The organism is Bartonella sp. W8122 (genome assembly GCF_016102485.1).
In the GTDB taxonomy this organism is placed as follows: domain Bacteria; phylum Pseudomonadota; class Alphaproteobacteria; order Rhizobiales; family Rhizobiaceae; genus Bartonella; species Bartonella apihabitans.
This window is the reverse complement of record NZ_JACFOO010000001.1, coordinates 1,326,444-1,441,786: the sequence shown is the minus strand read 5'-3', so window position 1 is coordinate 1,441,786 and position 115,343 is coordinate 1,326,444. Positions and strand designations below refer to the sequence as shown.

General features: G+C 45.5%; 102 protein-coding genes and 4 tRNA genes (1 of these 106 only partly in view). 25 read left to right on the top strand and 81 right to left on the bottom strand.

Translation table 11 applies throughout. The features are described from left to right. Positions 1 to 127: 127 nt before the first annotated feature. The 4 genes from H3S83_RS06370 to H3S83_RS06355 form a co-directional block, all read right to left on the bottom strand. Positions 128 to 439, bottom strand: a complete 312-nt coding sequence (locus H3S83_RS06370; protein WP_077971250.1) for an integration host factor subunit alpha — start codon at positions 437 to 439, stop codon at positions 128 to 130. Positions 440 to 513: 74 nt separating this feature from the next. Continuing rightward, the gene (locus tag H3S83_RS06365; RefSeq protein WP_077971248.1) at positions 514 to 1,488 is read right to left on the bottom strand and encodes a beta-ketoacyl-ACP synthase III; all 975 of its coding nucleotides are present in this window, start codon (positions 1,486 to 1,488) and stop codon (positions 514 to 516) included. Between the two features lie 46 nt (positions 1,489 to 1,534). Beyond that, positions 1,535 to 2,605, bottom strand: a complete 1,071-nt coding sequence (gene plsX, locus H3S83_RS06360) for a phosphate acyltransferase PlsX (protein WP_198239206.1) — start codon at positions 2,603 to 2,605, stop codon at positions 1,535 to 1,537. Positions 2,606 to 2,740: 135 nt separating this feature from the next. Continuing rightward, positions 2,741 to 3,316, bottom strand: coding sequence for a DUF177 domain-containing protein (locus H3S83_RS06355; RefSeq protein WP_198239205.1), 576 nt, complete (start codon positions 3,314 to 3,316; stop codon positions 2,741 to 2,743). Between the two features lie 237 nt (positions 3,317 to 3,553). Between H3S83_RS06355 and H3S83_RS06350 the strand changes: the two genes are divergently transcribed. Next, complete coding sequence (locus H3S83_RS06350; RefSeq protein WP_077971242.1) at positions 3,554 to 4,066, top strand: outer membrane protein assembly factor BamE; 513 nt, start codon at positions 3,554 to 3,556, stop codon at positions 4,064 to 4,066. Positions 4,067 to 4,214: 148 nt separating this feature from the next. Here the strand turns inward: H3S83_RS06350 and nusB are convergent, their stop codons facing one another. The 6 genes from nusB to glyA form a co-directional block, all read right to left on the bottom strand. Then, on the bottom strand, positions 4,215 to 4,694 hold the full coding sequence (gene nusB / locus H3S83_RS06345; RefSeq protein ID WP_077971240.1) for a transcription antitermination factor NusB: 480 nt from the start codon (positions 4,692 to 4,694) through the stop codon (positions 4,215 to 4,217). Further along, complete coding sequence (locus H3S83_RS06340) at positions 4,691 to 5,146, bottom strand: 6,7-dimethyl-8-ribityllumazine synthase (RefSeq protein WP_078039435.1); 456 nt, start codon at positions 5,144 to 5,146, stop codon at positions 4,691 to 4,693. The genes nusB and H3S83_RS06340 overlap by 4 nt, the downstream gene beginning before the upstream one ends. A 194-nt stretch (positions 5,147 to 5,340) precedes the next feature. Further along, a complete protein-coding gene (locus tag H3S83_RS06335; protein WP_198239204.1) occupies positions 5,341 to 5,949 on the bottom strand; it encodes a riboflavin synthase in 609 nt (202 codons plus the stop codon). Then, on the bottom strand, positions 5,934 to 7,046 hold the full coding sequence (gene ribD / locus H3S83_RS06330; protein WP_198239203.1) for a bifunctional diaminohydroxyphosphoribosylaminopyrimidine deaminase/5-amino-6-(5-phosphoribosylamino)uracil reductase RibD: 1,113 nt from the start codon (positions 7,044 to 7,046) through the stop codon (positions 5,934 to 5,936). The genes H3S83_RS06335 and ribD overlap by 16 nt, the downstream gene beginning before the upstream one ends. Further along, a complete protein-coding gene (nrdR, locus tag H3S83_RS06325; RefSeq protein ID WP_077971234.1) occupies positions 7,039 to 7,521 on the bottom strand; it encodes a transcriptional regulator NrdR in 483 nt (160 codons plus the stop codon). Before nrdR ends, ribD begins: the two co-directional genes overlap by 8 nt. Before the next feature lie 20 nt (positions 7,522 to 7,541). Continuing rightward, entirely contained in the window at positions 7,542 to 8,849 is a 1,308-nt protein-coding gene (gene glyA, locus H3S83_RS06320) for a serine hydroxymethyltransferase (protein ID WP_198239202.1), read from the bottom strand. A 355-nt stretch (positions 8,850 to 9,204) separates the two neighbouring features. Between glyA and argC the strand changes: the two genes are divergently transcribed. Beyond that, a complete protein-coding gene (argC, locus tag H3S83_RS06315; protein WP_198239201.1) occupies positions 9,205 to 10,140 on the top strand; it encodes an N-acetyl-gamma-glutamyl-phosphate reductase in 936 nt (311 codons plus the stop codon). A 157-nt stretch (positions 10,141 to 10,297) separates the two neighbouring features. On the opposite strand, the gene H3S83_RS06310 is transcribed toward argC, so the two are convergent. From H3S83_RS06310 to pcsA, 6 genes are all read right to left on the bottom strand, one after another. Beyond that, positions 10,298 to 11,377 (bottom strand): COX15/CtaA family protein, encoded by a 1,080-nt coding sequence (locus H3S83_RS06310; protein ID WP_225867969.1) that lies wholly within the window; start codon positions 11,375 to 11,377, stop codon positions 10,298 to 10,300. Between the two features lie 124 nt (positions 11,378 to 11,501). Then, a complete protein-coding gene (locus H3S83_RS06305; RefSeq protein ID WP_198239200.1) occupies positions 11,502 to 13,283 on the bottom strand; it encodes a hypothetical protein in 1,782 nt (593 codons plus the stop codon). Positions 13,284 to 13,406: 123 nt separating this feature from the next. After that, entirely contained in the window at positions 13,407 to 14,696 is a 1,290-nt protein-coding gene (locus H3S83_RS06300; protein WP_198239199.1) for a murein L,D-transpeptidase, read from the bottom strand. A 182-nt stretch (positions 14,697 to 14,878) separates the two neighbouring features. Beyond that, a complete protein-coding gene (locus H3S83_RS06295) occupies positions 14,879 to 15,295 on the bottom strand; it encodes a DUF6163 family protein (protein WP_078039429.1) in 417 nt (138 codons plus the stop codon). Further along, entirely contained in the window at positions 15,295 to 16,344 is a 1,050-nt protein-coding gene (locus H3S83_RS06290; RefSeq protein WP_198232145.1) for an enoyl-CoA hydratase/isomerase family protein, read from the bottom strand. Before H3S83_RS06290 ends, H3S83_RS06295 begins: the two co-directional genes overlap by 1 nt. Before the next feature lie 131 nt (positions 16,345 to 16,475). After that, positions 16,476 to 17,243, bottom strand: coding sequence for a phosphatidylcholine synthase (gene pcsA, locus H3S83_RS06285; protein ID WP_281432059.1), 768 nt, complete (start codon positions 17,241 to 17,243; stop codon positions 16,476 to 16,478). 179 nt (positions 17,244 to 17,422) lie between these two features. On the opposite strand from pcsA, the gene H3S83_RS06280 reads away from it, so the two are divergent. From H3S83_RS06280 to H3S83_RS06270, 3 genes are all read left to right on the top strand, one after another. Then, a complete protein-coding gene (locus H3S83_RS06280; protein WP_198239198.1) occupies positions 17,423 to 18,655 on the top strand; it encodes a UbiH/UbiF family hydroxylase in 1,233 nt (410 codons plus the stop codon). A 123-nt stretch (positions 18,656 to 18,778) separates the two neighbouring features. Beyond that, the gene (locus tag H3S83_RS06275; protein ID WP_198239197.1) at positions 18,779 to 19,255 is read left to right on the top strand and encodes an NUDIX hydrolase; all 477 of its coding nucleotides are present in this window, start codon (positions 18,779 to 18,781) and stop codon (positions 19,253 to 19,255) included. An 820-nt stretch (positions 19,256 to 20,075) separates the two neighbouring features. Beyond that, positions 20,076 to 23,819: a vitamin B12-dependent ribonucleotide reductase gene (locus tag H3S83_RS06270; protein ID WP_198239196.1), complete on the top strand. Its 3,744-nt coding sequence runs from the start codon at positions 20,076 to 20,078 to the stop codon at positions 23,817 to 23,819. Positions 23,820 to 25,106: 1,287 nt separating this feature from the next. On the opposite strand, the gene miaA is transcribed toward H3S83_RS06270, so the two are convergent. Next, the gene (gene miaA, locus H3S83_RS06265) at positions 25,107 to 25,973 is read right to left on the bottom strand and encodes a tRNA (adenosine(37)-N6)-dimethylallyltransferase MiaA (RefSeq protein WP_198239195.1); all 867 of its coding nucleotides are present in this window, start codon (positions 25,971 to 25,973) and stop codon (positions 25,107 to 25,109) included. 14 nt (positions 25,974 to 25,987) lie between these two features. On the opposite strand from miaA, the gene serB reads away from it, so the two are divergent. Then, positions 25,988 to 26,887, top strand: coding sequence for a phosphoserine phosphatase SerB (serB, locus tag H3S83_RS06260; RefSeq protein WP_198232150.1), 900 nt, complete (start codon positions 25,988 to 25,990; stop codon positions 26,885 to 26,887). A 302-nt stretch (positions 26,888 to 27,189) separates the two neighbouring features. Here serB and H3S83_RS06255 read toward each other — a convergent pair whose 3' ends face one another. From H3S83_RS06255 to H3S83_RS06220, 8 genes are all read right to left on the bottom strand, one after another. Further along, positions 27,190 to 28,686: a Do family serine endopeptidase gene (locus tag H3S83_RS06255; protein WP_198239194.1), complete on the bottom strand. Its 1,497-nt coding sequence runs from the start codon at positions 28,684 to 28,686 to the stop codon at positions 27,190 to 27,192. 137 nt (positions 28,687 to 28,823) lie between these two features. Further along, on the bottom strand, positions 28,824 to 29,009 hold the full coding sequence (locus tag H3S83_RS06250) for a DUF2065 family protein (RefSeq protein ID WP_198224789.1): 186 nt from the start codon (positions 29,007 to 29,009) through the stop codon (positions 28,824 to 28,826). Continuing rightward, the gene (gene hflC / locus H3S83_RS06245; protein ID WP_198224791.1) at positions 29,009 to 29,905 is read right to left on the bottom strand and encodes a protease modulator HflC; all 897 of its coding nucleotides are present in this window, start codon (positions 29,903 to 29,905) and stop codon (positions 29,009 to 29,011) included. Before hflC ends, H3S83_RS06250 begins: the two co-directional genes overlap by 1 nt. Beyond that, on the bottom strand, positions 29,905 to 31,092 hold the full coding sequence (gene hflK / locus H3S83_RS06240; protein ID WP_198238136.1) for an FtsH protease activity modulator HflK: 1,188 nt from the start codon (positions 31,090 to 31,092) through the stop codon (positions 29,905 to 29,907). Before hflK ends, hflC begins: the two co-directional genes overlap by 1 nt. A 111-nt stretch (positions 31,093 to 31,203) precedes the next feature. Continuing rightward, a complete protein-coding gene (locus H3S83_RS06235; RefSeq protein ID WP_198239674.1) occupies positions 31,204 to 31,713 on the bottom strand; it encodes a dihydrofolate reductase in 510 nt (169 codons plus the stop codon). Further along, entirely contained in the window at positions 31,710 to 32,504 is a 795-nt protein-coding gene (locus H3S83_RS06230) for a thymidylate synthase (RefSeq protein WP_198234298.1), read from the bottom strand. Before H3S83_RS06230 ends, H3S83_RS06235 begins: the two co-directional genes overlap by 4 nt. A 556-nt stretch (positions 32,505 to 33,060) precedes the next feature. Next, on the bottom strand, positions 33,061 to 34,227 hold the full coding sequence (locus tag H3S83_RS06225; protein WP_198239193.1) for a M20 aminoacylase family protein: 1,167 nt from the start codon (positions 34,225 to 34,227) through the stop codon (positions 33,061 to 33,063). 50 nt (positions 34,228 to 34,277) lie between these two features. After that, entirely contained in the window at positions 34,278 to 35,582 is a 1,305-nt protein-coding gene (locus H3S83_RS06220; protein ID WP_198239192.1) for an MFS transporter, read from the bottom strand. A gap of 795 nt (positions 35,583 to 36,377) precedes the next feature. Here H3S83_RS06220 and H3S83_RS06215 point away from each other — a divergent pair. The 5 genes from H3S83_RS06215 to H3S83_RS06195 all read left to right on the top strand — a co-directional run bounded on the left by H3S83_RS06215 (position 36,378) and on the right by H3S83_RS06195 (position 40,718). Beyond that, positions 36,378 to 37,130 (top strand): transporter substrate-binding domain-containing protein, encoded by a 753-nt coding sequence (locus tag H3S83_RS06215; RefSeq protein ID WP_198232157.1) that lies wholly within the window; start codon positions 36,378 to 36,380, stop codon positions 37,128 to 37,130. Between the two features lie 69 nt (positions 37,131 to 37,199). Then, entirely contained in the window at positions 37,200 to 37,919 is a 720-nt protein-coding gene (locus tag H3S83_RS06210; RefSeq protein ID WP_198224798.1) for an ABC transporter permease, read from the top strand. Next, positions 37,919 to 38,626, top strand: a complete 708-nt coding sequence (locus tag H3S83_RS06205; protein WP_198239673.1) for an ABC transporter permease — start codon at positions 37,919 to 37,921, stop codon at positions 38,624 to 38,626. The genes H3S83_RS06210 and H3S83_RS06205 overlap by 1 nt, the downstream gene beginning before the upstream one ends. Positions 38,627 to 38,665: 39 nt before the next feature. Continuing rightward, the gene (locus tag H3S83_RS06200) at positions 38,666 to 39,913 is read left to right on the top strand and encodes an FAD-binding oxidoreductase (protein WP_198239191.1); all 1,248 of its coding nucleotides are present in this window, start codon (positions 38,666 to 38,668) and stop codon (positions 39,911 to 39,913) included. A gap of 25 nt (positions 39,914 to 39,938) precedes the next feature. After that, positions 39,939 to 40,718: an amino acid ABC transporter ATP-binding protein gene (locus H3S83_RS06195; RefSeq protein WP_198224802.1), complete on the top strand. Its 780-nt coding sequence runs from the start codon at positions 39,939 to 39,941 to the stop codon at positions 40,716 to 40,718. Between the two features lie 271 nt (positions 40,719 to 40,989). On the opposite strand, the gene lpxB is transcribed toward H3S83_RS06195, so the two are convergent. The 14 genes from lpxB to H3S83_RS06125 all read right to left on the bottom strand — a co-directional run bounded on the left by lpxB (position 40,990) and on the right by H3S83_RS06125 (position 55,210). Next, positions 40,990 to 42,156 (bottom strand): lipid-A-disaccharide synthase, encoded by a 1,167-nt coding sequence (lpxB, locus tag H3S83_RS06190; RefSeq protein WP_198239190.1) that lies wholly within the window; start codon positions 42,154 to 42,156, stop codon positions 40,990 to 40,992. Further along, entirely contained in the window at positions 42,149 to 43,021 is an 873-nt protein-coding gene (locus tag H3S83_RS06185; RefSeq protein ID WP_198239189.1) for an LpxI family protein, read from the bottom strand. Before H3S83_RS06185 ends, lpxB begins: the two co-directional genes overlap by 8 nt. A gap of 2 nt (positions 43,022 to 43,023) precedes the next feature. Next, a complete protein-coding gene (gene lpxA / locus H3S83_RS06180) occupies positions 43,024 to 43,851 on the bottom strand; it encodes an acyl-ACP--UDP-N-acetylglucosamine O-acyltransferase (protein WP_198239188.1) in 828 nt (275 codons plus the stop codon). A 9-nt stretch (positions 43,852 to 43,860) separates the two neighbouring features. Continuing rightward, positions 43,861 to 44,340 carry a 3-hydroxyacyl-ACP dehydratase FabZ gene (fabZ, locus tag H3S83_RS06175; protein WP_077971190.1) on the bottom strand — a complete coding sequence of 160 codons (480 nt, stop codon included), beginning with the start codon at positions 44,338 to 44,340 and terminating at the stop codon, positions 43,861 to 43,863. A 4-nt stretch (positions 44,341 to 44,344) separates the two neighbouring features. Continuing rightward, positions 44,345 to 45,388 carry a UDP-3-O-(3-hydroxymyristoyl)glucosamine N-acyltransferase gene (lpxD, locus tag H3S83_RS06170; RefSeq protein WP_198224810.1) on the bottom strand — a complete coding sequence of 348 codons (1,044 nt, stop codon included), beginning with the start codon at positions 45,386 to 45,388 and terminating at the stop codon, positions 44,345 to 44,347. Positions 45,389 to 45,435: 47 nt separating this feature from the next. Then, a complete protein-coding gene (gene bamA, locus H3S83_RS06165) occupies positions 45,436 to 47,850 on the bottom strand; it encodes an outer membrane protein assembly factor BamA (RefSeq protein WP_198238492.1) in 2,415 nt (804 codons plus the stop codon). 229 nt (positions 47,851 to 48,079) lie between these two features. Further along, on the bottom strand, positions 48,080 to 49,228 hold the full coding sequence (rseP, locus tag H3S83_RS06160) for an RIP metalloprotease RseP (protein ID WP_198224814.1): 1,149 nt from the start codon (positions 49,226 to 49,228) through the stop codon (positions 48,080 to 48,082). A 15-nt stretch (positions 49,229 to 49,243) separates the two neighbouring features. Then, positions 49,244 to 50,059 carry a phosphatidate cytidylyltransferase gene (locus tag H3S83_RS06155; protein WP_198239187.1) on the bottom strand — a complete coding sequence of 272 codons (816 nt, stop codon included), beginning with the start codon at positions 50,057 to 50,059 and terminating at the stop codon, positions 49,244 to 49,246. Positions 50,060 to 50,135: 76 nt separating this feature from the next. Beyond that, the gene (locus tag H3S83_RS06150; protein WP_198232165.1) at positions 50,136 to 50,861 is read right to left on the bottom strand and encodes an isoprenyl transferase; all 726 of its coding nucleotides are present in this window, start codon (positions 50,859 to 50,861) and stop codon (positions 50,136 to 50,138) included. A 33-nt stretch (positions 50,862 to 50,894) separates the two neighbouring features. Then, a complete protein-coding gene (frr, locus tag H3S83_RS06145; RefSeq protein ID WP_198224820.1) occupies positions 50,895 to 51,455 on the bottom strand; it encodes a ribosome recycling factor in 561 nt (186 codons plus the stop codon). A gap of 34 nt (positions 51,456 to 51,489) precedes the next feature. Continuing rightward, the gene (gene pyrH, locus H3S83_RS06140) at positions 51,490 to 52,209 is read right to left on the bottom strand and encodes a UMP kinase (RefSeq protein WP_198232166.1); all 720 of its coding nucleotides are present in this window, start codon (positions 52,207 to 52,209) and stop codon (positions 51,490 to 51,492) included. A 150-nt stretch (positions 52,210 to 52,359) separates the two neighbouring features. Beyond that, a complete protein-coding gene (tsf, locus tag H3S83_RS06135) occupies positions 52,360 to 53,283 on the bottom strand; it encodes a translation elongation factor Ts (RefSeq protein WP_198224824.1) in 924 nt (307 codons plus the stop codon). 114 nt (positions 53,284 to 53,397) lie between these two features. Next, the gene (gene rpsB / locus H3S83_RS06130; protein ID WP_198234312.1) at positions 53,398 to 54,180 is read right to left on the bottom strand and encodes a 30S ribosomal protein S2; all 783 of its coding nucleotides are present in this window, start codon (positions 54,178 to 54,180) and stop codon (positions 53,398 to 53,400) included. A gap of 205 nt (positions 54,181 to 54,385) precedes the next feature. Next, positions 54,386 to 55,210, bottom strand: a complete 825-nt coding sequence (locus H3S83_RS06125; protein ID WP_077973508.1) for a cell envelope integrity EipB family protein — start codon at positions 55,208 to 55,210, stop codon at positions 54,386 to 54,388. A 147-nt stretch (positions 55,211 to 55,357) separates the two neighbouring features. On the opposite strand from H3S83_RS06125, the gene H3S83_RS06120 reads away from it, so the two are divergent. The 3 genes from H3S83_RS06120 to H3S83_RS06110 are packed head-to-tail and all read left to right on the top strand — an operon-like array spanning position 55,358 to position 57,020. Then, a complete protein-coding gene (locus H3S83_RS06120; RefSeq protein ID WP_077971180.1) occupies positions 55,358 to 55,819 on the top strand; it encodes a RidA family protein in 462 nt (153 codons plus the stop codon). A gap of 3 nt (positions 55,820 to 55,822) precedes the next feature. Next, on the top strand, positions 55,823 to 56,542 hold the full coding sequence (locus H3S83_RS06115) for a glycerophosphodiester phosphodiesterase family protein (RefSeq protein WP_246741778.1): 720 nt from the start codon (positions 55,823 to 55,825) through the stop codon (positions 56,540 to 56,542). A gap of 55 nt (positions 56,543 to 56,597) precedes the next feature. Then, a complete protein-coding gene (locus tag H3S83_RS06110; protein WP_077971178.1) occupies positions 56,598 to 57,020 on the top strand; it encodes an HIT family protein in 423 nt (140 codons plus the stop codon). A 163-nt stretch (positions 57,021 to 57,183) separates the two neighbouring features. Here the strand turns inward: H3S83_RS06110 and clpA are convergent, their stop codons facing one another. Both clpA and clpS read right to left on the bottom strand, forming a co-directional pair. Further along, positions 57,184 to 59,529, bottom strand: coding sequence for an ATP-dependent Clp protease ATP-binding subunit ClpA (clpA, locus tag H3S83_RS06105; RefSeq protein WP_198239186.1), 2,346 nt, complete (start codon positions 59,527 to 59,529; stop codon positions 57,184 to 57,186). A gap of 6 nt (positions 59,530 to 59,535) precedes the next feature. After that, positions 59,536 to 59,925 carry an ATP-dependent Clp protease adapter ClpS gene (gene clpS, locus H3S83_RS06100; protein ID WP_078039404.1) on the bottom strand — a complete coding sequence of 130 codons (390 nt, stop codon included), beginning with the start codon at positions 59,923 to 59,925 and terminating at the stop codon, positions 59,536 to 59,538. Positions 59,926 to 60,162: 237 nt separating this feature from the next. Between clpS and H3S83_RS06095 the strand changes: the two genes are divergently transcribed. Together H3S83_RS06095 and H3S83_RS06090 are read left to right on the top strand one after the other, a co-directional pair. Continuing rightward, entirely contained in the window at positions 60,163 to 61,602 is a 1,440-nt protein-coding gene (locus H3S83_RS06095; protein ID WP_198239185.1) for a D-alanyl-D-alanine carboxypeptidase, read from the top strand. Between the two features lie 36 nt (positions 61,603 to 61,638). Next, positions 61,639 to 61,914 (top strand): hypothetical protein, encoded by a 276-nt coding sequence (locus H3S83_RS06090; RefSeq protein WP_077971174.1) that lies wholly within the window; start codon positions 61,639 to 61,641, stop codon positions 61,912 to 61,914. Positions 61,915 to 61,945: 31 nt separating this feature from the next. Here the strand turns inward: H3S83_RS06090 and H3S83_RS06085 are convergent, their stop codons facing one another. The 3 genes from H3S83_RS06085 to H3S83_RS06075 form a co-directional block, all read right to left on the bottom strand. Then, positions 61,946 to 62,377 carry a DUF1489 family protein gene (locus H3S83_RS06085; protein WP_198239184.1) on the bottom strand — a complete coding sequence of 144 codons (432 nt, stop codon included), beginning with the start codon at positions 62,375 to 62,377 and terminating at the stop codon, positions 61,946 to 61,948. A 10-nt stretch (positions 62,378 to 62,387) separates the two neighbouring features. After that, positions 62,388 to 63,785, bottom strand: a complete 1,398-nt coding sequence (locus H3S83_RS06080) for an L-serine ammonia-lyase (protein WP_198239183.1) — start codon at positions 63,783 to 63,785, stop codon at positions 62,388 to 62,390. Positions 63,786 to 64,120: 335 nt separating this feature from the next. Continuing rightward, positions 64,121 to 64,798, bottom strand: a complete 678-nt coding sequence (locus H3S83_RS06075) for a nitroreductase (protein ID WP_198232172.1) — start codon at positions 64,796 to 64,798, stop codon at positions 64,121 to 64,123. Positions 64,799 to 64,893: 95 nt separating this feature from the next. Here H3S83_RS06075 and H3S83_RS06070 point away from each other — a divergent pair, with 95 nt between their 5' ends. Next, positions 64,894 to 65,862, top strand: coding sequence for a DUF1624 domain-containing protein (locus H3S83_RS06070; protein WP_198239182.1), 969 nt, complete (start codon positions 64,894 to 64,896; stop codon positions 65,860 to 65,862). A 42-nt stretch (positions 65,863 to 65,904) separates the two neighbouring features. Here the strand turns inward: H3S83_RS06070 and H3S83_RS06065 are convergent, their stop codons facing one another. After that, positions 65,905 to 66,291, bottom strand: a complete 387-nt coding sequence (locus H3S83_RS06065) for a MerR family DNA-binding transcriptional regulator (RefSeq protein WP_077973506.1) — start codon at positions 66,289 to 66,291, stop codon at positions 65,905 to 65,907. Between the two features lie 452 nt (positions 66,292 to 66,743). Here H3S83_RS06065 and H3S83_RS06060 point away from each other — a divergent pair, with 452 nt between their 5' ends. Together H3S83_RS06060 and H3S83_RS06055 are read left to right on the top strand one after the other, a co-directional pair. Then, positions 66,744 to 67,130 carry a hypothetical protein gene (locus H3S83_RS06060; protein WP_198224835.1) on the top strand — a complete coding sequence of 129 codons (387 nt, stop codon included), beginning with the start codon at positions 66,744 to 66,746 and terminating at the stop codon, positions 67,128 to 67,130. Between the two features lie 725 nt (positions 67,131 to 67,855). Further along, a complete protein-coding gene (locus H3S83_RS06055) occupies positions 67,856 to 68,161 on the top strand; it encodes a VOC family protein (RefSeq protein WP_246741718.1) in 306 nt (101 codons plus the stop codon). A 146-nt stretch (positions 68,162 to 68,307) separates the two neighbouring features. Here the strand turns inward: H3S83_RS06055 and rpoC are convergent, their stop codons facing one another. The 16 genes from rpoC to H3S83_RS05975 all read right to left on the bottom strand — a co-directional run bounded on the left by rpoC (position 68,308) and on the right by H3S83_RS05975 (position 88,698). After that, complete coding sequence (rpoC, locus tag H3S83_RS06050; RefSeq protein ID WP_078039398.1) at positions 68,308 to 72,516, bottom strand: DNA-directed RNA polymerase subunit beta'; 4,209 nt, start codon at positions 72,514 to 72,516, stop codon at positions 68,308 to 68,310. A 147-nt stretch (positions 72,517 to 72,663) separates the two neighbouring features. Beyond that, the gene (gene rpoB / locus H3S83_RS06045; protein ID WP_198239181.1) at positions 72,664 to 76,803 is read right to left on the bottom strand and encodes a DNA-directed RNA polymerase subunit beta; all 4,140 of its coding nucleotides are present in this window, start codon (positions 76,801 to 76,803) and stop codon (positions 72,664 to 72,666) included. A 355-nt stretch (positions 76,804 to 77,158) separates the two neighbouring features. After that, entirely contained in the window at positions 77,159 to 77,530 is a 372-nt protein-coding gene (rplL, locus tag H3S83_RS06040) for a 50S ribosomal protein L7/L12 (RefSeq protein WP_077971165.1), read from the bottom strand. A 100-nt stretch (positions 77,531 to 77,630) separates the two neighbouring features. Continuing rightward, on the bottom strand, positions 77,631 to 78,149 hold the full coding sequence (gene rplJ / locus H3S83_RS06035; RefSeq protein ID WP_077971163.1) for a 50S ribosomal protein L10: 519 nt from the start codon (positions 78,147 to 78,149) through the stop codon (positions 77,631 to 77,633). 314 nt (positions 78,150 to 78,463) lie between these two features. Next, positions 78,464 to 79,165 carry a 50S ribosomal protein L1 gene (rplA, locus tag H3S83_RS06030; protein ID WP_077971161.1) on the bottom strand — a complete coding sequence of 234 codons (702 nt, stop codon included), beginning with the start codon at positions 79,163 to 79,165 and terminating at the stop codon, positions 78,464 to 78,466. A 4-nt stretch (positions 79,166 to 79,169) separates the two neighbouring features. Further along, the gene (gene rplK / locus H3S83_RS06025; protein WP_077971159.1) at positions 79,170 to 79,598 is read right to left on the bottom strand and encodes a 50S ribosomal protein L11; all 429 of its coding nucleotides are present in this window, start codon (positions 79,596 to 79,598) and stop codon (positions 79,170 to 79,172) included. Positions 79,599 to 79,762: 164 nt separating this feature from the next. Then, entirely contained in the window at positions 79,763 to 80,293 is a 531-nt protein-coding gene (nusG, locus tag H3S83_RS06020; protein ID WP_077971157.1) for a transcription termination/antitermination protein NusG, read from the bottom strand. Positions 80,294 to 80,313: 20 nt separating this feature from the next. After that, a complete protein-coding gene (gene secE / locus H3S83_RS06015; RefSeq protein ID WP_077971156.1) occupies positions 80,314 to 80,526 on the bottom strand; it encodes a preprotein translocase subunit SecE in 213 nt (70 codons plus the stop codon). Between the two features lie 338 nt (positions 80,527 to 80,864). Beyond that, positions 80,865 to 80,940, bottom strand: a tRNA-Trp gene (locus H3S83_RS06010). A gap of 52 nt (positions 80,941 to 80,992) precedes the next feature. Continuing rightward, on the bottom strand, positions 80,993 to 82,168 hold the full coding sequence (tuf, locus tag H3S83_RS06005) for an elongation factor Tu (RefSeq protein ID WP_078040400.1): 1,176 nt from the start codon (positions 82,166 to 82,168) through the stop codon (positions 80,993 to 80,995). A gap of 384 nt (positions 82,169 to 82,552) precedes the next feature. Further along, positions 82,553 to 83,146: a D-alanyl-D-alanine dipeptidase gene (gene ddpX, locus H3S83_RS06000; protein ID WP_198239180.1), complete on the bottom strand. Its 594-nt coding sequence runs from the start codon at positions 83,144 to 83,146 to the stop codon at positions 82,553 to 82,555. Beyond that, the gene (locus H3S83_RS05995; protein ID WP_198232949.1) at positions 83,137 to 84,084 is read right to left on the bottom strand and encodes an ABC transporter ATP-binding protein; all 948 of its coding nucleotides are present in this window, start codon (positions 84,082 to 84,084) and stop codon (positions 83,137 to 83,139) included. Before H3S83_RS05995 ends, ddpX begins: the two co-directional genes overlap by 10 nt. After that, positions 84,081 to 85,049, bottom strand: coding sequence for an ABC transporter ATP-binding protein (locus H3S83_RS05990; protein ID WP_198239179.1), 969 nt, complete (start codon positions 85,047 to 85,049; stop codon positions 84,081 to 84,083). Before H3S83_RS05990 ends, H3S83_RS05995 begins: the two co-directional genes overlap by 4 nt. A gap of 14 nt (positions 85,050 to 85,063) precedes the next feature. Beyond that, positions 85,064 to 85,939 (bottom strand): D,D-dipeptide ABC transporter permease, encoded by an 876-nt coding sequence (gene ddpC, locus H3S83_RS05985; protein ID WP_246741717.1) that lies wholly within the window; start codon positions 85,937 to 85,939, stop codon positions 85,064 to 85,066. Between the two features lie 8 nt (positions 85,940 to 85,947). Next, entirely contained in the window at positions 85,948 to 86,964 is a 1,017-nt protein-coding gene (locus H3S83_RS05980) for an ABC transporter permease (protein WP_198239177.1), read from the bottom strand. A gap of 84 nt (positions 86,965 to 87,048) precedes the next feature. Next, complete coding sequence (locus H3S83_RS05975) at positions 87,049 to 88,698, bottom strand: ABC transporter substrate-binding protein (RefSeq protein WP_198239176.1); 1,650 nt, start codon at positions 88,696 to 88,698, stop codon at positions 87,049 to 87,051. Between the two features lie 178 nt (positions 88,699 to 88,876). On the opposite strand from H3S83_RS05975, the gene H3S83_RS05970 reads away from it, so the two are divergent. After that, positions 88,877 to 89,728 (top strand): MurR/RpiR family transcriptional regulator, encoded by an 852-nt coding sequence (locus tag H3S83_RS05970; protein WP_198239175.1) that lies wholly within the window; start codon positions 88,877 to 88,879, stop codon positions 89,726 to 89,728. A gap of 72 nt (positions 89,729 to 89,800) precedes the next feature. On the opposite strand, the gene H3S83_RS05965 is transcribed toward H3S83_RS05970, so the two are convergent. Together H3S83_RS05965 and H3S83_RS05960 are read right to left on the bottom strand one after the other, a co-directional pair. Beyond that, positions 89,801 to 89,874, bottom strand: a tRNA-Gly gene (locus tag H3S83_RS05965). A gap of 23 nt (positions 89,875 to 89,897) precedes the next feature. Next, positions 89,898 to 89,981 (bottom strand) — tRNA-Tyr (locus tag H3S83_RS05960). 208 nt (positions 89,982 to 90,189) lie between these two features. Between H3S83_RS05960 and H3S83_RS05955 the strand changes: the two genes are divergently transcribed. Next, complete coding sequence (locus H3S83_RS05955; protein WP_198239174.1) at positions 90,190 to 91,017, top strand: RNA methyltransferase; 828 nt, start codon at positions 90,190 to 90,192, stop codon at positions 91,015 to 91,017. A gap of 117 nt (positions 91,018 to 91,134) precedes the next feature. On the opposite strand, the gene H3S83_RS11570 is transcribed toward H3S83_RS05955, so the two are convergent. The 10 genes from H3S83_RS11570 to H3S83_RS05905 form a co-directional block, all read right to left on the bottom strand. Beyond that, positions 91,135 to 91,878 carry a rhomboid family intramembrane serine protease gene (locus H3S83_RS11570; protein WP_198232942.1) on the bottom strand — a complete coding sequence of 248 codons (744 nt, stop codon included), beginning with the start codon at positions 91,876 to 91,878 and terminating at the stop codon, positions 91,135 to 91,137. Beyond that, positions 91,844 to 93,019 carry a hypothetical protein gene (locus H3S83_RS05945; RefSeq protein ID WP_198239173.1) on the bottom strand — a complete coding sequence of 392 codons (1,176 nt, stop codon included), beginning with the start codon at positions 93,017 to 93,019 and terminating at the stop codon, positions 91,844 to 91,846. Before H3S83_RS05945 ends, H3S83_RS11570 begins: the two co-directional genes overlap by 35 nt. Beyond that, positions 93,019 to 93,453 carry a L,D-transpeptidase gene (locus H3S83_RS05940; RefSeq protein WP_198224841.1) on the bottom strand — a complete coding sequence of 145 codons (435 nt, stop codon included), beginning with the start codon at positions 93,451 to 93,453 and terminating at the stop codon, positions 93,019 to 93,021. The genes H3S83_RS05945 and H3S83_RS05940 overlap by 1 nt, the downstream gene beginning before the upstream one ends. Positions 93,454 to 93,571: 118 nt before the next feature. Further along, positions 93,572 to 94,075, bottom strand: coding sequence for a hypothetical protein (locus tag H3S83_RS05935; RefSeq protein ID WP_198232940.1), 504 nt, complete (start codon positions 94,073 to 94,075; stop codon positions 93,572 to 93,574). Between the two features lie 621 nt (positions 94,076 to 94,696). Continuing rightward, the gene (locus H3S83_RS05930) at positions 94,697 to 95,083 is read right to left on the bottom strand and encodes a DUF2155 domain-containing protein (RefSeq protein ID WP_370541278.1); all 387 of its coding nucleotides are present in this window, start codon (positions 95,081 to 95,083) and stop codon (positions 94,697 to 94,699) included. Between the two features lie 137 nt (positions 95,084 to 95,220). After that, positions 95,221 to 95,619 (bottom strand): NADH:ubiquinone oxidoreductase subunit NDUFA12, encoded by a 399-nt coding sequence (locus tag H3S83_RS05925; RefSeq protein WP_077971146.1) that lies wholly within the window; start codon positions 95,617 to 95,619, stop codon positions 95,221 to 95,223. Positions 95,620 to 95,724: 105 nt separating this feature from the next. Beyond that, positions 95,725 to 96,213, bottom strand: coding sequence for a GNAT family N-acetyltransferase (locus H3S83_RS05920; protein WP_198232939.1), 489 nt, complete (start codon positions 96,211 to 96,213; stop codon positions 95,725 to 95,727). Between the two features lie 5 nt (positions 96,214 to 96,218). Then, the gene (gene gatB / locus H3S83_RS05915; protein WP_198239172.1) at positions 96,219 to 97,718 is read right to left on the bottom strand and encodes an Asp-tRNA(Asn)/Glu-tRNA(Gln) amidotransferase subunit GatB; all 1,500 of its coding nucleotides are present in this window, start codon (positions 97,716 to 97,718) and stop codon (positions 96,219 to 96,221) included. A 141-nt stretch (positions 97,719 to 97,859) separates the two neighbouring features. Beyond that, positions 97,860 to 99,356 (bottom strand): trigger factor, encoded by a 1,497-nt coding sequence (tig, locus tag H3S83_RS05910; protein WP_077971141.1) that lies wholly within the window; start codon positions 99,354 to 99,356, stop codon positions 97,860 to 97,862. A gap of 150 nt (positions 99,357 to 99,506) precedes the next feature. Beyond that, positions 99,507 to 99,589 (bottom strand) — tRNA-Leu (locus tag H3S83_RS05905). A 1,102-nt stretch (positions 99,590 to 100,691) separates the two neighbouring features. Between H3S83_RS05905 and trmFO the strand changes: the two genes are divergently transcribed. The 3 genes from trmFO to H3S83_RS05890 are packed head-to-tail and all read left to right on the top strand — an operon-like array spanning position 100,692 to position 103,459. Then, entirely contained in the window at positions 100,692 to 102,095 is a 1,404-nt protein-coding gene (trmFO, locus tag H3S83_RS05900) for a methylenetetrahydrofolate--tRNA-(uracil(54)-C(5))-methyltransferase (FADH(2)-oxidizing) TrmFO (protein WP_370541364.1), read from the top strand. After that, entirely contained in the window at positions 102,068 to 102,766 is a 699-nt protein-coding gene (locus tag H3S83_RS05895) for an HAD family hydrolase (RefSeq protein ID WP_198239171.1), read from the top strand. The genes trmFO and H3S83_RS05895 overlap by 28 nt, the downstream gene beginning before the upstream one ends. A 60-nt stretch (positions 102,767 to 102,826) precedes the next feature. After that, positions 102,827 to 103,459, top strand: a complete 633-nt coding sequence (locus tag H3S83_RS05890; RefSeq protein ID WP_198239170.1) for a YrbL family protein — start codon at positions 102,827 to 102,829, stop codon at positions 103,457 to 103,459. A gap of 67 nt (positions 103,460 to 103,526) precedes the next feature. Here the strand turns inward: H3S83_RS05890 and H3S83_RS05885 are convergent, their stop codons facing one another. From H3S83_RS05885 to H3S83_RS05850, 8 genes are all read right to left on the bottom strand, one after another. Then, positions 103,527 to 103,805: an HU family DNA-binding protein gene (locus tag H3S83_RS05885; protein ID WP_077971136.1), complete on the bottom strand. Its 279-nt coding sequence runs from the start codon at positions 103,803 to 103,805 to the stop codon at positions 103,527 to 103,529. Between the two features lie 241 nt (positions 103,806 to 104,046). Next, positions 104,047 to 106,473, bottom strand: coding sequence for an endopeptidase La (gene lon / locus H3S83_RS05880; protein WP_077971135.1), 2,427 nt, complete (start codon positions 106,471 to 106,473; stop codon positions 104,047 to 104,049). Positions 106,474 to 106,667: 194 nt separating this feature from the next. Next, positions 106,668 to 107,942, bottom strand: coding sequence for an ATP-dependent Clp protease ATP-binding subunit ClpX (clpX, locus tag H3S83_RS05875; RefSeq protein WP_077971134.1), 1,275 nt, complete (start codon positions 107,940 to 107,942; stop codon positions 106,668 to 106,670). A gap of 236 nt (positions 107,943 to 108,178) precedes the next feature. Further along, entirely contained in the window at positions 108,179 to 108,811 is a 633-nt protein-coding gene (gene clpP, locus H3S83_RS05870) for an ATP-dependent Clp endopeptidase proteolytic subunit ClpP (RefSeq protein WP_077971133.1), read from the bottom strand. Between the two features lie 422 nt (positions 108,812 to 109,233). Then, positions 109,234 to 110,052: a hypothetical protein gene (locus H3S83_RS05865; RefSeq protein WP_198239169.1), complete on the bottom strand. Its 819-nt coding sequence runs from the start codon at positions 110,050 to 110,052 to the stop codon at positions 109,234 to 109,236. Between the two features lie 11 nt (positions 110,053 to 110,063). Next, positions 110,064 to 111,440, bottom strand: coding sequence for a Trk system potassium transporter TrkA (gene trkA / locus H3S83_RS05860; RefSeq protein WP_077971131.1), 1,377 nt, complete (start codon positions 111,438 to 111,440; stop codon positions 110,064 to 110,066). 3 nt (positions 111,441 to 111,443) lie between these two features. Then, positions 111,444 to 112,808: a sigma-54 dependent transcriptional regulator gene (locus H3S83_RS05855; protein WP_077971127.1), complete on the bottom strand. Its 1,365-nt coding sequence runs from the start codon at positions 112,806 to 112,808 to the stop codon at positions 111,444 to 111,446. 14 nt (positions 112,809 to 112,822) lie between these two features. Next, positions 112,823 to 115,075, bottom strand: coding sequence for a PAS domain-containing sensor histidine kinase (locus tag H3S83_RS05850; protein ID WP_198239168.1), 2,253 nt, complete (start codon positions 115,073 to 115,075; stop codon positions 112,823 to 112,825). Between the two features lie 202 nt (positions 115,076 to 115,277). Between H3S83_RS05850 and H3S83_RS05845 the strand changes: the two genes are divergently transcribed. Further along, positions 115,278 to 115,343, top strand: the 5' end (the start) of a protein-coding gene (locus tag H3S83_RS05845) for a hypothetical protein (RefSeq protein WP_198239167.1). Its footprint extends 327 nt past the window's final position; the window shows 66 of its 393 coding nt (coding positions 1–66); it begins with the start codon at positions 115,278 to 115,280; its stop codon lies off the right edge, out of view.

Genomic DNA, 115,343 nt, shown 5'->3' with positions numbered 1-115,343 from the left:
AGTTACCGCAATGCTACTTCAATTTTCACAAAACTCCGGCATATGCAAATAAACAATCGGCCATTGGCTCCTGCCACAGCTGTCGAATATCGGTCTTTTTGCTCTGCCTAAATATATATAGGTAATTTTACGATTTTTTGGACCGATGACCGTCGAGAATTTTTTTCTTCAAAACATTCGATGCCTTGAATGTCATAACGCGACGAGGAGAAATCGGTACCTCTTCACCTGTCTTCGGATTGCGACCAATACGTTCTGTCTTGTTACGAACATGAAAAGTTGCAAACGACGATAATTTTACCGTCTCGCCTTTGACAATTGCATCGCAAACTTCATTAAGGATCATTTCAACCAATGAAGCCGACTCTGTGCGTGACAGGCCAACTTTTCTGCAAACTGCATCTGCTAAATCCGCGCGCGTCACTGTATTACCAGCCATAACAACCGCCTTCTTATAATTGAAGTATAAAAAACTTATACGTTAAACATATTATCGGTCAAGTTGTCTTGGCACTACCAACGGATAAGAATAGCTCCCCATGTGAATCCGCCGCCCATTGCCTCCAGCATGACCAGATCACCTTTTTTTATTCTACCATCTTTAACCGCTACCGCAAGCGCCAAAGGCACAGATGCGGCCGAAGTATTGCCATGCTGATCAACGGTGATCACAACTTTTTCATCAGCGATACCAAGTTTTTTGGCCGATGCGTCGATAATACGTTTATTGGCTTGATGAGGTACAAACCAGTCAAGCTCGGACGGTGATATTCCGGTTGCAGAAAAGCAATCATCCACCACGTCGGTAATCATCCCGACAGCATGTTTGAATACTTCTCGACCTTCCATTCGCAAATGTCCGGTCGTTTGTGTGGTCGAAGGACCGCCATCCACGTAAAGCTTGTCGACAAATGCACCGTCTGAACGCTGTTTACAGGCAAGAATACCACGATCACTGTTATTGCCACTCTGGTTCTCGACAGCTTCGAGAACAACAGCTCCCGCGCCGTCCCCGAAAAGCACACATGTCGAACGGTCATTCCAATCAAGAATACGCGAGAAGGTTTCCGCACCAATGACAAGAATTCGCTTGGCCATGCCGCCTTTCAAATAAAGATCGGCAGTTGTCATTGCAAAAATGAAGCCTGAACAGACGGCCTGAACATCGAACGCAAAGCCGTGCGACATTCCCAATGCATTCTGTATTTCTACCGCCGAAGCGGGAAAAGTATGGTTAGGTGTTGCTGTTGCCAGAATAATGCAGTCGATATCGGCGACAGTAAGTCCGGCATTATCAAGAGCAGCTTGTGCGGCAGCCGCTCCAAGAGAAACGGTCGTTTCATCTTTTCCGGCAATATAACGCTGGCGGATTCCCGTCCGTTGAACGATCCATGCATCGGATGTCTCGACAATCCCCTCGAGCTCGCTGTTCAACATTTTCTTTTTAGGCAGCGCACTTCCTATGCCACATATGGCAGATCGAATCATTCAGTTCTATCCTTAACCAGCGAATCAATAATTAATTTTCAATGCGTTATATATGCTCCGCACCATGGCCCGCATGGTCACCATGATTGAGAAGTTCGGGTTTTTTATCGTGAAAATGCCTCAAATCCGCTGCGATTTTCTCGAGAAGTTTATTGTTAACCATTTCATAGCCTACACGTAAAGCAGAAGCAAACCCATCCGCATCGGTTCCACCATGACTTTTAATAACAACACCATTCAAACCAAGTAAGACACCGCCGTTTACACGTCCGGGATCCATTTTTTGCTTGAGCTTACGAAAAGCACTGATCGAAAGAAGATAGCCGAGTTTTGTCAGCCAGGAGCTGGACATTGCTTCACGCAATATTTGCGCCATTTGCCTTGCGGTCCCTTCGGCTGCTTTCAATGCGATATTACCTGAAAATCCTTCGGTAACCACAACATCGACAGTACCTTTTCCAATATCATTGCCTTCTACGAAGCCTTTATATTCCAGTCCGTCGAGCCCGATTTCACGCAGCATCATGCCTGCCTGCTTGATTTCATCAAGTCCTTTGACTTCCTCCACTCCTATATTAAGAAGACCTACTGTCGGACGTTTGACATTATAAAGCGCACGAAACATACCCGCTCCCATGACCGCCAGATCGACAAGTTGATCCGATGAGGCGCCGATGGTTGCGCCAATATCAAGCACAAGACTTTCACCACGCAATGTCGGCCAAACCCCTGCAATGCCGGGACGGTCGGCTTCTTCCATCATTCTCAAACAAAAATATGACATTGCCATCAATGCACCGGTGTTACCGGCTGATACACAGGCATCGGCTTCACCTTTTTTCACCGCTTCGATCGCTTTCCACATTGATGACTTGCCGCGCCCGTTTCGCAATGCCTGACTAGGCTTTTCGTCCATACGGGTATAGGTTTCGGTCGCAATGAATGTTGAACAGGAACCAAGTTCCGGATAACGCTTCAAAACCGGTTCAACTGCACTCGCAACGCCATAAAAAATAAAACGTATTTCAGGAAAACGTTTCTGCGCAATTGCCGCACCGGCAATTGTGATCTCAGGGCCAAAATCGCCGCCCATTGCATCCACAGAAATTCTGATCACTCTCAAATGTCCTATTAGTTTCGAATTATATATAAGCAATGCCGCAATAAAGCGACGCTGTGTGAAACTTAACGCCGAAAATACCGGTTTTAAGCCATTATACAACAATAAAATTTGTTTTTTCGACGACCTTGGCTATTTCAGTTGTTTTAAAATGGCAAAAGGTGAAGGTTCTGTTTTGTCTTTTTCCATATCTTCAATATAGTTTCCGTCCACGCCTTCTTTACGTGGATAAGGATCAATCGATAGTTCGAAGAATTCTTCAAGAAAAGCGCCGATATCAATTGAATCACCATGGAATACTTCAGGAGTGTCAGGACCTTCAGCATCTACAAAAACTTCACTTGTATTATCGCGCTCTTGATATTTGACAAGCTTGGAATCGTCGGGGATAAAAACCGACTCTACGTCTTCTTCTATATGTTTTGGAAGAGGTTCGAGTGTGACGACACAGGCCTGAACTATTTCAGCTTCAAACTTGCCTTTGACGCGAACGCCGCGTTTCTTCCAAGGAGAAATGTGAACATCGGCGTGAAACGATTTTACCTCCAGCAAGCCATGGTTTTCCACAAGCTTCAGCCGCTCTTTTTCATCTGCATCAATCTTGATGCGGATTCCTTTCACCGGTAACGAACGGACATTGACAGGATAGTGAATGGCAAAGCTCATGACGTGATGGTCATTATTGTGTGTTTGGTCATTATCATCCATAACGATTTTATCCAGCCTCTTTTCAACCGATAATTTTTCCCGATACCTTTAACGATAACGCCCAATACCTTTAACGATATCGTATGAAAGTCACAGAAAAGTCTTTGCTCTATTCCGATTTTTTTACATACTCATTGTTAATAATTGCAAGTCTCTAACGATGCAATCTATTGCAAACCGCTTTAAGGTGGTTTAGGCAAAAAGGTTGAAAAAGAAATTATCCCCGCCATGCGTTAGATGGAGATGTCATTGTTTTACACGGTCCGCATTACAACCCGAGCCAAGCGTGGGTTAATCATCGGTTTAATGGCTGCTACAACAATTACACTCGGTGGCTGTAAGTCACATGATTTTCTCAACACAAGCCAGACCTATAACGAAGGCTATGTTCTTGACGAATCGGCACTTGCTTCTGTTCCTGTCGGTTCAAGTCGTGATCAGGTTTTGCTGGCACTTGGCTCGCCTTCGATGACAGCAATGTATGACAATGAGGTATTTTATTACATTTCCCAAACGCGTTATCGCGGTGCACAATTTATGAAGCCGAAGATTGTCGATCGTAAAATTCTGGCTATTTATTTCAACAAAAATGGGCAGGTTGAACGGATTGCCAATTACGGTCTGGAAGATGGTAAAGTTTTCGATAGCATTTCGAAGACAACCCCGACCGGTGGTCATGACCAATCATTCCTGTCCCAGTTGATCAAGGGCTCGAAGGGCGTTCCCCAGTTACCGACCAATGGTCGTTGATAGCCACTTCATTCCGTTTCCAATAACAATTGTAGGCGGAGCAAAGGTGTTTGGCTCTATTGAACCGGTTTCTGTACTTGTTGCTGGTTGAATTAAAAAAGCTCTATCGAATGATAGAGCTTTTTCAGTTTTTGTTTATTGCAACAACCTATTTGTGTCTCAATTCTTTTGCCATGCGGTCCAGAACCGCATTGACCATTCGCGGCTCTTCTCCGGAAAAGAAAGCTTTGGCAATGTCGACATATTCGTTTATTGCAACGGCGATCGGAACATCTTTACGATTTTTGATTTCCCACGCCCCTGCCCTTAATATGGCACGTAGTGTAGAATCAATACGCGATAGCGGCCAATCCTCCGGCAAATGTTGACGAATCATCGGATCAAGCTGACGTTGTTCTTCCACCACCCCTGCTATGATGGCACGAAACCATTGCGGGTCAGCCTCGAGATATTGCTCGCCATCGACCTCTTGTCCCAAGCGATAAGTCTCATATTCCGATGTAATTTCCAAAATACCTGTTCCGGCAACATCCATCTGATAGAGCGCCTGAACAGCAGCCAAACGTGCAGCGCCGCGTTTATTCGCGCGGCGCGGCACGTTAATATTATTGGCAGGGCTTTTATTCAATGATTTACTCCGAACTTATGTTTCAGCGCGATCATATGTAGCGCTGCATCGGCGGCAAAACCGCCTTTATTCTTTTTATCAGGCAGTGCACGTGCCCAAGCCTGTTTTTCATTTTCGACTGTGATGATGCCGTTGCCGATAGCCAATCGCTTGCGAACGGTCAAATCCGCAATGCCGCGGCATGATTCGTTGGAAACAATTTCAAAATGATATGTTTCCCCTCTGATGACACACCCCAATGCGACATAACCATCATAGTTTTTTTCGCCTTTTTCCGCAAAGGCAATGGCTGCCGGAATTTCCAAAGCTCCCGGAACAGTTACAACATCAAACTCTGCTCCCGCTGCTTTGAGCGTTTCCGTGGCACCTTTCAACAATGCATCGGAAATTTCATCATAAAAACGAGCTTCCACGATTAGTATGTGAGCCTTTTTCACGTTCTTCTTTGTCATAATCTGATCCTACAAACCAAAAATAGGGTTGGCACTCTATGTCCCTCAAAGCCCATTATAAACAATGGGAACGAGCCAATATACTTCCATTTAAAACAGTTTTTTAAAATGCGAAAGCGGCTTTTCTCAAAATGGCTCCAATAGAGTGCCATTTGAAGACAGCAAGGTAAATGAATTGAAAAATAACCGGAGCGCTAGCGGCGGAACTCCGATAAGCGCGCAGCATATCGAGCCAATTGATCTATTTCAAGATTGACGCAATCGCCTTTCTTGCGCTCCCCCCACGTTGTCACTTCCAGAGTGTGGCGTATGACCAATACGTCGAACAGATCACCATCGACCGAATTTATTGTAAGCGACGTACCGTCCAATGCGACAGAGCCTTTACGCGCAATAAAAGGAGAAAATTCCCGCGGTGCTTTCAATTGAAAACGCCTTGCATCCCCTTCTTCTTTTATCTCCATTATCTCGGCCAAACCGTCAACATGACCGGAAACAAGATGGCCGCCCATTTCATCGCCAAGTTTCAAAGACCTCTCAAGATTGATATGGCCACCAATTTTCCATCTGGAAATATTCGTAAGACGTAAGGCTTCTTCCCAGGCTTCCACAGTAAAACTGTTTTTGTTTGCGCCCGAACGGGATTTTTCAACAACCGTCAGACAGATACCGGAACAGGCGATAGAAGCACCGATATCGATTGTATCTATATCGTAATGACTGAGGATTTTTATCCGTAAGCCTTCATTTAAAGGTTCTTTTTCGGCTACCTCGCCAATATCTGTCACTATTCCGGTAAACATTCGGGACGGAGCCTCCATTCACTGTAATTGTCTTTGCCAAATTCGGCTTGTTCGATTTTCGTGAAATCAGCAAGATATTTTTTGAAATCCGGTGCAGAAATCCTGTCATCGCCAAGCATTATTGTTGAACGGAACAGAACGACCTTGTCAACCGCCTTCTGGTCAAGAAAAGTCCGGGCTGTTATCGCACCGCCTTCGATCAGGACGCTTGAAATATTATTCTCAAACAATATGCGAAGGATTTGTTCGGGAGATATGGTCGTCTTGCTTCCATCACATTCAAGAAGTTTGACACCTTTTTCATGGAGTTCGATCTTTTTTTGCTCGTTGCCGTTCTTGCTGCTTATTACCCATGTCGGAACGGTTTTTGCAGTTGCCACCAGTTGGCAATCAAGAGGCATAGTGAGTTCCGGATCAACCACGACACGCACCGGCGACCGGTCTTCAAGCCCGGACAATCGACAGGTGAGTTCGGGATTGTCTGCTAGAACAGTTCCGATTCCAATCAGAATTGCATCGTTTTTCGCTCGCATCATGTGGCTTACCGAACGCGATAGTTCATTACTGATCAGAACATTTTGCTTGCCTTTAATACCGATACCGTTGTCAGCTGATATCGCCATTTTCAGCGTCACTTCAGGACGCGATAGCTCTCTTGTTATCAGATAGGCACTCAACCCCTCGAAGGCTTTACCTGCCAATATACCGGTTTCAACAATAATGCCGGCATTTTCCAATATTTTTACACCACGCCCGCTCACTCTTTTATCGGGATCAAGACGTGCAATGACAACACGTTTTATACCGGCATTTACGAGAGCATCGGCACATGGAGGTGTTTTCCCGTAATGTGAACAGGGTTCGAGCGTCACATAAGCTGTGCCATTTCGCGCGTTTTCGCCAGCCATTGTCAAGGCATGCGTTTCAGCATGTGGCCTTCCGCCTTTTGCTGTTACCCCATGCCCGACGATCGTATAACCATCGGAACCGACTATAATCGCCCCGACTGAAGGATTTTCGGCAGTTTGTCCGATATGCCAACTCGCCAAACGGATAGCGGCAGCCATAAATCGACAATCGGCAATTTTATCAACCATTATTGTTGTTTTCTTTTTCTCCGTCACGATCCGACAATTCGTCTATTACATCGTGAAAATCACTGGCATTGCGAAAATTGCGATAAACGGAGGCGAAACGGATATAGGCAATATCATCGATACCTTTCAGCGCTTCCATGACAAGGCGCCCTATTTGTTCCGATGATATTTCGGGTTCTCCCGAACTTTCAAGTTGTCTGACAATACCTGATATTGCCCTCTCGACACGCTCTGGATCGACATTTCTCTTACGCAAGGCAACTTCCACAGAGCGCATAAGTTTGTCACGGTCAAAAGGCACATGGCGACCGCTCTTCTTGGTGACCATCAATTCACGTAATTGGACACGTTCGAATGTTGTGAAACGGCCGCCGCATACGGGACATATGCGGCGACGGCGAATAACCGAACCATCTTCGGCCGGACGCGAGTCCTTTACCTGAGTATCTTCAGATTGACAGTAAGGACACCGCATTTTTTACTCCGTTCAAATAATCATCCAAGATAAGGATATAGCGGGAAACGTTCGGTCAATGCCTGAACCTTTCCACGTACATGTGCTTCTACAGCAGCATTTCCCTCATCCGAATTTGCAGCTTTCAAGCCATCGAGAACTTCGGAAATCAGCTCACCAATTTCATCAAATTCTTTTTCGCCAAAACCACGTGTGGTTCCTGCCGGTGTACCAAGCCGCACACCTGATGTAACAAACGGTTTTTCCGGATCGAAAGGAATTCCGTTTTTGTTGCAGGTAATATGGGCGCGGCTTAACGCACTTTCTGCCCGTTTACCGGTTGCATTTTTTGGTCTCAAATCAACCAGCATCAAATGGTTATCGGTGCCGCCGGATACAATATCAAGACCATTTTTAATAAGACGTGCCGATAAGGTTTTCGCATTTGCGACAACATTTTGCGCATAAGTTTTGAACGATGGGCGCAGAGCCTCGCCGAATGCAACAGCTTTTGCAGCAATGACATGCATGAGCGGTCCACCCTGAATACCCGGGAAAACAGCCGAATTGATCTTTTTCGCAATTGCTTCATCATTCGTCAAAATCATACCACCGCGCGGTCCGCGAAGCGATTTATGTGTCGTCGACGTGACAACATGGGCATAAGGAACAGGCGAAGGATGGACACCTCCGGCAACAAGGCCGGCTATGTGCGCCATATCCACCATAAGATATGCACCAACCTCGTCCGCAATTTCGCGAAACCGTTTCCAGTCCCAAAAGCGCGAATAGGCTGTACCACCGGCAAGTATAAGTTTGGGCTTGTTTTCGCGCGCAATACGAGCGACTTCGTCCATATCTATTCTTTGGTCATCTCTGCGAACGCCATAAGATACCACATTAAACCATTTTCCGGACATATTGACCGGAGACCCATGGGTCAAATGCCCACCGGAGTTGAGGTCAAGTCCCATAAATGTATCACCCGGCTTCAAAAGGGCGAAAAATACCGCCTGATTCATCTGGCTACCGGAATTCGGTTGCACATTTGCAAAAGCCGCTCCGAACAGTTTCTTTGCGCGTTCAATTGCAAGATTTTCAACCACATCCACATATTGGCAACCGCCATAATAACGTTTACCCGGATAACCTTCGGCATATTTGTTGGTTAGAACCGAACCTTGTGCTTCAAGGACAGCACGCGATACGATGTTTTCCGATGCAATCAACTCGATTTCATTACGCTGACGGGAAAGTTCGCCGCGAATGGCATCATAGATCTCGGAATCAGTTGTTTTAAGATCGTCATTAAAAAAGCGCTTTTGCGCCACATCCACTTGGTCGCTCATGGGAAATATTCCTAACAATGAAAAATAGCCGCTTAATAATTATCACAGCGTTATATTATGTTAAACGCTTTCGACGTGAATAGCCAATAATTCGAAAAAAATCCTCAGAAAAATCAATTTGATCTGCAATTATTATTTACTGATCGCTTGATTAACCGCTAAAACTGCCTCATGAATAATTTTTTCAGATAACACGTTTAAACGGTTACAAAAAAGAATTTATTTTTATCGCTTCGTAAGGCACAATATACCGCCTCTTCTGTAAAAGAATGGTTGTGTTCTTTGAGAAGAGATAAAAATCATTCGTGCAAGTCTTTTAACAACCCCAATCCCGGCGAAAATCAGGTGCAAGGAAATGCAAACAAAAGTTTTTATTGATGGCGAACACGGTACAACGGGCTTGCAAATCAGGAAGCGGTTGGCCGCACGAGATGACCTCGAAATTCTGTCAATTCCGCTGGAAGACCGCCACAATGAAGCTGCGCGTTTGGAACGATTGAATGCGGCCGATATTGCCATCCTCTGCCTTCCTGACAAGGCAGCAATTGACACTGTCAATAGTCTTGCAGGCAATGTGAAAATTCGCATCATCGACAGTTCCACGGCACACCGTATTGCCCCCGACTGGGTTTACGGTTTTGCCGAACTCACGAAAGGTCAACCGGAACGGATAAGCTCGGCACGTTTTGTTGCCAATCCGGGCTGTTATCCCACCGGTGCGTTAAGCATCATTCGTCCATTAAGGGAAGCGCATATTATAGGAGAAGATTTTCCAATCTCCATTAACGCTGTATCGGGCTATACCGGTGGTGGAAAAAAGATGATTGCACAAATGGAAGACCCAAGCTGTGACGACAAGATAACCGCAAATTATTTCATTTACGGGCTTAACCTCAAGCATAAGCATGTGCCGGAGATACGTGTTCATGGTAAACTTTCACATTCGCCGATTTTCCTACCAAGTGTCGGAAGATTTCCCCAAGGCATGATTGTCAATATTCCGATTCACAATTCGCTTTTACAAAAAACTGTTACAACCGATGTTTTGCGTTCTATTTTCAAAGCCCATTATCACGATAGCAAGCTCGTCAGCGTTGCGAATGAACAGGAAACCGGTAATTTGGCGCGGCTTGACGCGGAATTGCTCGCCAATACAGACAAATTGAAAATATTTGTATTTGGTGATGATTCTAACGGGATTTACAATATTTCAGCCGTTCTGGATAATCTCGGTAAAGGCGCTTCGGGAGCGGCAGTGCAAAATCTCGATCTTATGATAGGCAAATCATAAAAATCCGGTTTTTCCTGCTCATAAATAATAGAAGACCGGCCATTGTTGCAGGTCTAATTTTTTTGCTTTTTTAATTGTTTGATTGTTTGCCGGCCGTTCATTCCGCTATTCCTGAGAAATTAAACGAGCGAAAAGTCTGACTTTTTTATCAAGCCGGTCATGCTTTTTCTACAGCATAAGCGCCTTTTGTTGCGCGCCAATGGGCAACGGCAAATACCAGTACCAATAGCGCAACACCCTGATGGATCAATCCCCAACTGATCGGTGCTTCAAGCAAAAGCGTGATGATTCCGAAAATAGCTTGAACAACAATGGCCAAAAGCAACAACATTGCACGGCGCGCATGGGTTGTTCCCGATGCGAGCTTTTCGACTTTCAGAGCATGGACAAGCGCTGCCAACAACAGAAGATAAGCAAAACACCGATGGACAAATTGTACCGTCAACCGATTTTCGAAAAAATTGCGCCAGGATGGCTGATCGGCGAGCAACCCTTCCGGCACCAATTGTCCATCCATTAACGGCCACGTATTATAAACTTTGCCTGCATGTAGACCTGCAACAAGAGCTCCGAGATAAATTTGCACAAGCACCATAAAAACAAGCCAACCGGCAAATTTCTGTATGCTGCGATTGGCAGGCTTATCACTATAATCGGCAAGTCCGCGAGAAACATAAGTAACGAAGATCACAACAATACAGGCCGTAACAAGATGAATCGCCAGCCGATATTGACTGACACTTGTCAAATCACTGGCGCCGAGGCCGGACGCAACCATCCACCAGCCAATTGCCCCCTGAATGGCGATAATGACAGGAACCGCGATTAATTGTGGAAGAAAAGTTTTTTCAATTCGTTTGGTTGCCCAAAACCAGATGAGTCCGAATAATGCAACAACACCGACAAGACGTGCCAATAAACGATGGGCCCACTCCCACCAGAAAATACCTTTAAATTGTGAAAGCGTCATTCCCTGATTGACAACTTTATATTGGGCTATTTGTTGATATTTCTCGAATTCATCTTGCCATTCTGCTTCGCCAATTGGCGGAATAACCCCGTGAACCGGCTTCCATTCGGTAATAGACAACCCTGATCCGGTAAGGCGTGTAGCACCCCCGACGATGACAATTGCCAAACAAAGAATTAATATGACATAAAGCCATATCTTAATCATTTTGCGATTGTGCGCCTGTCTGGCATTAGGCACGGTTTCATCAATTGCAGTCATTGTCATAACGAGACGCTTTCACTCAATAATATCTGCCGGGATTATCCGGTTCTTTTTCCTATTGGTGCAGCAATGTTTTTAAGAAAACAAGGGTGCAAGCCGCGACAAGCCGTCGCGTTTCCACTTTTTATCAATTATTGATGAGCCTGAATACCGGTTGCGCAGAATATTTCAAGAACAATTCCGTCCAATGATCTCCATCGGATTTGTCACCGGGCGAAATAACAAGGCAATCGCTTTCAGAAAATATTTCTTCCAACCCGAATTCCGGCTCACCCGACATTGCAACAATAACAATCGAATAGCTGCTTTCGAGCGCCGAAATGAATGCCGGAATATCTTTTGAAAAATCCTTGGCACGAAGCGGACTAGCCAAACCTTGAGGCAAAATATCGACACCCGTGTCATAATCGTTATAGATAACTTCCGAAATTTTTGCGTCACCTGTCAATACATCTGTGAAACCACGATGAGGACCGATGAGATTTCCGATTTCATTGGTCGAGATATCAATCAAAAGAATTGCATTGTTCTCTTTTTTCAATTCCATCGACAAGCGCGCGGCAGTTTTTGCTGCTTTTTTGCCAACCACCGCAATAAATCCTGCGTGGTTTTGTTCGAGTTTTTCAACCGTTTCAGCTAAATTCAATGCAGCTTTCGGCGAGGACGGGGCGGCCGAGTTCATGCTCCCGCCGTCGCTGTTTCCTTTACGATCAAAAAATTGACCATCCATGTTTCTGCGTGTTTTAAATAAAGCGCGGTTTTTAATGATCGTCTGAATAATCAAAAGTAACAAGAAAACAATTAAAGCGAATCCGAAGATTCTGCTTCCATATCGCGATAAAACAGATTGTTTCGCTACCGTTATTGGACCGTTCACAACAACAAAATTGCTCGCCCGTAATAGGCCGGATTTCTCGATTGTTTTATCATAGTCGTCCCAAATCGCCTTCAATTTTTTTTCAAGCTCGTCAAGCAACTGCTTGTCATCGGAAGAACTGGCAACGCCGCTCGCCGCATTGAGTTCATTGCGCAAATCCCGTTCAACCTTTGTCGCAATATCGGCTTGTGCGTAGAGACCTTTGATTGAGAGGTCAATATTGTTTTCAAGCTCCGACTTAAGCGCATTCTGTTCAGCCCGCATTGCTTTGATCTGGGGATGGTTGCCCGCCAATTGGGTTTCCATATGGGCAATTTCTGCTGTCAACTTATTCAAATCATCAGTAGTTTTCAAAACTGCCGGATCATTGGCGATGAAGTCGAGAACAAGCGGTGACTGACCGGTATTCAAAAGATTTTTCAAAACCTCAATCGACGCATTATAGGCAACACGATTACCAATTGCGACAATGAGAGAAGAATAGAGGTCGTCGGTTTGCTTTTCTCGCTCCCCCTGTTTGGCGTTTTCACTAAAACTGTTCAAAGTCGAGCTCAAAACGTTGTTGCGCTGTGTACGAATAGTGGAAATCAGTGCCACATCGGGATTGGGATAGACTCGCTTCACTTCTTGGCGGATAGCTTCCAGCAAATTTGCCAATACAAGTTCGGCATGAGTCGCATTTTCATCATCAAACTCCAATAAAAGATGATTTTTATCATCACGGAGCGAAAGAAAATAATTGAATTTTTTCAGGTTGAACGGAATTTCCTGCTTTTCCAACAGTTCCACCGTCCGCTTCAAAACCGGCCGCGATGTGGCGATTGAAATGGCCCGATTGCGATTATCGTCATCCAATGTCAGGCCATCCAGTTTTCTGATCGAAACTTCTACCTTTGCCTCGTAAATCTGCGGTTTTGACAAACAATAAATGAAAGCGAGAACAAAACAAAAAGCCGTAATCAGCAAAACAAATATTATGTTTTGCGGCAAAAAACGCGTGAAATTTCTATTCTTTCCGGCTTGTTCTGGCATTCCTGTTCAACTGATGCAAAAGACAATGCCTTCCAGATAGAACAGAATGGGTAACTATCCCCTTAAAAAATAAAAATAAAACCGCCATAAAGGCGGTTTTTTGATGTTTTTGTCAAAAATAGTTCAACCGGCCGTATCAAGAGCCAATTGCGAGGAGCCATCCAAGTGATAAATATCGTCACGGAATTGGACAACCCCCTCTCCCGTTGACCAAGCGGAAATATAGACAAAATGAAGCGGTATGGGATCGGGAATATTAATCGGTGTATTTTGTCGGGAGGCAATCACCGCTTCCATACGTTGCCTGTCCCACCCGGGCGTATTCTTCAAAATCCACACATTGAGATCGCGAATGTTCTGAATACGGATACAACCAGATGAATCAAAACGCATCAAGCTATTGAACAGGGTTTGTATGGGAGTATCGTGCATGTACACCGAATATGGATTGGCAAAATTTATCTTTGTCGATGACATTGCATTAATTTTACCCGGATCTTGCCGGAACATCATACTGACAGCCTCGTCACTATGCCAATTGATGCTTTCGGGGGGTACTTCCTCGCCACGATTATTAAAAATATGGATGCTGTTATCCGAAAGGTAGGACGGATTTTTTTGCATCAGAGGAATAATATCTTTACGGATAATCGACTTCGGTACTGTCCAGAACGGATTAAGGATGATCTGGCTGATTTTTGAATCCAGTAACGGGGTTTGTCGATCAATTTTACCAACAACAGCTGTATGTCTTTGCGCAACCACACCATTTTCCACGGCTTCGATTTGCGCAGCCGGTATGTTGACCATTACAAAACGCTGTTCTTGAGCCGTCATTTCGACTTTCGTCTTCAACCGCTCGACATTGATGTGAAGTTGATTAAGGCGCGTCTGGGCATCGACATTCATTGATTTATAGGTCGCCTCGCCCGTTACACCATCGGCTGGCAATCCATGACGGGCCTGAAAGCGTTTTACAGCGGCATCAACATAAGTGTCGAAAGATGAAGACATCCCCACACCACTTTGAAGGTCTCCCGACGCTGCAAGTCTTTGCCGCAACGCAGTTACTGCCGGATGTGTTACACCAATTTGCAATTTTCCCTGTTCTGTCGGAACTCTTTGCCAACCACCGCGACTGACAATACCCTCATATTGCGTAATCGCCTTTTGAGTATCTTCAACTGTTGCAAAACTTAATACCGGCTGATTGGAAGCAACTTTGGTACTCCCTGCCGGGCCTGCATCAAACTGGTCATCCCAACGGGCACGCCCCGATTGCGCAAACAAAGTGTTGTTTGCCTTGGCTAAAACGGGAGCATATGACAGAGCCGTTACAGTTGCCAAAGATTTTAAAAAGAACCTACGGCCTATTGAAGGATTTTTGACCGATGTCATTTTTTCATTTGTCATTCTTGATTTTTTCCACGCATGCACTTGTCGATAAAATCGACATTGACGCTTAACAGCATTTGGTAGAAGTAATTGTCACTTTTTCCTAGAATTAACCATTTTTGTGTCTTTATCATGTCTAACAAAAAAGTGACTCTCCGTTAGCTGATAGATATAGGCATTGTCACGTTAAAATTGGGTAACTAGATTATCTTTTTCTTCTTTTTGAGATAAAGAAAACCCCGAAACATAACAAATAGTATAGCGACCAAAAAATGGAATACTGCAAGCGAGGGGAAAAAAATAAAGCTTGAGCTATAGACAGTAAATGCAAGAGATTCTGTCAGGGCTGCAAAAAACCATAAGATTATTCCCCAAAGAGACCCCATCCACAGCCCGAGAGCTGCAATCGGATAGACAACGGACAGACTGACTGTCAGCACCTGCCAAAGCCAGGGCATGCGATCAATCCGCCATAGTGTTCCGGGAAATACGCCGACCATGCGTATCCAATAAAAAATGGAAAACAAGAGAGCAACAAAAGCCAGACAATGCAAAAAAATGGAATAAGATGATAATACCAGATTTGGTTTAGCTACTTGGCGTAACTGGTTATCCATTAAATATCCAATTCTTTTTCAACCGGTTGAAAATAGGAATCAACTATCTCGTCGGTAACACCGGCCAAATTTTCCGGTTGCCAATGTGGTTCGTTGTCCTTGTCTATTAATACCGCCCGCACACCTTCATAAAAATCATGATTATCCATCATGTGGTGGGCAACACGGTTTTCAAGCTTCAGACAATCGTCGAGCCCTAATGGTTTACATTGCTTCATCGCGCGCCAGGTCACCATCAAACTTGTCGGTGAACGTGCCAGAAGCGTTGCAAGAGTTTCTTTGGCAAAATCGTTGCCCTCATCGGCTTTTTGTTTGAGGAGATTAATGCCTTCCTCAAGCTTGTCGGTATTGAAGCACTCTGCAATCAGTGATCGCGTCTCGGCATTTGTTTCAAAATCAACTTCAACTGCATATTGTTCCAGCGCCGGACGTGGATTACCCTGCTCAATAATACTTGCGCGCAGATCTTCAAGCTTGTCTTGTGAAACCGCGTGGGTAGCAAGCCCAGTCTGCAAACAATCGCCCCATTTACATCTTGCACCGGTTAGAGCCAGATACATTCCGAATTGCCCGTTCAAACGGGATAGAAAATCACCTGCTCCGACATCGGGAAAGAAACCGATAGCACTCTCCGGCATAGCAAAAGTGGTATTTTCTGTCACAATCCGGTGTGAGCCATGAATAGAAATACCGGCGCCCCCGCCCATACAAATACCATCAAGTATAGCAATATAAGGCTTTGGGAAACGTCCTATATAGCTGTTGAGCTTATATTCGGAGGAAAAATAGTCATAAGCAGGGTGCCCTGCTTTGCCTTGCTTATAAGCATAAACAACATCACCGCCTGAGCAAAAAGATCTGCCTTCTCCCTCGACCACGACACATAATACATCGTCATCTGTTTCCCAACTGTGCAAGGCTTTTTCAAGTGCACGCAACATATCAAGACTTAATGCATTCAAAGCTTGGGGGCGTGCGAGACGGACAATCCCTGCCCGACCTTCTTTTAAAAACGTGACCTCGTTCCCGCCACCAAAATCAAGTTGCATAGCCCAAAACTCCTTAGGAAAACTGAAAGGCTTTTGCTATTTAAATCATTATTGGACGTAAAATCAATCAACCTTGTTTCGTTGAGGCTCAAGGCAAGAGACAAAAATTAATATTTGGTAAATTTTTTGACTTAACGTTCTTTATTCCCAAGTGTGGGGAACAATTGCATCACGGCACCTATGAGATAAATGTAGAGGCCGGAAATTGTCATGCCAATTTTTACCCAATCGGGAGCCTCGAGCCGGTAGCAAATCCCGATAATGCCGAGAGCACACCATATAAGAAAGACTGTCAAATTGAGTGGACGCAAGCGCACCACGCGCACCGGATGCAAAAAATAAATCGGAAGGAATGAAATAATCGCGGAAATCACAACAATGCTGAACGCTGTCCATTCTCCCGGTTTGACAATAAAAAGCGTAAAAATCAGCATATTCCAGACGACCGGAAAACCTTTGAAAAAGTTCTCCTTGGTTTTCATACCTGTGTCGGCATAATAAATAGCCGAGGAGACCACAATGATGGCGCCGGACAAAAATGACAGTCCCTCACCCATGAAACCGCTTTGATAAAGCGCGAATGCCGGTATGAGCACATAGGTGACATAATCGATTATGTTGTCGAGAAGTTCACCTGACCACGTAGGAAGGACATATTTTACCTGAAGCTTACGGGCAATCGGACCGTCGATACCATCAACCAATAATGCCAGACCGAGCCAGCCGAACATTGCTGTCCATTCTTTTTCGGAAGCAGCGACCAGCGATAAAAAGGCAAGAAACGACCCTGATGCGGTAAGAAGATGAACCGAAAATGCCCTCGCCTGCGGCATCGTTACCTTTTTATGACGCAGTTTTTCGGCACTACTCTTTATTCTACCAGCAAGTTTATTTTTCAAAGCAGACCAGTCCCTCTCGTCAAATGCGATTATCACATTTCAGCATAAATTTTTATGCCCTTTCTATCACTGATCACAAAAATTAAAACAATTGATTGCAATTGCTAGATTGATCCACATATTGTGTTAAATTGACAATGAGATCGCTCTATCAGCTAATATAGTAGAAAGGCCCGACTATGGTAGTTCCAGTAGACAAAAATAATATAACAATTGCCGTCATCGGTGCTGGACCTGCCGGAATGATTTCTGCACTTGCAGCCGCTCAAAAAGGTTATCGTTCCTATCTGATCGGTCCGGAAACAAACAGCAATGATCTCAGAACCACTGCATTGATGATGCCGGCAATAAAAATTCTCGATTCTCTCGGCATTTGGGAAAACCTGAAAGACAAGGCAGCTGCACTTTCCACAATGCGAATCGTTGACGGAACAAAAAGGCTCATCCGCAGTCCGGTTGTGAGCTTTCATTCTTCGGAAATCGGGGAGATAGCCTTCGGTTACAATATGCCGAATGTTGCACTTAACAATGCCATCAGTGAGGCTGTAGCCGACTGTAAGCTGATCAAACGTTTGGATGTTTCGGCGAAATCTATCGTCCATAGCGATGATCACGTCACAATCACTCTGGAAGATAATTCTCATGTGGATGCCCGTCTTCTTATTGCTGCAGACGGGCGAAATTCGAAAGCACGCATTGCTGCGGGGATTGACTGCCGCCAGTGGAATTATCCGCAGACAGCCATTATCTTAAGTTTTTCCCACGAGTTCCCGCACAATAACATTTCTACCGAATTCCACACGGAAGATGGTCCGTTTACACAAGTGCCATTACCCGGCAAAAAATCCAGTTTGGTATGGGTTCTCAATCCCGAACGCGCAAACAGAATTCTTGGACTTGGACCTGAGGGACTGGCGAGTGCGATTGAAGAGAGAATGCAGGCGATGCTCGGAAAGGTGACTGTTATTACACCTGCACAAGCTTGGCCTTTATCCGGCATAGTCCCGAAGGCATTTGCCGACAAACGAACAATTCTGGTTGGTGAAGCCGCCCATGTCTTTCCGCCGATTGGTGCCCAAGGGCTTAACCTCGGTATTCGTGACGCCATCAATACCGTCAAAGCCATTGAAAGCGATCAGAAAGATCCCGGCAGCCAACGGGTCATGGAAAATTACAATAAATATCGCAAAGCCGATATTTGGGTACGCACCGGTTCGGTTCACGCTCTCAACAAAGCATTGCTTTCCGATATGTTGCCTGTACAATTCGCGCGGAGTGCCGGTTTGGAATTGTTGAGAAACTTTGCTCCTCTTCGAAACATTTTCATGCGTGAAGGGATGTATCCGGGCAACGGTCTGCGCGCGATTGCAAAAGCTTTATGTCCAACGAGCAAATCGACGTTGACAAACTGACATTGCCTTGTCGATCGACCAAATTTTTCGTTCGTCAATCGGAAATAGAGCGAATATCGTGTTTTTGTAATCAGATGACATTTATATTTTACTTCCAGCGAGGCTAACGCAAAAAGGAACGAGATGGTTCAAGCAGCAGATATAAATGGTACATTGGTAGCCGCAGACAAAAAGATCGTTGTCGATGGTGACCATTTTTTGCAGGTGGCCGCTCTGGTCTATCGACTGCAAAAAGGTGCCGTCGAGTTTCTGCTCATTACAAGTAGAGGTACCGGTCGCTGGATTATTCCTAAAGGTTGGCCAATGCCGGGGCGCACTCTATCCCAAGCAGCCCTTCAGGAGGCCTATGAAGAAGCAGGTGTGCGCGGTATTGCCGAGACGGCTTCGATTGGCTCCTATCAATACACGAAAACTGACATGCCGGGCGGTGAAAATGGCAATTTCAGTGTCGATGTGTTCGCTGTACTCTATTCCCATCAGGAGAAAAAATGGCCGGAACGCGGCCAACGCATCTTCGAATGGGTTACGCCGGAGGAAGCGGTCCGTCGAGTCGTCGAGCCACAATTAAAAAAATTGCTTCTTGATTATCGTCCGCGTTGATAGAAACGGGGTGGCCAATCGCCCATAGCCGTTGAGTGCCAAACTTTCACCCGCTCTTCGGATACCAATCTGATCGAATCGGAATTTTTTAAAGATATTTCCAAATCCCGCGAAATTACATCTGTCGGAAAAGATACCGTCAATTTTCAGCGGTAGTGATTCGGGAACAGACCTTTCACTATCCCGCCGCAAAATTTATGTTTTTTCAAATTCTCACTTCGCGAATTTCAAATAGAGATATTTTATGTTCACGTTATTTGATGAAAAATAAAGGGTGGAATTTATTCGTCCCCGTTATTCACATCATTTTTCCACCACTGAACCCACTATATCTAGTTGTTGTACGATTTGAACAAACGACTCCTTGACGGGAAAGTGGTTTTGTTCTTTTATGACTTTCAAGCTGATGTGCTGCAAAGCGCGTCACGTTTCACATTGTAATCATGAGTAAATCAGTGAGTAGTCAAAATTGTAATTGCGAGCGGGCATGGCTCGCAATTTTGTTGTTTTGCGTTGTTTTGAGGGTCCATGAAGCGTTGTGTAAAACTTAAAAGTTTATAATAAATTCACTATATTTGGTATAGTCTTTGAGTTAATAGCACAACATATGCCAGCGAACATCTTTCGCTTAAAGAATGTGTGTTATAGGTAACTGCATTTGACGGATCACAAGAATGGTCCGTTTTTTGCTCGTGACTTACGATCATAAATTAGGGGTTAATCTCTCTCGCCCGTTGTAGAAGATTGAAGAGATTAGGGACAGTTTGTCGTCGGTTAAAACCGACAGGGGCAAACACAACATATTGAATAAGGACAGGCTATGAAAATTGCGCGCCATTTCACAAAGGAGGGACAATCTCCCTATACTGGTATTGAATTCCATAAAGCGACAAGTGAAATCAAAAATCCCAATGGTTCGATCGTTTTCAGGCTTGAAAATATTGATGTTCCCAGCCAGTTCAGTCAGGTAGCGGCCGATATTCTGGCACAAAAATATTTCCGCAAGGCAGGCGTACCGGCAGCCTTGAAAAAAGTAGAGGAAAATGGCGTTCCTTCATGGCTTTGGCGTTCTGTAGCAGATGAAAAAGAACTGGCAAAAATTGCCGAAGACAGGCGTTATGGTTCGGAAATGGACGCGCGACAGGTTTTTGATCGTCTGGCCGGAACATGGACCTATTGGGGCTGGAAAGGCAAATATTTCGATACCGAAAATGATGCCCGCGCTTTTCATGACGAACTCGCCTATATGCTTGCCACTCAACGTGTCGCGCCCAACAGTCCGCAGTGGTTCAATACAGGGCTGTTCTGGGCTTATGGTATTGATGGTCCAAGTCAGGGACATTTTTACGTCGATTGGAAAACCGGAGAACTGACAAGGTCGAAATCGTCCTACGAACATCCACAACCCCATGCCTGCTTCATTCAGTCTGTTGCGGATGACCTTGTGAATGAAGGCGGCATTATGGATCTATGGGTGCGTGAAGCCCGCCTTTTCAAATACGGTTCCGGTACGGGTTCGAATTTTTCGCAATTGCGCGGCCAAGGTGAAAAACTTTCCGGAGGCGGTAAATCTTCCGGTTTGATGAGCTTTCTAAAAATCGGTGACCGGGCAGCCGGTGCGATCAAGTCGGGCGGTACTACGCGTCGCGCAGCAAAAATGGTTGTGGTCGATATCGATCATCCGGATATTGAAGCCTATATCGACTGGAAAGTTCACGAAGAGCAAAAAGTAGCCGCTTTGGTGACCGGTTCCAAAATTGTCAAAAAACATCTCACAGCCATTATGAAGGCTTGTGTCAATTGCGAAGCAGATAACGGAGACTGTTTTGACCCTAACAAGAACCCGGCATTAAAACGGGAAATTCGGGCAGCCAAAAAAGATCAAGTTCCGGAAAATTACATTCAACGCGTTATCCAATTTGCCCGTCAAGGCTTCCGTGATATGGAATTTGATACTTATGATACAGATTGGGATTCGGAAGCCTATCTTACTGTATCAGGGCAAAATTCGAACAATTCTGTTTCTTTGAAAGACGAGTTCTTACGTGCTGTCGAAAATGACAGCGATTGGAACCTTATTCGTCGCACAGACGGAAAAGTGCATAAAACAGTACGCGCCCGTGATTTGTGGGACCGTATTTCTTATGCAGCTTGGGCTTCTGCCGATCCGGGTGTGCACTTCAATACAACGATGAATGATTGGCATACGTCACCAGCCGAAGGGCCAATTCGCGCATCGAATCCGTGTTCCGAATACATGTTCCTTGATGACACAGCCTGCAATCTTGCCTCGATCAATTTGTTGACCTATCGCAATCACGATGGTTCTTATGATCTCGACGCTTATGAACATAGTGTCCGTCTATGGACTATCGTTCTCGAGATATCGGTGATGATGGCGCAATTTCCATCCAAAGAAATTGCCAAACGCTCCTATGAATATCGCACACTCGGGCTTGGCTATGCCAATATTGGCGGCTTGTTAATGACTTCCGGTATTCCTTATGATTCGGACAAAGGACGCGCAATTTGTGGTGCCCTTACGGCAATCATGACCGGTATTGCTTATGCGACCTCGGCTGAAATGGCCAAGGAACTTGGTGCATTCAAAGGATATAAGCCAAATAAAGACAATATGTTGCGTGTCATTCGCAATCATCGCCGTGCGGCCTATGGGGAAACGACAGGTTATGAAGGTCTATCCGTTAATCCGGTGGCTTTAATCGAAAAAGATTGCCCGGATCCGAAAATGGTCGAACGCGCCCGTAAAGCCTGGGACAAAGCCTTGGAACTTGGCAAGCTCTATGGCTATCGCAACGCCCAAGCTACAGTTGTTGCACCGACCGGCACAATCGGCCTCGTTATGGATTGCGACACAACCGGTATTGAACCTGATTTTGCATTGGTGAAATTCAAGAAACTTGCCGGTGGCGGTTATTTCAAAATTATCAATCGCGCTGTTCCGGAAGCTTTGCGCACATTGGGTTATTCCGAAAGCCAGATCGCCGAAATTGAAGCTTATGCAGTCGGTCACGGGAATATCAATCAGGCGCCGGCAATTAACCCGACAACATTGAAAGCCAAAGGTTTCACTGACGAAAAGATCGAAACTTTGAACGAGGCAATGAAAAGTGCCTTCGATATCAAGTTCGTCTTCAATAAATGGACATTGGGCGAGGATTTCTGCAAAAACGTTTTGAACTTCACTGAAGAACAGCTTGATGACGTTTCTTTCGAGATGCTCCCTGCTCTCGGCTTCTCGAAAAAGGATATCGAGGCCGCCAATCTTCATGTTTGCGGTGCAATGACACTTGAGGGTGCCCCTCACCTCAAACAAGAACATTATCCGGTATTTGATTGCGCCAATGCTTGCGGAAAAATTGGTAAACGCTATCTGTCGGTTGAAAGCCATATCCGCATGATGGCAGCCGCCCAACCTTTTATTTCGGGGGCTATTTCCAAGACGATCAATATGCCGAATGATGCAACTGTCGAAGATTGCGCAAATGCTTACATGTTATCATGGAAACTCGCATTGAAAGCCAACGCGCTTTATCGTGATGGTTCGAAATTGTCCCAGCCATTGAATGCATCGCTCATTGCCGATGACGATGATGAAGATGCGGTTGATAACCTGATTGAACAACCGGCGGCTGCACGTACGGCAAAAGTTACTGAAAAGATCGTCGAAAAAGTCGTTGAAAAATATATTCATGAACGCGAAAAATTACCGAATCGCCGGCAAGGCTACACGCAAAAGGCGATCGTTGGCGGCCATAAAGTCTATCTTAGAACCGGTGAATTCGGTGATGGACGCTTGGGTGAAATTTTCATTGATATGCACAAGGAAGGTGCTGCATTCCGTGCAATGATGAACAATTTCGCTATCGCCATTTCGCTTGGGTTACAATATGGCGTACCGTTGGAAGAATATGTCGATGCTTTCACGTTCACCAAGTTCGAACCGGCTGGAATGGTTCAGGGAAATGATGCAATCAAAAATGCAACGTCAATTCTTGACTATGTTTTCCGGGAACTAGCGGTTTCTTATCTTGGACGTTATGACCTTGCCCATGTCGATATGTCCGACTTTTCCAACACAGCCTTGGGTAAAGGCGTTAGAGAGGGCAAGACAAACCTGATTTCAACAGGTTGGACACGTGGCTACAATCTGAAATTGACAGATCCCAAAGGGCCGGTTGCAAAAATCGCGACGCCAGCCATAAAGTCGAATGTAACGACATTGAAAACTGCAACTGCTGTCCAATCAAAAGCTTCATCAGCTTTAGAAACGCATGGCGCTACTGCTTTGAAACAGGACTTGGCTGAAGAAGAAAACAAAATCAATAATTTGTTCGATGCCGATACTTCTGAAGAAGCAAAAGCCGAAGAAATGGCCAATGAAGTTGCAGAGGCCAAGAAACTTGCGTCTGACCGCAGAAAACAAGCTATGATGCAAGGCTACACCGGCGACATGTGCTCCGAATGTCAGAATTTCACAATGGTGCGTAATGGTACTTGTTTGAAATGTGACACATGTGGTGCTACAAGTGGTTGTAGTTGATCATTTATACTTTTCTTAATTTTCCTAACGGCCCCATTTGAGGGCCGTTTTTTTATCATCCCCTATGGTTACAGAACGCGAAATTCATGCTCTGCTTTTTTCATTCCCGAAACACGAATGGAGCCCCCAAAAGACCTATCAAAAGACCCGATTGATCGCTCGGTTGCGTCATTTTCTACTTTTTCAAATCTATTTTCGGGATAGATCGCTTATAGAATATAAAAATCGATAATCGCAACACGCCAGCCCGATGAAGAAATCGCTAAAACAATTTGTTCAATTGTTCATACGGTTCCATTTACATAAACAACGAACGCCGCTCGTTATAAATTCACGATCAGAAGCTGATTTGTATTCCTCGTCCTATGAGAGATTTTCCCGAATATAGGATAGATAATTACAATTTCTTTCCATCAACTTATCTCATGCTGGTTAACCTGCTGGTCTTTCACCGCATGGCTGCCAATTCACGACATATGCGCTATGATCAGGTCTGTCCAAATAATAGTTCCGGAAAACATTTAACAATCGGAAGTTCACGAAAATCCTTGCCAATGACAATAAGATTAATCTCGAAAAAGTCTCATCTTCCGGCACAATAATCATTTTCGTTAGCGAGAAACTTTGAAGCTCCAGTTTGCATTTTTGTTATTTTATAGAGTCAAAAAGACAATCGGACACGAGTCTTTCAACTCGCATAAAGAGTTCAGAGATTTTATAACGGTAAAACAACTGCAAGTTTTATCGCTTCATGATGAGCTTGTCAGATAGCTACAAAACTTTTCGAGCTTCAACCTTGCTCAAATTCGATTCCCGTTCCTCACGCCCTGCCCTCGGCAACCGGAAAGAATTCCATGAACCTTTCAAAAGAAGGTTTTTAAACAGCCATAAAAGCCAACGAGCCTAAAATGGACAGCAAATTTTTTTGCCACACAAAATATTCAACCGGCCCCTTTAGCCAAGAGACAAGAGCTGTTATCCAATCACTATAGAAACGAAAATACCTCAAAAAGGATAGAAACACCGATTGGTTGAAATATTCACTTTTTGATTCAAGTTTTTTATTTATGAGACTGATTTTTAATTACTTTTCAGACAAAAACGATTTTCGTCAGTTCCTTGGAATGATCGAACAATTGCGCTTCTCTGATGATATTTCCTCTTTATGCAGGCTCGACCACAAAAACGCGTATGCTTACTGATCGCATTTTTAGATAACGACTTTAAGGCCTGAGGCCATAAGTTCGTTTGCTATTAAAAGCTTGAACAGTTCTTTTTCAAAAAGATTTAAATTCTTTTCCAGTCACTGGCTAACTGGTGCCGGAACCATGTCATTTGGCGTTTTGCATAACGGCGCGTACCTGTTTTGGCTTTGACAATTGCCGTTTCAATTGAGTCTTCACCTCGTAAAACTCGGTTGAATTCTGGTACACCAATGGCTTTCATAGCGGGCATTGAAGGATCCAATCCCAGTTTTATCAACGAACGGACTTCGTCCAAAGCACCATTATCAACCATTTTATCGAAACGATCTTCTATACGGCGATAAACAAGGTTACGGTCCGGCATTAAAAGTAATTTGGTGACATCTTCACCTTCAAGTACCGGTTTAGTCTTTTGACTTTGCCAATAACCAAGAGGTTTTCCTGTTGCCTCATAGACTTCCAGCGCACGAATAATTCTCTGGCCGTCATGTTCGCTCAAACGACGAGCGACCGGGCCATCAATATCTTTAAGAATATTGTAAAGCGCAGATGCACCTTTTTTCTTCAGCTCTTCACGCCATTTTTCTCTTATATTTGCCGGTATATCGGGAATTTCGGCCATGCCTTCCAATAAGGTTTTAAAATAGAGTCCCGTTCCTCCGACAAAAATAAGAGGGCCTTCAACAGACTTTATGATATCCGACGCATCTTTACGCCATTGACCCGTAGAATATGGTTTTTCGGGTGAAACATAGCCGTAAAGATAATGTGGAACGCGCTTCATATCATCATTATCTGGTCGTGCCGTAATAATCTGCAAAACACTGTAAACTTGCATAGAATCGGCATTGACAATCGAGGCCCCGCTTTTCTCTGCCAATTTTAAAGCAAAATCCGACTTGCCGCTTGCCGTTGGTCCCGCTATCAAAGTAATTGTTCTTTTTTTCATGAGCGGAGTTTTCTATGTCCCGAAGTGAGTTGCTTGTGGCAACGTTGATTGCCAATCCTGATAGACCGGTTTTAACACCGCAGCTCGTTGATAAAGCCTCTCATAGTCTTAATGCAAGCACTGTCTATTGGCTTTGTGACGGAGTTGCATGTGATATCCCGCTTGGTGACAATATCGGGCCAGAAAAAGCGAAACAAGCCTTGCGTGCCGCACTTCAGGGCGAACCGGTGGATTTTGCTGTCCAAATTCAAGACAAGAGGCGGAAAAAACTGCTTGTCGCCGACATGGACTCAACCATGATCGGACAAGAATGTATTGACGAACTTGCCGATGTTGCGGGATTGCGCGACTATATTTCCGACATCACCAGACGCGCCATGAATGGCGAAATTGCATTTGAACCGGCACTTCGCGAGCGGGTATCCCTGTTGAAAGGTCTGCCATTATCAATCATTGACGATGTCATTGAAAACCGTATTACTCTGACCAATGGAGGAAAAGAACTTATCGCCACCATGCGCGGGAATGGCGCTTACACCGCCCTTGTTTCAGGCGGTTTTACATTGTTTACAAAAAAAATAGCAAATGCAATCGGTTTTGATGAACACAATGCCAATGAACTTGTCGTTGAAGACGGGCATCTTGCCGGTGTTGTCAATGAACCTATTTTAGGCAAACAAGCAAAATTGGAAAAGCTTGAAGAACTCTGTGAGAAATTGGATATTTCACCGGAAGATGCCATGGCCGTGGGTGATGGAGCTAATGACCTTGCAATGCTTAATCTGGCCGGTTCCGGTGTTGCACTCCATGCCAAGCCACTTGTGGCGGAAGCTGCTTCAATTCGTATTGATTATGGTGATCTGACCGCTCTTCTTTATCTACAGGGTTATCGCAAGTCGGATTTTCTCCATTGAAAAATATCTCGTAATCATACTCCGGAGAGAAAGAAATTCGCTTTCTCGAGTTTGATAAACAATTCACCAAATCCGATATGGTAAAAGCCGCTGAAAAACCAAATCATGGAAAATAGGCGCATTAAAGCTTGTTTCAAACACCATCTGTTTTTTGATGAAGTGATAATTCAATGCGAACGGGTTGGCCTGAACAATTACAGAAGCAGTTACGCCTGATCATTGATAATGAATTTAGCTATCCAATATTGATGGTCAGAAACCATGTAAAAAAGCTCGCTCCAGTATCGTCCGAATATCGCACATCATTCAAGACGTAATGTAACAAAGCGCAACTCGCCATCCTCGCCAGCAACCATTAAAAGCGCATTTTTACGGCCGTTTGCGCGTAAAAGTTCCAACTGTTTTGAAACATCTTCCGGCGTTTTGACAGCCTGCTGATTGATATCAACGATAACCTCGCCAGTGCGAATACGTTTTTCGTCAGCCGCACTATTTGCCGTTACAGCGGTAACGACAACGCCATTAATATCCGGCTTGATATGGAAGCGTTTGCGCAGTTCGTCCGATAGTGCCGACAATGTCATCCCCATTGCGTGGATGGAATCAGAGGCTTCCGCCTTTTTGTCTTCTCCGCCATGCTCGTCGTCGTCAGAAGTCTCGGTTTCCAGTTCCTTTTCTTTGAGGCGCCCAAGTTTCACTTTTACTGTCTTCTCTTCGCCATTGCGAAGAATAGTTACGTCGACAATTTTACCCACGGGACTTTCAGCAACTATCCTTGGCAATTCGCGCGCGTCTTTAATGGCATGCGTACCAAAGCGCGTGATCACGTCCCCGTCTTTCAATTGAGCATTATCGACAGTTTTATCGTCAATTTTGCCGGCAACAAGCGCACCTTCCGCTTTTGGCAATTTCAAACTATCCGCAATTTCCTGACTCACCGGCTGAATTCTTATTGCAAGCGAGCCACGACGGGTTTCACCAAATTGCTTGAGCTGATCCAACACACCGGTTGCCATATCGGAGGGGATCGCAAAACCGATACCGATAGAACCTCCGGATGGCGATATAATTGCCGTATTGATACCAATGACTTTGCCGTTCATATCGAAAAGCGGACCGCCGGAATTGCCGCGATTGATCGCTGCATCGGTCTGAATAAAATCATCGTAAGGACCGGCACTAATGTCACGATTGCGCGCCGAAATAATGCCGACTGTCACTGTGCCGCCAAGGCCAAACGGATTTCCGATAGCCATAACCCAATCGCCGATGCGTGCACTTTCAGAATCACCGAATGAAACGGCGGTAAGTTTTTTGCCCTTGGGGTCAACCTGCAAAAGTGCGAGATCTGTTTTGGTATCTTTGCCCAGAAGCTTTGCCTTGAGCTTGGAACCATCAGTAAAATTTACCTCGATATCATCAGCATCAGCGATGACATGGTTGTTGGTGACGATTAGCCCTTTTTCGGCATCAATGACAAATCCGGAACCAAGAGACTGGACTTTGCGTGACTGGTTCAATTCGTTTTTGTCATTTTTAGACGAGAAAAAGTCGTTAAAATATTCCTGAAAGGGTGCACCCTCTTCCACTTTTGGCGGGGTGGTTTTGTCTGTCTGTTCTGTTCCTTTTATTGTCTGGGACGTTGAAATGTTGACAACCGCATCCAACAAACCCGACGCAAGATTTGCGACCGATTCAGGTACTTTGTGTTCCAATGCGACTTCTGCAAAACTTTCAGACTGAGAAAATGAAACAACCGAGCAAAGAGCCGCAGCAAGCATAAAACGCTTTAACACCATATTCCTATCCCATCTGAAAGCGATAATGACTGTGCTATCATCCCGTTTAAAACATTTCATGACAAAGGGAAATGACTGAATTCTTCCTGAACCAGCCTTTACCCCCAATTATCAATAGCTGATTTTTACCCTATCATTTACGAATGTGAAAGCCACACAATAATCAAACCGATAACCATTGCACAAAAGCCGCTCATACGTAGAATATATTCAGGCGTCACATCTATCTGTGACGCCATTTTTTTTACCAATGCCGGAAAGCCTGCATAAACAAGTCCTTCGATAAAAAGGACAAGACCAATTGCAGTAAAAAAGAGCTCCATCAATTATTTGCCGGTGCAGTCACTTTTCCGGTCGCCAGTGGATTATGGAAATAATAGAAGAAATCCTCGTTCGGCGAAATAACCATCGGTGTCGATTTCAACTTCTTATAATTTTCCATTGCCAACCAGAAATCATAAAATGACGGATTGGTTTTTCTCGCTTCCAGCAATAGACGAATGCTTTCGGCCTGCCCTTCACCGCGGGTAATTTCGGCGTCACGCTTGGCCGCTGCAACGATTTCTTCGTATTCGCGATTGGCTTCGGCCACAATGCGGTCCCGTTCCTGCTGACCACGAGCACGAATATTTTCGGCTGCTGCCTCACGTTCGGCTGCCATCTGGCGATAGACGTCTTCCGATACTGCATCCGTCAAATCGGTTTTGCGGATTCTGACATCAACAATCGTAATGCCGAGTGAACCGGCATCAGCCGAAAATTGCTGCTGAACCTCTTCCATCATAGCTCCACGTTCATCCGACAGGGCAGCTTTGAATTCGCGCTTTCCATAAACGGCACGCAAAGCATCAATGAAGCGTGGTGCCAGGTTTTCCTCTGCCGCAACTTGCGGACGACCCGAGCTGATGCGCTGCAAAAACAATTTCGGATCTGTTATCCGATAGATGAAGAATGCATCGACCTCATAATAGGCACCACCGCGCACCTGCACAGATTGCGTAGGAACATCATAGCGCAACAGACGATTATCAATAATGACTGTTTGGTCGATAAAAGGCGTTTTGAAGTAGAGTCCCGGTTCCTGTTCGACTCTGACAATTTGCCCGAAACGTTTAACTGCAATCTGCTGACGTGGATAGACGATAAATACCGACATCCAGATTGCCAACAGAACAACAATAATGACACCAAGGGCAATGAAAAAACGGTTCTGCTGCATTATTGTTGCCCTCCTGTGGTATCAGAGCCAGATTGGGTTGGCTTTGCCGCCGTGGAAGTTGCGGACGGCCGATCCTTTGCCGACATCAATTCGCTCAAAGGCAAATAGGAAACAGGTCCACCGTTTTTCTGATCAAGCACCAGTTTATCCGGTGCATTGAGAATGCTTCCTATTGTTTCCATATAGAGACGATAGCGGCTCGCCTCGGGGGCTACTGCTGCCTCATGCGAGATTGCTTCGAAACGTTCCGCACGGCCTTTTGCCTCTTCAATCATCTGGGCTTTTTCGCCCTTGGCAACTTCGCGTGCTTTTGAAGCCTCACCGTTGGCCTGCCCCAATTTCTTGAAACGTACGCGGTTACCCTCTTCAATCATACGTCCACGTTCCTGTTCAGCCTGCTGAACAGAATTAAAGGCTGCTGCAACTTTCGTCGGCGGAGCGGCCTCGCTTATAGAAACACGATTGATCTGTACACCGATTTGATATTTATCGGCTGTCGACTGGATAATCTTTTTCACGTTATCGGCAACTTCTTCTTTCTTGTCACGCAGAACATCGTCAACCGGACGGCGTCCGATCACTTCGCGCATGGCACTTTCTGCAACCTGACGCACAGTGCCTTCCTGTTCATTGACATTGAAGAGATATTTGCTCGGATCGGAAATGCGATAATATACGGAAAAATTGACATAGACGATGTTCTGGTCGCTTGATAGCATCAAACCGTCGCTCTGTTGCGTTTGCCCGGGCTTACCGCCGATGGCAATCGATTTTTCCGTAAGTGGCACTTTCAAATAATTTTCAATCGGCCAAAAATGGAAATGAAGACCGTCATTGATAATGCCGGGTTTCGGCACACCAAATCTCAGTTCAACAGCCTGTTCATTCTGCTGGACAATGTAGAAACACTGAAAAAGCCAGAATATGATTGCAACGATAATCACAACAAGTACGATGGCACCACCGCCGAACTGTTTGAGTGTATCCTGACCTTTGCGCAAGATATCGTCTATATCCGGACCATTACCGCCATTATTTCCGCCGCCATTGCCGCCCGAACCTGTCGGCTTTCCGCCCCACGGATTTTTGTTATTGCCATTATCATTTCCACCACCGCTCCAAGGGCTTCCACCGTTATTTCCGCCGCCTCCCCATGGGCCGCCGCCATTCTGATTGCTCCAGGGCATAATCACCTCTTGCTCAGCGCTACAATCGCGCAAATTTATCGTTCCTCTTTTATAGGGATGTAAATCTAACGTTTCAACGCATTGATCGCGCTTTTGTCCTTTTTTCAAAGCTTATTGACGTTTATAGACGACAAATCTTGTAGGAAATGTGTCTTTTGGCCCTTCCGGCACCATTTCAGTTGATAAAGCTCGCCAATTTTCGGGATCAAATGACGGGAAAAATGTATCGCCTTCAACGGGTGATAATATCTCCGTCACATACATACGATCGGCAAAAGGCAACGCTTCTTTGAAGACCGCTCCTCCACCGATGACAAATATCTCATCCGTTTTTGCTTTTATTGCTTCTTCTTGAGCTATTTGTCGAGCTTCGGAAAGAGAATGGGCAACAATGGCACCTTCGCTCGAAAAAGACTTGTCCCGGGTAATAACAATATTGGCTCGTTCCGGTAGCGGATTTTTTAGAGAATCCCACGTTTTACGCCCCATAATTACAGGATGCCCGAGTGTCAGTGATTTAAATCTCTTCAAATCGGTCGACAAACGCCACGGCATTCCGCCATCGCGACCAATAACACCGTTTTCAGCAACAGCAACAATGAGACTGATCGTTGTCATCAGACTGCCACCGGTGCTTTTATGTGCGGTGCTGCTACATAGTTTTCGAGTTCAAAATCCTCATATTCGAATTTGAAAAGATCTTTGACATCCGGATTGAGTTTCATCGTCGGCAAGGGCAATGGTTCACGCGTGAGTTGCAGCTTTGCCTGTTCAAAATGGTTGGTATAGAGATGGGCATCGCCAAATGTGTGGACAAAATCTCCGGCCTTCAAGCCGGTGACTTGTGCAATCATCATTGTCAACAAAGCATATGAGGCAATATTGAAAGGCACTCCCAGAAATATATCTGCCGAACGTTGATAAAGCTGGCAAGACAGTTTTCCATCGGCAACATAAAACTGGAACATGCAATGACATGGCGGCAATGCCATTTCATCCACCAATGCGGGATTCCACGCCGAAACAATAAGTCTACGCGAATAAGGAGTCTTGACAATCATGTCGACGACCTTGGCAATCTGGTCGATGTGGCGGCCATCAGGAGCTGGCCACGACCGCCATTGATAGCCATAAACAGGCCCGAGATCGCCATTTTTATCAGCCCATTCGTTCCAGATAGAAACGCCGTGTTCATTCAACCATTTGATATTGGTATCGCCACGCAAAAACCATAACAGCTCATAGATAATCGAGCGGACATGAAGCTTCTTCGTGGTCAAAAGCGGAAAGCCTTTGGAAAGATCAAACCGCATCTGGTAGCCAAATATTGACCGTGTCCCCGTTCCGGTACGATCGGAACGGTCAACGCCGTTTTTCAGAACATAAGAAAGAAGGTCGAGATAGTTTTTCATGACTTTTTCATTAGCAGATTCTTTTCAAAAAGGGGAATAGCCACCCCATGCTCACCCCCACCTCTTTCAACAATAAATCACATTGAAAAGTTAAATCACATGAAAAAAAATAAATCACATGGGAAGATTGTATTTTTCGGTTTTGAAACGTCTGAACTACTCTGCCGTTGTCACGCGGGAATTTTTTCGATAGATCTTTCCTGTAACTTCAGGCATTTTTAAGTAATGAATCATGTAAGTTTTATAACGTCTTCATTCGAAACGCATTTTCGAGGAGCATTATCGAGATATGTGAGGCTTTGAAGCGAAGTTCGTAAATTAAAAAGACTTTCGTAAACTTCTGGCTTTGGAAATTCATTATCGGTAAAACCACGTTCGACAGGAATCAGAAAGTGATGCTCGGCCACATTATTATTTCCTAATTCGGCAATTTTGCACAAATTGTCGAAATCTCAAGGTTCAAAAGCTTTTCGGCCTCCGATTGTTGGTAAGTGAGAACGAGGCGAACCTAACCTGTCTCATTGAATAAACAGGCCTAACACCCGATTTTTTCACTCTAGCTAAGATAAGTTTCAACCAGCCGCACCCAATAAGTGCTTGCACGCAATAACAATTCATCATTGAAATCATAATGGTCGCTGTGGAGGTTTGCGGTGTTGCCATTACCGATAAAGAAATAACAGCCTTGCTTCTTCTGAAGCATATAAGAAAAATCTTCACTGAAAGTGAACGGTTGCGACCGCTCTTCGATAGCGTCTTTGCCAAACGTTTTTTCGGCAACACTACGAGCAAAAGCGGTCAGTGTTCTATCGTTTTGGCAAGCAGGATTGAGATGAAAATAGTCGATTTCACATTTTGCTCCGAAGACATTTGCCTGATATTCGGCAATCTCTTTTACACGTTTTTCAAGAAAATTGCGCGTTGTCTCGTCATAGCTGCGGATCGTCAGTTTCAATTCTGCGGTTGCCGGAATGATGTTATATGCTTCGCCGGCGTGAAAACTTGCTACCGTTACAACGGCAGCTTTTAACGGCGGTATATTGCGCGAGACAATCGTTTGTAATGACGTGACAATTGCAGCACCGACAACAATCGGATCGACCGATGTTTCCGGCTGCGCACCATGGCCGCTTTTTCCCTTAACAACAATTTTTGCGCGGTCCGAAGCGGCGGTTGCGGCACCCGGAATAAAGCAGAATTTCCCTACTGGAACACCCGGAACATTATGATAGCCGAAGATAGCCTCGCAGGGGAATTTTTCAAAAATTCCCTCTTCAATCATACGCCGTGCACCTCCCAAACCTTCTTCGGCCGGTTGGAAAATAAGATTGAGCGTACCGGAAAATTGCTTTGTGCGAGCCAGATAGCGAGCCGCCGCCAACAAGCTTGATGTGTGCCCGTCATGGCCGCAGGCATGCATTTTTCCGGAGTTTTTACTGGCATAGGACAAGCCGGTTTGTTCGGTAACCGGCAAGGCATCCATATCAGCGCGTAGCCCCAATGTTTTTTCACCATTTCCGGCTTTTAAAGTTGCAACTATGCCGGTTCCGGCAAGCTCGGAGACTTTATATCCCCACCCTTCAAGCAATTTGGCAACAATAGCAGAGGTTGCTTTTTCTTCAAAACCAGTCTCGGGATTGGAGTGGATTTGATGGCGCAACGCGGTCATTTCTGGCAGATAGAGCCTGATGGCAGCAGCGACTTCACAACTATCTTCTATCATTTTCAATTACAGCCGGCGTGCCTTTCTCGCGAGGCACTCCAGATTTTCCCCTATTTCAATTTCGTTATTTTACCAGAATATAAAAGTGCCACAACGCTTATAAAAGCCGCAAACATAATATAATAGGCAATTGCACGATTGTCTCCGGTCATTCCGATAAGCGCGGTGGATATTGCGGCAGAAAAACCACCGAATATCGTAACGGCTATATTATAGGAAAGTGCAATTCCTGAAGAGCGGAAAGCTGTCGGAAAGAGTTCGGATAAGGCTGCCGATGCAGGCGCCGTATAAAGCACCATAAGAACCGCATAAAAGAATTGTTGGCCGATAAGGACCCACACATTCGGATGGGCTGACAATATCCAGAATGACGGATAGGCGAAAACAAAAATGGCGATAGCCGCTCCAATCATAATCGGACGCCGTCCGATCTTATCCGACCATGCTCCAACCAGCGGGCAAAACAGTAAAACAACGCCCATTACGATCATGCCGAGATAAGGAGACGTCAAAGCCATATGCAAATTGTTAATTGCATAGGTTGCCATAAAGGAACTAGCGGTCTTGCTCGTCACTGTCCAGATCATAACAATGCCGATACCTATGAATAGCGGCGTCCAGCTATTTTTGAGCAAAATGGCAAAAGGTACATGTTCTTTGACGCCTTTGTTCCTCTCGGCCAAGAATTCCGGTGATTCGTCAATTTGTCGACGAACGTAAAATCCCACAGGAGCAACCAGCATGCCGAAGGCAAAAGCCACACGCCAGCCCCAAAGCGCAACATCTTCAAGCGGCAGAAACGCGGTAATCATCCAACCTATGATGCCTGCCACAAGAAATGCGCCCGTCTGACTGACCTGTTGCCAAGCAGCATATTGGCCCCGTTTATTTGCAGGCGCCGTTTCAACGAGGATAGACAATGCCGAGCCGATTTCTCCTCCCGCCGAGATACCCTGTATAAGTCTGGCAATGACAATAATTATCGGTGCAAATATGCCGATCTGCGTATAAGTCGGACATATTGCGATAATCCCCATGCCGATAGCCATCAGAATCATCGTCAACGACAATGCCGACTTTCGACCTACGCGATCGGAATAACTTCCCAGAATAATGGCACCGAGAGGACGGGTCAAAAAGCCGATGGCAAAAGTGATAAAGGTAAGCAGCATCGACACCGTTTCATTGCCGGTCGGGAAAAACTGGTCGGAAATGAGATAGGCAAAAAGTGCATAGGCACCGAAATCATACCATTCGAGCATGCCCCCTATAACGGCAGCGATAATAACTTTCCTCGAAACCGCCGGACTTTCGTTTTCAGTCGAATCTTTCGTAAGCGTCTGGGCGCTCTGCATGAGTTCTCCTTAAGGTTATCTGCTTTTTCCAAAATATCATAAAGATAAACAACTATATGTTGGTTTTTTAAAATGAAAGCCATAACGAAAAACCGAGGACTTTCAAGTTTCCAGAAGTTAGTGGGTTAACTGTTTCAATATGAAGAATAGTCAATATTGGATAGAAAATAGATCGGTAACTTTCGGAGCATTGAGCAATATGGCAGCATTTCCGAAACTGCCCGAAACCTATTTATTGCTCAAATTGCGTTCAGTCCTTATTGTCCGATGTGCTTTAAGCCGATTGAATATAAAACCGGAACGAGAAACGGCAGCAAAACTCTTTATTAGGCGACAAAAAAATATCGAACTTACAAGGGCTTACGAACACCTGTTAAAAAATAGATTCGGCATTTTTCAAGCTCTCGGTCTTACCTTTTATTTGCGCCTGATGTCACCCATGTCCGGCAATGGTTTTATGTAGGCCGAGAACCATTTATTTCACTTATCACGCTATAATTGTCCTGAAGGAGGCAAACTTCATGCCCCCATTATTAAAAGGGCGCACATGATTTCAAGTTTTTACAGTGAAAACTGGTAAGGTCGACAAGCATTGCCATGCTTGATTGAACTCGTTCTAAAAACGGCAGGATTTTCATTTCCGTTCAAACTGACGGCTGCGCATCAATGGAGAGAGACAATGAAGCGTTTTTCAGGGATATATCGGTGGATTTATGTTTTTAAATTGCCCTTCGCTAAAACTTAGCGCTAAGACTAATTGGAATAGAACCATTTTGTTTAAAACAGGAGTACAACATGAAAATCCTAGCAGCTGGACTCGTTTTGGGAAGCCTTATGATGAGCTTTTCCGCACATGCTGAAAACTTGCGTATCGCAACCGAAGGAGCCTACCCGCCATTCAGTTACGTTGACTCCAACAATAACCTTCATGGTTTCGATGTCGATATTGCCTATGCACTCTGCGACAAAATGAAAGTTGAATGCACGGTTACAGCCCAGGATTGGGAAGGAATCATTCCCGGACTTCTGGCAAAAAAATATGATGCTATTATTGCTTCAATGGTTCCGACCGAAGAACGTAAGCAAAAAGTCGATTTCACAAATCGCTATTATACAACAACACTTGCTGTTGCTGTCCCGAAGGATTCGGACATCAAGGATCTCAGCCCACAATCTCTCAACGGAAAAAATCTCGGGGCTCAGGCCGGTACAACACAGGCAATCTATGCTGAAGATAACTATGCCCCCGAGGGAACCAATCTGAAGCTTTATCCAACGCCCGAAGAAGCCAATAGCGATTTGATCAATCACCGTCTTGACGCGATTATTCATGATAAATTCCCGCTTTTGACCTGGCTTGAAAAAGATGGCAAGGAGTGCTGCAAACTTCTTGGCGAAGTTGAAGGTACAAGAGAGCCGATTTCCATTGCTATTCGCAAAAACTCGGATGATTTGAAGAACCGTCTGAATAAGGCAATTGATGATATCCGCGCTGATGGTACCTATGACAAAATTGCCAAAAAATATTTTCAATCCGATATTTATTAATTAACCGGTTGAATCATTTTGCAATTTTTTCTATCGGCTATTGATAACGAATAACCGGAGCTTTCATTGATGATCGAGTATTTGTCATTGCTGTCATTTGGCAGTGGCGGTTGGGGTATGGTTATGCTCATCGGAGCGGGAGTGACTTTGTCACTCGCGCTTTGCTGTTTACCTTTGGGGCTCCCCCTTGGTCTCATCTGCTCGCTCATGATCCAGTCGGATGTGAAATTTTTCCGGATTATTGCAACAATATTTTCCGCAATATTCCGAGGATTGCCTGAATTATTGACATTGTTTCTTGTCTATTACGGATTGCAGACCCTCGTCCAATCATTGATGGCACATCTTAATATAGAAGCAGACTTTTCGGTGAATGCTTTCTTTGCCGGTGTTTTGGCTCTGGGGATGGTCTTTGCGGCTTTCTCATGCGAAGTCTGGCTCGGCGCTTTCAAAGTACTGGATAGCGGTCAATATGAAGCTGCCAAAGCTTTGAGTCTTTCGCCTGCCACAACGTTTTTTCGTGTGGTTTTGCCGCAGCTTGCACGCAATGCCCTGCCCGGTCTTTCAAACAACTGGTTGACATTACTCAAAGATACGTCTCTGGTTTCAACGATCGCGCTCGTTGATGTGATGCGTCAGACAAATCTCGCTGTCGCAGCAACAAAAAAACCGATGTTTTTCTATCTGACTGCCTGTGTCATCTATCTTATCTTTTCGGCCGTTTCTTCATTCATTATCCGCTATTTGGAAAAGCGTGCCAATGCCTGTTATGAAAAGGTATCCGCATGATGATACCCGACTTTCTGCATTTTATCATTAATCCGGATATTTTGAGCCGCTATGGCCCGAAATTTATTGATGGTTTTTTTGTCACTGTAAAGCTCGTGGCGCTTTCCTATACGGTCGGCTTTTTCTTGAGCATCATGATAACATTTGCTTGGCGCTCGAAACATTCGTTTCTGCGTTTACCGGCGCGTATTTACATCTATTTCTTCCGTGGTTCGCCGCTCCTTGCACAATTATTTCTCTTTTATTACGGCATCGGCTCTTTCAGTGTTTTTTGGAAAAGCGTCGGATTGTGGTGGTTTTTCCAAAGCTCATGGTGGTGTTGTCTGTTCATTTTTGCGTTGAATACCGCTGCTTATCAGGCCGAAATTTTCCGCGGCAGCATGCAATCGGTACCTAACGGACAATATGAAGCGGCCAAAGCATTGGGGCTCTCCCGGAAAACCACATTCATCCGTGTTATATTACCGCAATCCATGATCATGGCATTGCGTCCTTTAGGAAACGAGTTCATCCTTATGATCAAAGCAAGTGCTGTTGCATCTCTCGTAACAGTTTATGATCTGATGGGCGTTGCCAAACTTGCCTATTCACGTACATTCGATTTTCAGGTCTATATCTGGGCGGCTGTACTTTATCTGATTATCGTTGAAATTGTTCGGCGCTTGATCGGCATGACAGAACGTAGACTGACACGTCATCTGCGTTAATGTCAGCCGAATAAAAGAGGATTGCGGGATTACGTTCAAATGAAAAAATTTGATGTTATCGTGCTCGGAGCCGGAATCGTCGGCGTATGCACATGTTTACATCTTCAATTGAGAGGCTATCATGTCTGCCTTGTCGATAAAAAAGACCCTGGACAAGGGACAAGTTACGGCAATGCGGGACTGATCGAGAGATCAAGCGTCATTCCTTACCATTTTCCCCGTGAATTTTCGCGTCTCATTGCCTATGCCTTCAATCATCAAACCGATGTGCGGTTTGACTGGACTTACCTGCCACAAATAGCACCATGGCTCTTCAAGTTCTGGCACCAATCATCACCGAAAAACTTAAAAAAATCGACATTGGCTTTGTTGCCGCTTATCGAAAACAGCGTCAAAGAACATGATTTTTTAGCCGAATTAGCCGGTGCTACTTCGTTTATTGAGTCGAAGGGCTGGCTCGAGATATTCCGCACCGATAAAGATTTTGACAAAGCGAAAAACCATCTTCTTACGCTTGATCGTTTTCACCTCAATTATGATGTTCTTGACCGGAACGCTTTAATTCAGCGTGTTCCATCTATCAGTCCGCAGCTTGTCGGCGGTATTCATTGGCTTGACCCGAAAACTGTCAATGATCCCGGCGGGTTGACCGCCGCTTATGCGCGTTATTTCATCAAACAAGGTGGGAGTTTCGTGAAACTCGATGCTTTGAAAACCGAATATAATAACAGGCTCTGGCAAATAAATGATAACGGCATATCAATCGGGGCACCCAACATTGTGGTTGCTCTTGGCCCCCAGTCCGTCCAATTTATGAACAAATTCGGCTATCATCACATTCCGTTTGCCGTAAAACGTGGCTATCATATTCACTTCCGCCAAGTTGACGAGAAGACTGTTCTTCGACATTCTATATGCGATCCCGTCGCCGGTTTTGTATTGGCGCCAATGCGTCAAGGAATCCGGCTCACAACAGGAATCGAATTTGCAAGTCCGAAAGCCCCGCCTTATTGGACACAATTAAAGCGGGCTGAAAAAATTGCAAAAAACATTTTTCCGCTCGGTGAATATGTCGAGACCGAACCTTGGCTCGGTGAACGCCCTTGTCTTTCGGACATGCGTCCGATTATCGGGAAAGCGCCTGCACATAAAGGTCTTTGGCTCAATTTTGGTCATGCGCATCATGGATTGACGCTTGGAGCGGTTAGTGGAAAATTACTTGCCGAGATAATGGCGGGTGAACAACCATTGACATCTCCTGATGCTTTCAGTCTAACACGGTTTTGAGAACCAGAAACGGAGAACAACAGCAATGGCGGCAGTTCAGCACAATAACAACGATAAAGCCAAATCTGATGAACATGTCATTGTCATTCAAGAATTAAACAAGTGGTACGGTGAATTTCAGGCCCTTCATAATATCTCCCTTGACGTTAAAGCGGGAGAACGCATTGTTTTATGTGGGCCATCCGGTTCCGGTAAATCAACTCTTATCCGCTGCATAAACCAGCTCGAAGTGCCCGAACAAGGCAGCATCCGCATTTATGGCGTCGATATCATGACTGCAGCGCCACAAGAGCAGAAAAAGGTGCTCCGCGAAGTTGGCATGGTATTCCAGCATTTTAATCTCTTTCCCCATATGACTGTCATGCAAAATTGCATTCTTGCTCCCATGACCGTTCAAGGACTGACAAAGGAAAAGGCAAAAGAGCGCGCAATCAAATATTTGAGTAAGGTCGGTATCGAGGCACATAGCGAAAAATACCCGTCCCAGTTATCCGGCGGGCAGCAGCAGCGCGTTGCTATTGCTCGTGCTCTTTGCATGGAACCCAAGGTTATGTTGTTTGATGAACCAACGTCGGCTCTTGATCCGGAAATGGTCGGAGAAGTTCTGGATGTTATTGTCAAGCTTGCCGAAACCGGCATGACCATGCTTTGCGTCACACATGAGATGGGATTTGCGCGCGAAGTTTCAGAACGTGTTCTTTTTCTTGAGAATGGAAAGATTCTTGAGGACACAACGCCCGATAAATTCTTCTCAAATCCTGATAACCAAAGGGCTAAAGATTTTCTTGCAAAAATAAAACACTAATAATCGAGTGTTAAACCGGTTCATGAATGGCGTTTTAAAACGAAATTACGCCCTATGATGACCGAATGATAGGTTTCATCTGCCTGTTTCGACAAATTTTAACGGGCAGCACAAAGCATTTTAACCTCTCAAGCGATTTCGGATTAAGTGCGTAGATCTTTATAAATTTGCGGCAGAAATATAAGCGATAGACGCATTTATGTTAAAAATAACCTGAATTAGGTCGGGTGCTGTTTTCCATTTCACCCAGCATTGATAAACTTCAAGCATTTCACTGAAGCTTCAGATATTTCAACAAGGCTTGCGATGCAATTTCACCCGACGGTGCAGATGTCTTCATGGTCGTTTTGATCAAAGAAAATCCGTCAAGTTGGGCTTGACGAACCGGCCCGGCAACAACCAATTGTTCGACCTGACGGGCAAGCATACCGGGACGCAAAAATTCATTGAAATATTCCGGAACAACCGGCCGATCGGCGATGATATTAGGCAATGCGGCGCTCCACACTTTTACCCGCGGTAAAATGAAGGTTTTTGAAAAAAGATCCGCTTTATAGCCAAGAACCATTGGAATATTAGCAAGGGCTAGTTCCAGAGAAACGGTACCGGAAGCAGCAAGTGCCGCATCAGCTTTTGCAAAAGCTGCCCATTTTGCCTCTTCACCAACCACAATTTCCACTTTTACCGGCCATTCACTCATAAGTTTGCGCACACTATCGGCAAGCCTTGGCAGAGTAGGCAAAACAAAATTGATAGCCGGCTGCCGTTTTTTTAAAATTTCCAAGGTTGCCCCAAAAATCGGCATCAAACCACGAATTTCAAAATGTCTCGAGCCCGGTAATACGACCACTGTCGGCTCCGACTTTTTCTCTTCCAAATGGCGCAACCGCATTCTTTCCATTGCCAGCAATGGCGGATAGGTCAACAATCTATGACCGACATAAGTTGCCGGGGGCCCTTGCAAATCATGCATAACCTTTTTTTCGAAAGGGAGCACAACAAGAACATGGTCGATATAGGAACACATTGCCTTGGCTCGTTCGGGGCGCCACGCCCAAACCGAAGGAGCAATATATTTTATGATAGGGATTTGAGGCGCGAATTTCCGGACTTTTTTCGCAACACGGTGGGTAAAGTCCGGACTATCGATAATGATCAGACAATCCGGCTTTTCATCGGCGATATAACGCGCCAGACGGTGTATATGCAGGATGAGCTTCGGCAGTTTTTTCAAAACTGCTCCAAGCCCCATCAGAGCGATGTCATCGACATTAAAAACACTTTTTAAACCCAATGCTTCAAGATGCGCTCCGCCAACTCCTATAAGTTTGATATTGCGTCCGGTTTTTCGTGCCAATGCCGATATCAGATCTGCTCCGAGCAAATCTCCGGATTCTTCGCCGGCAACGATAGCAATTTTAATAGGACCATCAGACATATTCGTTCTTTCCGAAGGTCTCGATAAAAAGCGAACATTTATCTGCTTGTTCAACCGTCTCTTTTAATGAAACGATGAAAGTCCGTTCTGCTTCAACGGCAACACCATCCAAATGACATTGTTTGGCATGGATAATTGTTTCAGGCCCAATGGTGGGCAAGTCGGCTCTTTCATCCTGCTGTTCTTTAGCTCGCTTGACCAGCACACCCCCTGTTAGAGGAATGCGTTTTTCATTACGCATTTCGGTAATACGGCGTAACATGTTATCGGTTCCTTCCGCACCTTCAACAGCCACGACGCGCCCTTTTACAGCAACTGCTCCCTGACCGATATCAAGTTTTCCCAAAATTGCAGCTGCCTCCGCTGCAAGCATAATATCCCGCCAATTTTTTTCGTCAGCGCGTTTCTTCGTCAGATTGAATCCTTTGGGTGCCAATAATTGTGGAACGACTTCGTGGGCACCCACAACATGAAAACCGTATTTTTCGACAACGCTAATAAAGGCTTTCAAAAGTGCGTCGTCTCCCTGCCCCAAAGCACGAAACAATTTTGGCAGTGCCGACAGTGTCGTCCAATCGGGGCGCAGATCTTTGAGATTAGGCCGACTTTTGACACCACCTGCCAATATAACATTGGTGATATTCGCTTTTTTCAAAGCTTTTATCAGCCTAGCTAGCTGTACGACCGATATTTCACAGTGCTCATAGGCGTAAAGTCTCGGATCGGCCTCGCCTTTCAGTGGAACAAGAAACGGCTTTTCTCCCATTTCTTCTATTGCGTTGGCAACAGCCAAAGGCAAAACACCATTTCCCGCGATGATAGCGGTGCGACCGGAAAGGCTACGTTTTGTGTCGCCCTTCCCCATACTCAATATCCGATTTCGTCGCTGCTATTTGTATTATCGAGTTTTGGCGTACAAAACGCGCGTTTATGATCAGCTTCAACAAAATCGATAATGTCATTTACCGCTTTTGAAGCTGGATAGGCATTACGCACGTCAATGGCTCTTTCGGCAATGGGTTTGGTTCTGTCAAAGAGCATCGGCACAGCATGACGCACAGCGTGAATTTCACTATGTGGCAAACCTGATCTTTTCATGCCTATAATATTCAAGCCACCCAGCCATGCGTGGACGCCGATAGCAGACCCGTAGGGAATGAGATCACCAACCAGAGCGGCCAAACCACCAACAAAAGCGTGATGGCCGACACGAACGAATTGATGAACCGCACCGCCGCCACCAATAATCACATAATCACCGATCACGACATGGCCACCGATCATCACATTGTTGGAAAATGTTACATGATTTCCCAAAGCACAATCATGAGCCACATGGGCATAAGCCAAAAATTCGCAATCATCGCCGACCGTTGTTGTTCCACGGCTTGTATCCGACCCGCGATGCATGGTGACACCTTCACGGATAATGCAATTTTTTCCGATAACCAAAGTGGTACGTCCACCTTTATGTTTATTATTCTGAGGATCTCCCCCTAAAACTGCATTCGGATAGACAAGAGCGTTTGACCCCAATGTGGTTGGGCCCATTATGACAACATGGCTCAACAAACGGGAATCATCGCCAATAACAGCGTCCGCGCTTACGGTACAAAAAGGCCCGATTTTTACATTGGTACCAAGTTCTGCACCTTTTTCCACAATCGCAGTTGGATGAATTTCAACACCGGACATTCTAGAACCCTATTCTTCTTTATTCTCGGCAACCGCAATCATAGCAGCAACTTCCGCTTCTGCCACGCGATTTCCATCAACTTCCGCAAGGCAAGAAAAGCGTCTGATTCCACCATGTTGTTTCAATTTCTTGACATGGAGTCTCAACTGATCTCCCGGCACAACAGGTTTACGGAATTTTGCTTTATCGACGGTCATGAGATAAACAACGCCGGGTTTTTCGTCGCCCTGAACAAGCAACGAAATTGCGCCGGCAGTCTGAGCCATCGCTTCAATGATAAGCACACCCGGCATAATCGGGTTTTCCGGAAAATGCCCTGTGAAGTGCGGTTCGTTTACCGTAACATTTTTAATGCCGATTGCCGATTGATCACCGTCAATATCAATAATACGATCAATAAGAAGAAACGGGTAACGATGAGGCAATATCGACAACAGCTTACGAATGTCTACTGCCTCCAGACTGTTCTTCTCAACAGCAGCGTTCATCTTGTCATTTCTCCTTATTGAACTTTGTCATATTTCTTAGCGCCGCGACTTCACGGAACCATTGTTTGATCGGGCGAGCGGGGCTACCACCCCATTTTTCGCCGTCAGGTATGTCATTCATAACGCCACTTGCTGCAGCAATCTGCACACGTGAGCCAATTTTTACGTGATCGGCCAGACCGACACTTCCTCCCAATTGCGTCATATCACCGATTGTAGAACTACCTGCAATTCCACAATGCGCAGCAATCAAACAAAAACGTCCGATTTGCACATTATGAGCAATTTGAACCAAATTATCTATTTTTGTGCCTTCGCCGATGATCGTATCTTTCAATGCACCGCGATCAACTGTCGTATTGGCACCGATTTCTACATCATCCTGAATAATAACGCGCCCAAGCTGCGGAATTTTTTCAATGCCGCTCGGTCCACCGACATAACCGAACCCGTCCTGACCTATTCTCACTCCCGGATAAAGACGAACCCGATTACCTATAAAGCTATACTGAATTGAAACAGATGGCGCGATATAGCATTCACGCCCTACCCGACAATTTTCACCGATGACGGCCGTTGAGGAAACAAGTGTACCGCTCCCCACTTCTGCTCCGCGTCCGATAACAGCACCCGGTTCGACCGTCACTCCTTCTTCGATTTTTGCCTCCGGATGAACAAAAGCTTTTGGTGAAACGCCATATTCTCCAAACCACGGAGCCGGTGTTGAAGCTGTCGGAAACAGGATGCGTCCAATCATCGCAAAATCACGATGTGGCGATTGCGTTACAAGAGTAGCAATATTATCAGGAACTTTGGAAGCAACATCTTCGGAACAAAAAACAGCAAGAGCCTGACTCCCGAGTAACGCTTTTGCAAATTTTCTACTTTCGACAAAAACGAGAGAACCCGGCTCCGCATTATCCAGCGAAGAAAGATGCTTGATTACTGAACCACTTAATTCAGGATTGCGTAAAGCGGCACCTGTTAAAGCTGCCGCCTCGCCAACAGTCAACTGTCGGGACGGCGTAAAAAATAATGAATCCGCCATCAGAACACTTTCTCTCCCGACCCTTCAAGATCGGGAGAAAGGGAAAATTAGAACTTGGTTGAGACACCAAAGTTGAAGTTCTGTGTCCGGTCACCGCTCTCTTTAGCAACAGGCCAAGCATAGTCAAAGCGCAATGGCCCAAATGGCGAAGCCCACATCAAGCTGACACCTGCAGATGCACGCCATGCACTTTCATCACCGGTAACGGCTTGCTCAAAGTCATAGACCGGATCATACTTATTGCCATAAAGAGTTGCCGTATCTGCGAAGAACGCACCACGCATACCCAAGCTATCGGGAACAACCGGCATCGGGAATTGGATTTCCGCCGTGGCATTCATATAGGTCGTACCACCAAGGAAGTACTTATCTCCGTCTGTAGAGCGCTGACGAGGACCGATACCGTTATATTTGAAACCACGTATCATGTCCGAATTGCTCTTGAACATATCGAAGATACGGACACCATCGTCACCGATCTCGTGGATATAGCCACCGCCGACAGACAGCAAACCAACGAGATCGTATGTTTCCGAAATCGTCTTGTACATCATGGCCTTACCGGTCGTCTTCAAGAAGTTTGCGTCACCACCGACACCGGCATATTCCTGAATACCGCGAATGAAGAGACCATCATGCGGGTTTTTCATGTCATCTATAGTATTATAGGTCAAACCATAGCTGACCGACGAACGAATCCACGGACTATTCTTCGACGCTTGAACAATGGCACCGGAATAATCTTTCATCTCTTCATATTCTTTAATAGTACCGTGCTCTCTTGCACGATCCGCGTAGCGACCCTCGTGGTCAAGATCATATTCTTCCTGAACATAGTTATAAGCGATGCTACCGGTTAACTGTTCGGTAATCGGCACACCAAAACGAACCGAACCGCCTGTTTGTTTGACATCATAATCGTCATTCATACGATATGTACGACGGAAAACATCAAAACCGGCCGACAACCGATAACCAAGAAAATAAGGTTCGGTAAATGACAAATTATAGTTACGTGCGTCATCTTCACCGGCACCGGCACCAATACGAACATATTGGCCACGCCCCAAGAAGTTACGCTCTGTAATAGAAGCTTCAACCGAAGCACCCGGCGAATCGCCACCTGTTGTATAACCGCCACCGATAGAGAACTCACCCGTTGATTTTTCGGTCACATCAACAACAAGGATAACCTGATCCGGTTCTGAGCCCGGAGCTGTTGAAACATTGACAGTCTGGAAGAAACCGAGTCCTTCAAGGCGCCGTTTAGCACGCTGCACCATTGTCTGGTTATAAGCATCGCCTTCATTCAGGTCGAGCTCGCGACGGATAACATAGTCACGTGTTTTATCGTTACCGCGAATTTCAATTCGCTCGACATAGGCTCTTGGCCCCTGATCGATATTGTAAACGATAGACATCGTATGATTATTGAAATCACGGTCACCACGAGGTTCAACTTTAGCAAAGGCATAACCCGAATCAGCAACCTTGTTATTGATTGCCAATACCGAGTCTTCAATGCGCTTGGCTGAATAGACATCGCCTTCATGTGTCTTCAGCACTTTTTCCATTGATTTGGTGTCAACACCTTCAATTGTGCTATCGACCTGTACATCGCCTAATTTATAGCGGGCACCTTCATCAACAACGAATTTGATTTTATAGGAATTGCTGGCTTCATCGAATGTCGCATCAGCCGAAACAATCTGAAAATCTGCATAACCGTGATTGAAATAGAAACGGCGCAAAGCTTCCTGATCAGCCTGCAAGCGATCATCACTATAAACATCGCCTCTGGTCAGCCAAGAAAGGATATTGGAGCGTTTGGTTGCGATAACATCGCGCAGACGACGGTTACCAAAAGCCTTATTTCCTTCAAAGGTAATATCGTCAATCTTGGTCTTTTTGCCTTCAGTGATCTTGAAGACGACGTTCACACGTCCTTGTCCGAGATCGACAGTCTGAGCCGAAACCTCTGCATCATTACGACCTACATAACGATAGGCATCACGAATGGACTGTTCGTCGGATGCAAGTTTGGCAGGATCGAAAGCTTCGCGCGGCTTAAGCGAAATAACGCGCTGCAAATCAGGATCCTTGACCTTTTTATTACCTTGGAAAAGCACCTGATTGACGACTTCGTATTCCTTGACAGAAACCACGAGCGTACCACCAACCTGCTTCATCTTGACGTCGGAAAACAGCCCCATTGCAAAAAGCCGCTTCAAACCTTCATCAATATCATTATTGGAAAAATTCTTTCCAACCTTGATACCCGTGTTATCACGAATCGTCTGTGCGTCAACACGCTGGTTGCCACGAACCTCGATGGCGTGAACGACAGCCGCCTGTGCAACCCCCATCCCCAAAACCGAGACAGTTACAGTTGCCGGAACGGCCATTGCTACCGTAAGTGCCAGTGCAGATGCTGCGCTAAGAAATTTCGAATTCGCCGTCATTGGCTTCTTTACCCTTGTTTATTTGTTTCCAGACACACCGTGCCCAAAAATGCTTATATATCCCTAATAGCGGGTTTTTTTATACAAGCAAGGCCTTCCGTTAAAATCTGCCTACTTCTTTACTCACCGTGGCATGTATGCCACGGCATTTCACAAATATGGTAAACAGTTTACATCATTTTTAAATAACAAACATCGCCCAACTTGATAAACTGTTAACACAGCTTAATCAACCTAACCAGCATAAATAATCGTTGGATATTGCAAATAACATAAAAGCAACGACAATAATAAAGCCGACGGTAAAAATGATTTCCTGAATACGCTTGGGAACCGGCCGCCCGATAACACCTTCAATAACATAAAAAACCAGGTGCCCGCCATCAAGCGGTGGCAAAGGAAACAGATTTATCAACCCGATACCGATTGAAAGAAAGGCTGTAAGATTGAGAAGCGACATAAATCCGGTCTCGCTTACCTGCCAAGCTATCGTTGCCGTTTTCGAAGGGCCACTCAATTGACAGCGATCTTCCCGCCCTTCAATCAATCGCCCGAGAAAACGAACTGTCTGAACGACAATAAAAGCCGATTTGTCCGTTGCTTCACCAATTGCCGAAAACAATCCATAATTGACATGTTTTTCATAGGCCGGATCCAGTCTTCCCGGATTATTCGGATCAGCAGGTGCTCCAGCGCCAATCATGCCGACGCGAACTTTATTGCCAAATCCGTCATCCCGTTCCGTCGGTTTTGGCGTAATGGTAACGTTATAAGGCTGCCCTGATCTTTCCAGAGTAAAATCGATCGGATCACCTCCGTGGAGCGAAACATAACCGATGAGGTCGTCAAAACTTTCAACCTTTTGACCATCCATCTCAATAAAACGATCTCCGGGTTTTAACCCTGCCGTCATTGCGGGCGCACCGTCTACCAACGAACCGATGACCGGTTCAATGATTATTCTGCCATAAGAAAAGAAGAAAAACGACAAAACCACAACGGTAAAAAGCGCATTGGTAAATGGTCCGGCAAAAACGGTAGCAGCGCGAGCCCAGGCACCAGCCGAAGCAAAAGATCCGGGAAGCGCCGCCGCATCAGCTTTCGAAGCCATTCCGGCAGCATCTTCATCGCCGATAAATTTCACGTAGCCGCCAAGAGGTATCAATGCAATGCGCCAGCGTGTACCACGTTTATCGGTTCGCGAACAGATTTCCGGACCAAATCCCAGTGAAAAGGCACTTGCGCCGATGCCGCACCAGCGCCCCACAAGATAATGGCCCATTTCATGGACAAAAATAATGACCATGATGACACATATCACACCAAAAATACGCAATAATGGTGTGCCGACATCAGCAATAAAACTCATTATTTCCAAGAGAGGCTCCGTCAATCAGATCAGGTTAAACATATTCGAAGGAACTGTCATATCTGCAGCGATTGCACCAACGAGATAAAGCAGAATGGCCGCAAAAACCAGTCCATCAACGCGATCCATAAAGCCGCCATGTCCAGGCAGAAAGTGCCCTGAATCTTTCACACCAAAGTGGCGTTTTACCCACGATTCAGAAATATCTCCAATTTGCGACACTATCGAAAGAGCAAGAGACAGTACGGGGATAAACAAATTGGCAGGAGTAGTATCAAGCGCTACAAATGCTACGAGGCATCCACCTGCAGTACCGGCCAACGCACCGCCAATGGCCCCACTCCACGTTTTATTAGGAGAAAATTTGGGAGCAAGTTTCGGTCCACCGAGCGAACGTCCATTGAAATAGGCTGCTATATCCGTTCCCCAAACAATAGCGAAGAGAAAAACTATCGCACCGAATCCGAATGGTTCTTCTCCTCTTATATATGTCAAAGATAGTACGGGCAAAGTTGCATAGAGATAGCCTCCAGCGACCCAACCGGCTTTGCGTCCAGCCACAACTGCGAGGACAATAGCACATAAAAAAATTACAGCAAAAACGAGAGGCGCTGAAAAATCGGCAACAAGCAGAATGCCAAAAATAATATATGCCACGGAGGCAATAATTTTGTCTATTTGCCGCCAACAGCTTTTACTAATCCCTCTCCACTCGTATAAAACAAAGCCTCCAACGCACCAGGCAAATAAAGCAAATACAAAGCCGCCTTCCCATGTCAGAAAAAGTGCTATAGCTGCAAAGACAATAGCCGTCAGAATTCTCATGAGAAGATTAGACATCGGTTCTCCGATCCGAACAAATTTGCATCCCGAACTTTATTTTTCATCCAATTTCTTTTTAAGATAAAGATCAAAGTTATAACAACTTTTCTTTTTTATAATCTGGTACACGACCGAAACGACGTTCACGTAACCAATAATCTTCAACAGCTATATCAAGTTGTCTTTCATCGAAATCAGGCCAGTAACAGGGAGCAAAATAAAATTCGCTATAAGCCGACTGCCAAAGCAAGAAGTTCGACAAACGTTGCTCCCCGCTAGTGCGGATTATTAGGTCAGGATCCGGCATTTCAGCCGTATCAAGATATTTTGAAAAAACGGCTTCATCAATTTCATCAATATTGATATTTCCGTTTGCCAGAGATTTGGCGATTTTTTTTACAGACCGGACAATTTCGGCACGTCCACCATAGTTGAATGCGACAACAAGATTGAGTCCGTCATTTTTTTGCGTAATTGTCTCTGCTTCATCGAGTAGACTCTGAATATCCGCTGGCACCTCTTCACGATTGCCTATCACCCATACACGGACATTATGATCGCGAAGATCAAGCAGATCACGTTTTATAAATAACTTCAGAAGTCCCATCAGATGATTGACTTCAGATTCAGGGCGTGACCAGTTTTCAGAAGAAAAAGCAAAAACCGTCAACCATTCGAGCCCCATTTGACTGGCATGATGCACAATACGGTGAAGTGCTTCCATGCCAATCTTGTGACCTGCAATTCTGGGTAATCCACGAGCACGTGCCCATCGGCCGTTTCCATCCATAATGATGGCAATATGACGTGGATATAACATATTTTTCCGACCTGTTTGCTGCAATAAATAGTTTTAGACTTGCATAATTTCCGCTTGTTTAGCAGCCAATACCTTATCGATCTCGCCGATCGTCGTATCCGTCAATTTCTGAATTTTATCAGAAGCAATACGGCTTTCATCCTGACTGATCTCGCTATCCTTTTCAGCCTTTTTCAATCCTTCCATTCCGTCACGACGAACATGGCGGACTGCAACGCGCGCCTGCTCCGCATATTGGTGAGCAATTTTAACAAGCTCTTTGCGGCGTTCTTCGTTAAGTTCCGGCAATGGAATACGCAAAGTTGTACCGTCCGTTATCGGGTTCAGGCCCAATGAAGATTCTCTAATGGCCTTGTCAACTGCAGACACCATTGTTTTATCCCAGACTGAAACCGACAACATGCGCGGTTCCGGTACCGAAATATTGGCGACCTGATTAAGCGGCACAGTCGAGCCATAAGCTTCGACCGTTATCGGTTCAAGCAAGCTCGCGGAAGCACGACCGGTCCGCAAACCAGTGAGCTCGTGTTTGAATGATGAAATGGCGCCTTCCATACGGCGCTTGAGATCGTCGATATTTGTAGCGTCACTCATACTAACTCTCCTTCGGATTATTTTTAGACGAATATTACTCCGATACCACTGTATAGCGTCCCGTGCCATTCAACACATTGGCCAGTCCACCCTTTTCACTGATCGAATAGACAATAATAGGAATATGGTTTTCACGAGCCAGAGTAATTGCGGTGGTATCCATGACTGCAAGACCCTTTTTGATAACTTCTTCATGCGTTAAATGGTCGAAACGGGTTGCAGAAGGATCCTTTTTCGGGTCGGCCGAGTATATTCCATCAACCTGGGTAGCTTTTAAAAGCACATCCGCTCCGATTTCTGCCGCTCGAAGCGCGGCTGCCGAATCAGTGGTAAAAAACGGATTTCCGGTGCCACCTGCGAAGATGACAACCTTGCCTTGACTGATATAGCCGACAGCCTTGCGTTGCGAGAAACTTTCACAGATTTGTGGCATTGCGATGGCGGAAAGCACGACAACATCTACCCCGAGCTTTGTCAATGATGTGCGCAATGCAAGAGAGTTAATCGCTGTTGCCAGCATCCCCATATGGTCACCGGTTACGCGATCACCACCGCGTGAGGCCACCGCAACGCCGCGAAAAATATTTCCTCCACCAATAACAACACCGACTTCAACCCCCATTTCATGGGCATCAGCTATGTCTTTGGCAATACGATCGACAACTGAAACATCAATACCGAAACTTTGCCCACCCATTAATGCCTCGCCCGAGGCCTTCAATAAAATTCGTTTATAGAGCGGGGTATCTGTCATCAGTAGTCTCCAAATGCAAAATTCATTTGTGCCCTCGATACACGAAGGGCACCGCATTGTCACGCGATGCCCTCTCTACAACGTTTTTTCCGTGTCTCACAATGCAAAAAGCATTGTTTTTACGCAAATAAACCGGATTTTGTCCAAAAATCAGCCTTTTACTGCAGCAGCGACTTCGGCTGCAAAATCACTTTCGGCTTTTTCGATACCCTCACCGAGAGCAAAACGAACAAAACCTTTTATTTTTGCCGGTGCGCCGATTTCTTTTTCTGCATTTTTCAAAGCCTGGCTTACAGTTTCATCAGGATTGATAACAAAGGCCTGTGAAAGCAGAACAACTTCTTCATAAAATTTGCGCATACGACCTTCCACCATCTTTTCTACAATGTTGGCAGGTTTTCCAGACTGATGAGCCTGTTCGGAATAAATTGCTTTTTCACGTTCGACAGCTGCCGGATCGACTTCCTCGGCAGTCAATGCCAAAGGATTTGTTGCAGCAACATGCATGGCAACCTGCCGACCAAAATGTTCGGCTGCATCTTTATCGCCATTGGTTTCGATTGCAACAAGAACACCGATTTTACCAAGACCGTCACCAATACCGTTATGAATATAGGTGGCAATAACGCCATTATCGACAGATAGCTCAGCGGAACGACGGAATGTCATGTTTTCGCCGATTTTGCCAATGGCATCTTTGAGTGTCTCGGCAACAGTTTTATCTGACCCCGGATAGCTTGAAACCGAAATTTTTTCCAATGTTCCATCCGTATCCAGCGCGGCTTTTGCAATATTGCGAACAATATCCTGAAACGCATCGTTACGGGCAACAAAGTCTGTCTCGGAATTCACTTCGACAAGAACAGCCTTTTTACCGTTGGAGGCTACACCTACGAGACCTTCAGCCGCTGTACGACCAGCTTTTTTATCAGCCTTGGCAATGCCCTTTTTACGCAGCCAATCAACGGCTGCTTCCATATCGCCATTTGTTTCTGCAAGTGCTGTCTTGCAATCCATCATACCGGCGCCCGACAATTCGCGAAGTTCTTTCACCTGTGCTGCGGTAATGCTCATATTTGCCTCTTAATCTTAATAACGGCGAAAGCGTGCAAGGATTACCCCTCAGCACGCCCGCGACCATACATCATTGAGTTGGAGTGCCCTTTTCTCAAGGGCACAGTTTATTCATTATTCTGCGGCAGGAGTTGCTTCTTTATTTTCTTCCAGAGCAGGTTCGGCAGGAGCTTCCGCCTGTGCACCAAGATCAACGCCCATTGCGCCTTGTTGACGGGCGATACCATCAAGGGCAGCCTTTGCAACCAGATCACAATAAAGAGCAATCGCACGTGAAGCATCATCGTTTCCGGGAATCGGGTAATTGATATTATCCGGATCGCAATTGGTATCGATTATAGCAACGACCGGAATTCCAAGACGCTTGGCTTCATCGATTGCAATTTTTTCTTTGTTTGTATCAATGATAAACAGAAGGTCCGGAACCGAACCCATATCCTTGATACCGCCAAGTGCGCGATTGAGTTTATCGCGGTCATGTTCAATATTAAGACGTTCCTTCTTGGTGAAGCCCTGTGCTTCATTAGCAAGAATTCCGTCCAGCTTGCGCAAACGCTGAATAGAATTGGAAATTGTTTTCCAGTTGGTCAACATACCGCCGAGCCAACGCGCATTGACGTAATACTGGGCCGAGCGGTTAGCCGCTTCCGCAATGATGTCGGAAGCCTGACGCTTAGTGCCAACAAAAAGCACACGACCACCGCGGGCAACCGTATCCGATACCACCTTCAAGGCGTTATGGAGTAACGGTACAGTCTGTGCAAGATCGATAATATGAATGTTATTGCGCTGCCCATAAATATAGGGAGCCATTTTCGGGTTCCAGCGATGTGTCTGGTGACCAAAGTGAACACCGGCTTCCAAAAGCTGGCGCATAGTAAAATCTGGCAATGCCATTTTTTTATCCTTTCCGGTTGAACCTCCACGGAATGAGGCAGGTAACACCTGCCACCGGCGGAAAATTGCGGATTTCTCCCGCAATCACCCATTTCCCGTGTGTGGAATATTTGGTTAGTTAAGTGATATCGGACAAAGTTTCAAGTCTTTTAACCTCAACCAAGCGATATTCTTAAACAAAATACAAAAATCGTTATAACCGGTGTTAGTCTTTACAATTTTCTTTTGAAGTCGGTACATCAAATAATTTGAATGTTTGCAATTTACCCCGAACAGAAAAATTTCCATAATCCATTACAAGATCGCGTGTGACACCATTCTCATAAAGAAGAAAGCTTGTTCGATAGACTGGTAAACCGTCCTGATTCTCGTCATCATTAAAATAGGAAATTGTCACCGGCCAATATGGCTCTTTTCCGAGTTTCCCCATGATTTTGGTTTCATCGTCGGATTTTGCATCCACTTTATCGCCTAACACCACGGTCGCTTCGGTCAGACGATCGGCATCATCCGAGCCATCGAACAAGACTGTCCGGTAAAAATGCTGGCCTGCTTTTGCTTTACGGATGACTTCTTCAGTCTGGATTGTCGGAAAAGCGGCCGATTTTAACTTGACCTCATTTTCTTTGGGCTTCTTCGTATTGACAATCATATTTCCATTGGAAATTTTCGCAACGCCATCCGTTTCACTTGTAACTTCCCGATCGATTATAGTTTTGCTTACAAAACGGAATTCTTTACCATTTGCCGATTCAAAACTGGTCATTTGTTGATCGGTAAGACGCGTTGGTGAATCAGCCATATTGATGCGCGTGACGAAGCGAAATCTTGTGGTATAACCTTCACAAGCCGAACCATTGAATTCATAAGCCATACGGCCGACGAGACCCGAAATACCCGATTTATCCGCAGCATTTTCAAGCTGGAGGTCATAGATTGCCAGATGCGGCACCATGACAACTTTATCTTCGCCTCGTGCAACATTCAAGCACAGAACCGATAAAATAAAGGCAAATAGAAATTTTGGCATCCGCATATTCCTGTTTTTTCCTTAACCTTGGCGTTATCATATATAATGGTAAAAAAGCGAGTAATTTCTTTTTTTGAAGATCGCATTTCCATGTTCGAGAAAATGGGTTATTGAGCAAATATGAAATGACGGGAAAAGAGGTAAAAAATGTCTGATACGATTGAAAGTCGTTTGCAAAAACTTGGCGTTACAATTCCCGCTGCTGTACAACCTGTAGCAAATTACGTGACTGCCAGAAAATCCGGTAACCAGCTTTATATTTCCGGTCAACTTCCGCTTAGTAACGGAAAGCCTGTCGCAATAGGCAAAGTCGGCCGGACAGTCACTTCCGAACAGGCAAAAAAATCTGCCGAAGCATGTGCAATCAACATTCTTGCACAAGCCAAAGCCGCTTTGGGAGATTTGAGCAAAATCAAACAGGTGATAAAAGTGACTGCTTTTGTTGCAACCGACCCCAATTTCACCGACATTCCTCAAGTTGCCAACGGTGCTTCGGATTTGTTTGTCAATGTGTTGGGTGAAGCCGGAAAGCATGCTCGTTCGGCTGTAGGAGTTGCTGCACTGCCAATGGATGTTCCGGTGGAAGTGGAAGCAATTCTGGAAATCTGAGTGATGAGGATTGATTGGTTATCAAAAAGGCCCATCGCGAATAGTGGACTTCATGGCTACGATAAGTCTGTTCAAGAAAATACGCTGCCGGCATTCGAACTGGCAGCGCTTGAAAATTATACCATTTGTTGCGATGTCCAACTGTCTCATGACGGCGTTCCGATGGTATTTCATGGCGCTTCCCTTGAACAAATAACAGGCCAGAAAAAACGTATCATAGATCTCCGTTCATCGGAAATTGCCAATATCCAAACCAGTGAGGGCAAGTCACGCATTTTTACCCTTGAGGCACTTCTTCAAAACATTGCCGGCAAAGTCCCTGTTCTGGCAAATCTGGAAGGCAATGAAGGAGAAGATGCGGGCCTGATTTCAACGGTGACAGAATTGTTGGTTGCTTACCCGAACAAATCGGCAATCATGTCTCAGGATGTGCATATTTTACGGCGCATACGTTTCGGTGACCGTGCAATACCACATGGGATAAAAGCTGAAGGCAACAAGCGCTCGGAGATTGAACAACACTTTGCAATGCTTGCTCATGATATGGAGTTCGTGGCCTATAATTTCAGGCAGTTGTCCAATCCTTTTGTACGGTTTGTCCGTGAAAAGCTGGGCATGCCCGTTCTTGCTTTTACTATTCACAATTCTGAAGAGTGGGAAAGAGCACGTGTTAATGCCGACCAAATGATATTTGAAGGTTTTAAACCCGACAACGACAATTAAACCCCGTACATCCTAATAGTTAGTGCGATGTCTAAAACAATAAGTGAGGAGAAAAATGCAACAAAGTTATGATGAAAATAATATTTTTGCGAAGTTGATTCGTGGAGAAATTCCCTCTATCCGCGTTTATGAAGATGACGATGTCATCGCTTTCATGGATGTCATGCCGCAAGGTAAAGGGCATACATTGATTGTTCCACGGAAAGGCTCCCGCAATCTACTGGATGCTGAGCCGGAGACTCTTGCTAAAGTAATCAAGGTTGTGCAGAAAATAGCAAAGGCTGTTAAAAAAGCATTCAATGCAGATGGTGTAACTGTCATGCAGTTTAATGAACCGGCAAGCGGTCAAACTGTTTTTCATCTCCATTTCCATGTTATTCCGCGTTTCGAAAATGTTCCTTTGAAGCCACATAGCGGGGAAGCAGTCGATACAAAAACACTGGAAGAATCTGCCGCAAAAATCCGCGCAGCACTTTAAAACAAAGGCGAGCCGCAATAATCAACCGGTTTTGCGCGAAAGCATTATAACAAGAAAGTTTATCAGAAATGCCTGCCCGATGGTTCATCGCGCAGGCATTTTTGTCTCAATATGATTTATTTTTCGACGTTATATTTTGCTGCTATATATATCGTCATTGCATTCATTGATCGGCCGGCGTCGGCTTTTTTACCCGCTTTCCGGAAGCCTTGACTGCTCTCACCGGTTTTTTGTTCGTTTGTGCTTCATTACTGATAATTTCCAAAGCCAGTTTGTTTTTGTCCGATTTGTCGGTCATAACTTTAACAGTACCGCCATGGCGGAGCTTTCCGAACAATATTTCTTCAGCCAGCGGCTTCTTTATATATTCCTGAATAACCCGCGATAGAGGACGAGCCCCCATACGTTGATCATAACCTTTGTTAGCAAGCCATTTGGTTGCGCCATCACTCAGCTCGAAGGTTATTTCCCGATCGGCAAGTTGTGCTTCGAGTTGCAAAATAAATTTCTGTACAACCTGATGAATGATCGGTTCAGACAAAGGTGCAAATGGAATGATCGCATCAAGCCGGTTACGGAACTCCGGAGGAAATAACTGGTTAATTGCCTCTATGTCATCACCCTCACGCTCGGTCTTGCCAAAACCGATTGCAGATTTTGCCATATCGACTGCACCGGCATTTGTCGTCATAATAAGAACGATGTTGCGAAAATCGATCTGCTTGCCGTTGTGATCGGTCAGCTTACCGTGATCCATCACCTGTAAAAGAATATTATAGAGATCAGGATGCGCTTTTTCTATTTCATCAAGCAAAAGCACAGCGTGTGGGTTCTGGTCGACGGCATCTGTCAACAATCCACCCTGATCGAAGCCGACATAGCCAGGCGGCGCACCTATCAATCTTGAGACAGTATGCCGTTCCATATATTCCGACATATCAAATCGTAACAACTCGATGCCGAGAGATGCTGCAAGTTGTTTGGCGACCTCCGTTTTACCAACGCCGGTCGGACCTGAAAATAGATAGCTCCCTATAGGCTTGTCCGGTTCGCGCAGACCGGCACGGGCAAGCTTGATCGATGAAGTCAAAGCGGCAATCGCTTTATCCTGCCCATAAACCACTCTTCGCAATTCTTTTTCGAGATTTGCCAATGTTTTGCGATCATCGCGTGATATGTTTTTTTGAGGAATGCGTGCCATTGTTGCAACCGTTTCCTCAATCTCTTTCACACCAATTGTCTTTTTTCTCTTGTCTTTAGGCAACAGCATTTGCGCCGCGCCCGTCTCGTCGACCACATCTATCGCTTTATCAGGTAGCCGCCTGTCCGACATGTAACGTGATGAAAGTTCGACCGACGCCTTCATAGCATCATCGGTATATTTTATCTGATGGAAGTTCTCGAAATAAGGCTTCAAACCTTTCAGAATTTCAATGGCATCATCAATAGACGGTTCATTGACATCGATCTTTTGGAAACGCCGAGCCAAAGCCCGATCTTTCTCGAAGATTTGACGGTATTCTTTATAGGTCGTCGAACCGATGCAACGAATGAGTCCGGAAGAAAGCGCCGGTTTCAAAAGATTTGCCGCATCCATACTACCGCCCGACGTTGCCCCTGCCCCGATCAGAGTATGAATTTCATCAATAAAGAGAATGGCACCCTTATAATTTTCAAGCTCTTTTACAACCTGTTTCAAGCGTTCCTCGAAATCGCCACGATAACGGGTACCGGCAACAAGCATTCCCATATCGAGTGAAAAAATCGTTGCATTGCTTAAAACGTCTGGCACTTCGCCATCGACAATTCGTTTTGCTAAGCCCTCGGCGATAGCTGTTTTACCTACTCCGGGATCTCCAACCAGAAGCGGATTGTTTTTCGACCTCCGGCATAAAATCTGGATTGTTCTGGCAATTTCTTTATCCCTACCTATCAATGTGTCAATCTTGCCCTGACGCGCACGTTCGTTAAGATTGATACAATATGCCGAAAGTGCATCGGTATCCTTGTTGGCCGATTGCGAAGTTGACACCTCGTCATCAGAATCATCCAGCGGGAAGCTCGCAGCGCCATTTTCGCTTGCGATACCATGGGAAATAAAATTGACCGCATCATAGCGTGTCATTCCCAGTTCCTGAAGGAAATAAGCAGCAAAACTTTCCCGTTCGGCGAAAATTGCAACAAGAACATTTGCACCGGTTACAATATCCCGTCCTGCCGACTGGACATGGATAACCGCACGCTGGATAACGCGCTGGAACGAATTGGTAGGCTTGGTATCTTCATCATCGCCTATCTGCGAATCGAGTTCCGATTGGACATATTGCGTCAAACGCGTGCGTAATTGTTCAATGTCAACGTTACAAGCAAGGATAACGGCTTTAGCATCAACATCATCAAGCAACGCCAATAACAAATGTTCCAATGTCGCATATTCCTGATGTGCGTCACTGGCAATCATAAGCGCTCTATGAAGGGTCTTTTCGAGGCTTGTGGTAAAAGACGGCATCGGAGTTCACTTTCTTTCCATTACGCATTGCAAAGGATGCTGATTTTCCCGGGCACAATCCATAACTTGCGCAACTTTTGTTTCGGCGACTTCATAGGAATAAACACCACATTCACCAACACCCGTATGGTGAACATTCAACATAATACGCGTTGCATCTTCACGATTTTTACGAAAAAATTTTTGTAAAACAAACACAACAAAATCCATAGGCGTGTAATCATCATTCAAGAGGAGAACACGATAAAAATCCGGTTTTTTTACTTTCGGAAGGGATTTTGTTGCAACACCGGTTTCAAAACTACCTGTGTCTTCATTTTCCTTCCCGCCATTCTGTCCGGCTAATTTTTGCAAACTTAATTCTACCAAGGTTATTGTTCTTTCTCGCCCATGCATTCCATGTAATGTATTTTTAACAGATTATAAGTCCCAGAATCGCAAGTTTAATAATTGTTTTACGCCATTTTCCACCACTAAGCTTCTCCCTTTAGCCAAATAATAATCACGAAAAATTTGTTCTCATAAAGAAATTGGTAACGCTGTCATATTAATCTTCCCCGCGAAAAGGCGGCAGGGGTCGGTGAAACCCCTTTTGTCGCAAATTCTGTTTGGCGTAATAAAAGGTCGTAAAAAGTGCAAAAAGCCTACCAAAAAGTAGCTCGTTTCATAAAGAAAGCCGCCATTGCAACTCTCATATTTTCAGTGTCTGTGACCTATGCACAAGCAGCTCCCCAAAGCGCTTATGCCGATAAATATGCCGCTATAGTTGTCGATGCCAATACCGGACGAACCTTATACGAAGTTAATGGAAATGCACGTCGCTATCCGGCATCCCTCACGAAGATGATGACGCTTTATCTTTTGTTCGAGGCAATGCAATCGGGTCGTGTCACACCAAACACCCCTATTCCGGTTTCCGCCTATGCAGCTTCCCGTCCACCCACAAAAATCGGTTTCAGAACCGGCCAAACGATTCCGGCAGAGCTTGCAGCCAAGGCATTGATCACGAAATCTGCAAATGATGTCGCAACTGCAATCGGTGAATATCTTGGCGGTTCCGAACAGCGCTTTGCCCAGATCATGACGGCAAAAGCACGTCGCTTGGGCATGATGAATACCAATTTTGCCAATGCATCGGGTTTACCGGACGTACAGAACTATTCGACGGCACGCGATCTTGCTATTTTATCTTTGGCGCTCCGCGAACATTTTCCTAAGCAGTATGACTGGTTCAAAACCACAAGTTTCCAATTCCGCGGCCAAACCATTAACGGACACAACCGGTTGGTACGGGATATGAAAGGCGTTGACGGTATTAAAACCGGCTACACCCGCATGTCCGGTTCAAACCTTGCTACATCTATGCGTATGGATGGACGCTCTATTGTTGCCGTTGTCATGGGTGGCAAATCATCGGCTTTACGTGACGCGCACATGGCCGAGCTTTTGCGGCGTTATCTACCGGAAGCAAGTCGAGCCAAAACACGCGCCCCTCTTATTGCGGCAACACAATATGACTTGCCGGAGCCTCACAAAGCACCCGTTCCGGTTGCCAAAGCCGACATAGCCGTGGCTAAAGCCGATACAACCGCTTCGACACCGAAGCCAGAAGCTGTAACGACAGCTTCAAATCCGCAGATTGCCAAAAAGCCGGGTAATAACTCTGATGTTTTGACCGCGCTTGCCAACACAACAGCAAAAACCGCTCCGGCTGTAAAAGAGCTTGATCAGGCAATCGTTTCCAAACAGAAAAACGATGCCAATGAAAAAACAGCTATCGATCCCGTAATTACCGCATCTGCGCCAACCAACGGGCGTTCCGACCAGACAGGCTGGGCTATACAGATCGGTTCTTTGCCAAATCAACAACAGGCAACGGAAATGCTGTCAAATGCATCGGATGCCGCCCGCTCCGCTTTGGCAACAGCGACGCCTTATACCCAGATTTTTGAAAAAGACGGCCAGCGCTACTATCGCGCCCGTTTCGTCGGTTTCAATACAAAAAAAGCGGCATGGGACGCCTGTTCGCTTCTAAAGAAAGCAAATTTTAACTGCTATGCGATAACAATGTAACCAATGTCTGAGTTTTGCGTAAAAGGTAATCAAGCTATGGCAAATGCAAATGATATGGTGTTAAAAGCCCGCTCCGTTAATCACGAGGGCTCGCTTCTCGCTTTGCGATCTCTTCAGCAGGCTGCTTTGAAATTGGCTGACCTGAAAGCGACGCCGCGCGGTATCACCACGCGCTCGCTTCTTGGTCTCCTGATTTGCCAAACACAACGTAACCGTCGTCTGGCTATGCCGCCGGTTCGCATCCATTTGCGTGTTGCAAGTCCACGTGGATCTTTCGGTGTAAAATTCCGCTTGGGATCGACAAATATCTAAATCCCTAAAGTCTACAAAATATCCGCCTGCTCTAAAGCAAACCGAGATCGGCCAGTTCCTGTTTTAAAGCAGCCGGCAGGCGGGCTTTCTCACTCGTATTGTCATCCTCTGGCGCTTCACTTCCATCAAGATAGCGCCACCCTTGGAAAGCACGTCTCGGCTGCCAGATTGTCGGTATAATTTTTGGCTCGAGAACAAGCTTACAACGATGGATACCTTCATCATCGGTAAAGGGGCGAATATCCAGAAATTTTTGTCGGCATTGTATATTGCCTTTCATCACCCAGTAAAGCGAGCCACCGTCCAAAAGTTCGTCAATTCTTTTTGGCACCATACGAGTGATGTGATATTGCTCCGGTTTTTCGCCAGCAGCTTTCAGTTGTTCCAAACGATAATCAATCCATTGGGCAAGCTCATCCGGTGAAGAGCAGCCAACGCATAATTTTATCATGTGAAGTGTCATAACTTATGACTTAACAATCCGTCACATTGACTGCAAGTCCACCCTTGCTTGTTTCTTTATATTTGTCACTCATATCACGGCCGGTTTCGCGCATCGTTCGGATACAGGCATCCAATGAAACAAAATGGCTGCCATCGCCATGAAGTGCCAGCGAAGCGGCTGTCACCGCTTTAACGGCGCCCATGGCATTTCGTTCGATACACGGCACTTGAACAAGGCCTGCTACCGGATCACATGTCATCCCCAGATGGTGTTCAAGAGCAATTTCCGCAGCATTTTCAATCTGCATCGCTGTTCCACCCAAAGCAGCGGTCAACCCTGCCGCAGCCATAGAAGCTGCCGAACCAACCTCACCCTGACAACCGACCTCCGCTCCCGAAATAGACGCGTTATATTTTATGACACCGCCAATCGCCGCAGCAGTCAGCAAAAAATTACGTATGCCGTCGCGTTCGGCTCCGGCACAAAACCGCAAATAATAACTGAGTACGGCCGGAACCACCCCTGCCGCGCCATTGGTAGGCGCGGTTACGATGCGTCCGCCTGCGGCGTTTTCCTCATTAACCGCTATTGCATAAGTGGAAAGCCAGTCATTTGCCGCTAAAGGCCCAACATGATTTCTTTTGCTATCGCTCAATAATTTGTCATAAAGTTTCTTGGCCCTGCGCTTGATGTGTAACCCCCCGGGTAATTCGCCATCATGATGAAGTCCTCTGTCAACGCTTGATTTCATCGCAAGAAATATTTTATCAAGACCTTCATCAAGTTCACTTCGCGTCATCAACGTTTCTTCATTGGCGCGCTTCATTTCGGCAATAGACAGGCCGGATTTTTTCGCCATATCAAGCATCATTGTTGCTGTATCAAAGGGAAAAGGAACAATCCGGTTGTCATTTTTTTTATTATGTTCAACGCGATTTAATTCGTCCTCGCTCACAACAAATCCGCCGCCAATCGAATAATAAACGCGCCGCAAAAGGACGTTTCCAAATTGGTCAAGTCCTTCGAAAACAAGACCATTGCTATGGCCGGGCAACACCGTCTTCCGATCGAAGATCAAATCTTTTTCAGGATCAAAATGGTAGGCCGGATGACCGGCAGGTTGAACTTTCTTTGTCTGATAGACTGATGCAACCAATTTATCCATGTTATCGGGATCGACACTTGCCGGTTGTTGCCCCAACAAGCCCAATATAACGGCACGATCTGTTGCATGTCCGAGACCGGTAAAGGCCAAAGATCCATGTAAAGAGACACGCAAATGGGTAATTGAAGTGTTGACCGGCTTAGGCCAATTGTTCGACAGGATCTCCGCCAGAAACCTGTTGGCTGCCGTCATTGGCCCCATTGTGTGAGAGCTTGATGGTCCTATGCCGATTTTGAATAGTTCGAAAACTGATAGAAACATGGATTTAAACGAACAAATCGATATCCATTATGAAATGGACGTTTGCGCCTGAACAAATTCTAGAAACCGACAGTCAGATAAATCACGGCAATAATAGCAAGGAGTCCGAGTGATGCCCGAATAGCGATGCCCCAACATGATTTTTCGACAATTTCATCCATAAAGCACCTTTTGATACCCGCAATACAATCAACGCAGAATTCGTATTGACGACACCTATAACGGTGAACCCGCAAAGACACAATATTAAAATTTGATTAACAAATTTTTCTATTCACAAAATATTTTTGAGGAATTTATCACTAAAGCAAAGCGAAATCCCGTTCCGGCCGCACTCAATCAACAAAGCGAACAAAATCCTCCAACGGGACACGTTCGGTCGGAAAATTGTTTTCAGGTGCGTTTTCATCGCGATAGCCTAAGGCAAGTCCGCAAATAACCTGTCGTTCAGGCGGTATTTGAAGCTCGTCAGAGATCGTTTTATGATATTCTGAAAAAGCCGCCTGAATACAGCTATCAAGACCAAAACTTCTCGCTACAAGTGCGATTGTCTGAATAAAACAGCCAAGGTCGAGCCAACTGCCAAGCTCCATATCCCTGTCCATTGTAAAAATCAGTCCCACCGGAGCACCAAAAAACATAAAATTTTTCGCTTGCTGGTGTTCGATCTTGCTTCGCTCTGAACGCGCGATGCCCAGTGACCGATAAAGGTCCCAGCCGACTTTACGCCGTCGCGCGAGATAAGGCTCACGCCACGAACGGGGATAAAACTGATATTCACATTCTTCTTTTATGCCTGCCACCGACATGTCAAAAAGTTTTTGTCCCAACTTTTTCAATGTCCCGTTATGAAGAACGATAACTTGCCAAGCCTGTATATTTGCTCCCGAAGGTGCTCGCGACGATAAGCGCAAAATATCTTCCACCATCTTACGGTCAACGTCTTTATCGAGGTAAGCCCTGATAGACTTTCTACTTTTTACAACGTCGCAAAATTTTTCAATTTTGGTCATTTTTATGTTCCACCCACAGGAAAAATGAACAAGCGGCCTAATTTACCCAAGCAAAGCAAAAACTTTGTGTTAGATAGATAGCAAAGGATACCGATATGAACCAGCCTGAAACGATTAAAATACGATTACAAAAGGTTGATCTCTTTCGCGGGCTCGCACTGATTGGCATGGTGGTTTATCATTTCAGTTGGGATTTGAGCTATTTTTCCTATATAGACCCTCAAGTTCCTGCTGAAGGCAGTTTGCGTGTTCTGGCGCGCATTGTCGCGTTTTGTTTCCTGTTTATTTCCGGTTTCAGTCTCTATCTTGCACAGGGAAAACAACGCCGCTTCTTAGCCTATTTCCGACGCTTGTCGATCATCGTACTGGCTGCTCTGGTTGTCTCTATTGTTACCTATTTTATCATGCCGCAAGGCTTCATCTATTTCGGAATATTACATGAAATAGCTGTGGCAACCGTCATCGGATTGCTCTTCTTGCATACGCCGCTTGTGTTGAATTTTTTGGCTATTTTTATTTTTGTTCTGTTGCCATTCATACTGAAATCCGATTTTTTCAATGTACCTTATCTGCTATGGATCGGATTTTCGAGCTATCCCCGCCCCTCATTTGATTATGTTCCGGTTTTCCCGTGGTTTGGTTCAGCTCTTTTAGGGCTGACAACAGCCCGCATCTGCGACAAGTTCCATCTATTTATTTATTTGCAAAACGGGATCCGCCCGCAATGGCTCAATAAATCCTTACAGCTCATCGGGCGCCACAGCCTCATATTTTATCTCGTTCACCAACCTGTCCTGTTAGCTCTCCTTTATTGTATCTCTGCTGTTTTCCCCCCTTCTCCGGATACATTGCGTAAACCGTTGGAAAGGGCTTGCGTCAATGAATGTAGTGAGAGCCAGGCTGATAGTCATTTATGTACTGCTTTTTGCAGTTGCGTATTTGACCAAATAGATCATCAACAAATGATGAGCGAATTTTCCAGAGGAGAGGTCAGCCAGACCGATGAAAGATTACAAAAATCCATCAATGCTTGCTGGGGGCAAACCGTTTTGAAGCAACAATAGCTTTGATGAAAGAGTTAAGACTGTCCCGAATTTATCTTCGACTTAACCATTGACTTCGCGTTCGGCCAAACGCTCGAAACAGATTTCTTCTATGCGTTCAAGCTCATGCAATGATTCGTCTATATCGCGGCGCATCTGTTTGAGATCCTCGCGTTTTTCTTTTATTTCCTGCAACACGTTCTCGACCTTCACTGTATCGTCAAGCGGCGTACCGGTAACGGTCAACAAAGAGGCAATTTCTGCCAAAGTGAAATTCAGTCGTTTGGCTCTTAATATCTGTTGCAACCGATGCCGATCAAGCTCGGTATAGAGACGTGTTCTGCCACGGCGCATCGGGACAATAAGCCCCTGATCTTCATAATAACGCAATGTCCGCGTTGTTACGCCAAATTCCCGCGTAAGTTCACCTATTGAATAATATTCATGCATAAGCTTACCAAACAAGGTTCGACTAACAATCTGTCAAACCTCAATATTTCCATCTTTTATTTCCACAATAGCGTTGAAAAATGCTGATGCAATAGAACGCAGCCATTAAAATTCCATTCCACCACAATTATATCTTCGCACCAACCGACCATATCACTCACAACGCTTTTCATCGCTTTCAACGCTGATTATGGCAATCTCTCTAAATTGACTCCATTTTTTGTCGTTTATTAAGCCAGCAATAGGCTTGCTTCAACACCGATATCTCAGACTAAAATGCACATGTTCAGCTATCTGTATCAGCTAACCAACACGAGAATTCTTCTCTTATATTTGAATTTTTTAAAAGGGTGATGCAATTATGCTCTATTTCAAAGGCCTTAATCCGTCTATCATACGGACAAAGTGAAAACGTCGTCAACAAACGAACACGTCAAGCGAAGTGTGCCATCATGCATAAGAAAATTTGGATATTTGGCTTGATCGTTTTGATTATCATTGCCGCCATTCCAATTTCTTTCAACAGCCTCGTCAACTGGCTTGGCAGGTCCGAGCTCTATGCTTTTGCCGAGGATAAAAATTATTGCCGCACCGAAAGCTGTGAAGAAGGTATTGCTTATGTTACGGAACTTCTCCACAAACAATCGGGAATTGACGCAAAAGATGTCCCTTGGTGCATGGCTACTAATCGCATTTACTATACCGATCTTTATTCGCTTAACGGACTGAAAGTAAAATTCACAAATTGGATGTATGAAACCTGCGAACGCCATGAGCTAACTCTTGACGATGCCAATATCGAAATCGGTGACCACCAACATGATGAGCCCGACCATTGATAGGGCTGATCTCGTCGTTACGGCTGTAGATTACAACCGGTTCCACCGGAGTGACTTAGTAGCGCGAATATTTCCGCTTACAAACCGTCTCGCTAAATGACGTTACTAAATATGGTGGCCCCCATGATCTTCTGTTTTGTTGTCGTGTGACAAATTATCCCGCTTTTCATTTGCTACTGTTTTCTCCTTTTAGTTCCGATGATCAAGCCCTTTCCAATTCTGTTCGAAAAATTTCATTCCTTCTCGTGCGTTTACCAGCTAACTCTTAATCTCTTACACACTCTTGATAGTAGCTATCGTGGGTTTCTTTCACAATCTTAATAATACCTGTCGTGGGATTTGGATAAGTCTATTTTTAACCCCCGTTTACGTATTTTTTTATTTTACGATAATTATTATTTTTTCTTCCTATTTCAAATATTTTAAATACAATTTTATTTTATATATTTAAATAAAATTTTCTTACTAAAGAATATTCATTATTTAATTTCTTTATTTTTATGTTTTATATAAAATAGATTTTTATATCAAAATATATTTAGCAATAAAAATTGATTTAAATTAAAAATATTTTTATGACTGTAAAATTCTATAATCTTTCTAAATAAATATACAAAATATCGCACTAATGATTTTATTGGCGAGGATGGATTTCAATGCTTTTCGATCATACTGACCTCTTTGTAATGACATGTTTCGATCTCTAAGCGACCAAGCGTTTTTACATGGAAATTTTGGAGCTCAAGCTAGACGTTTTCGGAGAAAATCGTTTTGCACTCCGCTTCGGCAATCAGAAGATCAATCTCCATCAATATGGCAAAGAATATGAACTTAAAGCCCATCTGCCCGTTCCGCGTAGTTTGGAACTCTGTTTCATATCAAAACTTTCTATCGATAAAATCATTACTCACCTGAAAAAGAACAACTGTCCTGTTGTTGAAGGTCCTGTCGAGCGCACCGGAGCGAATGGGAAAATCCGTTCCGTTTACATACGGGTCCCCGATTTGAATCCGGTTGAAATTTCCGAATAGCTGAAATGCTAACTGATTGAACAGTTTCTTTTTAAAAATCAGCTCCCCTCTTTCAAGCCCGAAAATTTTTCAAACGTTAATATACAGAAAAGCCCGACCGTTAAGTCGGGCTTTTCTTTGATTCTAAAACCAGCCTGATAGTGGGCTTATTCAGCCGCTGTATGTGTCATATCAGACAACATGGCATTGGCTTTATCGCCACCATTGGCTTTGCGATGTTCATCAACGATCAGATCGTCACGAGCTGTTGCAATGCGACGGATCTGGGCAATTGTGCCACCGGTACCGGCAGGGATAAGACGACCAACGATAACGTTTTCCTTCAAGCCCTGCAAAGTATCCATCTTTCCGGCAACGGCTGCTTCAGTAAGCACACGCGTTGTTTCTTGGAAGGATGCTGCAGAAATAAATGACGGTGTCTGCAGTGAAGCTTTGGTAATACCCAGCAGAACAGGATTGCCGCTTGCCGGTTTCTTACCTTCTTCGATGAGCCGATCATTAACTTCCTGTAGCTCGATCCGGTCAACATGGTCACCCGGAATATAGCCGGAGTCACCGGAATCGGTAATTTCGACTTTTTGCAGCATCTGGCGAACGATGACTTCAATATGCTTATCGTTGATCACAACACCTTGGAGACGATAGACAGATTGTATTTCGTTGACGAGATAGGAAGCCAAAGCTTCCACACCCTTGATGGCCAGAATATCATGCGGTGCCGGATTGCCGTCGAGGATATAATCACCCTTTTCAATCTGGTCACCATCCTGCAGATGGAAAGGCTTGCCCTTCGGAATGAGATATTCCACAGGCTCGACCGTATCATCATTCGGCTCGATTGTGATGCGCCGTTTGTTCTTATAGTCGCGTCCAAAGCGGATTGTGCCATCAATTTCAGCAATAATAGCATGATCCTTCGGACGACGTGCTTCAAAGAGTTCGGCAACGCGTGGAAGACCACCGGTAATATCCTTGGTCTTGGCGCTTTCCATTGGTAAACGACCAATAACATCACCAGCCATTACATGAGCACCCGGTTCAACCGAGAGAATGGTTTCAACCGACATCATATAACGGGCATCACCACCCTTCGAAAGCTTGGCGATCTTGCTGCCTTTTTTATCAGAATAGATAACAATGGCAGGCTTAAGATCGGCGCCACGCGGATTGGCACGCCAGTCAATAACCTGACGTTTGGTGATACCGGTTGCTTCATCGGTCGTTTCTGTAACAGATAGACCATCAACCATATCCTCGAAGCCGATATAGCCTTCAACTTCGGTCATGATCGGACGGGTATACGGATCCCATTCGGCAATACGCTGACCACGTTTAACGACATCGCCATCGTCAACGAAGATGCGAGCACCATAGGTAATGCGGTGAGAAGCGCGTTCCTTACCGTTTTCATCCTTGATAAGGATAGCCATATTACGACCCATAACGACCAGATGGCCTTCAGAATTGCGAACAACCTTACGGTGGCGCAATTCAACCTTACCTTCATAGGATGCTTCCAGATAAGAGGTATCAACAACCTGTGCGGTACCGCCCAAGTGGAATGTACGCATTGTCAACTGTGTACCCGGCTCACCAATAGACTGGGCTGCAATAACACCGACTGCTTCACCCTGATTGACCGGCGTACCACGTGCGAGATCACGACCATAGCACTTGGCACAAACACCGATGCGGGTTTCGCAAGTCAGAGCAGAACGGATCTGGACAGACTGGATACCGGCAGCTTCAATCTTGGCAACATCCGCTTCCTCGATCATGCGGCCGCCTTCAACGATGACTTCACCCGTTGTCGGATGGATAATATCGTGAAGTGCGGTACGACCAAGGATACGTTGGCCGAGGGAGGCAACAACCTGACCGGCATCAACGATAGCCTGCATTGTCAGACCTTTGTCTGTTCCGCAATCAACCTCGGAAATGATAGCATCTTGCGCAACGTCGACAAGGCGACGGGTCAAGTAACCGGAGTTAGCTGTCTTCAAGGCTGTATCGGCAAGTCCCTTACGGGCACCGTGTGTCGAGTTGAAGTACTCGTTCACAGTCAAGCCTTCCTTGAAGTTGGAGATAATCGGTGTTTCGATGATTTCGCCCGAAGGCTTTGCCATCAAGCCACGCATACCACCCAGCTGCTTCATCTGGTTCGGCGACCCACGGGCACCGGAGTGAGACATCATGTAAATCGAATTCATCGGTTTTTGACGCCCTGTTTCGGGATCAAATTCAACCGCCTGAATGCGTTTCATCATCTCGTCGGCAACGCGATCGGTACATTTACCCCAAGCGTCGACAACCTTGTTGTACTTCTCACCCTGTGTAATAAGACCGTCATTATATTGCTGTTCATATTCCTTGGCCAAAGCCTCGGTTTCCTGAACCAGTCTTGCCTTGCTTTCGGGTATAACCATATCGTCCTTACCGAACGAAATGCCGGCACGGCAAGCATTGGCAAAACCCAGAGACATGATGCGGTCGCAGAACATCACTGTTTCTTTTTGTCCGCAGTGACGGTAAACATGGTCAATCATCTTGGAAATGTTCTTTTTGGTCATTTCCTGATTGACAATGTCGAACTTGATGTTCGGGCTTTTAGGCAGTGTTTCACCGATGATCAGACGACCCGGTGTGGTATCGTAAATCTTCGAAACAACATTACCCTCTGCATCAATACTCTTGACACGCCCTTTGATCTTGGTGTGAAGCGTCACAACTTTACTCTCCAAAGCGTGCTGCAATTCACCCATATCACCAAAAGCCATCCCCTCACCCGGCTCATGTTCGCAAACAATTGACAGGTAATAAAGGCCAAGCACCATGTCTTGCGAAGGAACAATAATCGGCGCGCCGTTGGCAGGGTGCAGAATATTGTTTGTCGACATCATCAAGACGCGGGCTTCGAGCTGGGCTTCGAGCGACAGCGGTACGTGGACAGCCATTTGGTCGCCATCGAAATCGGCGTTGAAAGCTGTACATACCAGCGGATGAAGCTGGATTGCCTTACCTTCGATCAAAGTCGGTTCGAAGGCCTGAATTCCCAAACGGTGCAACGTCGGAGCGCGGTTCAAAAGAATTGGGTGTTCACGGATAACTTCTTCGAGAATATCCCAAACTTCAGGGCGTTCTTTTTCAACGAGCTTCTTGGCTTGTTTTACGGTTGATGAATAACCCTTTGCATCAAGGCGTGCGTAAATGAACGGCTTGAATAGTTCCAAAGCCATTTTCTTCGGCAAGCCGCATTGATGCAACTTCAGTTCCGGTCCGGTCACAATAACAGAACGACCGGAATAGTCGACACGCTTGCCGAGCAGGTTTTGACGGAAACGTCCCTGCTTGCCTTTCAGCATATCCGACAGCGATTTCAACGGACGCTTATTGGCACCGGTGATGACACGACCACGGCGACCATTATCGAACAGCGCATCGACAGCTTCCTGCAACATACGTTTTTCGTTACGTACGATAATGCCGGGAGCGCGAAGCTCGATCAGACGTTTCAAACGATTGTTACGGTTGATCACACGACGATAGAGGTCATTCAGGTCGGACGTCGCAAAACGGCCACCATCCAACGGAACTAACGGGCGCAAATCCGGAGGAATAACCGGAATGACTTTCATAATCATCCATTCCGGACGATTTCCCGATTCAATGAAGTTTTCAACGATCTTCAGACGCTTCATCAATTTCTTGATTTTCAGGTCTGATGTCGTCTCTGCCAATTCGGTGCGCAAATCCGCAGCAATTTTCTGCAAATCCATTGCAGCCAAGAGCTCGTAGATAGCTTCTGCACCGATCAAAGCTGTAAACTGGTCGGGGCCGAATTCGTCAACTGCCATCATATATTCTTCTTCGGAAAGAAGCTGATGCATCTTGAGCGAGGTCAAGCCCGGTTCGGTTACAATGTAGTTTTCAAAATAAAGAACGCGCTCGATATCCTTGAGGGTCATATCAAGAAGCGTACCGATGCGGCTCGGAAGTGATTTCAAAAACCATATATGTGCGACTGGAGCAGCAAGTTCGATATGCCCCATACGTTCACGGCGAACACGTGAAAGAGTTACTTCAACGCCGCATTTTTCGCAGATAATGCCTTTATATTTCATGCGCTTGTATTTGCCGCACAGACATTCATAGTCCTTGATCGGCCCGAAAATACGCGCGCAGAAAAGCCCGTCACGTTCTGGCTTGAACGTACGGTAGTTAATGGTCTCGGGCTTTTTAATTTCGCCGTAAGACCAGGACAGAATCTTCTCAGGGCTGGCGATTGATATCCTGATGGAATCAAACGTCTGTGTAGGCGCCTGAGGATTGAAAAGATTCATGACCTCTTGGTTCATGCCGTTCTCCTTCAGGGGTTTTACTAAAAACCCGTTGCGATAGTTGTTTTTGTAAACTGTTAAACAAAAACCTATCTCAATAGAAATCTATTTGTTCGACTTAACAAAAGCCAATGGAGGCGCGCCCTCTTGGGCGCACCTTTCAGATTACTCGGCTGCATCCGGCAAGTTTTGCTGCTGAGCCAATAATTCACGCGTGTCATCAAGCTCGACATTGAGCCCGAGAGACCGCATTTCCTTAACCAGAACATTGAAGCTTTCCGGTATACCCGCTTCAAACGTATCATCGCCACGAACAATAGCTTCGTAAACTTTGGTACGTCCGGCCACATCGTCCGACTTCACTGTCAGCATTTCCTGCAAGGTGTAAGCGGCACCATAAGCTTCAAGTGCCCAGACCTCCATCTCGCCGAAACGTTGACCGCCGAACTGTGCTTTACCACCCAACGGCTGCTGGGTAACAAGCGAGTAAGGTCCAATCGAACGGGCGTGAATCTTGTCGTCGACCAGATGGTGCAGTTTAAGCATATAAATATAGCCCACTGTCACCTGACGATCGAAAGGTTCACCGGTACGGCCGTCAAACAGCTGAACCTGTCCTGAAGTTGCAAGCCCTGCTTCCTTCAACATATTGTTGATATCGGCATCATGTGCACCATCGAAGACCGGTGTCGAAATCGACACACCATGGCTCATCTGGTCAGCAAGACGAACAATGCTCGGATCATCGTATTCACGGATTGGCTCGTTACGGTCATTATCGGGAATAATATCCTCAATACGTTGACGCAACGGCTTGATATCTCCGCCTTTACGATAAGCTTCCAATAAATCGCCTATCTGCTTGCCAATACCGGCACAAGCCCAACCAAGGTGGGTTTCAAGAATTTGCCCGACATTCATTCGGCTCGGAACGCCCAGAGGGTTCAACACGATATCAGCGTGTGTACCATCTGCAAGGAATGGCATGTCTTCAATCGGCAGAATGCGCGAAACGACACCCTTGTTACCATGACGACCCGCCATCTTGTCACCCGGCTGGATTTTGCGCTTAACAGCAACAAAAACCTTGACCATCTTCATGACGCCCGGAGGCATTTCGTCACCACGCTGGACTTTTTCAACCTTGTCCATGAAGCGACGCTGGAGAGCATCCTTGGATTCGTCGTATTGCTTGCGCAATGCTTCAATCTCGCCTTGGAGCTTTTCGTCCTCAACCGCGAACTGCCACCATTGTGAACGCGGAAATTCGTTCATGACAGCTTCATTGAGGTTCGTGCCTTTCTTGAAGCCCTTAGGCCCTTCGATAGCTGTTTTTCCATTCAGCATATCAATAAGGCGTGCATAAACGCTGCGGTCCAGAATGGACTGTTCGTCATCACGGTCTTTGGCCAAACGCTCGATTTCTTCGCGTTCGATAGCCATAGCACGTTCATCTTTTTCAACGCCGTGGCGATTGAAAACGCGAACTTCAACGACTGTACCAAAAGCCCCCGGAGGCATACGCATTGACGTATCACGAACATCGGAAGCCTTTTCACCGAAGATAGCTCGCAAGAGCTTCTCTTCCGGTGTCATCGGACTTTCACCCTTCGGTGTGATCTTACCAACGAGAATATCACCCGGTTGAACTTCGGCACCGATATAAACGATACCTGCTTCATCAAGGTTTTTCAGTGCTTCTTCCGAAACATTCGGAATATCACGTGTAATCTCTTCCGGTCCAAGTTTCGTATCACGGGCAGAAACTTCATATTCCTCAATGTGGATTGAAGTAAATACGTCTTCTGCAACCATCCGTTCGGACAATAGAACAGCATCTTCATAGTTATAGCCGTTCCACGGCATGAACGCGACGAGAACGTTACGTCCGAGAGCCAAATCACCGAGATCGGTCGAAGGACCATCAGCAATGATATCGCCCTTCTCGATATGGTCGCCAACACGAACCAAAGGACGCTGGTTGATACAGGTCGACTGGTTGGAGCGTTGGAATTTATGCAAACGATAAATATCAACACCCGATTTGGTAGGGTCGAGATCCTGAGTCGCACGAATAACAATACGCGTTGCGTCAACCTGATCGACAATACCACCACGTTTGGCTGCAATAGCAGCACCGGAGTCACGAGCAACGATCGGTTCCATACCGGTTCCGACAAACGGTGCTTCGGCGCGAACCAGTGGCACAGCCTGACGTTGCATGTTGGAACCCATCAAAGCGCGGTTCGCGTCATCGTTTTCGAGGAACGGAATAAGCGCTGCAGCAACAGAAACCAACTGCTTCGGTGAAACGTCCATGAGGTCGATATTCTCGCGAGGCGCCATCAACACTTCGTTAGCATGACGACAAACGACGAATTCATCAACAAATTTGCCGTCATCTGACAAATTGGAATTTGCCTGCGCCACATAGTGCTTCGACTCTTCCATCGCCGATAGATAAACGACTTCGCGTGTAACCTTGCCATCAATGATCTTGCGATACGGACTTTCAATAAATCCATATTTGTTGACACGGGCAAATGTTGCAAGCGAGTTGATAAGACCGATATTCGGACCTTCCGGAGTTTCGATCGGGCAGATACGACCATAATGGGTCGGATGCACGTCGCGAACCTCGAAACCGGCACGTTCACGGGTAAGACCACCCGGTCCCAATGCCGACAGACGCCGCTTATGGGTAATTTCCGAAAGCGGGTTGGTCTGATCCATAAACTGCGACAACTGCGACGAACCGAAGAATTCACGCACAGCAGCAGCAGCCGGTTTTGCATTGATAAGATCTTGCGGCATAACCGTGTCGATCTCGATTGAAGACATACGCTCCTTGATGGCGCGTTCCATCCTCAACAAACCAATGCGATACTGGTTTTCCATCAGTTCACCGACAGCGCGGACGCGACGGTTACCGAGGTTATCAATATCGTCGATTTCACCACGACCATCACGCAATTCGACGAGTGTCTTGACGACCGCCAGAATATCCTCTTTCCGCAAAATGCGGATAGTATCCGGACAATCAAGATCAAGACGCATATTCATCTTTACGCGACCAACGGCCGAAAGATCATAGCGCTCCGGATCAAAAAACAGCGAATTGAACATTGCTTCGGCTGTTTCAAGTGTGGGCGGTTCGCCAGGGCGCATAACCCGATAAATATCGAACAGAGCATCCTGCCGACTTTGATTTTTATCGGCTGCGAGAGTGTTGCGAATATAAGCACCGATATTGACGTGGTCGATATCCAGCACATTGATTTCGTCAACATTCTGGTCAAGCAAAATCTGGAGTGTTTTCTCATCAATCTCGTCGCCGGCTTCAAGATAAATCTCGCCGGTTTCGTAATTGACAATATCTTCAGCCAGATACGAACCGAAAAGATCATCTTCCGTAGCCTTGATCTCTTTAAGGCCTTTTTCAACGAGTTGCTTTGCCGCACGTGCTGTCAGTTTCTTGCCAGCCTGTGCAACAACTTCACCCGTATCGGCATCAACAAGATCAGCCAGCAACTTCATTCCTTTATATCGTTCAGCCGAATAAGGAATACGCCAACCATCTTTGGCTCGTTTGAAAGTGACGGTATTATAGAATGTCGACAGGATTTCCTGTCCATCCATACCGAGTGCCATCAAGATACTTGTTACAGGTATTTTACGGCGGCGATCAATACGAGCATAAACAATATCCTTGGCATCAAATTCAATATCAAGCCAGGAACCGCGATACGGGATAATACGTGCAGCAAATAACAATTTGCCGGAAGAATGGGATTTTCCCTTATCGTGATCAAAGAATACACCCGGTGAACGGTGCATCTGTGAAACGATAACACGTTCCGTACCATTAACAATAAAGGTACCATTTTCTGTCATAAGGGGCATATCGCCCATATAGACATCCTGTTCCTTGATATCTTTAATATCCTTGGAACCGGTATCTTCATCAATATCGAACACGATCAAACGCAGCGTCACCTTGAGAGGTGCCGCATAGGTAAGATCGCGTTGCCGACATTCTTCAACATCGAATTTCGGTGGATCAAATTCGTAACGGACGAATTCGAGCATGGATGCACCCGAAAAATCCGTTATCGGAAACACCGACTTAAATACAGCTTGCAAGCCTTCGTCTTTTCTTCCTCCCTTTGGTTCATCAACCATCAGGAACTGGTCATAAGAAGCCTTTTGAACCTCGATAAGGTTTGGCATCTTGGCCACTTCGGGAATCTTTCCGAATACCTTGCGCACGCGCCTGCGACCGTTAAATGAAAGGGTCTGAGCCATCGTCGCTCCTCGATTTGTGCCCTTCGGGCAGTTATACTCCCTAGAGGCAATACATCATCAATCTGCATGAAGCAGACCAGTTAAAGTAGACCAAAAAATGACCTACATCCTACTTATTTTATACGCCATCCGGTAAAACGGATGACATTGGCAACCCCCATGCTACCGGAGCGCCTTGTTTTCTCAAAGACCGACGACCAACCATCCAATCGTTGATTCTAATGTCATGTCCCTGAACGGTTTAAACCCGTTTCCGGACAGCCACCGAACTGTCAGGAAAGGGGTTCAATCCAAAGTCCGTCTTCCAGCTCTTTCGAGTGGAACCGGTGGGTAAGCACCCACCGGCTTTACGAACTTATTTAAGTTCAACCTTAGCGCCAGCCTTTTCAAGCTGTTCTTTAAGTTTCTCTGCTTCGTCCTTCGAAACGCCTTCTTTAACAGGCTTCGGAGCACCTTCAACCAAATCCTTGGCTTCTTTAAGTCCAAGACCTGTAATGCCACGAACTTCCTTGATGACGTTGATCTTCTGGGCACCGCCAGCAACGAGAATAACGTCAAATTCGGTCTTTTCTTCAGCAGCCGGAGCAGCAGCGCCGGCAGCGGCAGCAACTGCTACCGGAGCAGCAGCAGAAACGCCCCATTTTTCTTCAAGCATCTTGGAAAGCTCTGCAGCTTCCAAAACGGTGAGGTTGGAAAGGTCTTCAACGATCTTTGCGAGATCAGCCATTTTTATATTCCTTCAATTAAAAGGTTTAACCAATTGTTTAACAGCGAACCGGCTAAAAAGATTTTCCTATCTTTTTTAATAACCGGTTTGCGAAACAGCCTTAAGCCGCTTCGCTCTTGCGGGCATATGCGCCAATAACACGTGCGACCTGACCAGCAGGTGCCTTGACAACCTGAGCAATGCGGGTAGCCGGTGTGGAAATCATTCCGACCAGTTTTGCACGCAACTCGTCGAGCGACGGCAATGAAGCCAAAGACTTCACGGCATCCGCGTTCAAGTTGGTGGTACCCATTGCACCGCCAAGAATGACAAGTTTGTCATTAGCTTTAGAAAATTCGACAGCAATTTTCGGTGCTGTCACCGGATCCGAAGAATAGGCAATCAGTGTCTGTCCGGTGAACAGATTTGAAATTGATTCCGAATCCGTGCCTTTAAGAGCGATCTTGGCAAGGCGGTTTTTTGCGACTTTTACGGAACCGCCAGCTTCACTCATTTTCGAACGCAGTTCGTTCATTTGTGAAACTGTCAGACCGGAATAGTGAGCCACAACGACCGAACCGGACTCTTTTAAAGCCCCATTGAGCCATGTGACAAATTCGCGTTTTTCCGCTCTATCCACTGTCTCTCTCCATTTAACAGGTTTTATCAAAAACCCGTCGGGTTGCCTTGAGATAACAGAAACCATTTCCGTTATCAGTGAGGATCCTGTCCCCTTCTTCACGCTTTTTACAGCGCTCAAAGGCAACGCTGGTTCAAACCTTTTAGTCTCAAAAACATCCAGGTCATTACCCCAGTCTCATGCAGGTTTAACTCTATTAAGACACTCACCGTGTCACCCACAATCTCGGACAGGACATTCCGGGTTTCCCCGGTATGACCCGGGCTTCTTTAAAAAGCCCGGATTGATACACCAGCCAACGGCCGGTTGAATTCTTATTGCTCCGGACGGACCGAAGCCAAATCGATCTTGACACCAACACCCATTGTTGACGACAGACCGACGCGCTTCAAATAGTCGCCTTTTGCGCCTGACGGCTTTGCTTTCAAAACAGCATCAGCGAATGCTTTCACATTCTGGGCAATCTGCTCGGCACTAAAGGAAGCTTTGCCAACACCTGCATGAACAATACCGGCTTTTTCAACACGGAATTCAACGGCACCACCTTTTGATGCCTTTACTGCAGCTGCGACATCCGGAGTAACAGTACCAACTTTAGGGTTTGGCATCAAGCTACGCGGTCCGAGGATTTTACCCAGACGACCAACCAGTGGCATCATGTCCGGTGTAGCAATACAACGATCAAACTCGATTGTACCGCCATTTACAGTTTCAAACAAATCTTCTGCACCAACAATATCGGCACCGGCAGCTTTTGCTTCTTCAGCTTTATCTCCACGAGCAAAAACAGCAACGCGTACATGACGTCCTGTTCCATTCGGGAGATTGACAACGCCACGAACCATCTGGTCTGCATAACGGGGGTCGACGCCCAAATTCATCGTGATTTCGATTGTTTCGTCAAACTTGGCAATCGCACGATCTTTGACCATCTTGACCGCTTCGTCCAAAGGATAATACTTGTTAAAGTCTACACCTTCACGGATTTTCTTAAGTCTTTTTGCTATCTTCGCCATGATCTTAGCCCACCACCTGTAGACCCATTGAACGGGCTGAACCTTCAATCATGCGCATCGCAGCTTCAACGTCATTGGCGTTAAGATCTTTCATCTTAGCTTGCGCAATTTTACGAACTTTGTCGCGAGAAATCGTTCCGGCAACTGTCTTGCCAGGCTCTTTTGAGCCCGATTTCAAATTGGCTTCTTTTTTCAAGAAATAAGAAACCGGCGGCGTTTTCATCGAGAATGTAAAGGATTTGTCCTGATAATAGGTAATAACAACCGGAATCGGAGAATTCTTTTCCATTTCCTGCGATGCGGCGTTAAACGCTTTACAAAATTCCATAATGTTGATGCCGCGCTGACCAAGAGCAGGTCCAATTGGCGGAGACGGGTTTGCCGCTCCTGCCGGAACCTGCAGCTTAAGCTGGCCTGCAATTTTTTTAGCCATAATAATCTGCCTTTTTAACTATGCCGAAAACCGGCGGTTTGATGACCGGTAAAACCGGCCTTGCAGTTTTGTGGTCTGGTTTTTGCAACCGGCTAGAGCCGCATTCACCTTCCACAACTCAATTCTCAAAAAGCACTTTAAAAAGCACTTCTTGAAAAAATACCTCAAAGCTTTTCCACCTGACCGAAATCAAGGTCAACAGGAGTAGCACGTCCAAAAATAGAAACTTCAACTTTCAGGCGGGATCTTTCATCCTCGACTTCCTGAACGATTCCGTTAAAGGAAGCAAATGGGCCATCGGCCACGCGAACTTGTTCGCCCACTTCAAACGAAACAGAAGACTTCGGACGCTCGATTCCCTGTTGAACCTGGTTAAGTATCTGGTCAGCCTCACGATCAGTAATCGGAACCGGTTTCGAATCCGACCCCAAAAAACCGGTTACCTTCGGCGTATTTTTTATCAGATGATAGACATCATCCGTCAAATCAGCACGAACCAGTACATAACCGGGGAAAAATTTCCGCTCGGAATCAACTTTGCGCCCACGCCGAACTTCAACCACTTTTTCAGTCGGAACAAGAATCTTCTCAAAGAGATGATCCAAGCCTTTCAGCTTTGCTTCCTTTTCAATAGCCTCTGCAACTTTCTTTTCAAAATTTGAATAGGCTTGAACAATATACCAACGTGCAGCCACGGTTACTTTTCCTTGAACTATTAGCTGAAAAGACGTTTCAGGAGAGCGATACTCTCCCAAACACCAAAATTCATAATCTGGTCTGCGATAAAAAAGAATGCAGCTGCAAACGCTGCCATCAAGACAACCATAACCGTTGAAATTGTCGTTTCGCGACGAGTCGGCCAGGTGACTTTTGCAGTCTCGGCACGGACCTGCTTGATAAATGTAATGGGATTTGTCTTGGCAGCCATCACTTTTCCTACATTTTTTCTTTAAAATTATCGCGAATCACAAAGTCAACTTCAAACATGCCAAAACCGCGAAAAGCTTTTACACAAGCTTCACGCGATTTCATCGTTAACACTAAATAAAGCGTTATTCATAAAAATACAAGCCAAATTTTTGAAGCAACTGCTTCATATGATTTGTAATTTTATTTCATGAAGCCAGTTTCAATCACAGGCACAATGCACAGAGCACCTTCTGCCCTTAATAACTTTTTTTATGCCATTTTCAAAAAAACGGACGAAACCAGCCAGTCCCGCCTATTCGCGTTAACTATAAAATTCAGCATCCGGTTTTAAAAAAATGGCAGGGGCAGTAGGGTTCGAACCCACGACCTGCGGTTTTGGAGACCGCCGCTCTACCAACTGAGCTATACCCCTTCAGATCAAGGCAGACGCATTGTCATACACTACGTCTGCCTTTTATCTAAAACTATTCAATGATTTTAGAAACGATACCGGCACCAACAGTGTGGCCACCTTCACGGATAGCGAAGCGGAGCTTCTCTTCCATAGCAACCGGAACAATCAGTGTGACATCCATCGTAACATTATCACCCGGCATAACCATTTCTGTACCTTCCGGCAGTGTTACAATACCGGTAACGTCTGTCGTACGGAAATAGAACTGCGGACGATAATTGGTGAAAAATGGTGTGTGACGACCACCCTCATCCTTTGTCAAAATATAAGCTTCTGCCTTGAACTTGGTGTGCGGTGTAACTGTACCGGGCTTCGCCAATACCTGACCACGTTCAACACCTTCACGTTCAATACCACGAAGAAGTGCACCAATGTTGTCGCCTGCTTCACCTTCATCAAGAAGTTTGCGGAACATTTCAACGCCGGTTACTGTTGTCTTCGTCGTCGGACGAATACCAACGATTTCAACTTCATCACCAACCTTGACAACACCGCGTTCAACACGACCGGTAACAACTGTACCACGACCGGAAATCGAGAACACGTCTTCAATCGGCATCAAGAAAGGCTGATCAATCGGACGCTTCGGAGTTGGAATATATTCATCAACTTCATGCATCAAAAGACGAACAGCATCTTCACCGATTTCTTTGTTGGTGCCTTCAAGAGCAGCCAATGCAGAACCCTTGACAATCGGAATCTCGTCGCCAGGGAAATCATATTTGGAAAGAAGTTCACGAACTTCAAGCTCGACAAGCTCAAGAAGTTCTTCATCATCTACCTGATCAACCTTGTTCAAGAAAACAACAATTGCAGGAACGCCAACCTGACGGGCAAGAAGAATGTGTTCACGTGTCTGGGGCATCGGGCCATCAGCAGCGGAAACAACAAGAATTGCACCGTCCATCTGGGCAGCACCGGTGATCATGTTCTTGACATAGTCAGCGTGCCCCGGGCAGTCAACGTGGGCGTAGTGACGCTTCTCTGTCTCATATTCAACGTGCGCTGTAGAAATCGTGATACCACGAGCACGTTCTTCCGGCGCAGCATCAATCTGGTCATACGCCTTGAACTCACCAAAATATTTTGTAATCGCTGCCGTCAGCGTTGTCTTACCATGGTCAACGTGACCAATCGTGCCGATATTTACATGCGGCTTCGTACGTTCATATTTGCTCTTTGCCATCGCCGTCGATCTCTTGTCTTGTTAACACCCCTTGGCTATCAAGGGAATTACAACTGAATTTAACCGGCCCGCTAAGGCCGGCGCCATACCAAAAGACGGAATGATCCGTCCAAATTCGCCAGCATAGCACATAAGTTAAACTCCATGATCTATGCCTATCCCCGTTTTGCTGATTTTACAACAAACAAAACATGAGAAATGCTATCGTCATTATATCTGACCGATAGCGCGAGTTCTATATACAGATATATTCCACTATTACAATACCTCGTTTTCAAATTAGCACCAATTTTCCAACACCCGAGAAGCTATGGTCTTTGTTGGATAGCTGAGCTGCTCTATCTCGTTGTTTTTGCACTTATTACCCCGAGACAGGCTTCGTGATTATGAAAAATCATAATCTTCAATAAGAGGATAATTGACAGAATTTGGTAATGCATAGTGCCACCATTCGGTTTTTAATAATGAAAACCCGGCAGTGGTCATGATTCCTAGAAGCAAATAACGATTGCGCTGTGCTTCTGGTGAAATATCTGTCGCGCCATGATAGGACTGGACAATGGAGGCATCAAAGCCAGTCCCCATATCCAACATTTCACCATTCAAGGTTTCCAAGGTCAAATCAACAGCAATACCGCGTGTATGATCTGACCCTTTGAGCGGATTAGAAACAAAGCGCTCATCCGGACGAAAATTCCAAAATCTTTGTTGTACGGCTTGAGGCCGATAAGTATCCCAGATATGGAGGCGAAGCCCAATGGCCTTAGCCAACTCGGCGGCTTTATAGAGAGCATCAGCCGCATCGGGGTGTAACATCGGCGTCGCGTTGACATATGCAACTTCACCGATAAAATTGTTCGCTGTTGCGTAAACAATATCGATCTTTAAATCCGCATGGTCTATTTTAACTAAAGTCATCTTATGCTCCTTCGCGACTGTTTGGCGAATTTCTACTCCCAAAACTATTTCTATTGGCATGCCTGTGCCCTTACATGGCATCGCACTTGATGGGCAAAACTGTCATGGGTTGGATCAAGTGTTTGCGGTTTTTCACAACCTCTTTGTTGGAGTATACAGCGATCTCGAAAGAAGCAGCCCTTCGGCAAATTGCGATTGGATGGCAATTCGGTATTTTCTATTGGATCGGTCAAATTTGATTTTTTCAATAGGCTGGGAACGCTGTCCAATAGCAGTTCGGTATAAGGATGGGCAGGATGTTTTAAAACATCATCTGCATCGCCAATTTCAACAACCTGACCAAGATACATCACAGCGATACGGTCACACATATGTTCAATGACAGATATATTGTGCGATATGAATAGGTAACTGAGGCCATGTTCTTGCTGTATGTCTTGCAGCAAATTTAAAATTTGCGCTTGAACCGAAATATCAAGTGCGGATGTCGGTTCATCCAAAATGATGATATCCGGATTTGAAGATAAAGCGCGGGCGATTGCGATACGCTGCCGCTGCCCGCCTGAAAACTCATGCGGATAGCGATCCAGCACTTCGGCACGCAAGCCAACTTTTGCTATCAAATCGTGTGCAATGTCACGCAACTGTGTCTTTGACATATTTTGTTTGGCAAATAGCGGTTCGGTTATAACCCGCCAAACGGGCATGCGTGCATTGAGTGAAGATTGTGGGTCTTGAAAAACGATCTGCATATTGGTGCTGTGTTGATTTGGCATTATCAGTTGACCGGAACTTGGCTTGACAATCCCAAGTAATAACTGCGCCAGCGTTGTCTTGCCGCATCCTGACTCACCAACAATACCCAATGTCTCACCGCGTTTGATGGTCAGATCAACCTGATTAAGCGCATGAACCTGTCCAGTGGGTTTGCCACGCCAATTGACGCCATAAGGATAGTTCTTGCTGACCTTTTGCAGTTCTAAAACCGTTTCATTCATTGTTTTTGTCCTTCGGACAACCAGCACGCAACCTGTCCTTGGCTGGTTTCGCTATTAAACATGGGAGGTTTCATCGAGCAGCGCTCAAAAGCCGCCGTGCAACGTTCTCTGAAGCTACAGCCCTCGGGCAAATTGATGAGGTTTGGTACGCTACCAGCAATGGATTTTAGCTTTTGTCCCGGGGCGGCATTTTCCGGCAAGGCTTCTATCAAGGCTTGTGTATAGGGATGCGACGGATGTGATAGCACTCGAGCTGTCGGACCACTTTCAACCACGCTGCCGGCATACATAACATATACCCTGTCGCAAAATTGGCTAACCACCGCCAAATCATGCGAGATGAACATAATTGAAGTCCCTGTATCGCGGGCTTTCGCATTCATAAGTTGCAGCACTTGCCGCTGTACAGTCACATCAAGGGCCGTTGTTGGCTCATCTGCAATTAACAAACGTGGTGAACATGCGAACGCCATGCCGATCAAAATTCGCTGACGCATGCCACCCGAAAGCTCGAATGGATAACGCTGCATAATTTCTTCTGCATCATTAATGCGCATATCACGCAAAATGCTCAAAGCAAAATTATACACCTCTCGCCCACGCATGTTCGTGTGAATTTTCAGCACTTGTAAAATCTGTTTGCCGATTTTCTTGGTGGGGTTGAGTGCCGTTTGCGGCTCTTGAAAAATCATTGCCACATTGTCCGAGCGCAACCGTGTCATTTTTGGCTCACTCAAGCTCAAGACATCCTGCCCCAATAATTCAATTCTACCTGCGGTAACTTTAAAACTGTTTTTAGGCAGCAATTGCAAAGCGGTCATCGCTGTAACAGACTTGGCCGAGCCGCTTTCCCCCACCACCCCGACAATTTCACCTTCATCAATATGCATTGAAACGCCATTAACGGCATGGACATTGCCTAAATAACCGGGAAAGTTAAGGCTTAAGCCATCTATGTTCAACAATCTATTGGCCATAATCAACGTGCCTTATTCTTGGGATCAAGTATATCGCGGATGCCGTCACCAAAAACGTTGAAGGCGGCGGAGGTGATCAATATGGCAATGCCTGGAAAAGCCGAATACCACCATTGATCAAGGATATAACTGCGACCGGCTGAAACCATAGCGCCCCATTCAGGCATGGGTTGTTGGGCGCCAAGGCCGATAAAAGACAAACCCGCAACCAATAGAATTGTATTGCCAATATCAAGACTGGCCTGTACCAGAACCGGTGATACGATATTGGGCATTATGTGCCAGCGCAATATATGCCAACGCGATGCTTTAAACGTGCGTGCTGCGGTTACATATGCCATTTCGCGCACCAATAATGCTTGGCCACGTGTCAAGCGCACATAATATGGAATACGCACAATTGCTATCGCGATTGCCGCATTGACAAGCCCCGGGCTCATTGCTGCAGCCAGCGCCATAACCAACACCAGCGAGGGAACAGACAATACCACGTCCATAATACGCATGATTATGGTGTCTGTACGCCCGCCCATCATACCGGAAATTGCGCCCAGCATAAGACCGATGAAGCCGGAGCAAAGCACCACAAAAAAGCCGACAGAAATCGAGCCGCGCCCGCCATAAAGAATGCGCGAAAAAATATCCCGTCCAACTTCATCCGTACCAAAGAAATGTTGCCACGAGGGCGCTGCCAAGCGCGCTTTATAATCAATAGCGGTGGGCGAATGGGTAGCAAATAACGGGGCAAAGATAACCAATACCAATATGAGCAAGACCACCAGACCACCCAGAACCATCAATGGATTGCGGCTCATCTGGTACCAGAAATAACGCAAGCCCTCAAAACGAGTTCTTGGTGCAACTAAAACATCACTCATCGTTTGCCTCATGAAATATTTCTGATACGCGGATCAACCAGCATGTAGATGAGATCTACAATGAGATTGACAAAGACATAGGCTACGCAAACCACCAGGGTGAACCCCATGATTGCGGGAAAGTCGAGCGATAATATAGAATCAACCACATAGCGCCCCATACCTGGCCAAGCAAAGACACTCTCTGTAAGCACTGCACCATAAAGCAAATCCCCCAGTGCCAGCCCCATAACAGTGATGGACGGTATCAAAGCATTGGGTAATGCCTCGGCAAAAATGATACGAAATTTGGAAATCCCATTTGCTTTTGCAGTGCGAATATAATCTTGGTGCATTTCATCCATCATGGCAGAACGTATTTGTCGCGCGACCACGCCGAGATGCACAAAGCCCAGTGTCATTGCTGGCAAGATGATATGCTTAAGCGCACTCCAAAAAGCGGCAAAATTGCCTGCCAAAAGACTGTCCAATAATAAAAAACCGGTTAGCTTGGGCGGCATCATAATTGACGGCGAAATGCGACCGCCACTGGGGAGTATTTGCAATTGCGCATAAAACAGCACAATTACCAACATTCCCAACCAAAAGGCAGGAGTGGAAATACCTATTACTGCCATTAGGCGCACCGCATAATCAATGAAAGTATTTTTCCAAATGGCGGATGCAACGCCAAGCGGTATAGCGATAAAAGCGGCTATAAATAACGCCACTACAGCCAATTCCATGGTTGCCGGGAAAAATAGCTTCAGGTCTTCCAGCACTGGCCGTTTGGTACGAATGGATGTTCCCAAATCGCCAGTAAATATGCCTTTCATATACCGGATATATTGCTCAGGTAATGACCTGTTGAGATCCAAATCATTGCGGATACGTTCCACGACCTCGGCGGGAGCACGTTCACCCGCAATCATGCGCGCTGGATCCCCAGGCACCACATTGGAAATAGTAAACGTTATTAGTGAAACGCCAAACAGCACAAAGACAAGCAGATACAAACGTTTTCTTATGACATTAAGAAACGACATAACAGGTTCCTATAAACCAGGATGATCAGGACAGTTAAGGCCAGGTTGAAGATTGGAATGAATGCCGGTTGAACCGGCATTATCCTATTTTTTGCTCATTTCTGCAAAATTATAGACATGGTCCAGCATCGGATTATAGACAAAGCCGCTTACATTTTTGCGCATTGCAACCATGTAATTTCTCTGGAATAAATAGACATAAGGTGCCTCGTCCGTAACCACTTTTTGAACTTTTGCATATAATTGTGTGCGCTCGTTCTGATCGCTGGTTGTTGCGGCTTGGCGCAGCCACTCATCCACTTGCGGGTTGGTATAAAAACTGCGATTACCCGCCAGACCATGCCATTGGCTATCAAACCAATAGTTCATAAACATATACGGGTCTGCAAAATCTGGCGACCACCCGCCGATAGCAATATCAAAATCACCGGTTTCAATCCGTTCGCGCAAGGTCGCATTTGCCAGCTTTTCAAGCGATACATCAATATTGAGCTGTGCAAGGTAAGCCTGCACGCCGATACCCAGTGGCTCCCACAACGGATCACGATCCGAATAAAGAAATTTTAGTTTCGAACCATTTATACCCGCTTTGGAAATCAATTCGGCCGCTTTACCGGGGTCATAGCTATAATGGGTGATATCAGTGCTTTTACCCCACATCCCCTCTGGGATAGGGCCATCCATCACGACACCGTCACCCGAAAGCACACCATCCAGTATTGCCTGATAGTCTATGGCATAAGAGATAGCACGCCGCACATCAACATTATCCAAAGGCTTATGCTTATTGTTAAGGTAAAGATAGGTTACAGATAAGCTTGGCTCTTCAACAACGTTCAAATCCGGGTTTTTCTTCAATGTCTGGATTTGATCAAGCGGCAGGCTTTCGGCAATATCCACATCCCCGGCTTCAAGGCGCAAGCGGCGCGAGGCTGCCTCGGGAACGATTTCAACGCGCACATTTTGCAAAGCGGGTTTTGTACCGGAATAATAGGGATTAGGTTTGAGTATTATAGCGCTTCCACGTTCCCAACTTTCCAACATATAGGCGCCAGAGCCAGCAGAATGCATTGACAGCCAACCACTACCATGATCATTGCCTTGCGATTCAACATTTGGATTGACGATTGAAGCGCCATCGACTGCCAAAACATAAAGAAATGGCGCAAAAGGTTTTTCAAGCTTGAATGTTACTTCCAATGGGCCGGTAGCTGCAACACTTGTGCCCTTTGGGAAAGCTGCTGATGGCCCCTGCCCCATATTGAACAAGCGCTCGAAGGAATATTCCACCGCTTTGGCATCTACCGGTGTGCCATCGGAAAACTTAAACCCATCCTTAATTTTAAAAACCCAGGTTAATTGATCGTCTGAAACACTCCAGCTTTCAGCCAGATCATCGGCGATGCCGGTCTGATCTTGCTTCTTTTCATAGCGCACCAGGCGTTGATACATTGGATAGACAATTGTCAGGTCATTGTTATCCAATGTAAATGCTGGATCCAGCGATTGAGGATCAGCAGCCTTGGCAATAACGAGAGTATTAACCTCACTCGCTGACAAGTTCTGCGGCAGCGCAGCTGCCAAAGACAACAAGCCAGCATAAATCAGGGCATTTTTACCAAAAGTGTAAGCCGTTTTCGGATATAAAAAGCGGCAATAACTAAGGGCGTGAGCTGATATACGCCCCAACGAACAAGCAACAGGCTCCGGCGATTTTGTGAAAGGTTGCGTCATGCCATTCCTCCAACATGATTTGAGTGTTCCATCCTCATTAATTTTTACTTTTTTCTTAGCTATTGTTGATATTTAACGCACAGTCAAGTTATTTTGTTATTCTTCTAACATTTCCTGTATTTCAGACTTCCCAAAATCGCATTTTGCACTTACCTCATAAAAGAATACGGAACATAAAATGGGCAATGACTTCATCGAGCTAATTAAGAACACTGATGCGCGCTTCACTAAACTAGAGCAGCGTATTGCAAGTTTTATCACCCTCCGCCCTGAACTTTTATTACTCAATACCAGCGCTGAAATTGCCGCTCAACTTGATGTCAGCGCCATGACTGTCAGCCGGTTTTTTAAGAAATTAGGTTATAAAAACTCTTCGGATGCGCGAAAAAAAGTAAAAGCCGACATATATGGCCCCATGCCAACGCGTATCGGGCACCGTTTCGAGAATTATTTAACCCGCGCTGACCAGCATGACAATCAGGAATTGGAATCATTGCAGCATATCATTATGGCTGCGTATCATCAGCGCCAAGCACCCCAATGGCAGGCGATTGTAGAAAGCCTAAGCTTTAGCCGCAATCTCTATGGCATAGGCATGCAGACCATGCATTATTTGGCTCAAGGCTTTTGCGATCGGCTTAAATATATACGGCCCAACATCCACATCCTTAATGCCGCCGATGGTATTTACCCGCAAATCTACAATAAGGATGCCGCCAAAGATGCGTTGATCATCATCGACACTTATCGCTATGGCGCGGATGGCCCGAAGCTTGCTGAGATGGCACAACGCTTGGGAATTGACGTGATCGTTATTTGTGATGAGTTTTGTGAATGGGCAGCCCCGATCACTGATAAGATTATCGTGCTACCTCATGAAAATCAATTTTTTATGGGGCTACCCACCGGTATCCATACGGTGCTCAATCTATTGCTGAAAGATATCATACTTATCTTGGGCAAATCTACGGAAGATCGCCTGGCGCGCATTTCTGCCGGCCAAGACTTTTTCGACCCCTATGTGGATTAAGCCTAACGGTATCAAACCATGACAGGCAAATATAAACGATTATCTTGGTCAAAAAATATTCGGGAAATAATCTGGAGCGGGTAGCGGGAATCGAACCCGCGTATTCAGCTTGGAAGGCTGCTGCTCTACCATTGAGCTATACCCGCACGTTGACTCCGGCTCCGGTAAATGGTGGAGGGGGTTGGATTCGAACCAACGTAGCATACGCAACGGATTTACAGTCCGTCCCCTTTAACCACTCGGGCACCCCTCCATTAAAAATACCTAGCGGAGTTGCGCGATAAGGCATATACAACCAGACCAAATACATAAAGAACTCGTTCTGTTTGTGTGGGGCGTTATGCCGTTTACCATTGCCTCTGTCAACAGGTTAAATCCCGTTATTTTCGATTTCATAACAAAAAAGTCTTTTTTGACATTTTTTGGTATCGGATCGACATCTCAATCGGCTATAAAAAATTATGAATGAAAAAACTCCCAAAGATTCTCATTATGCCCGCTTACGCCGCCAATATCGCGACCGTACCGGCAAAAAAACCGACAAAGCCAATAGGCAAAAAATCGAACCGGCCGCATTTAATGCGGGTGAGCTTAGACTTTACGGGCTTCACACAGTGGCGGCGGCGCTGCGTAACAAAAAACGCAAGCTTGAAAAACTTTTTGCCACGCGAAATGCGCTTGACCGGCTCAATATCGACGAATCAGAAATAAATTGTCCGGTTGAAATTGTTGCGCCGAAAATGCTCGATTCGCTGGTTGGCAGCGATGCTGTACATCAAGGCGTTGTTCTCGAAACCGAGCCTTTGACACCCCGTTCACTCGACGAACTTTCGGATACCGATCTTGTTATTGTACTCGATCAGGTTACAGACCCTCACAATGTCGGTGCTATTATGCGTTCGGCCGTTGCATTCAATGCCGGCGCTCTCATTACCACAAGCCGACATTCTGCACAGGAGACAGGAGTATTGGCGAAAGCTGCTTCCGGTGCTTTGGAACTTATAGACCACATCACTGTGCGCAATCTCGCAGAGGCGCTCGAAGAACTGCACAAAGCCGGTTTCACAAGTTTCGGACTTGATTCGGAAGGCCCGCTTCCGCTTGAACCGAGCTTAAAGGGCAAACATATTGCCCTCGTTCTGGGCGCCGAAGGAAAAGGATTGCGGCAAAAGACACGTGAAACTGTTTCGGTCCTTGCGCGCCTTGATATGCCGGGAGCGATAAAATCACTCAATGTTTCCAATGCCGCTGCTATTTCGCTTTATGCCGCGCGTAATCATCTTCATTAAATTGGAGTCTATAACGCATAAAGCTTGTCACCCACATGGTTTCCACCCTTTTGTAGAGGCATCGCTTGTTTCACGTTACGGTATTCCCGGTTTTAATTGTTATGAATCTTCGCCTCGCTAGATTTCTTGATTTCTGCGCTTGTCGAACAATCCAATAAGAAAGAAACCGGCTACCAATCCGCCGATATGGGCGACCCAGGCTATCGAACTGCCCTCGCCGCCCATTGATGGTGTTGCAAGACCGGTAATAATATCGATAATTATCCATGTGCCGATAAAACCAACGACATTCCTTGAGGTGACCGATTGTCCGATAGACAAAATCGGACCGGCAAATTCCGACCTTCGATCTTCAGAAAATGTACGGACTTGACGAAAACCGTATCGGCTAGCTGCCCCCATCATACCTGATATTGCGCCCGACGCACCAACCATCGGCACATAACTTTCAGGATAAATGAAGAGATGTGCAAAAGCTGCGACAGCCGAACAGATAAACCAGAACACAATAAATCTTATATTGCCTATCCGGTTTGCGAGCGGTGAGCCGAATATAACGAGCCACATCATATTGACACCCACATGCATAAAATTCGCATGCAAAAATGAATAGCTTACCGGTGTATACCAGAATTTGAATAAAGCATGAGTGAAGAACTCTGGAATAAACGAACAATATATATAAAATAACTCATAATATCTAGGTGAAAAAAAATATTCCGGAATAATAAAGCTTAGTACACAGATAGAGATAATAGCAATAATGACGGGAGGTATATTGAAAATTGGCGCATGTTTCCTGCAATTGTTGTTATAGTGACTAAAATCATCGTTCACATTCAATCTCCCGAGATCGGACATGTTTTTTTACATAACACGGTATAAAGCGCACATATATAATCTCTGCAACAAGTTCGACACAAGTTTGTGTCAAAACGACAGCTGCAACCAAAGCTTGTTCATCGGCTGGTGATATAGTTAGCAAAAATGGCAACAAGACAAGTGAATTACGTGTTGAAACACTGAAACTCAATGCGATTTCCTGTTTTCTGCAAAGTTTAAAAAGCTTTGCGGTGAAAAAGCCGACAAAAGGAGCGAGACAAGCATAAAGGCCATAAAAAGCTATTCCATAAATAAAAGCATGTGATAGCGCCTTTTCACTGCTGCCATAGTCCGTTGTGTTTTCATAAATCCCTGTTGCCTCGTCGGCCGATCTTTTTGTGAAGGCATAACCATTATCGTCAAATATCGAGAAAAGTTCCGAAAAAGCGTATGCAGCAATTATCATTAAAGTGAATGCCGTAATCATCACGACGCTGTTTTTCATAAAATAGGTCGAATATGCAACGACCTTGTTATAGCGAGAAATGGATTGCAAAATCCAAGCAAGAGCGAGAGGAACGAGCAGAACCTGAAAAATGGATATGATAAAGTCGATAATATCCGGTCGAGTAGCTTGCATATTTGGCTCGTCATAAAACCAGCCGCTAGAAAATAACATCAAAAAAGCGAGCTGAATGATTAACAAAACGGGCAATGCGGCCGTCAGTGAGGAACTGTCACCTTTGGCCAAACGACAAAACGACACGACATAATCGACGCAAGGTGCGCAAAGGAGAATCATGCCGTAAAAAGCAAAGGCGAGATAAGGAGCTTGCAAGCTTTGCTCGTAAGGAGAATGCGATGGATCGGATAATTGAAAGAAAAGTCCCGCCCCTATCAACAACAATAAGGCTACCAATATCGGAATAAATACAAAATTTCCAACAAGAAGCGCCGCCACAAAACGCTTATTGCCGAGATTGTCAATTACCGAGGAAACAGGAACCTGCAAGAAGGTGACAAACAATAATACCGGCAGAATAAAATTCAGGACTTCATTTGCGCTGCTCGCAACGCGAAATAAATAACCGATAGCGGTTCCGCCTAGAATAGCCAGAAAATAAAATTTAATTTGATGTTTTTCTAAAAAAACAAACCAGTCCCGATGTTCTGTTTCCATTATTTGATTACGATTTTAAGGCTGTCCTGCCCTTCTTTTAACAACATTTTATAAAGGATTTCTGCATTTGCCGTATTCAAGCGTATGCAACCATGACTTGCCGGACTTCCTAAACGGCTCACATAAGATGTGCCGTGGATGGCGTAACCTTGATTATAAAATATTGCATAAGGCATCGGCGCATTGTCATATTTCCGGCTTCGCCACATTTTGTGCATTCTGACAGGACGATAAGTTCCGCTTGGAGTCGCATATCCTTTCCGTCCAGTGGATACTTTCCAATGGTAAAGCGTTTTACCATCTTTTTTAACAATCATTGTCTGATTCGAAACGTTGACGAGTGCCAAAATATCATCAGCCGATGCTGGCCCCATCAGTGAAAACATAAAAATCGTGGCTCCACTCAAAAGAGCAGATATTTTCCAATAATTCATGGCCCTATCCCGCTCAAAATTCACAAAAAACGCGATAGATAGAGTAAAACGAAAAAATACAAAAACGAAATAAAAAGTTAAAAAATAGTTAATTCAGCCCTTTGAAAATTCGTAACTGTCAGTATTTCGGCATTGACTGCATCTGGTCCAGAACTTGCTGAAAGGCTCTTTTATCAAGGAAACCATCTACATAATTTCCACGTCCGACAAGTTTGAAAATAAAGCCGCTAATTGCATACTGACGAAATTCATCTTCGGGAATGAATATGCGTCCCTTTTCCGAATTGGTACATCCGATGGTACAAACAATATTCAGTTTTTCTCTCGCAACATAGCGATAGTTGCGTTTTTGCGACCAGGCGAGACTAATATCCAGATCGTTGCTATTCGTGGAAGTTGCTATTGTATCAATGACATAGCCCTGATTGCTAATCCATTTTGCCTGCATTTCCAACTGAATCAAAGGATTGTTGGTAAAATAAAAGCTCTTGGAACTCAGCTCTGTAACACGCGTATAATAATCATGCGTGGTTGAAGGTTCTGTTGACCATTGACAACCGGTCAAGCAACAGGCCAAAAATAATGATGCAAAAATCTGTTTCATCACACGAATTGATGGCATAGTGAGCCTTCCAGTACTTCGATTTCCTGATAAACGAAACTAATACCCGATGCTTACGCCAAGCTTGAGCCGATATTTTCAAAACTGTTTTGAACCCAAATAACCCGAATATAAAAGAAGCACGTACTCAAATTAGCAAGGGTAAAGTTGAAAACCCGAATACTGAAAAGCCAAACCGGAATAGCTTTTGACATTCGACGACAGCAATTTTCATTATTTTTGACGAGGCACAGTCATTTCAGGAGTTGTTACCAAGCCTCCCACACCGGATTTTTTGAGCCAAAACAGTTGCCCGTATATTCCTATTCCAATGCATCATTTTCCAAGGCATTAGTGGCCGTTTTACGGAACCAAATCCCCACTATTCGAATGGGGTAATATTTCGCACGTGTTATGAAGTTATAAAAAAGTGAATAATGTTGAAGATTGCGAATTTCAAAAAAAGAATAATCTGTTTAAAATAGGTCCGTTATAATTCCCTAATAAACTATGATTTCTCTATTTTAACACCATCATTTTTAACTTTTTGATTTGTTTATCAAAACAATAAAATGAAACAATTTGTTCATTCAATATAGAGAAATACAAAAAAGTAACGTTATACCGCTCTATAACAATCTATTATTGGGGAGCAGGAACTTTGGATTTTTGTTTGCAGTCTTTCAACCACACATCATAAATCGGGTGTTCGACAGCATTAAGACCGGGGCTATCAGCAAACATCCAGCCAGTGAATATGCGTTTGATTTTTTTATCAAGAGTGATTTCGTTAACCTCGACAAATCCATCTGTGCGTGTTGCTTCATCTGCCGAACTTGTATAACAGACCCGCGGCGTCACCTGAAGAGCACCGAATTGGTAGGTCTCGCCTATATAGACATCGAAGGTTGTGATGCGGCCGGTAATTTTATCGAGACCGGAAAAAACAGCAACAGGATTACTTAATCTCGTTGTTTCCTGCGCATAAGATGATGCAGTCACAAAAAGCCCAAGGAATAAGGCAAACAGGACAAATAAGCAACGTCTGAAAAACGGTTTAAAAAATCTCATAGCACCGCATCAATGGTTATCTATTATAATTCGAAGCTTATTTGCCAATTATGGCAATATGGCGAAAAAACAATCCGATTTCCGCTACGAAATGGCTATTTGCCCGGTGTCCACGCGTCGTAATCGCCGGTAACATGAGGACGTTGACCATGATGGGCAATCGAACCTTTCGGCGTATAGGCCTTGCTTGTACCGGTCAGATTAGGAAGATGCGGTTTCTCCCACTCACGTGCATGATAGTTTTCTGCACTTGGTGGTGTATCTGTGCGATGATGAATCCAACCATGCCAACCTGCAGGAATCGTTGAAGCTTCCGAATAATTCTTGTAAATAACCCAGCGCCGCGGATAGCCGTCTTTATGGCGGCTGCCTTCATAATAGATGTTTCCGAACTCGTCTTCACCTACGCGCTTGCCATGTAGCCACGTGAAAAAACGTGTATTAATGGTGTTACCGTTCCACCATGTAAAAACCTGTTTCCAGATACCAGCCATTTCAGTGTGAGCTCCTTCAAGTTCAGCCCATAAGCTTCAAACGAAAAACCAACTTTTAACGTTATGCAGCTCATCAACATTAAAAGCAAGTCAATATTGACGTGATCAGAACAGTGTCTTCTCCAAGACAACATCATCATTCGACTTGTTCTCGGTAGTTTTCCCGAGGTGTTTATACCCTTGTTCTTCAAAAAATTTCTGTGTTCTCTCATCATTTTTATTGAGAGCTACACGAATTTTACGGGCAGCCGGAAAAGCTTCTTCAAGCTCGATCAATAAACGTTGACCGATCCCCTGCCCCTGACTTTCCGGTTTTACACACAGATGAAGCACAAGTGCAATTTCAGAATCACCTTTGACGGCTCCCTGAGCTGCATAGGCAACACCATGAAGAGTATCCCCGTCATCCGCCACGACATATTCGGATGCTGGACGACTAAGCATTTTCTTCAAGAGATCAGGCGTATAATCATGAGCAATTTTACGATCAACTTCTTCACGTCCGACGATATCATCTAATGTCGCATGCCATGTTTCGATCAACAGATCATGAATAGCATTGATATCATCCTTGGATGCAGTGCGAATCCACATGGTCGTTATTCTATCCCGAGTTTTGCCTTTATCAGTTTGTTTACTACTTGAGGATTTGCCTTACCACCGGTTTTTTTCATGACCTGACCGACAAACCAACCAGCCAATGTCGGCTTTTCTTTGGCTTGGGCAACTTTATCCGGATTGGCAGCAATAATTTCATCGACAGTTTTTTCGATAGCGGCCGTGTCGGTAACCTGCTTCATGCCGCGTTCCTCGACGATTTTTGCAGGGTCACCCCCTTCGTTCCAAACGATCTCGAAGAGATCTTTTGCAATTTTTCCGGAAATCGTACCCTCTTTTATCAAATCGATAATTCCGCCAAGTTGATCTGCGCTCATTGGAGATTGCGAAATATCAAGGCTTGCTTTGTTCAAAGCGCCGAGCAAATCGTTAATGACCCAATTCGCAGCAAGTTTGCCATCGCGACCGGCAGCAACCGACTGGAAGAAATCGGCAATCGCCTTCTCGCTTACAAGAATGGAAGCATCGTAAGCGCTCAAACCCATTTCATTAATGAAGTTTGATTTGATTTCATCAGGCAAGGTCGGCAAGTCGGCTTTCAGATCGTCGACAAATTTCTGGTCAAAAACCAAAGGCAACAAATCGGGATCAGGAAAATACCGGTAATCATGCGCTTCTTCTTTCGAACGCATCGGCCGTGTTTCACCCTTTGCAGAGTCAAACAGCCGTGTTTCCTGATCAATTGTACCACCGTCCTCAAGAACGGCTATCTGCCGACGCGCTTCATAATCAATTGCCTGTCCGATAAAACGGATCGAATTAACGTTCTTGATTTCGCACCGTGTACCGAAATCCTCACCCGGACGACGTACCGAAACATTGACATCGGCACGCATTGCACCTTCATCCATATTGCCATCACATGTTCCGAGATAGCGAACGATCGTACGCAATTTCGTGACATAGGCCTTCGCTTCATCTGACGAACGCAAATCCGGCTTTGACACAATTTCCATCAGTGCAACGCCTGAGCGGTTAAGATCGACAAACGACATTGTAGGATGTTGATCGTGGATAGATTTTCCCGCATCTTGCTCGAGATGGAGCCGTTCGATACCGATTTCTACATCCTCGAACTCACCTTTTTTATCAGGACCGACAGAGATGATAATTTTACCTTCCCCGACGATTGGCTGTTCAAATTGCGAAATCTGATAGCCCTGAGGCAAATCGGGGTAAAAATAGTTTTTGCGATCAAACACAGATTTTAAATTGATCTTGGCATTCAGTCCTAATCCGGTTCTCACGGCCTGTTTGACACATTCGATGTTGATGACAGGCAGCATACCCGGCATTGCAGCATCAACAAGAGAAACATGAGCATTGGGTTCGGCCCCGAACTTTGTGGAAGCGCCGGAAAAAAGTTTGGAATTGGAGGTTACCTGAGCGTGTACTTCCAATCCGATAATGACTTCCCAGTCTCCGGTAGCTCCGGAGATGAAGCGTTTCGGGTCTGCTGTGCGGGCATCAACGAGTGTCATTAGAAATCCATCATTCTTATTTTAAAGATAAAATTGTCTCTATTGGCTAGTCCAAACAAGCGGCAAGTGCAAGCAAAGAGTGTTATCCTTATAAAAAAGGCCCGGAAAAACCGGGCCTGATTTATTTTATCCAACAGCAAATCAATCTTTTTTCGTTGTCTTTTTTGCGGCTGCCTTTTTGGCAGGTGCTTTCTCTTCCGCATGAGACTTCGAAGAAGACTTCTTGTCATCAGCCTTTTTGTCTTCGGATTTCTTGCTTACGGTCTTTTTCTTTGCCCCTGATTTCTTCGGAGAATTTTCGTCTTCTTCCTCTTTCATCAGCTCTTCGGCCGTCACTTTCTTGTCAGTGACTTTGACTTTACCGAGAAGATGATCAACGACTTTCTCTTCGAATATAGGAGCACGCAAATTGGCGACTGCATCAGGAGTACGACGGAAAAATTCGAATATTTCTTTTTCCTGTCCAGGATATTGGCGAACCTGATCATACACCGCCCGTTGCAACTCATCTTCCGAAACGCTGATTCCGGCCTTTTCACCGATTTCAGACAAAACAAGGCCCAACCGGACACGACGTTCAGCGAGCTTGCGATATTCGTCACGGGCTGCTTCTTCTGTCGTTTCCTCGTCCTCGAAAGTACGACCGGCTTGCTTCAACTCGTTGGTGATTTGTGCCCAGATATTATTGAATTCCACATTGACGAGACGTTCCGGTGTCTCGAAATCGTAATCATTATCAAGAGCATCAAGAATCTGACGCTTTACTTTTTGACGTGTGATTGTGCCATATTGGTTCTCGATTTGCTCGCGAATGACGTCGCGCAGCTTTTGGAGTGATTCGAGACCAAGTTTTTTGGCGGCTTCATCATCGATTTTCAGTTCGTCCGGCTTCGAAACCTCTTTCACTGTTATGTCAAAAGTGGCCTCTTTACCAGCCAGATGTTTTGCATTGTAGTCATCTGGGAATTTTACTGTAATGACTTTTTTGTCACCTGCTTTCACACCGATAAGCTGCTCTTCGAAGCCGGGAATGAATTGTTTGGAACCGAGAACAAGTTGCGCATCATTATCAGCGCCACCTTCAAACGGTTCACCATCAAGTTTACCGAGATAATCGATCGTTACGCGATCGCCGTCTTCGGCCTTGCCTTTCTTTTCCGTATAGGTACGGGTGGAAGAAAGAATGCGCTCGACCTGTTTATCAACATCGGATTCAGGAACTTCCACGACTTCGCGTGTAACAGCGATGCCGGAAACATCTTTAAGATCGAATTTCGGCAAAACTTCATATTTCAAAGTAAAGACGAAGTCGGCATCACCATTCAAGACCTTTTCGGCCTCTTTTTCGTCTTCGCTCATATCAATTTCCGGCTGGGTGGCCGAACGTTCATTGCGGTCTGAAAGAATCGAACGCGGCGTATCCTTCAGAATCGAATTGATAACGTCAGCCATAAACGACTTGCCATACATTTTCTTCAAATGGCTGACAGGCACTTTACCAGGGCGGAAGCCATTCAGCTTGACCTTGTCTTTAGCGTCGTCAAGACGTTCGTTTAGTTTTGCTTCCAGATCTTTAGCCGGGATCACTACCTTGATCTCGCGCTGCAATCCCTTATTAAGCGTCTCGGTAACTTGCATCGAACAACCTTCATTTTTCTGAGGACAAGTACTTAAGCCCTGTCCGATACCAATTCTGCTCTAACACCCAAGCGTCAGAATACCATGAAACGGACTTCCGCCTCGCGCGGAACTCCGCAAAAATTCTCTTTGCATTCAAGGCCGTTGCTTTGGTGCGGATGAAGGGACTCGAACCCCCACGGTTGCCCGCCAGAACCTAAATCTGGTGCGTCTACCAATTTCGCCACATCCGCAAATCCTGATAATCAGGTTTGCAACAAACCATAGGCAAGCGGCGTCTCTATATCATTCAATTTCTATCAATCAAAGGAAAAAAGCCGACTCTTGCGTTTTTTACCGGATATTTAAGAAAAGAACCACCATAATTTCTGAAGACTAGGAATAATGCGTAGATAAGCTGGCAAAATATCTCCTCGCGAACCATTCCAGGCAATGTTCCCGCCGAATAGATAAAAACAACCCTCGCGCGAACTTCCGGTTGAGATCTTCGATAAACTTCACAAGGCTTTGCAAGATTGCGTTTTTCCGATTTCCCGAATAGTTCACTTCACAACAAAAATCGTTAATGCATTTGCCCTGATTTTTGTCGTCAGGTTTTGTTTTCCACCGTCGGAACTTGGTTTTTGTCGTCAAATTGTCCGCTTTGGTTTGCTTTACGATTGCGCAACAATACCCCTCCCCCTTTCGACAATCCGAGTGACTTTTGTTTTCATTGTTCCAATGTAATCATAAAGCAAAAACTGTGTAACGAATGAGCGCCAAAAATATAGTGTTTTTGATTCGCCAATATATGTTTCACTCGAGTAATTATTCCCGTTATCAAAAAGCAAAACTTCATGTCGGATAACAATACCACTCCGACAGCTATATCGGATAAAGTGCTCTTGGACCGTTTTTCGCACTTCACTTCGCACTTTATCCGAATTCACTTTCTTTCGCGATAAAGCGGAACCACTTCATCTTTAACGGGAAGCAATGCTTTCGTCTCAATTTTTTTTGCGATTACAATTTTCTTGTTTCTATAATACGCCCGACCACTCATTTTCTTGGACCTTGCTCGTTATATCGAAGAAGCAATGACCGGTTAATCTTGACAATATTTCGGGATTGAACTGCTAAAGTTTCACCCTTCGTAACTTCATGACGACCGCTTGTTACTCGCAAATGACATAATGAGATTGCGGACAATAATCATTCTGGCAAGATTTTACATATTCAATCTATTCTACTGAAAAAATAGTCTGAAGAACGGTCATTGTCTCAGTGCCTTTTGTACCATAAGGTGTTATTGACCGTTCCACACTTGGAATTTTATGTTTTGCGCAAAGAATGATGATGTCGAATTTTTCTATGAAGCCAATCCATGTTATTGGCGGCGGTCTGTCCGGCAGCGAGGCTGCGTGGCAAATAGCCGAAGCAGGTATTCCTGTTATTTTGCATGAAATGAGGCCGGTCGAAAACACGCCCGCTCATAAAACTGCAAATCTTGCGGAACTCGTCTGTTCCAATTCATTTCGTTCCGACGATGCTTCAACCAATGCGGTGGGGCTCCTTCACGCCGAAATGCGGCTTGCCCATTCGCTTGTTATGAAGGTGGCTGACGAGCATCAGGTTCCGGCAGGCAGTGCACTTGCCGTCGATCGTGAAGGATTTTCAAAAACAATTACCAATAAAATTGAAAACCATTCCCTGATCAGTGTTGACCGCAGCGAACTTGTGACACTTCCGCCAAAAGAATGGGGGAATGTAATTATCGCAACGGGACCTTTGACATCTCCCCGTCTCGCAGAAGCAATTGTAGACATTACCGGAGCCAATTCGTTATCATTTTATGACGCAATTGCGCCTATTGTTTATAGGGACAGTATCAATATGGATATTTGTTGGTATCAGTCCCGTTATGACAAAGTCGGGCCTGGCGGTACCGGCAAAGATTACATTAATTGCCCGCTCGACAAGGAACAATATGAGCACTTCGTACAAGCGCTGACAGAAGGGGAAAAAATCGAATTTCATGAATTTGAAAACGTACCTTATTTTGATGGCTGTCTTCCTATCGAGGTAATGGCCGAGCGTGGTCCCGAAACCTTGCGTCATGGTCCGATGAAGCCCATGGGACTTACCAATGCACATAATCCGACTGTAAAAGCTTATGCTATTGTACAGTTGAGACAAGACAATGCACTTGGTACACTCTATAATATGGTCGGCTTTCAGACCAAGCTCAAATATGGCGAACAAACACGCATTTTTCGCTCGATTCCTGGTCTTGAAGTTGCCGAATTTGCGAGGCTTGGCGGAATCCACCGCAACACCTATCTCAATTCGCCTATCTTGCTTGATGAAACATTGCGGCTTAAAAAACGCAAAAACTTGCGCTTTGCCGGTCAAATGACCGGATGCGAAGGCTATGTTGAATCGGCTGCAATCGGGCTGTTGGCAGGTCGTTTTGCTGCCGCTGACCATAAGGGGAAGGAACCTCGCATACCGCCAATTACTACGGCATTCGGGGCGTTGCTTAATCATATCACGCGTGGTCATATAATGAGCGACGATGGTGGCAAACAATCCTTCCAGCCGATGAATATCAATTTCGGTTTGTTTCCGCCTGTCGAGATTGAAAAACCGGAAGGCAAGCGTTTACGCGGCAAAGAAAAAATACTGGCTAAAAAACAGGCTTTGACAAAACGCGCGCTTGCCGATTGCGAAAAATGGTTGAACGAGGAGAAACTTCAGTGAGTAACACGCCTATTGTTGTCTTTGACCTTGACGGAACACTTGTTGATTCCGCGCCGGATTTGCTCGACAGCCTCAATTTCTGTCTTGCGCAAGAAGGCCTCAAAACGTTCGAGCCTGTTGACATTCGTCGTCTTGTCGGCATGGGCGGACGTATTATGATCGAACGCGCGCTCAGTTTCCAGAACATCAAACCGGATAATATGCATGTCGAACAGTTGCTTTCCGTATTTATGCGTCATTATGAAGAAAATATGCCGGGAAAGACACAATTTTTCGAAGGCGTTGACAAAGCACTCACAAAACTCTCCGATGCGGGATACAAGCTTGCCGTTTGCACCAACAAATATGAAAATTTGGCCTGTCACCTTTTGGAAGGAATGGGTGAAGCCAATCGTTTTGTAACGATTGTCGGCGGAGACACATTTGCCTATCATAAACCGGATGCCCGACACGTTCTTTCTACCATCGAACGCGCCGGTTGTTCACCCGAAAAAGCAGTTATGGTGGGTGATAGCCAGACCGACATCCTTGCGGCACAAAGTGCGGATATTCCCGTTATAGCAGTCGATTTCGGTTATACCGACAAGCCGGTCAGCACATTCAATCCGACCAAAATAATCAGCCATTACGATGAATTGACCCCGCAATTGGTCGCCGAATGCATGATGTGAAGTTTTCAGGAACTGTAACAGTAAATCTAACGGCCTTGCACAAAGTGAGGTGAAGTCGCAATGAAACATATCCTTACCTTGTCAGATAAAACACCGTTGTTTGAAGGACTAACCCGCTCGGTATACATCAATGAGCAAAATCCCGACTATCTGATAAAAATCCCCTCGCCCGCATGGCGTAAAAAAATCGCCGGTTTTTCGCGTCTACGACAATTAAGAAAAGCAATCGATATCAACTCGCCCAATACCCGCGAAATTCGGGAATATATGCGTCATTTTACCGATCCCGATATGGCAGAAAATGAAAAACATCTGATGCAGATTGCCGGAATCGTTTCAACAGACATCGGTTGGGGATTGCTCGTCAAGGCTGAACAGGATTCGTCGGGAAATTATGCAAAACCTTTTGGCGAATATCAAAATGATATTCCAAAATATCGTCAGCAAATTGAAGATTTCATACGCTGGGTAAAAACCACCAGCATTATTTGCTACGATCTGAAATTCGATAATATATTACTAAGCTCGAGAAACGGCACACCCACCCTTGTTCTCATAGATGGCATCGGGGAAACCGGACTTTTTCCATTGCGCGCATGGTGTCAAAAATATAACCGGGCAAAAAATATTCATGAACTTCACGAATTCACTGACGCACTGGCGCCATTTCTTGACTTGAAAAACCGCAAATAGCCATCAAGAAGACAATGAAAAGCCCGGCACTTGAGAAAAGACCGGGCTTTTAAAACATGGCAATGGATTATTTGTTGTTGACGGCGTCTTTCAAACCTTTGCCAGCCGAGAACTTAGGAACATTGCGGGCAGGAATGGTGATTTCTGCGCCTGTTGAAGGGTTGCGTCCTTTCGTGGCAGCACGGTGGGAAACTTCAAATGAACCAAAACCGGGAAGACGAACATCACCGCCATCTTTCAAAGCATCGGTGACAGAAGCAATAAATGCATCTACAGCAGAAGCCGCTTGAGTTTTTGTGATGCCGGCTTTTTCAGCGACAGAGCTGACCAATTCGTTCTTATTCATTGGATAATTCCTTTCTTTCTATTACCGGACAATAGTGATTCCACCGGTTGCGAGCGAGTTTATTGAAAACTATGGCAAACAGAAGCCAAATTTAAAAAAAAAAGCCTGAATCTTCGGGATAATCACAGTTATTCACGGAAAAAATAACGTAATTCACAATTGAAAAACGAAAATAACAAGAAAAGGCAGTCTAAACTGCCTTTTCTCAATGTTTGTATATGTGTCATTACTGACTTGTGATTCAGTGGGCTATAGAAGTAACGCCATCCTCATCACTCGATATATTGTTGGTAACCGGCGGATTTGCAGGTTCTACCCATTCAATCGGTTCGGGACGACGAACAAGTGCATGATCAAGAACTTCACTAGCAAAACTTACCGGAACAATTTCCATGTTGTTTTTGACATTATCAGGAATATCAACAAGGTCTTTTGCATTCTCTTCAGGAATGAGCACCTTCTTGATACCGCCGCGTAATGCTGCAAGCAATTTCTCTTTCAGCCCGCCAATCGGCAAAATCCGTCCACGCAACGTAATTTCGCCGGTCATCGCGATATCCTTGTGGACAGGTATACCGGTCAGAACCGAAACAATTGCCGTTACCATGGCAACACCTGCGGACGGACCGTCTTTTGGTGTTGCACCTTCGGGAACGTGAACGTGGATATCACGGCGTTCGAACAGAGGAGGTTCAATACCAAAATCCACAGCCCGCGAGCGGACATAGGATGCAGCAGCCGAAATTGACTCCTTCATAACATCGCGCAGATTACCGGTAACTGTCATACGGCCTTTACCCGGCATCATAACGCCTTCAATCGTGAGCAATTCACCGCCGACCTCGGTCCATGCGAGACCCGTAACAACACCGACCTGATCTTCACCTTCAATCTGACCGTAACGGAATATCTTGACGCCAAGAAACTCGTCGATATTGCTGTCATCGACTTTAACCGATTTCTTTTCTTTCTTGACAATCTCCGTCACAGCCTTGCGTGCAAGTTTCATCAATTCACGTTCAAGCCCGCGGACCCCTGCTTCGCGCGTATAATATTGAATGATCGAGCGGATCGCTTCATCAGTTACAACAAACTCTTTCTTCGAAAGTGAATGTTCTTTCATGACTTTCGGGAGAAGATGGCGTTTGGCAATTTCCATTTTCTCTTCTTCGGTGTAACCGGCAATACGAATGATCTCCATACGATCCATCAAAGGTTCCGGAATATTCAACGTATTTGCAGTTGTCACGAACATAACGTCCGACAGGTCATATTCGACCTCGAGATAGTGATCCATAAAGGTGTTATTCTGTTCTGGATCAAGCACCTCGAGTAATGCCGATGACGGATCGCCTCTGAAATCCTGCCCCATCTTGTCAATCTCGTCGAGAAGGAAAAGCGGATTGTTTTTCTTCGCCTTTTTCATCGACTGGATGATTTTGCCGGGCATGGATCCGATATAGGTACGACGATGACCACGAATTTCCGCTTCATCGCGCACTCCACCTAAGGACATACGCACATATTCACGTCCGGTCGCTTTGGCTATCGAACGAGCAAGCGATGTCTTACCAACTCCGGGCGGTCCAACGAGACAAATAATCGGCCCTTTTACTTTGGCTGCACGGCTTTGGACAGCAAGATATTCGACAATACGTTCTTTGACTTTCTCAAGACCGAAATGTTCCTCATCCATAACTTTTTCAGCATAGTTAAGGTCATTCTTGATCTTGGATTTTTTGCCCCACGGGATACCGAGGAGCCAATCAAGATAATTACGTATTACTGTCGCTTCAGCCGACATAGGAGACATATTGCGAAGTTTCTTGACTTCACCTTCTGCCTTTTCACGGGCTTCCTTCGACAATTTCGTTTTCTTGATGCGTTCTTCCAATTCAGAAATTTCGTCGTGGCCATCTTCGCCATCGCCCAATTCTTTCTGAATAGCCTTCATCTGCTCGTTAAGATAATATTCGCGTTGGGTTTTCTCCATTTGGCGTTTAACGCGCGAACGTATCCGTTTTTCAACTTGCAAGACAGAGATCTCGCCTTCCATAAAGGCAAGTGCTTTCTCGAGCCTTTCGCGAACAGACAATAATGCAAGCATTTCCTGTTTTTCGGAAAGCTTGATTGCCAGATGTGAAGCGACCGTATCGGCAAGTTTTGTTGCATCATCTATCTGGCTGACAGCACCAATGACTTCAGGAGAAATCTTCTTGTTCAATTTCACATAGTTTTCAAAGTCCGAGATGACCGAACGCATCAGTGCCTCGATCTCGACCTTGTCTTCTTCCGGTTCATCAAGTGGTGTTGCATAAGCTTGGTGATAGTCCGGATTATCCGAAAAACCGGTAATTTTGGCGCGTTTTACACCTTCCACCAGAACCTTGACAGTTCCGTCCGGCAATTTCAACAGCTGCAGCACATTCGCTAATGTACCAACATCATAAATATCGTCGGCCTTTGGATCATCGTCCGAAGCATTCTTCTGGGTAGCCAGCAGGATCTGCTTATCCTGACCCATCGCCTCTTCAAGAGCACGAATGGATTTTTCGCGACCAACGAATAGCGGCACAATCATATGGGGGAAGACAACAATATCGCGAAGCGGCAAAACAGCATAAAGCTTACTGCCGACATCCGCCGTCTTCTCTAAATCATGTTGCATAACATTTCCTTTCTGGAGCCTTGGGCTCGTTTGCAACGTCGGCACCCCTCATATTAAGCAGATACCCACGCACAAAGGGATTAGGTGGTGGCTCACCACCTATAAATCAAGAGCTACGCGATAACGAAAGACAAGATCGCCCGATATTTTAAACGCATAGGTGGTCGGATCTTATTGTCCGACCATCTGAAAAATCAAGCCGATGCATTTTCCTTGGAGTGGTCCCGCTCGGCATAGATGTAAAGCGGACGCGCTTTACCTTCTACAACGTCACTAGAAATGACCACTTCCTGAACACCTTCCAATGTAGGAAGTTCGAACATCGTATCCAGCAAAATCTTTTCCATGATGGAACGCAATCCGCGTGCGCCGGTTTTTCGCTCAATAGCTTTATTGGCAATTGCCCGTAATGCATCATCATGGAATGTCAATTTGACATCTTCCATTTCGAATAAGCGCTGATACTGCTTGACCAATGCATTTTTCGGCTGCGACAGGATTTGAACCAATGCATCCACATCCAGATCTTCCAAAGTTGCTATAACCGGCAGACGCCCGACAAATTCCGGAATTAAACCGAATTTCAACAGATCTTCCGGTTCGAGATCATGAAAAATCTCGCCAATACGACGTTCATCCGGTGCTTTGACTGTGGCACCGAACCCGATTGATGTTTTTTCTCCACGTGCAGAGATAATTTTTTCAAGGCCGGAAAATGCACCACCGCAAATAAACAGGATATTGGTTGTATCCACTTGCAAAAATTCTTGCTGCGGATGTTTGCGACCACCCTGCGGGGGAACCGACGCAACCGTACCTTCCATAATCTTCAACAATGCTTGCTGGACACCTTCGCCCGAGACATCACGTGTGATGGAGGGATTATCGGATTTACGCGAAATCTTATCAACCTCGTCAATATACACGATGCCGCGTTGTGCCCGCTCGACATTGTAATCGGCAGCTTGCAACAGCTTCAGAATAATATTCTCGACATCTTCACCGACATAGCCTGCTTCCGTCAAAGTGGTTGCATCGGCCATTGTAAACGGCACGTCAATAATTCTGGCAAGTGTTTGCGCCAGATAAGTTTTACCGCATCCTGTTGGTCCAACCAGCAGAATATTCGATTTCGACAATTCGATATCATTGCTTTTCGACTGGTTTGCCAAACGTTTGTAATGATTATGGACAGCAACTGCCAAAACACGCTTAGCATGTGACTGACCAATTACATAATCATCAAGAACAGCCATGATTTCCTGCGGTGTCGGAACGCCATCACGCGCTTTCACTCCGGAAGATTTATTTTCCTCACGGATAATATCCATACAAAGCTCGACACATTCGTCGCAAATGAACACCGTGGGTCCAGCGATAAGCTTACGCACCTCATGCTGACTTTTGCCGCAGAATGAGCAATAAAGCGTATTCTTCGAATCGCCCCCGTTATTACCAATTTTGCTCATTTCCTTTATCCTTTCGCCCGAATTGCATGAAATATTTTGCCTTTTCGGTTAAACTTTTCAAGCCCATTCCACCAAGAAACTAAAACAAATCAAAATTACGGCCATCAATGTAACCGTTTTTTCCCTAAAACATGTAAACGCTAAACGTTATTTTTTACTAAAAATCGGGAAGCGGCGATTTGATGGCTTCTTGTTTCAAAAATTATTGAAACGACCGCTACCCGATCTTGTAAAATTTAGTCGCTCTGTTCTTCTTCGGCCTCGGCACGATACTGGATGACCTCATCGATCAATCCGAATTCTTTCGCTTCATCTGCTGTCATAAAATGATCGCGGTCGAGTGTACGTTCGATGGTCTCATAATCCTGACCTGTATGATGAACATAAATTTCATTCAGCCGCCGCTTCATTTTGATGATATCTTGCGCATGACGCTCGATATCCGAAGCCTGCCCCTGAAAGCCGCCGGAAGGCTGATGCACCATAACGCGTGCGTTCGGCAATGCAAAACGATGCCCTTTGGCACCGGCAGTCAATAAAAGTGACCCCATAGAAGCTGCCTGCCCCATACAAAGAGTTGAAACAGCGGGACGGATGAATTGCATCGTGTCATAAATAGCCATACCCGAAGTGACAACGCCACCGGGAGAATTGATATAGAGGCTGATTTCCTTTTTCGGATTTTCTGCTTCGAGAAACAGGAGTTGGGCGCAGACAAGCATTGCCATGCTGTCTTCAATCGGGCCATTGATAAAGACAATTCTTTCCTTCAACAAGCGGGAAAAAATATCATAGGACCGTTCGCCGCGATTGGTCTGTTCCACAACTATTGGAACAAGATTGAGGGCAGTCTGGATCGGATCACTCATTTTCACTTCCATATTATACGAATCGTCGTTTGCGACCTGAAATGTCGTTATAACCAGAATATCAATCCATTAGAAGATCAATAGATTTTTGTTTTGCCTTAAACGCAAGGCCATCGGAACCGCCACCGGATGATTTGTGTGAGAATTATCTCAAGAAAATTACCATACGCTATTTCTTCATCAGAAATAGCGTTTTTATATGTGTTCATCCCGCTTCAACTTCAAGTCTTTCAACAAAGGCCCACACATTTATACAAACAACACTTACAATTGTTTTAACGTGGTACAGAAAAACACAACAGCAAGCGGCTTTATATAAAATTGATGATTTCAATTTCAACATCCGGTTATTGCAGTTGTTGCCCGACAGTCATGATACCCTGTCCGACCCAAATCCAAGGAAGTTGCTTTACGAGCACTTTCTAATTTTTTTGCTGTTCAACTATCTTGAAAAAACCGGGAATTCTTTTAGTTGCCCAGTCATAGAAACTTCCTTCTTTAATAGGGTCGTTTGTTCTTTCTTTTTTATGAACATGAAAACCTATAAAGCGTGGATCGTCGAGCGGCTCAAGACCATAAGCAGGATCAAAAATACGTTCGGTATCACGACCGGTCCAATAATAAAAAGTTTCCTTTTCTTTGGCCTCACCAAAAAAGCCGTATCTTTTGGCGAGCCTAGATATTCCGTCATTGCCAAAAACCGTGATTCCCAATCGTCCGGGGACAACAGGCAGTTTTTGTCTTTTGAGACGCCACGGTATCCATATTCCCCGATGAAAACCGAGCCAGTCCGGCACCATTTGGCCGCTTTCAAGATAGTCATCATATTTCTTGATGATAGGATTGTCAGCCGGAAGATAAAGCGCAGAAACCCCTACGCGCGAACGATTTTCTCGGGCAAGCCATACCTTTCCCTCTTCCGGATGGAATTGTTTGACAAGGTAGACATCGGTATCAAGCCAGACACCGGCGCGGTTTTTCATGAGCCTCACGCGAAATAGATCAGATAATTGCACAATTGTACGGATAGGTTTGAAATCCGGAAATTTCGGGTCAAGCCGGTAAAGTGTCGAAAGCGGCAATATTGGCTCTGCTTCAAGGAGTTCGACACCTTCAGGCACGTTTTCCACATTTCCATGGCTATAAAGTTTGACATGTTGACCGGTCATTACCATTGACGAAAGGCACAGCCAATCAATAGGACGCAAGCGATCTCCATACCAGAAAGTGCAGATATCCATTCGAAGACCTCTTAGAAATATTCCAGGCTGACACGAAACAGTTGTTCTACATCCCGTACTGCATCGGCCATTGCAAAAATGACAACCATATCGCCCGCAAGAACACGTGTATCCCCCTTTGGACGGATCATCGAATTGTCGCGATAGATAGCGCCAATACGCAAACCTTGAGGTAATTCGAGTTCTGACAAGGGCTTTCCGACAAGTGGAGACGTCTGCATAGCTTCTGCTTCAATAATTTCGGCTTCTCCGTTCGACACCGAATAGACCGAGCGAATACGCCCCCTACGCATTTGCTGAAGCACCTTTGAAATTGTGACACTGCGCGGATTAAGATGGGAATCAATCCCTACAGTTCTGGTAAATTCCTGAAAAGCAATATTGTTAATGAGAACCATATTCGACTTGCAACCAAACATTTTGGCCATAATGGCACTCAGCACATTGACCTGATCCTGATTTGTCAATGTTACGATCAGATCGGCCTGTTCGACATTGGCTTCCTGCAAAATCGCCGGATCAAGGGCACTACCATTCAGCACAACGGTACGATCCAATTGATCGGTGATAGCAAGCGCCCGCGCTTTATCCGCTTCGATAATGCGTAACCTTGCCTTGTGTTGACGTTTTTCCATTGCGCGGGCAACATAAAGTCCGATATGACCACCGCCTGCGATAATGATACGGTTTGCTGCCTGCTCGTCATGACCGAACAGCCCCAAAGCACGGCGCACCTGACTGCGTGAAGCGACAAGATAGGTGATGTCCCCCACTTTCAATTCTGTATCGGCATGGGCAATGAAGAGTTTCTTTCCCCTTTTGACGGCTGTCACAGTCGTTAGCAAATCCGGAAAAAGATCGGTCAATTGTCTAAGCGGTGTGTTGATGACGGGACAATCTTCCATACATTCAAGTGCTAAGGCAACAATTTCGTCATAACTGAAATAAAGAACGTCCAATGCACCTGGTAGAGCAATGCGGCGCAACACCATCTCGCCAACCTCGATTTCCGGCGAAATAACGACATCAATTGGCAAAGCATCGCGCTGGAACAAACCCTGATATTGCGGATCAAGATAGGATTGGTTACGAACACGTGCAATTTTTGTCGGCACATTGAAGAGCGCATGGGCAACCTGACATGCCACCATATTGACTTCATCGGAAAGCGTTACAGCAATGAGCATATCTGCTTCATCGGCACCGGCTGCGCGCAAAACATCAGGACGTGCGCCATGTCCGACAATACCCCGAACATCAAGAGTATCACGCACTTTTTCGATCAGCTTCGGCTCGATATCAATAACCGTAACGTCATGTTGTTCATTGGAAAGACGTTCTGCTATCCCGTAGCCGACCTGACCAGCCCCGCAAATGATGACGCGCATATTTTAAGAAACTCCAAGCGATTTCAGTTTACGGTGCAGTGCAGACCGCTCCATGCCGACGAATTCGGCAGTACGCGAAATATTACCACCAAACCGGTTGATTTGTGCAACCAGATATTCCTTTTCAAAAAGTTCTCGCGCTTCTCTTAACGGCAGCGCCATAATATGTAAATCCGAGTCAGTGGGTGCGCGTGGCAATGTATCGCCGACTTCTGCAGGCAGAAGTTCGGCCGTAATCGGACCGTCTCCTCCTTCGCCGCGTGCCAAAATCAACAAACGCTCGATATTATTGCGCAACTGTCTGATGTTTCCGGGCCAACTATGAGCCTGTAGAATTGCCATCGTATCATCACCGATTTCACGTGGTTTTATCCCAGCCTGCTCGGAAATCTGGTGCACAAAATAATGCACAAGTTCGGGAATATCCTCCCGATGGCTTGCAAGTGGTGGAACAGCAATCGGCACAACTGCCAGACGGTGGAACAGATCTTCACGAAAACGGCCTTCGGCAATCAACCCTTCCAGATTCTGTGCTGTTGACGAGATAACACGCACATCCACTTTAACGCGTTTGCTGCCCCCCACCCGTTCAAATGTCTGGTCGGTCAAAACGCGCAAAATCTTGCTTTGTGTTTCGCGCGGCATGTCCGCGATCTCGTCAATATAGAGAATGCCGCCATGTGCCTCTTCAAGAGCACCAACTTTACGCTCCCCTCCATCCATTTCGGTTCCAAAAAGTTCGATTTCCATTCTTTCAGGAGTAATGGTTGCCGCATTGATTGTCACAAATGGGCCGTTTGCACGGTTTGAAAGGGCATGGATTGCCCGCGCTGTCGTTTCTTTACCTGAACCTGATGGGCCGGTAATCATGATACGGCTATTGGTGGGCGCCACTTTTTCAATCGTCTGGCGCAAATGGTTCATCACAAGCGACTTGCCAAGCAATTCCGGCGTAACACTTGATTGTTTGCGCAATTCATTGACTTCGCGTTTCAACTTGGATGTTTCAAGGGCCCGCTCGGCAACCAAAATCAAACGATCCGCTTTGAACGGTTTTTCGATAAAATCATAAGCACCGCGTTTAATCGCCGAAACAGCCGTTTCGATATTTCCGTGGCCGGAAATCATCACAACGGGTAAATCAGGATAACGCGTTTTGATTTTATCAAGCAGTGCCAAACCATCCAGACGACTTCCCTGCAACCAGATGTCGAGAAAAATCAATCGCGGAACACGGTTTTCGATTTGCTGGAGTGCTTCGTCCGAATTGGCAGCGAGACGTGTTTCGTGCCCTTCATCCTCGAGTATTCCGCCGACCAGTTCGCGTATATCCGCTTCATCATCGACAATCAAAATATCTGAAGCCATCTTACTTAACCGTCCTATTTTTCAACATCTAGTTTAACAACATCGGATTTGCCATTACCTGCTGCCGGAAAGACCATACGGATCATTGCACCCCGACCATTATAAAAATTTACCGGTGCATCATGTAATTCCATATAGCCTCCATGTTCCTCTACAATTTTACGCACGATTGCCAGCCCCAATCCGGTCCCCTTCTCTCGTGTCGTTATATAGGGTTCCAATAATTTTTGTCTTTGTTCCTTGGGGAGGCCTTTGCCATTATCTATTATATCGGCAATAAGTTTATCCCCTTCGCGATAAGAACGCACGAGGATATGTCCCTCAATCGCTTTATCGACCGCAATTGCGTCAATTGCTTCACTTGCATTTTTTATCACATTTCCGAATGCCTGCCCGATGAGCCGGCTGTCAAATTCGCCCATGAGTGGCTCTTCTCCCAAATCCCGCTCGAATTTGATATCATGACGTGACACTTCAACAAGGAAAAAGGCCTCTCTTAACGGCTCCCGCATATCAAGCAGGTGCATTTCCGGCTTAGGCATTCGGGCAAAAGACGAGAACTCGTCGACCATTCTTCCGATATCGCCAACTTGCCGTATGATTGTGTCGACACATTGGTCAAAAACATCCCGATCATCCGTAATCACCTTACCATAACGCCGGCGTATGCGTTCGGCCGATAATTGTATCGGTGTCAGCGGATTTTTTATTTCATGGGCGATACGACGGGCAACATCGGCCCATGCACTCGACCTTTGAGCCTCCACAAGATCGGTTATGTCATCAATTGTTAAAACCCATGATTGCCCGTTACCATCGTTTTCCTCCATCGTAACCTGCACATTATAAACCCGATTACGTCCGTCTTGCGAAAGGGTAACCTGTTCGCGATGATTTTTGCGTCCCGATGAACGCGCAACCTCGAATACTTGTCCAATATCCGCATTGAGCGACATAAGACTTTTTCCGACAACTTCTTTCGGATCAAGATTGAACATCGTCTGTGCAGACCGATTGATAGTCGTAACATCCCCGTTTTCGTCAATTCCCGCAACGCCTGCATTAACACCGGCAAGGACTGCTTCCGAAAAACGACGTCTCTCGTCTATCTGGTCACGCGCAGAAATCAACTCATTGCGCTGACTTTTAAGCTCGCTCACCATATAATTGAATGTCCGGGACAGTTGACCGATGTCACCATCCTTGGCACGAACGGGAACCACAACATCCATATTGCCGGAAGCGACATCATCGGCAGCACCGATCAACAGACGGATAGGTCGCACCAAACGGTCTGCCACGGCAATACCTGTCCAGATTGCCGAAATCAGCAGACTGAGAAACAGACAAAGATAAAGGACAGCAAAAGCAATTTGTGTCGGAACACGGTTTTCATTAAGATCACGATAACGTGCGGTATTGGCTTCGGTCAGACGCAATGCCGATAAAACGCGTTCGTCGACGTCCCTTACAAGATAAAGAAATGTATTTGGTATATCGTTCAGTTTTAATATGATACCAAAATAATCATGCTCACCGGGTTGAAAAGTGAACGGACTACCATTTGTCGCTTGAACAATGAGATTTGCTGGCGGTATTGGCAATTTGTCCTCACCACCGAGATTACTTTGCAAAAAAACCGTGCCGTTCGGACTTAGCAAAAAAGCTCCGCGCAAATCCCGCCCTGCCGCATGGCGGGTGAGTTGCAACCTGTATTCGGTAGGATTTAATGCCAGAAGCCTGCGGTTATCGAGTGCAAGGGCCATAGCATATGAAGAATTTTTCAGGTTTTGCAATGTCTCATCTGCGTAACCATTGGCAAGATCAATCGAGGAAGCCACAATCTGTCTTGTTGTTGTATCAAACCAACGATCGAGCCCCTGATTGAGTGTTACACCGGCAACAATTGCAACCACAACGGCAGGCAATGTTGCAACAAGTGCAAAAAGCGAAATTATTCTGACGTGAAGTCTTGAAGCAGCCCTTCTTGCTCTCCACGCTTGAATAATCGGCATTAACTCATAGCAAGCGATAGCTATAAGCCCGAGCACCCATACGCTATTGACGGCAATGAGGACAAGCGTCACGAAAGTGCTTGGAATAATCGGCGTAAAACCCAACAGAATAGCAAAAGAGACAACTGCCGTTAGCAAAGCCAATGCAATAACCATGATTCCGAAGAATGCATGCATATTCCGTCGTTTGACGCCATATAAGCTTTTATCTTCCGGTTTTACCAATTCGCGATTCTTCCCGATCCAACCCATTGTTTCGACAATGATGCAACACTTTGTGGCGAAAATGCAACAGAAAGAATTGAACGGCCATCAAATATAGGTAAATTTCGGCAACCGGAATGAAAAATGGAATTTTTATACGGCGTTATTTGCCATTTTCCCGATCATCGGGAGTATTTTCTGACCTAAAAAATCAAATCACGTCCACCCGTCACAATAAGTGATAAAGAAGATGCCTACACGTACTGGTATCTTGAAGCCGAAAGAGTTGATTGACGCAGAAACCGGTGAAGCAGTC

Bases quoted from the DNA above. Each gene is read 5' to 3' on its own strand.
- H3S83_RS06350 (WP_077971242.1), top strand. From the start codon at position 3,554: ATGGAGATGTCATTGTTTTACACGGTCCGCATTACAACCCGAGCCAAG.
- H3S83_RS06195 (WP_198224802.1), top strand. From the start codon at position 39,939: ATGGCGGCAGTTCAGCACAATAACAACGATAAAGCCAAATCTGATGAA.
- glyA (WP_198239202.1), bottom strand. From the start codon at position 8,849: ATGAGCGACCAAGTGGATGTGGCGCAAAAGCGCTTTTTTAATGACGAT.
- H3S83_RS05970 (WP_198239175.1), top strand. From the start codon at position 88,877: ATGGGCAATGACTTCATCGAGCTAATTAAGAACACTGATGCGCGCTTC.
- tig (WP_077971141.1), bottom strand. From the start codon at position 99,356: ATGCAAGTTACCGAGACGCTTAATAAGGGATTGCAGCGCGAGATCAAG.
- H3S83_RS06340 (WP_078039435.1), bottom strand. From the start codon at position 5,146: ATGACAAAGAAGAACGTGAAAAAGGCTCACATACTAATCGTGGAAGCT.
- H3S83_RS06120 (WP_077971180.1), top strand. From the start codon at position 55,358: ATGTCTGATACGATTGAAAGTCGTTTGCAAAAACTTGGCGTTACAATT.
- clpA (WP_198239186.1), bottom strand. From the start codon at position 59,529: ATGCCGTCTTTTACCACAAGCCTCGAAAAGACCCTTCATAGAGCGCTT.
- lpxD (WP_198224810.1), bottom strand. From the start codon at position 45,388: ATGGCGGATTCATTATTTTTTACGCCGTCCCGACAGTTGACTGTTGGC.
- H3S83_RS06150 (WP_198232165.1), bottom strand. From the start codon at position 50,861: ATGTTATATCCACGTCATATTGCCATCATTATGGATGGAAACGGCCGA.
- H3S83_RS06355 (WP_198239205.1), bottom strand. From the start codon at position 3,316: ATGGATGATAATGACCAAACACACAATAATGACCATCACGTCATGAGC.
- H3S83_RS06055 (WP_246741718.1), top strand. From the start codon at position 67,856: ATGGAAATTTTGGAGCTCAAGCTAGACGTTTTCGGAGAAAATCGTTTT.
- H3S83_RS06070 (WP_198239182.1), top strand. From the start codon at position 64,894: ATGAACCAGCCTGAAACGATTAAAATACGATTACAAAAGGTTGATCTC.
- tuf (WP_078040400.1), bottom strand. From the start codon at position 82,168: ATGGCAAAGAGCAAATATGAACGTACGAAGCCGCATGTAAATATCGGC.
- H3S83_RS05895 (WP_198239171.1), top strand. From the start codon at position 102,068: ATGGTTGAACGAGGAGAAACTTCAGTGAGTAACACGCCTATTGTTGTC.
- secE (WP_077971156.1), bottom strand. From the start codon at position 80,526: ATGGCTGCCAAGACAAATCCCATTACATTTATCAAGCAGGTCCGTGCC.
- miaA (WP_198239195.1), bottom strand. From the start codon at position 25,973: ATGAAAAAAAGAACAATTACTTTGATAGCGGGACCAACGGCAAGCGGC.
- rpoB (WP_198239181.1), bottom strand. From the start codon at position 76,803: ATGGCTCAGACCCTTTCATTTAACGGTCGCAGGCGCGTGCGCAAGGTA.
- H3S83_RS06280 (WP_198239198.1), top strand. From the start codon at position 17,423: ATGGTAGTTCCAGTAGACAAAAATAATATAACAATTGCCGTCATCGGT.
- serB (WP_198232150.1), top strand. From the start codon at position 25,988: ATGTCCCGAAGTGAGTTGCTTGTGGCAACGTTGATTGCCAATCCTGAT.
- bamA (WP_198238492.1), bottom strand. From the start codon at position 47,850: ATGACGGCGAATTCGAAATTTCTTAGCGCAGCATCTGCACTGGCACTT.
- argC (WP_198239201.1), top strand. From the start codon at position 9,205: ATGCAAACAAAAGTTTTTATTGATGGCGAACACGGTACAACGGGCTTG.
- lpxA (WP_198239188.1), bottom strand. From the start codon at position 43,851: ATGTCCGGTGTTGAAATTCATCCAACTGCGATTGTGGAAAAAGGTGCA.
- H3S83_RS06215 (WP_198232157.1), top strand. From the start codon at position 36,378: ATGAAAATCCTAGCAGCTGGACTCGTTTTGGGAAGCCTTATGATGAGC.
- H3S83_RS06270 (WP_198239196.1), top strand. From the start codon at position 20,076: ATGAAAATTGCGCGCCATTTCACAAAGGAGGGACAATCTCCCTATACT.
- H3S83_RS05940 (WP_198224841.1), bottom strand. From the start codon at position 93,453: ATGAATTATTGGAAAATATCTGCTCTTTTGAGTGGAGCCACGATTTTT.
- H3S83_RS06075 (WP_198232172.1), bottom strand. From the start codon at position 64,798: ATGACCAAAATTGAAAAATTTTGCGACGTTGTAAAAAGTAGAAAGTCT.
- H3S83_RS05855 (WP_077971127.1), bottom strand. From the start codon at position 112,808: ATGGCTTCAGATATTTTGATTGTCGATGATGAAGCGGATATACGCGAA.
- H3S83_RS05925 (WP_077971146.1), bottom strand. From the start codon at position 95,619: ATGGCTGGTATCTGGAAACAGGTTTTTACATGGTGGAACGGTAACACC.
- H3S83_RS05890 (WP_198239170.1), top strand. From the start codon at position 102,827: ATGAAACATATCCTTACCTTGTCAGATAAAACACCGTTGTTTGAAGGA.
- hflC (WP_198224791.1), bottom strand. From the start codon at position 29,905: ATGCAGCAGAACCGTTTTTTCATTGCCCTTGGTGTCATTATTGTTGTT.
- trmFO (WP_370541364.1), top strand. From the start codon at position 100,692: ATGTCGAATTTTTCTATGAAGCCAATCCATGTTATTGGCGGCGGTCTG.
- clpS (WP_078039404.1), bottom strand. From the start codon at position 59,925: ATGCATGGGCGAGAAAGAACAATAACCTTGGTAGAATTAAGTTTGCAA.
- ddpX (WP_198239180.1), bottom strand. From the start codon at position 83,146: ATGCCAATAGAAATAGTTTTGGGAGTAGAAATTCGCCAAACAGTCGCG.
- H3S83_RS05865 (WP_198239169.1), bottom strand. From the start codon at position 110,052: ATGGATATCTGCACTTTCTGGTATGGAGATCGCTTGCGTCCTATTGAT.
- H3S83_RS05995 (WP_198232949.1), bottom strand. From the start codon at position 84,084: ATGAATGAAACGGTTTTAGAACTGCAAAAGGTCAGCAAGAACTATCCT.
- H3S83_RS06365 (WP_077971248.1), bottom strand. From the start codon at position 1,488: ATGATTCGATCTGCCATATGTGGCATAGGAAGTGCGCTGCCTAAAAAG.
- H3S83_RS06230 (WP_198234298.1), bottom strand. From the start codon at position 32,504: ATGAAAAACTATCTCGACCTTCTTTCTTATGTTCTGAAAAACGGCGTT.
- H3S83_RS06275 (WP_198239197.1), top strand. From the start codon at position 18,779: ATGGTTCAAGCAGCAGATATAAATGGTACATTGGTAGCCGCAGACAAA.
- H3S83_RS06125 (WP_077973508.1), bottom strand. From the start codon at position 55,210: ATGCCAAAATTTCTATTTGCCTTTATTTTATCGGTTCTGTGCTTGAAT.
- H3S83_RS06255 (WP_198239194.1), bottom strand. From the start codon at position 28,686: ATGGTGTTAAAGCGTTTTATGCTTGCTGCGGCTCTTTGCTCGGTTGTT.
- pyrH (WP_198232166.1), bottom strand. From the start codon at position 52,209: ATGACAGATACCCCGCTCTATAAACGAATTTTATTGAAGGCCTCGGGC.
- trkA (WP_077971131.1), bottom strand. From the start codon at position 111,440: ATGCGCGTCATCATTTGCGGGGCTGGTCAGGTCGGCTACGGGATAGCA.
- fabZ (WP_077971190.1), bottom strand. From the start codon at position 44,340: ATGAACGCTGCTGTTGAGAAGAACAGTCTGGAGGCAGTAGACATTCGT.
- ddpC (WP_246741717.1), bottom strand. From the start codon at position 85,939: ATGAGTGATGTTTTAGTTGCACCAAGAACTCGTTTTGAGGGCTTGCGT.
- H3S83_RS05955 (WP_198239174.1), top strand. From the start codon at position 90,190: ATGAATGAAAAAACTCCCAAAGATTCTCATTATGCCCGCTTACGCCGC.
- H3S83_RS05980 (WP_198239177.1), bottom strand. From the start codon at position 86,964: ATGTCGTTTCTTAATGTCATAAGAAAACGTTTGTATCTGCTTGTCTTT.
- H3S83_RS06300 (WP_198239199.1), bottom strand. From the start codon at position 14,696: ATGACAAATGAAAAAATGACATCGGTCAAAAATCCTTCAATAGGCCGT.
- H3S83_RS05935 (WP_198232940.1), bottom strand. From the start codon at position 94,075: ATGCCATCAATTCGTGTGATGAAACAGATTTTTGCATCATTATTTTTG.
- clpX (WP_077971134.1), bottom strand. From the start codon at position 107,942: ATGAGCAAAATTGGTAATAACGGGGGCGATTCGAAGAATACGCTTTAT.
- rpsB (WP_198234312.1), bottom strand. From the start codon at position 54,180: ATGGCATTGCCAGATTTTACTATGCGCCAGCTTTTGGAAGCCGGTGTT.
- H3S83_RS06110 (WP_077971178.1), top strand. From the start codon at position 56,598: ATGCAACAAAGTTATGATGAAAATAATATTTTTGCGAAGTTGATTCGT.
- H3S83_RS06370 (WP_077971250.1), bottom strand. From the start codon at position 439: ATGGCTGGTAATACAGTGACGCGCGCGGATTTAGCAGATGCAGTTTGC.
- H3S83_RS06295 (WP_078039429.1), bottom strand. From the start codon at position 15,295: ATGGATAACCAGTTACGCCAAGTAGCTAAACCAAATCTGGTATTATCA.
- rplK (WP_077971159.1), bottom strand. From the start codon at position 79,598: ATGGCTAAAAAAATTGCAGGCCAGCTTAAGCTGCAGGTTCCGGCAGGA.
- H3S83_RS06185 (WP_198239189.1), bottom strand. From the start codon at position 43,021: ATGGGGAAGGGCGACACAAAACGTAGCCTTTCCGGTCGCACCGCTATC.
- lpxB (WP_198239190.1), bottom strand. From the start codon at position 42,156: ATGTCTGATGGTCCTATTAAAATTGCTATCGTTGCCGGCGAAGAATCC.
- H3S83_RS06310 (WP_225867969.1), bottom strand. From the start codon at position 11,377: ATGACAATGACTGCAATTGATGAAACCGTGCCTAATGCCAGACAGGCG.
- H3S83_RS11570 (WP_198232942.1), bottom strand. From the start codon at position 91,878: ATGTCCGATCTCGGGAGATTGAATGTGAACGATGATTTTAGTCACTAT.
- H3S83_RS06080 (WP_198239183.1), bottom strand. From the start codon at position 63,785: ATGTTTCTATCAGTTTTCGAACTATTCAAAATCGGCATAGGACCATCA.
- ribD (WP_198239203.1), bottom strand. From the start codon at position 7,046: ATGGTTGATAAAATTGCCGATTGTCGATTTATGGCTGCCGCTATCCGT.
- H3S83_RS06305 (WP_198239200.1), bottom strand. From the start codon at position 13,283: ATGCCAGAACAAGCCGGAAAGAATAGAAATTTCACGCGTTTTTTGCCG.
- rplA (WP_077971161.1), bottom strand. From the start codon at position 79,165: ATGGCGAAGATAGCAAAAAGACTTAAGAAAATCCGTGAAGGTGTAGAC.
- H3S83_RS06220 (WP_198239192.1), bottom strand. From the start codon at position 35,582: ATGCAGAGCGCCCAGACGCTTACGAAAGATTCGACTGAAAACGAAAGT.
- gatB (WP_198239172.1), bottom strand. From the start codon at position 97,718: ATGACACTCGTTGATGCCCGCACAGCAGACCCGAAACGCTTCATCTCC.
- H3S83_RS06155 (WP_198239187.1), bottom strand. From the start codon at position 50,059: ATGTCTAATCTTCTCATGAGAATTCTGACGGCTATTGTCTTTGCAGCT.
- H3S83_RS06090 (WP_077971174.1), top strand. From the start codon at position 61,639: ATGGCAAATGCAAATGATATGGTGTTAAAAGCCCGCTCCGTTAATCAC.
- H3S83_RS06060 (WP_198224835.1), top strand. From the start codon at position 66,744: ATGCATAAGAAAATTTGGATATTTGGCTTGATCGTTTTGATTATCATT.
- tsf (WP_198224824.1), bottom strand. From the start codon at position 53,283: ATGAGCATTACCGCAGCACAGGTGAAAGAACTTCGCGAATTGTCGGGC.
- H3S83_RS05945 (WP_198239173.1), bottom strand. From the start codon at position 93,019: ATGGAAACAGAACATCGGGACTGGTTTGTTTTTTTAGAAAAACATCAA.
- H3S83_RS06065 (WP_077973506.1), bottom strand. From the start codon at position 66,291: ATGCATGAATATTATTCAATAGGTGAACTTACGCGGGAATTTGGCGTA.
- H3S83_RS06335 (WP_198239204.1), bottom strand. From the start codon at position 5,949: ATGTTTACCGGAATAGTGACAGATATTGGCGAGGTAGCCGAAAAAGAA.
- H3S83_RS05920 (WP_198232939.1), bottom strand. From the start codon at position 96,213: ATGTGGATTCGCACTGCATCCAAGGATGATATCAATGCTATTCATGAT.
- H3S83_RS06200 (WP_198239191.1), top strand. From the start codon at position 38,666: ATGAAAAAATTTGATGTTATCGTGCTCGGAGCCGGAATCGTCGGCGTA.
- H3S83_RS05975 (WP_198239176.1), bottom strand. From the start codon at position 88,698: ATGACGCAACCTTTCACAAAATCGCCGGAGCCTGTTGCTTGTTCGTTG.
- frr (WP_198224820.1), bottom strand. From the start codon at position 51,455: ATGAGTGACGCTACAAATATCGACGATCTCAAGCGCCGTATGGAAGGC.
- nrdR (WP_077971234.1), bottom strand. From the start codon at position 7,521: ATGCGGTGTCCTTACTGTCAATCTGAAGATACTCAGGTAAAGGACTCG.
- H3S83_RS05850 (WP_198239168.1), bottom strand. From the start codon at position 115,075: ATGGGTTGGATCGGGAAGAATCGCGAATTGGTAAAACCGGAAGATAAA.
- H3S83_RS06205 (WP_198239673.1), top strand. From the start codon at position 37,919: ATGATACCCGACTTTCTGCATTTTATCATTAATCCGGATATTTTGAGC.
- H3S83_RS05885 (WP_077971136.1), bottom strand. From the start codon at position 103,805: ATGAATAAGAACGAATTGGTCAGCTCTGTCGCTGAAAAAGCCGGCATC.
- hflK (WP_198238136.1), bottom strand. From the start codon at position 31,092: ATGCCCTGGAGCAATCAGAATGGCGGCGGCCCATGGGGAGGCGGCGGA.
- H3S83_RS06085 (WP_198239184.1), bottom strand. From the start codon at position 62,377: ATGACACTTCACATGATAAAATTATGCGTTGGCTGCTCTTCACCGGAT.
- lon (WP_077971135.1), bottom strand. From the start codon at position 106,473: ATGCAACATGATTTAGAGAAGACGGCGGATGTCGGCAGTAAGCTTTAT.
- H3S83_RS06210 (WP_198224798.1), top strand. From the start codon at position 37,200: ATGATCGAGTATTTGTCATTGCTGTCATTTGGCAGTGGCGGTTGGGGT.
- H3S83_RS06115 (WP_246741778.1), top strand. From the start codon at position 55,823: ATGAGGATTGATTGGTTATCAAAAAGGCCCATCGCGAATAGTGGACTT.
- H3S83_RS06225 (WP_198239193.1), bottom strand. From the start codon at position 34,227: ATGATAGAAGATAGTTGTGAAGTCGCTGCTGCCATCAGGCTCTATCTG.
- H3S83_RS06250 (WP_198224789.1), bottom strand. From the start codon at position 29,009: ATGGAGCTCTTTTTTACTGCAATTGGTCTTGTCCTTTTTATCGAAGGA.
- H3S83_RS06290 (WP_198232145.1), bottom strand. From the start codon at position 16,344: ATGCAACTTGATTTTGGTGGCGGGAACGAGGTCACGTTTTTAAAAGAA.
- rpoC (WP_078039398.1), bottom strand. From the start codon at position 72,516: ATGAACCAAGAGGTCATGAATCTTTTCAATCCTCAGGCGCCTACACAG.
- rplL (WP_077971165.1), bottom strand. From the start codon at position 77,530: ATGGCTGATCTCGCAAAGATCGTTGAAGACCTTTCCAACCTCACCGTT.
- clpP (WP_077971133.1), bottom strand. From the start codon at position 108,811: ATGAGTGATCCGATCCAGACTGCCCTCAATCTTGTTCCAATAGTTGTG.